The sequence below is a fragment of the Lutimaribacter marinistellae genome, assembly GCF_042648365.1.
GTDB classification, from domain to species: Bacteria; Pseudomonadota; Alphaproteobacteria; order Rhodobacterales; family Rhodobacteraceae; genus Lutimaribacter_A; species Lutimaribacter_A marinistellae.
Genome location: NZ_JBHRXI010000003.1, coordinates 1 through 95,542 on the forward strand (window position 1 = coordinate 1; position 95,542 = coordinate 95,542).

Here is a 95,542-nt window from a genome sequence, read left to right on the forward strand (position 1 = left end):
GCGCGATCTTGCGCGCGGCAAAGGCAATGACAAGCGAAGCCATATCGGAAAAGTTGTGCAGCGCATCGGCGATCAGTGCCAGGCTGCCCGACAATATGCCCCCGACGATTTGCGCAACGGTAAGAAGCCCGTTCGCCCAGATCGCGATGGCAACCCGCCGATCGCCAGAATCCGGATCGATATGCGCGTGCCCGTGGTCATGTGGCATTTGCAGGCTCCTCATGCGCGTGTGTCGCGCGTCGGTCAGTCTTGAGGCGGTCGCTGCGGAAACCACGAACGCGCGCATTCATCCAGTGGCGTATGATATGACGGTAAAGGGCACCACGCAGCCATCCAAAGGATTGCTCATGGGAAAAATAGAAGGCGTCCGGCGTATCAAACACGCCGAAATCCTGCACGATGCCGGTTTTCTGAATGTAGGTATCTTCTCCGTTCCAGGCGACGGGAGGCGCGCCAAGGCAATCCTTGCCCGCGCCATAACCGCAGAGACTGTCCGTGTCCGAGAAAGACGTTTGCAGGACTTTGAGGAAAGCGTCATCCAGGATGAAGCCTTCAAGGTTGATCCAGGCACCTTGAAATTCGATCTCGACCCATGAGTGGAGAATTTCCTGCGGAGCAAGCGGATACACCAGCTCAGGGACAACACCGCGCTGCAAGCCTTTATGGATCGTAAACCCATGCAACCGGCAACGAATGCCGACACCACGCAGCAGCGCCATCAAGAGCGTGCCTTTGGTATTGCACTGCCCGTAGCCGTCGGAAAGCACTTCGGATGCGGGGATGTCGTCAGCTCGATTGTATCCGAACGCGATTTCATTCCGAACGAAATCATAGGCAGCTCCGATCCGATCGTATTCGGATAAGCCGCGCCAGCAGCGGGTCTCAATTAGATGCGCAAGAGGCGCGGCATCAAAATCCAGTAGTTTGGTGGGTGCAAGTAGGGGGTCGGTCATCTGCAACGGAGTCGCTCCTCGAATCGTCTTGGAACAAACCTAATTGCTATAGTCACTATAGCTTCAACCCTTTCTTCAGAAAGAATCTCCCGCAACTATTTGCCCGTGTGAACCGCTTTGTGGTGTTCGCCGTGTGCGTCGCGTAGAATATCGATACCGCCCCAGGCCGCGATTCCGGCGACAATCACGCCGACGACGAGGTCCGGCCAGTTGGTTCCTAGCCAGGCGACGAGGCCACCGGCCACGACGATCCCGAGGTTCGCGGCGAAATCGTTGTAACTGAAGGTGTTGGCCGCGCGGATGTTGACGTCCGGATCTTTGAGCTTAGCGAGCAGCCAGACGCAGACTGCATTGATGGCCGCCGCAATCAGGGCCATGGCGATCATGATCGTTCCGAGCGGATCTGACCCACCGATGTAGCGGCGCCACGCATCGTAGAGGATGCCTGCAGCGAACAGGATCAGCAGCCCACCGGAAACGTTCGCCGCCCCGCGTTTCCATTTGTCGGATCGGGACAAAGCGAAAAGGCTGATCGCGTAGACGAAGCTGTCGGAAAGGTTATCGAGCCCGTTGGCGATCAGGGCACTTGAGTCGCCGAAGGCGCCTGTTGCGAAAAAGGCCACGGCCAAACCGATGTTGAGCGCCAGAACGATCCAAAGCGTCCGTCTCTCCATTGAATCTTGTCTAGCGGCCATTTTGTGGTTCCAGCTTGTGTTGTACGACACATTAACTTCTGCGGCTGATCTGCGTTCCAGCCGGAATGTTGGCTGAATTCCTTCAGGCCCCGATTTCCTCGTGCTCGGTCAAGCATTCCGAATGGTCCCGCAACACCTCAAGCACCTTGCAATCTCCCGTCCGCCCGCCGCTGCATTCGTGAACCATGCGTTTCAGTTCCGTGCGCAGCGCCTTCAGGCGGGCCATGCGCTGCTCCACCTGTTTGAGCTGGCGACGCGCGATGGCATCTGCCTCGTCGCAGGGCCGGTTGGGATGGTCGCTGAGGTCGAGCAGCTCGCGGATCGCATCGAGCGAGAAACCGAGTTGTCGCGAGTGGCGGATGAAGGACAGTCGATCAAGCTGTGCATTGTCGTAGCGCCTCTGTCCGCCTTCGGTCCTGCCAGGTTCGGGCATGAGTCCGATCTGTTCGTAGTACCGGATGGTCTGCACTTTTGTGCCAGTCTTCTTTGACAGAGTACCGATCGTGAGCATTTTCGCCTCCATGAAAAAGATACAGTTTGTGTAGGTTTTGCCGTCGGAATAAACAAGTGTCGGATTCACAGACGCGTGAGTTCAAGCTATACCATGATTTCGTGCTTGAACCTCTAGCAGCTAGAGGATGTATCCGCACAGGCAATAGGAATCAAAATCAAGCGAACAGGATTGTCCCTTACATCGGCACAGAAGTTTCTTTGGGTTTTGGCAGGCGTGGCAGCGCTTGCCTTCGTATGGCTTTTGCTATGGTCCGATTATCGTGCCGATAGCGCCCGAACCGACGCCGAACCGCCTTTTTTCGCTGAGTTCGAACTGACGGACCACCAGGGTATGGTTCGAACCGAGGAGGACTTTGCGGGGCGCTGGATGCTGGTTTTTTTCGGCTTTACCAACTGCCCCGACGTCTGCCCGACGACCCTATCCGAGGTCGCGGCGGTGATGGACGGTCTGGGCGACGATGCCGCCAAGGTCCAGCCGATTTTCATAACAATCGACCCTGAACGAGACACGCCCGCAGCACTCGCCGAATACGTTCCGCTGTTCGATGCGGGCATCATCGGGCTGACCGGCACGCCGGAACAGATCGCCGCCACATCCGAGACCTTTCCGATCTTCTTCGAACGCGTCGAAGAGGCTGCGGCGCCGGATGGTTACACGATGGGCCACACGTCGCATCTGTTCCTCTTCGATCCCGACGCGGGCTTCGCCGACTCGTGGCCCTACGGCACCTCCGCCGAAGAGATCCTCGCCGATCTGGAAGAGAGGATCTGACCGACATGAACCGTATGTCCGGAGAAACAGCCCTCGGGCTGGCGTGGATCATCGCGCTCGTCGCCTCGCTTGCCGTGCTTTTCATCGGCGAGGTGCTGGGGCAGACGCCCTGTGTGCTGTGCTGGTTCCAGCGCGCCTTCATGTTCCCCTTGGCCATTGTCCTCGGGCTCGGCCTTTGGTGGCGGGACGACCGTGTGGGGCGCTACGGCATCGCATTGGCGCTTGGCGGCGGCGCAATCGCCCTCTGGCACATGGGGCTGTACGTCGGTCTTGTTCCCGAACGCATCCAGCCCTGCACGGCCACCGGCCCCTCTTGCACCGATGACAACCAACTGGTCTTCGGCATCCCGATCCCGCTGATGGCGCTCGCCGCCTTCGCGCTGATCGGGGCGCTGTCGGCCCTTTCATTGAAGGACACACGAACATGAACCGACGCGGCCTGATCCTGTCCGTTCTCGCCGTCGGCGTCGCCGGTTTCGGCGGAGCCACCTGGTTTGCAACCCGCCCCGGCCCGGTGGCCGAAGCGGAGCCTGTTGCGCCGGAACTCGCGGACGCGATGATCCGCCCCTACTCGCCCATCCTCGGGCCTGCGGAAGCGCCCGTTACGATCGTCGAATTCTTCGATCCGGCCTGCGAGGCCTGTCGCGCCTTTCATCCCATCGTGAAGGAAATCATGGCCGAGCATGGGGATGCTGTCCGCGTCGTGATCCGCTACACGCCCTTCCACGGCGCGGCATCCGAGGAAGCGATCCGCGTCCTCGAAGCGGCGCGCATGCAGGACGTTTACGTGCCGGTGCTTGAGGCCGTTCTGCGGGAACAGCCGAGATGGGCGTCGCACGGTGCCCCGGCGCCTGGCCTGATCCTTCAGATCGCAGCCACGGCCGGACTCGATGCCGAGGCCGCGCGCACGCAAATGCTGGCACCCGATGTCGTGGCAATCCTGAATCAGGATCGTGCCGACGTCGAGACCGTGGGAATTCGCCAGACGCCCACATTCTTCGTGAACGGCAAGACGCTCGATCCATTCGGAGAGGCAGAATTGCGTCGTCTGGTGGCTGCCGAAGTCGCTGCCGCGCAAAGCTGAATGGAAAGGGCAGGATCAGAACGATGAAAAAGTATATTTTGACCAGCACACTGGCGGCGCTTTTGACCCTCGGAGGGCTCTCGGTGCCCGCGCTGGCCGGACCCGAGGATGTGGTCGTCGAGAACGCGTGGTCCCGCGCCTCCATCGGGATGAACCGTCCCGGGGCCGCTTACATGACGATCCGCAACACTGGCGACGAGCCAGTGACACTGATCGGCCTTACAACTCCGCTCGCGATGATGCCCGAAATTCACGAGACGAAGACAAATGCCGAGGGTGTGAGTTCCATGAGCCCGGCGGGGGAGATCGCGATCGCCCCGGGCGAGAGCGTCGCGCTCGAACCGGGGGGCCTGCACGCAATGCTGATGCGGCTACAAGAACCGATGACGGAAGGGGACACCTTTCCGCTGACCCTGCTTTTCGACGACGGAGGCGAAGTGACGGTCGAGGTGCCGATCCTCGGCATCGCCGCGCGGGGGCCAGAGGACTGATGCGGCGACGGGCGATCCTGGGGTACGGCGCGGCTGGTGTCGGGGCGGTCGCCCTGATGCTCTTCGTCGGTTGGTGGCAGGTCGATGGACCCGGTGGACCCGAACCTGTCGGGCAGCGGCCTGTGGCCCTGACCGAAATGGATTTCCGTCTGACAGATCATGAGGGCAACGCGGTCGGGCCGGAAACCCTGATCGGGCGACCGACGATGGCGTTCTTCGGCTTCACCTACTGTCCCGATGTCTGCCCGACCACGCTCTCGGACATTTCGGGATGGCTCGACGATCTGGGAGACGAGGCCGACGAGATGAACGTGGTTTTCATCACGGTCGATCCCGAGCGCGACACTGTCGAAACGATGGCCGAATATGTCGGCTACTTCCATCCGGCGATTCGCGGCTGGACGGGGCCGGAGGAGCAGATAGCGCGCGTCGCGGACGGCTTCCACGCCACCTACGAAAGGTTGCCGACGGAGAGCGGCGATTACACGATGAACCACAGCGCGAGCGTCTTCCTGTTCGCAGCCTCTGGGCGGTTCGTCACCATGATCGACTATCACGAACCCAGAGAATTCGCGGTGCCGAAAATTCGCCGCGCGCTGGAAGAAGAAACGGAGGGGGCGACATGAGGCTCAGAACTATGGCGGCTTGTGTCGCAATTGCGGGGATGGTTTCGGGAGCGGCTATCGCCCTCTCTGATTTCGTGTCGAAAGAACCCGTGCCGCCGGAACTTGCCTCGGCAGGTAAATGGATGCCCCAAGGTCCTGAAGCTCCCCAAAACGTTGACATCCTCGTGACGCTGCCCGCGACGGCATGGGCAGAAGATGCACCCGACCTCGGCCCCCTGCCCCTTCTGCAGGTCGCATTTGCCGACAGGCCCGTGCAGGCGATCGAGCCACCCCTGTCGACATGGTCGCGCAACATAGCACCTGGCGAGACGCTCGATTTCTTGCTGTCTGAAGCTGGTCTTGCGGCACCTGACAGAGCCGAAGTTGCCCTCGCGCTTGGCGCGGAATACGATCTGCGACGGCTGCGGCCGGGGCACTCGGTCACTGTTGCTTCGACCATGGACGGCAGCCCCCGCACCGTCTCACTCGCCGTCGAGGACGGGGTTCGGATCGAGGTGGTTTTCGGCGAGCAGTTGTCCACACAGGTCGTGGCTCCGGATCCGGAGATCGTAACCCTTGCCGGCGAAGCCGTGATCGACAGCTCGATCTTCGCGGCACTCGACGAAGCCGGCATACCCGCCCGTTTTTCCGTGGACCTTGCGCAGATGCTGGGTGGGACCGTGGATTTCCGCCGCGAGATGGCCGGCGGCGAAACACTAAGGCTTCTCTGGCGTGAGGCGCGGGTCGGCGAGGACAGGATCGGACAGCCCGAACTCGCCTTCGCCGCACTGGACATCGGCGGTTCGCTCTACGAGATCGTATGGCCTGACGACGGCAGCGGTCAGGCGACGATCTACGTCGATGGCGAGGTGCTGCGCGTCTTCGCACAGCCGGTCGAGGGTGCGCGCCTCAGCTCGGTGTTCGGGCGCCGCACGCATCCGGTCTTTGGCAACGTCCGGATGCACACCGGCGTCGATTTTGCAGCGGCACGTGGGACACCGGTTCAAGCGACGGCACCGGGGCGGGTCAATTTCATCGGCCGGCGCGGCGGATATGGTCGCGTGGTCGAAATCTTGCACGGCTCCGACACCATGACGCGCTACGCGCATCTGAGCGCCGTGCCGGAAGACTTGGCACAAGGCCAACGCGTTGCGGCGGGAGACGTGATCGGCCGCGTCGGCGCGACTGGCACGGCGACAGGTCCGAACCTGCACTATGAGGTGCTCGTGGATGGGCGCCCGACTGACCCCCTCTCTGACGACCGGCTCGCCGAAGCGGCCGAGAGCGATGCGGATGATACCGCCGCGCTCTCGCGTCTGGCCGAGGCGCGGGCGCTTCTGAATGAAAACCTCGGCAGCGAGATTGCCAAAACGACAACCGAAAGGCTCTGACCCATGAAACGCATGACCCAAGCTCTTGCCATCACGCTCGCCCTGTTCCCAGCGGCCCAGGCCCTCGCAGAGGCAACGGCGATCGACGTCCGCAAGACCAACGGATGCGGCTGCTGCCTCTCGTGGATGAAACATCTCGAAGAGAACGGGTTTGTGCCGACCGGCCGGGACATGTTCGGCGGGCTTCTCGTGCGCTTCAAGCTAGACAACGGCGTGCCGCAGCGCATGGTCTCCTGCCACACCGCGCTCATTGACGGCTACGTGATCGAGGGCCATGTACCGGCCGCTGACATCCGCCGCCTTCTCGAGGAGCGCCCGGACGCCGTCGGCCTCGCTGTTCCGGGGATGCCCTATGGCTCGCCCGGCATGGGGCCAGAAGACGACCGCGAGGCCTATGATGTCTTCCTCATCCGCAAGGACGGGTCGACGGAAGTCTTTTCGAGCTACGCCGAAGGATAATCTGGCCCGCCCATGGAAAATCTGTCTCCGATAATGCTCGGCTTTCTCGGAAGTCTTGCCGCCGGATCGCTCACAGCAGTCGGAGCAGTTCCCGTGCTGTTCGGGCGCATCCCGTCTCGGGCCACACGCGATCTGTCGCTCGGCTTCGCTGCCGGTGTGATGCTCGCCGCTTCTTTCTTTTCGCTGATCATCCCGGCATTGGATGCGGCGGAGCCGATGTTCGAAAACGGCGCGATGCCTGCGGCCATCGTATGCGTTTCGATTCTTCTGGGCATGGGGGCTGTCGCCCTGATGAACGAAAAGCTGCCGCACGAGCACTTCAAGACGGGACGCGAAGGGCCCGAAGCGGCGTCTTTGCGGCGGGTCTGGTTGTTCATCATTGCGATCACGATCCACAACTTCCCCGAAGGCCTTGCCGTGGGGGTCGGCTTCGGATCCGGAGGTATGGAGGGCGGTCTGCCGCTCGCCATCGGCATCGGGCTTCAGAATGCGCCCGAAGGATTGGCCGTCGCAGTATCTCTGCTGGGCGAGGGATATCCGAAGCTGCGCGCCTGGGGCATCGCGGCGCTGACGGGCATGGTCGAGCCGATTGGCGGTTTGCTCGGGGCCGGCATCATCACACTGTCGGAACCGCTGCTTCCATGGGGTCTGGCCTTTGCCGCGGGCGCAATGCTCTACGTCATCAGCCACGAAATCATCCCCGAAACCCATCGCAGCGGCCATCAGAACAGGGCGACGCTCGGTCTCGCAGTCGGGCTCGTTCTAATGCTGTTCCTTGATGTCTGGTTGGGATGAGGCAATGTCACTAAACAAGGTATCTCCGATGATCGGCGTCTTCGCAGCACTTGCTGCGTTCGCGATCGATCAGATCACCAAAGCCATTGTCGTTGCGAATGCCGTCACATTAAGCGCCGGAATTCCCGTGTTTCCGGGATTCAACCTCGTCTTTTATCGTAATGACGGCGTGACTTTCGGGATGTTGGGCGGCGCGCCGTGGTGGAGCCTCATCGCTCTCGCTCTTGCCATCTGTGTTTGGCTGGGGGTTATGCTGTTTCGCGCCGACAATGCGGTGGAAACGCTTGCCTACGGTGCGATCATTGGCGGAGCCCTGGGCAATGTCATCGATCGTGTGCGGTATCGGGCCGTAACAGACTTTCTCGATTTCTATATTGGCACAACACATTGGCCTGCCTTCAACATGGCGGATGTATTTGTCGTCAGTGGCGTGGGGCTCTTGCTCGCTGCGCCATGGATCAGCGTGCGGCGTCCGATCAAATCGTGAAGCCGGAAATTCTGAACCGCATAGCACTGCTCCACCGTTTGCTTTCGCGGATGACGCTTGGTTTCGTCGCCGGGGCGCTGACCGTTCTGACTTTCCCGCCTTTCTCGCTTCTCCTGCTTGTTCCCGTTGCCTATTCCGCGTTGTTTGTCGGTCTTCGCGATCTCTCCTTCGGGCGCGCTTTCCTCGTCGGCTGGGCGTTTGGTCTTGGCCAGTTCGGTTTCGGGATTTCGTGGATTGCTGAGAGTTTCTACGTCGAGGGCGAGCGGTTCGGGGCGATGGCGATCCCGGCCGTCGCGGGATTGTCCGCAGGTCTCGCAATTTTCCCGGCCATTGCCGCAGCGCTCTTCGCCGAAATCGCGCGGCGCGGAGCCCTGGGCAATCTCCTGGCCTGCCTCCTGTTCGCGACCTTCTGGACCGTGGCCGAGTGGTTGCGTGGTCACGTTCTGACAGGTTTTCCGTGGATCCTCGCCAGCTACGCTCTGGTCGATTACGCCGCTTTGCGCCAGCCCGCCGCCTGGGTCGGAAGCTATGGGCTAAGCTTTCTCACCGTGTTCGTCGCGGCACTTCCCGTCGCGGCTGTCATGGCGTCCGGGCGGCAACGACTGACCATCTCGCTCATGGCGCTGGCCGGCATCGCGACGATGTGGGCCGTCGGCACACTTCGCCTCCAGTCGGATACAGAACAGCCACCCGGTGTGGAGCTGCGCATCGTCCAGGGCAACGTTCCCCAAGAGGAGAAATGGGCGCCCGAGAACCGCGAGGCAACCTTCGCGCGTTATCTTGAGCTTTCAACCCAGCCCGGCGATTTCGACGTTCTTCTCTGGCCGGAAACCGCCTTTCCGGGTTTCCTCGATGAGGATACGGAGGCACGGGCCCGCATTGCCGCAGCGCTACCAGACGGCAGGGTGCTGCTTACCGGTGTGCCGGACCGTGTACCGAGTGAGGATGGCACCCGATATTTCAACACGGTCCAGGCATTTGACGAGACCGGCGAGATCCTGACCGGATACGCGAAACACCATCTCGTGCCCTTCGGCGAATATGTGCCATTCCGCGGCTGGTTGCCCATCGAGCGGCTCACGGCGGGTCTGGGCGATTTTACGCCCGGACCGGGCCCGAGAACGCTTGCGCTTCCGGGTGTGCCGCTGGTCGCCGTGGCGATCTGCTATGAGATCATCTTCCCAGGGCATGTGGTCGACGACCTGTTCCGGCCGGACTGGATTTTCAACGCGACAAACGATGCCTGGTTTGGCACCAGCATCGGACCCGAGCAGCATCTGGCTTCCGCACGTATGCGCGCCGTAGAGGAAGGCCTTCCAGTCATCCGAGCCGCGAATACGGGCATCTCTGCGGTCATCGACGCGAGCGGAGAGATCGTTGCGCGGCTCGATACCGGCGAAACGGGCATCATCGACGCTAGCCTGCCCTCCGCGCGACCGCCGACACTCTACGCGAGCTTCGGGGACTGGATGCTGTTGGCGCTCATCTTGGCTTCGTGGAGCTGGGCAATGGCGCCAATGCGACAGCTCACTACCGCCGCATGAGATAGACCGTCATGCAAAGATGTGGATAGGTGTCCCGTCCTTCACCATTGCATAGATGTCCTCGATCTCCCGATCCGTGACCGCGATGCAGCCAGCTGTCCAGTCGCGGACATTTGTCGGGTCGATGCCGGGGCGTGGGCCACCATGGATGAAGATGTCGCCGCCGGGGGAAAGGCCCTGCGCTTCGGCAAAGGCGATGTCGGCCTCGTTCGGATAAGAGATGCCAATCGAAAGATGGTAGGTGCTGTTGGGGTTTCGCCTGTCGATTGTGTAAACTCCTTCCGGAGTCCGGCCATCCCCCTCGAATTGTTTGTGACCCTCAGGAGCGAAACCCAGCCCGACCGGATAGGTTTGCAAGACGCGATCGGCTCCGTCGAGAACAAGCAAGCGCTGTCCCTTGTAAAGCCGAACACGGGTGACTTCGGGTCCGTCATAGCTGCGGAACTTGCTGGCACACCCGGACAGAAACGCTACCAGCCCGCCCAACAGGACGGCGCGGCGGGGAAATCGGATGGTTTTCACTGCTCGATGCCTCTTTCGTGAGGTCTGTTATGGACATTACGTTACCTTGCAAATGTTGCGTGATCAATGTCCGTGGGCAAGCGCGGCCTTTGCCATCTGTGGGCCAACCTGCTCACCGCCGGACGGCGGCGCCTTGGCCTCTTGGCTGTTCAGCAGGCGCAGGGCATTGGCCACCACCAGCAATGACACTCCTACGTCGGCTGCAATCGCGCCCCACATCGATGCCAGTCCGAACGCGGTAGCGACAACGAAAACGCCCTTGGTCGCCAAGGAAATACCGATGTTCTGATGAATGATCGACATTGTCCGGCGCGAATGACCGATCAGCCAAGGCACCTTGCCGAGATCGTCGGTCATCAGGGCTATATCCGCCGTCTCGATTGCCGCGTCCGAACCAACGGCACCCATTGCGATGGCGTAATGCGCGCGCGCCATGGCCGGGGCGTCGTTGACCCCGTCGCCGATCATGGCCACCATGTCATGCGTTTCGACCAGTTCTTCGATGGCAGTAACCTTGTCTTCGGGCAGAAGCTCGGCACGGACCTCGTCGATGCCGACCTCGGCTGCAACAGCGCGCGCTGTCCGCTCGTTATCACCGGTCAGCATGACGATGGTCTTCACGCCTTGCGCGTGGAGCTGTGCCACGATGCCCTTGGCGTCGGGGCGGATACGGTCGCGCAATTCCAGGATGCCGGTCACGCCGGTGTCGTCGCCCACGGCAACAAGGGTGCTGCCAGCCCCTTCGATGCGGTCGCGCAAGTCCTTCGGAATAGCGTCGCCGAAACCCTTCTCCTCGGCAAACCGGTCCGACCCCAGCCAGATCGACCGGCCGTCAGTGCGTCCTTCAAGTCCCCTACCGGGAACGGTTCGGGTATCTTCCGCGGCGGACACCTTGATGCCGTCGGCTTCTGCCCGCGCGAGAATGGCGCGCGCCAAGGGATGCGAGGAACGTGCCTCCAGTCCAGCGGCGAGGGTCATCAGATCTTGCGCCGATGCTTTGCCCAGCGGATGCACCGCCGCCACCTCGGGCTCGCCCATGGTGATCGTGCCGGTCTTGTCCATGGCCAGTGCAGTGGTCTTGCCCGGTGCCTCAACATATGCACCGCCCTTGATCAGCACCCCGGCCCGCGCTGAGGCGGTGAGTGCAGCGACGATGGAGACCGGTGTCGAGATGACCAGAGCGCATGGGCAAGCGATCACCAGCAGCACGAGTGCATTGTAGAACCAATAATCCCAGGCCCCCCCGAAAATGAGCGGCGGCAGCAGGGCAATTGCAATGGCGAGAGCCATGACGATAGGCGTATAGATGCGGGCGAATTTCGCCACCCACTGCTCCACCGGCGCGCGGCGGGCATGGGCGTCGCCGACCATGCGGATAATCTTGGCCAACACGGTGTCCGAGGCGGCCTTCGTGGCGCGCACCGTCAGTGTGCCTTCGCCGTTGATCGTACCGGCATAGACTTCGTCGCCCCGTTCCTTTGGGACCAGCGCACTCTCTCCGGTGATCGGCGCCTGATCGACGGCCCCTGCCCCATCGACAACCTCACCATCCAATGGGATGCGGTCTCCGCCGCGCACGATGAAACGTGCGTTGATAGCAACCGCAGAAGCCGGAACGTCCGCTTCCGAGCCGTCATCATGAAGAACTCTTGCCGTCGGCGGCGCGAGGTCGAGCAGAGCTGAAACCGCATTCCTCGCACGCCCGACGCTCCAGCTTTCGAGGTAGAGCGAGAGCGAAAAGAAGAACGCGACTGTCGCCGCCTCGAAAAATTCGCCAAGCCCGATGGCACCGGCCACGGCGACCACCATGAGCAGGTTCATGTCGGGCGACAGCCGCCGAGCGGACGACCATGCCTTGGGTGCCACGAGCCAGACACCGAACAGGATCGCAACCGCGAATAGCCCTGCCTCGACCAGTGGCATCGGCGCTTCGCCGTGACCCGCGAAGAGGCCGAGCGCCCCGCCCATGCCGGTCTCGATGATGTGCCACAGAAATCCCGCGGCCCAGAAGCCTCCACTGAGCGCCGTAAACAGCCGCTGTCTTGCAAGATGGGCCGCCTGGTCGACCGACGCGTTCTCGGCATCCCAAGGCTTGGCGGTCATGCCGGTGCTTGCGACCAGTTCTGCAATTTCGCCGTCCGATAAACTCTTGGCGCTGTCGAGAATAGTCATCCGCCCATTGATCACGTCGAACGCGAGATGCTCGGCCCCGCCGATCTTCGGGCCGACCACCTTGTTCAGGATTGCTACCTCCTCGGCGCAATCGAGGCCGGACACCTGAAAACTGCGCCCACCAGCTGGCGCGGGTTTCGTCGGCGCGATGTCGCCGCACGATCCGGCGCTGCCGCAGCAGCTGCCGCTGCTTGTCTGGGTATCTTCGGCGTGATCGTGACGGTGGGTGTCGGACGGCATGAACGGACCTCTGGATTCGGGTGCTTCGCCATGGCATAGCCCCTACAGTAGCTAGAGCTTCAAGAGCAAAATACGGTGGTATTTCAGTCTGTTTTATTGCTAGAGGATGCGGTGACCGGCTCTATCACGCCTTTAAGCATGAACAGCCGCTGCAAAGAAAAACGGTCACGAAAGGAAGCTTGATGCGGGTTTTGATGCTGAAGCAAAAAATTATGGTCGCAGTGGCGTTGTCGCTTACGGCCGGGTGCGCAGTCCAGCCGACTGGGCCGGGCGACGCGGCAGACCAGCGGGGCAACGTTCCCGAAGCTGTGATTGCATTGGCTGCCCCGGATCAGGATGTTGCAACCGCGCGCTTGGTACCGGAAGACGGGTGCTACTGGTACGAACACAGCGGCCCCGTTGAAACGACCCTGCTGCCGCTGCGCACGGCGAACGGCAATCCGATCTGCGTCGCGCGGGAAGTGTGACGACGACCCGCAGGTCACATCATTTCGTTCAAAGCAAATTGCCTCATTCAACTTCTCGCAGTAACACTGTCCTCAGCCGAATAAAGATGTGCTGTCGATCCAATCTCGACGTTCGGATATAGTTCGTTTATGTGTGCCATAACCATCCGCACGCAACCCGAACTCGCACGACCGCCGATGCTTCTCGGATATGGTGTGCCGTGTATCCGAAGATAGGTGTCGCGATCTCCGACATAGAGATAGAGCGCCCGCGATCCCAAGGCGTTTTGAGGGCCGGGCTCCATCCCGTCGGCCCATCTTGCGTTTTCGGGATCCCGCTCGATCATGCTCTGCGTCGGTGTCCAATGTGGCCACCTGACCTTGCGCTTGATGCTATAAACACCCGGCTCGTAGAGGTTGCCCCGCGCGATCGCCACGCCGTAGCGCATCGCGGTCCCACCCTCCTCAATGTGGTAGAGATATCGCGCAACCGCATCGACATGGATGTCTCCTGTCACGAGACCTTCCTTAGCGACCACACGCTGAGGCAAGAAGCGCGGGTGTAGTCCCCAAGGGTTTGACGTGGCCGGATCGAAGCCGGGCGGGCTGACTTGCGCGTCCCATTCAGCCTTCTGTGCCTCGGTGGGCCAGCTATCGGCAAACACAGGGGTAGCAACAGTCGCAGAAAATAGCGCTGTTGTCGTTTGAATGAAGTGTCGTCTTGTCAGCATGTCGTACCCTTTCGGTTCCCACCGGCGATCAACGGCAAGAACGATATACATTCTCGTTGATTAGATAGAACTTCTAGTGGCTAGAGGTTCAAGGGCAAATCTTCGTGAACGCACGCACGATCCTTCCGATCCATCAATGGCTATATGCCTGACTAAGTCCGAAACACTCTGAGTGCGTAGCGCACAAACACTGTGCAAGGCGCACTGACCTGCTCCCCTGAAATGTCCCCGGTTTGAGGTTAGCCTGTTCTCCGAACGAGGAGACAGACGATGAAGAGAAGCCGTTTCAGCGAAGCGCAGATCATTGGCATCCTTAAGGAGCACCAGGCGGGCATTGGCGCGCCCGATCTCTGCCGCAAGCACGGGATCAGCGATACGACCTTCTACAACTGGCGACGGAAGTACGGCGGCATGGAGGTCGCCGATGCCAAGCGGCTGAAGGCGCTCGAGGCCGAGAACGCGAAGCTCAAGAAGATGCTGGCCGAGCAGATGATGGACGTGGCCACGCTGAAAGAGATGCTCGGAAAAAACTTCTGAGGCCCGGCTCACGGAGGAAAGCGGTGGACTGGGCCATGACAGAGAAGAGCTATTCGCAGCGGCGGGCCTGCGCACTGGTGGGAATCGACCCGCGGGCATACCGGCGCAGGCCGAAGCGGCCCGAAGACGCAGAGCTGCGCGCCAGGTTGAAGCAACTGGCGTCCGAGCGGCGGCGGTTCGGGTATCGCCGCCTGCACATGTTGCTGAAGCGCAAGGGCTGGGAGGTGAACTGAAAGAAGCTCTACCGTCTCTACCGCGAAGAAGGGTTAACCATCCGCAAACGGTCGTTTATTAGTAGTACTTCAAATTGCAAACGGCCCGATTTCATGCCCTTGATAGGCTACGCCCGAGTTTCCACTGAGGATCAGACCCCCCTGCCCCAGTCTGAGGCCCTCCAATCTGCGGGTTGCGCCGAAATCTTCGAAGAGCATGCCTCCGGCGGCAATCGCGCGCGACCGGTGCTGGCGCGCGTGCTCGAACGCGTCCAGAGCGGCGATACGCTAGTCGTTGTGCGGATCGACCGTCTTGCGCGGTCTCTGTCGCACTTGCTGGAGGTGATCGAACGTCTGGAGGCCAAGGGAGCTTTCTTCCGCTCCCTGCAGGACCCTATCGACACCGCTTCCCCGCAGGGCAAGTTCACATTGCAGGTTCTTGGCGCCGCGGCCGAGTTCGAGCGTGCCCTGATCCGTGAGCGCACCAAGGCCGGGCTTGCGTCGGCACGCTCAAAGGGCCGCGTCGGAGGCAACCCAGGACTTCGCGCCAAGGACCCCGCCGCGCTGCGCAAGGTGCGGCTGGCGCGACAGGACGGCTACATGGAGCGCCTCAACGAGACCGCGCAGGATTGGGTGCCCCATGTGCGCCGTTTGCGGCCGGATATGGCCTGGGAAGACCTGCTCCGGATTATCAATGGCCCCCTGCCCCATGATCGTCATTGGACACAAAGCCGCCTGCTCCGCGCTGTGAGGGCATGTGTGCGCGACGGGTTTCTGCCCGATGAAGTGCTTGGCCGCGCCGGACGGCGTGAAACCGATGACCGCCTGCCGGCCATCGTCGCGGCGATCAAAGGCGCGAACCCCGAAATCACGCTGCAGGCGATCTGCGACCGGCTGGAATCGATGCGCGAACGGACCCCTCGAGGTCGTGCCAACTGGCAGCCGTCTTCGGTCAAAATGCTGCTGGAGCGCGCTGAAAGGCTGGGGTTGCTAAAGTCCGCGCATCAACAACAATCTTGAGAATCTTCCACGCCATGTAACGATTGCAGCGTTGCAGCGCACTTTGCGGGCGTGTGAATGAGTTCACGACGCGCAACCGAAGTTTCACGCTCAATCCGTCGTGCAATTCTCGGCTCCTCAAGGCTGACACGCGGCGATCAGTGAGCCAGACACAAAGCCTCAGTCGCGCATGAACGTGAGGAGGCGTCGAGTTGAGCTACAGTGCGCTACCGGCGGTTTCCAATTGTCTCCATTAGCTGAAAGTCGACTTAGCGAGGACCGACACGATGATAGAGGTCCCTGCCCTAGTATTTGCGACGAGGGTTCCTGGATTTGGACCTTCGGAAGGCATCTGCCATCGAACATTCCAGGCGCATCTTCTAAACAGGATGGGTGTCGCGGGTCGGTGAGGTGTAGTTGAATTCGTCGCGGAAACGCTGTGCCTCGTCTCGGATACTGTTCCCACGACGCAGGCAACAAGGATGCCCCCTACCCGGCTGGCGATCTTGGATCCGACAGCCGACAGGGCGTTGACCATCTTTACTCATGCAGCGCGTTTGGTCTGATCGTTTGGGCTCGGCACCCAGGTATCAATGTAGTTTTGAGTATCGATCCAGTTCGGTCGGTTATTTGCCGTATGTCTGTCGGTTCGTTGGCTGTTCCGGCATGAGCCGCCGCTGTGGTGAAGCGAGGCGCTTGCGACAACTAGTCTGCGCCAGATTGGCTCGTGAACCGCAAGTTTGTGCGTGCTGTTAACAGCTGTTAACTCGGGAGGGTACGTGGCTTCCCTAGTAGCGCTTTGGTCCGACAGCACAATTTGTGGATAAAATCCTTGACTTAACAGGGTGAATCACGGCCACTAGAGTCAAGTTGCGCAAATAAGCGCGTTCGAGCAGAGAAATTGCAACTATGTTTCAGACGGCACCCATCGAAGCGGCGTCCCAATCCGAGCTTACAAGCCAGATGGCCGCGCGTCTACACACGGCGCTCACGACGCATCTTCAACAGGCCTACGCGCCCGATCAGCGGAAGAATCTGAGACTATTCAGCGCAACAGAGACTGCTGACCTACTTGGCGTGACCGGTCAATTCTTGCGCAAGTGCCATAGCGATGGGTCGTTGCCTGAGCCGGCAGTCATCAAGAATGGACGACGCTTTTATTCCGGGAACGAGATCCTGCAAGCGCGCCATTTTCTCGAGGCAAGCTCTCGAAAGCCGGGAAAATACCTTCCTGGGCGTCGCAAAGGTGACAAGCTGCAGGTCATTCAGCTGATGAACTTCAAAGGTGGATCTGCGAAGTCCACCTCTGCGATCCATCTGTGTCACTACCTTGCTTTGAGTGGCTACCGCGTGCTGGCGATTGACTTGGACCCACAAGGGAGCCTCACGGGCTTTTGCGGGATTCAAACTGAATTGGAGTTTGAAGGAGCGTCAATCTACGACGCGCTGCGTTATGACGATCCTGTGCCGATGTCAGAAGCTGTCGTGGAAACCTATTTCCCTGGCTTGCATTTGGCCCCTGCCCGCCTTGTGCTGAGCGAATTTGAGACTGAAACAGCGGTCAATGCGGGGCGAGGTGTCGCGTTCTTTGAGAAGCTCAGTCTAGCGATCCAGTCCGTTGAGAGTGACTACGATGTAGTTGTGATCGACAGCCCGCCTGCTCTGGGTTTTTTGACTCTGACCGGTCTTTATGCCGCGACCTCCGTTATCGTGCCGATGACGCCGAGCATGCTCGACCTTGCCTCTACACAGCAGTTTGTCGAGATGACATCTGCCTATCTTGGGGTGATCGAGGACACAGGCGTCAAGCTCGATCATGATTTTTTCTCTTTTCTCATCACTCGGGACGATCCGAGCGATATTCCGAGTCAGCAGATCGTGAGCCTGATGCGGGCCCTCTTCCAGGATCGTGTCGTAGGAGCGACCGGACTGCGCAGTACGGCCATTGGCGACGCGTCGATGCTCAAGATGTCGATCTACGAGGTTGCACGATCCGAGATGACGCGGTCGACCTACGATCGGGCGAAGAACAGCATGGATGCTGTAGGTGCGGAGATCGCAGGGATGCTTCAACAGGCATGGGGGCGGTAGTCATGGCAATGGGGAAGAATAAAACTGGTATCATGGCTGCGATCACAGCAGCAAGTGAGGCGTCAAAGGAGGGTGCGTCCGACAGAGCCCATCGGACCTTGCCCAAGGGGACAATTGGTTCTGTCCGCGCCGGCCTCGGGGGCATTCAGGAAATCGACACTAACTTGATCCTTGCCTGGGGTCCAAAGGATCGGCTGGATATCGAGTTAACAGCTGTTAACAGTGACGCGGCAAATGCATCTATTCAAGATCTTGCGGCCAGCATTGCTGAGTCTGGACAGCAAGTTCCAGTGCTATTGCGACCATCAAAGGATCGTGACGGCCATTTTGAAGTCATCTATGGCCAGCGACGCATACTTGCCTGTCGCCATTTAGGGATGCCGGTGCGGGCTCTGATCCGCACACTCGACGATACCGATGCTCTAATGGCGAAGGGGCTCGAGAATGCAGGGCGTGCGGAGCTGAGCTACTATGAACGTGTTCGGTTCGCACATGCGATCTTGGAGCAGGGATACTCCCGTGCGGAAGCATGCCAAGCTTTGGCGATCAGCAAGAACACTCTCTCGCAGCTTGAACGTATCAACCGGCTTGTGCCGGTAGCGGTCGGAGAGGCAATCGGCGCGGCCCCAGGGGCAGGGCGCCCCAAATGGACGACCCTCGCAACAGCGTTCGAGAAGGAGCAACTCTCGGAGGAGCGTGTATTGGATGTGCTTGGTCAATCTGGCGATCTTGATTCCGACGGGCGGCTGGAACTCGTCATCAAGGAAATTGGCAAGCGAGGAAAGCAAGAGCGATCAGTTGAACAGCGCTCGCCCGTTCCTGGTGTGCAGATCAAGAGTGGGAAATCGGGACTCTCAGTAACCGTTAAGCGGGTAGGGGAGAACACAAGATTCGCGAATTGGCTGGATCAGAATCTAGACCAGCTCATACAAGATTCCTTCGATCGCTTCCGATCAGAGAACAACGAAGGATAGCGGCGGTTAACAACTGTTAACCGCCAAGACGGAGGCACTGAGCAGAAAGGAGGACGGCACAAAAGAAAAACCCTCGAAACCGAAGTCCCGAGGGCTGCTGCGCACAAGGCGCGATTTGTTTTGACACTACAATCTTAGCAGCCCGCGAATCGCTAAACAACGAAAAACGTCTTCGGGCGAACAGGTTTTCTGTGCCTAGCTAAGAGATGACAGAATTCAATGAGGCTCCGCATGGAGCGACTGGGACAGACATGCCTCAGAAGGGTGGAGGTTTGTCTAATACCAACCAACCCTCGGGGTGGCGCAAAGCGACGGCCGGACTGGCGGTTGCTGAACAGCACGCAAAAGCTGGTGAAGGATCAACCGTGCCCAAGTCACAGGCCTTTGTCGCCGTGAAACGCGTTGGTGCGCATATAGGCCTCAAGGCTGGCGACATGCTGCTTCTCGACACGCTTGGGGCCTTCACACAAGCCCAGGATTGGGAAGAGGGACAGCGTCCGATTGTCTGGGCGTCCAACTCTTATCTGATGGAGCAAACAGGCTTCTCGCTCTCGGCGCTCAAGCGCCATGCCAGGCGTCTGGCCGAGATCGGCGTGATTGCCTTCAAGGATAGTCCAAATGGCAAGCGATGGGGCCACAGGGACGCTGACGGTCGTATCCTCGAGGCTTACGGCTTTGATTTGTCGCCGCTGTCGGCTCGCGCCGAAGAGTTTGAGCATCTCCATGCCGAACTACAGGCTGAACGTGAACTCTGCCAGCGCCTGAAGCGCCAGATCACAGTTGCGCGCCGAATGATCCGCGCGAGGATCGAAGCGGCCCTCAGCCGTGCTCTGAGAGGTCCTTGGACGCAGCTCACAGGTCTATTTGAGGATCTCTTGGGCCGCCTGCCACGCCGGAACACGGCCTCTGGGACGCTTGTGCGGCTTCTGGAATGGTTCAGGGAACTCCAGGAGCGCGTCGAGGCAGCCTATCTCAAGGCGGTTCGTGCGGATGAGGTTGTGGAAAACATGCCTGAAGCCACCGAACAAGCGCTTCAGAAGACTCAAGAAATGGACCCCAGGGAGGTCATTTCTGAACCTCATATACTAATTACAACCCAACTTAATCCTGTAACCTGTAATCGCTCAGAAACTGAGCAAGCGGCGGCCGTGGTGCCAAATGCGCCACCGGAAGAGAAGGTGGATAGGGAGCTCGAAGACTGGGTGGCTGAAACACGTAAAAAACGTGGTGCGGCGCTTGATTTGCCGACTGTGATGCAGGCTTGTCCTGAATTCGCGTCCTGGGCACGCAATATGGGCGGGTATTTGAAGGATTGGGGCGATCTACATCGGGTTGTCGGGCAGCTCAGGCCGATGATCGGCGTCTCAGAGCACGCTTGGAACCTCGCTCAGGACCGTCTCGGGCCCCAAATCGCAACAGCAGCGCTGGTTCTCACGTTTGACAAGCATTGCGCCGGCGAAGTGGCGTCTCCGGGGGGATATCTGCGGGGTATGGTCGAGAAAGCCGGGGCAGGGGAGTTGCATCTCGAGCGCAGTTTCTATGGTCGGTTGAGCGGACAGGCGGCGTAATGAGAAGGGAAGCAGGTGTGCCGCGTTTGAAGTTCCAGGTCGAGCATGCGGAGATTGCCGCTCTTAATCTCCGCACCCTCTGCGGTGTTTACAGTTGTCTTGCGGAGATTATGCCGTATAATCTCCGCAAGGAATGCGTAAAATATGACCTACATTCACGAAATCCCTGATTGGCCCCAGTTTACCTGGGATAAGGCTAAGCTGTCGTCACAACTTGCTGCGGTCCGTCACCGCCAAGGCAAGCTCTTGGGGCGCATGGAGGGTCTTGGCTTCGATCTTCGCAACGAGGCGATGCTCAGGACACTGACCAGTGATGTCGTGAAAAGCAGCGAGATCGAGGGGGAGTCGCTCGATAAGGATCAGGTGCGCTCGTCCATCGCGAAGCGGCTCGGTCTCGATATTGGCGGACTGATCCCGTCCGATCGCCATGTTGATGGTGTCGTCGAGATGATGCTGGACGCGACCCAAGCATATGACCAGCCACTGGATGCGGAGCGTCTTTTTGGCTGGCATGCAGCTCTCTTTCCGACTGGGAGAAGCGGAATGACCCGGATCAGAGTGGGAAATTGGCGTGATGGTCCCATGGAGGTTGTGTCAGGACCCTATGGCCGCGAACGCGTGCATTTTGAGGGGCCTGCGGCCAACCGGCTGGAAGCCGAGATGGCGCGGTTTTTAAAATGGTTTGACCAGCACCCGGAAACAGATCCCGTCATACATGCCGCCATCGCCCATCTGTGGATTGTCACCATCCACCCCTTCGATGATGGCAACGGCCGCATCGCGCGCGCGATCGCAGACATGGCCTTGGCGAGATCGGAAGGCAGCGCGCAGCGGTTCTACAGCATGTCAACGCAAATTCGGCAGGAGCGGAGCGATTATTATAACATGCTCGAGTCGACGCAGAAAGGGGGGCTTGATGTCACGGCGTGGCTCGTTTGGTTCTTGGCCTGCCTAGACCGCGCATTTGATGGTGCCGAGATCATCCTTGAGGCCGTGTTCAGGAAGGCGCGGTTCTGGGAGAAATATGGAACGGCCAACATGAACGACCGCCAGCGGGACATGCTGAACCGCCTGCTGGATGGGTTCGACGGAAAGCTTACGACGTCGAAATACGCGAAGATCGAGAAGTGTTCGCAGGATACGGCCTATCGCGACATTCTCGATCTCATCGACTTGGGCACCCTGGCGAAAGATGATGCTGGTGGACGTAGCACCAGTTATTCTCTGACGGCGACGTAGAGAGGCTTTTCACAGGTTCGGTACGCGACAAGTGCACCCAGTGAACATGTCAGCCAATCACGTCACATACGTGACAGCCTCTCTTCGTCATCCACCACTTCCAAAGAACCGGTATTGTCAGTCCAGGCCCACAAAACAATGTTGAAGTCCGATGGCGACGCGCCCTTCGCAAAACTCTTGATCAGGAGCCCCGCAAACCGATCTGCTACGAGGGCGCGTGCTAAATCCTGTGTCGGCACAGGTTGGCCATCGAGCATCTTCATGCGCCATGCTGGGTCGGCAAGCATCGCCTCGGTCGCGTTATACCGGTCAAGTCCGTCCTGATCGCGGGTATCGAAAATAGGCCCAAGGTCAGCCTTGTAGGACACCAGGATAGTGGGTTGCAGGCTGCCGACCTGGTTGGCTTCTCTAAGAGCGGTCGCGGGATCCAGCGAGGTGTAGAGGGCAGGGGTGCCCTTTGCGTTAAAGCGCCCTCCATAGAGTTCAGCGCCTCGTCCGGACAGAGGTTCACGCGCATAGACCGGGTTTAGGGCGCGGTAGAGCGGCCCTGAGTAGCGTCCATCTTTCAGCGGCATCAGGCAAAGACGCCCGCATCGACCGCATCGATGTATTCCAGAACTTGCTGAGCTTTGCCTTCCTGAACCAGCTGCATGGCTGTTCGGCCATCAAAGCCGGGCAGGGGCTCTGACCGGTACCATGCATAGGCCATCAGTTCCGAGCCGAAGCGGGGTTCGACTTTGTTCAGCACCTCTACCAATTCGCGCAGGCGGCGCTGCGTCTTGTCCGAACCGATGCGGGCTCGCCTCTGCAGCGCGTCCTTGCCCAAGCCAACGGTCAATGCGATCTCTTCTGCTGATGTGCGTAGTACCGCGGCGATCTTGCGCGGTTCGAATTGCCCGGCTTCAGCAAAGTTCGTGATGTGCATGATCTATGCTCCTACAGTGATACTGACGGTATATAGCGGCAACATCGCTGAATTTCAAGCTGCCAGGAGGTGAGGTAATGTGACTTCTTTTCCCATGCTAATCCGTAACGCTGCATTGCTCTGAACGAGGCAAATCCTGATTTTTGGGCTTGAGAAGTCGCCGTTGGAGCGCTTTTGCCGATCGAGAACGTCAGATAAGTTATTGATAATACGTCAAAGACTGCGGCAGTCGGGCCGGGCTTGCCGATGTGGCTTGCCGATCTTGGACCGGAACCGGCACTTACTGCATGCAGTCATTGGGATCCGCGGTGGTGTCGGACCCTCGGCAGTTACCAGTTATCCCGGACCAGTTGGCTGGTGAAAAGGGAAAGTGTTCTTCGGGTTTTGTGACTGACGGATGAGGGCCTTTGGGGTCCCTCAGATGGGTCCGGGCCGGGTTCCGGTCTGCCGTTCCTGACGAAGGGCATTCCCATGCAAATAGGTGTCTTGCGCGTGTTACGCACGACCGCTGCCTCGTGGTGGCGGCATGGAGAGCTGCGCCGAACTGGCCAGACGGTGCTGGCACAGCGGCTCGAACGCCAGACCGTCCTGCGTGATCTCGGCCATCTCAGACAGGCGGCGTCATTGCCAAACGCGCATGTGATCTGCGGAGAGGGCGGCACATTCCTCCATCTCGGTTGGACCACCGTGTCGAGTTTCGCGCCGATCGAGCGCTTTCCCTTGGCCGCTCTTGCGGTCGCACGAGGGACACCCTTCATCGATATTCGACCCGTCACCGATGTCATCGCCTTCGCGAACCTGCCGCGGGTGACGCGGAACGGATCGGTCAACCCTGAACATTCGGGTGCCGACAGGTGCGTCTCGCTGACCACCTACATCGACATGGTCGAAAAGCTCGGTGCCAAGATCGCCAACGATCCGCGGTCCCGTCAGTCAATCTGATCACCAATTCCTCTCACCAATACTCGAAAGGAGGCCAGCCATGGCCCGATCCCGCATGCCCAAGTTCGATGCTTCCGAGGTCATCACAAACGAAATCATCCGCATCATCGAGCGCGGCGTTTTGCCGTGGCGCAAACCCTGGACGGCAGGTGGCAGCTCGCGTCCTCTGCGCGTTGGAGGAGAGCCGTACCAGGGCGTTAACAACTTCCTGCTCACCATGCGAACGGTAATGGCGGGCCATAGCTCGCCCTTCTGGATGACGCTTCCGCAGGCCAATGCTTTGAATGCAAAGGTGCGTAAAGGCGAGAAGTCCTCCGTCGTCGTCTATTACGGTCAAAGCCGGAAAGACGCAGGCGGCCAGGAAGACCAAGAGGAGAGCGATGACCGCTCCGAGGCATCCTGCATCTTCCGCTTCCAGAAATCCTACCGCGTGTTCAATGCCTGCCAGATCGAGGGTCTGCCCGACAGCTTCTTCCCGGATCCGGAGCTGACACCCGAACATCCGCCGTCCGAGCCCATCCCGCATATGCAGGCGTTTTTCGACGCCATCGACATCACGACCGTCTTCACGGGGACGGAAGCCTACTATCTGCCACCTGTAGACAAGGTGTTCATGCCATCCATTTCCAGGTTCGAGAACCCGCGGAATTTCTACGGGGTCTGGGCCCATGAGCTGGCCCATGCCACCAAGGCACGGCACCGGCTGAACCGCGATTACGGCCTCTCGCGCTTCGGCAACACGGCCTATGCCCGCGAAGAGATCGTCGCCGAGCTGACCTCGGTGTTCCTTGGCCAGACGCTCGGCTTTACGGCCCATACGCTCGAGATGAACGCGGCGTATCTCTACAATTGGCTGCGCGTTCTGCGCTCGGACAAGGGCGCCATCTTCAAGCACGCCGCTGATGCGCAGCGCGCCTGCGACTACCTGATCGCACGGTCGGAGGCGGGCAGGGCAGGGGAGGTCGACCAGGCCGCTTGAGGGGATGTGTGTCGGCAAAGGGAAAGCAGGCTTTGAGAAGGGTGTTTCAAACTTCTCAAAGGACAGACCCATGACCAACGCAGCACAGCCTCTGACAGACCGCCCAGACCCCGCCGTAATCGCCGCTCAGAATGACGCTTTCCGCAAGCTCGCCTGCCTCGGGGTGCCGCCTGAGCAGCCCATCCAGGGCCGCATGCATGTCACCCGCTCGATTATGGAGGCTGGTGACGGCTTCATGGCCGAGGCGGTGAAGGCCACGGGCATGTTCGAGACCTTCGAGCCCGAGAACGATCCCGAAGGATGGCATGATTTCGGGGCGGTCGAGATCCGCGGCGAGACCGTGTTCTGGAAAATCGATCTGTATGAAGCGGATTCCGATTTCCGCTTCGGGGCCGAGACCCCTGACAATCCTGCCACCACAATGCGCGTGCTGACCATCATGCTGGCGCGCGACTGGTAGAAGGGCAGGGGGCTCCTCCCCCTGACACCCCAAGAAATGAAGGCCCGCTGACCCATCAAAGGGAGAGTGGGCCTTTTGTCGTTGTGATCCCCGAAGCCGGGGATTGGTCACGTGCTCGTGCGCGGACCGCATCTAACCCACCAAGAAGGATATCCCATGACCGCAAGTTTCAAACACGTCTCTGTCGACATCGGCGATCTGACTGCACACCCCGCCAACGTCCGCAGCAACTCCCCGGAAACCTACGACCCCGAGAACATCGCGCATCTGAAGGCCAGCATCGCTGTGCTGGGTCTGCTCCAGCCGCTCCTGGTCCAGAAGATCGACGGCAAATACGCCGTGCTGGCGGGCGGGCGTCGTCACGCCGCGCTAAAGGAGCTGATCTCGAACAAGTCCGCGAAGGGCTTCACCGCCAAGACCAAGATCGACTGCCGCATCGTACCCGAGGATTGCGATGTGACCACAGCGTTGTCGCTCGCTGAGAACATCACGCAAGCGCCGATGAACGCGATTGACGAGTTCGAGGCTTTCGCGCGGATGATGGAAGTCGACGGCCAGACGCCCGAGACCATCGCAAAGACCTTCGGCACGACGGTTGCCGCCGTGAAAGGCCGGTTGCGCTACGGCCTGATCCACCCCGATGTCCGCGCGGCGGCCCGGGCCAAGACGATCACGCTCGATACGATGAAGGCCTTTGCCGAGCATCCCAGCCAGGAGGTGCAGAAAGAGGTCTATGAGGCACTCACCCAGGAAGACAGCTACCTCCAGGCCTACACCGTCCGTCAGGCTCTCAAATCCCGCGGGGTGCAGGTCAGCGACGATATCGGGGCTTTCGTGCGCGAGGACTATGAGGCCCGCGGCGGGGCCATCGCGGCTGATCTTCTGGAAGAGCATTCCGTGCTCGAGGATGCCGCGCTGGTCGAGACCATCCTGCTCGAGAAGCTCGGGGCCGCTGCCGAGGAGACACGCGTGAAACTGGGATTTGCCTGGGCTGATGCGATGGTCCGCTATGATTACGCGACCATGGCTGAGTACGGCCGGGTATATCCCGGCCCGATCGAACCGGATGAGGCATCCCAGAAGCGCATCGACGAGATCACCGCCGAGCTCGAGCAACTCCATCTCGAGATGGAGGATGAGGGGCTCGAAGACGGCGCTTACAATGCGCTCTACGACCGGGTGGACGCTCTGGAAGAGGAAGCCCGCGATCTGCAGGAGGACTACAGCGCCGAGGATCTCGCCCGTGCAGGCGTGATTGCGTCTTGGTCGAACGGGCAGTTCACGCTCCATGTGGGCCTCGTCCGCCCGGAGGACACCGTGAAAGTGGAAGGCGCGCGCGGCTCGTCGGCAAGCCCGACCGCGGAGGAGGCCCCGGACGCCGGCGAAATCACCTACCCAGCCTCACTGGCTGAGGACCTCAAGACCGAGCGAGCCATGGCGCTTGGGGCCGCGATGGCGCTGCATCCGGAGGCCACGCTCGATCTGACGCTCTTCAAGCTGGTCAGCGACGTCCTGGGCACCGGGATGAGCGTGACGCAGGCAATCAAGATCGATGCCCGCAAGGAATACCGCAGCCATGCCAAGATGGACGAGATCGACGAGACCTCGCTCGAGCAGGTGGCGGCGGCGCATGATGCCCTTGACCTCTCGTGGCTCGATGACGCCCGCGCGCCCGCCGATCAGTTCGCGGCGTTTCGCGCGCTCGAGGCGGGCGAGAAGGCCAAGCTCGTCGCCTATGCGACCGCCAGCACCACGCAGTCCTGTTTCGCGCGGGACCGGCAGCGTGACAGCCTGATGCATGACTTCGAGATCGAGATCATGCCCGACATCCGCGCCCATTGGACGCCGAACGCGGCGCTCTTCAACCGCTTCAAAAAGGCATGGCTCCTCAAAATCCTCGGTGAGGAACTGGGTCTGGCCCAAGAGGCAGTGACGCTTGCCTCGTCGAGCAAGAAGGAGATCGTCGCCTTCTGCGACAAGCTCTTCGCCGAGCCTTTCGCCACGCTCACGGATGCACAACGCGCTGCCGTGGCGGCCTGGTGCCCGCCGATGATGCAGACCGCCGGTGTCGCCTGTGATGAGGCGGAGCCCGCTGCAGAAACCCCGGAGCCTGACAGCGAGGTCGCTAAAGCAGCCTGAGTCCTCACGCGATCCGCGCGAGCCATGCCGCCCGCGCGGGTCGACCCCCCCCACACCCAACGGAAAGACATCCCCATGGCTATTCTCAAGTTCTCTGCCTCCGCAGTTGCGGCGCAGATCGCTCATGCGCGCGCCTGCAAAACCTTCCTGCCCAACTGGAAAGGCCCGGTAGACAGGCCCGCCCTGATCCTGATCGTCGGCAATGGCGTGCATCTGCGCTCGAACGGCATCGACGGCACAACCACCCGCATCGTCGCGACCGAACAGGCCGATCCGTCCTTAGCCTTCGCCCAAGGCATGAACCCGTTCCGCGACACCGACTGGATGGCGCAGCGCCGCATGGCGTTTCGCGATCTGACCGGCCAGTTCTACACCGACATTCTCGACGATGTGCAGGTGTTCATCGACCGGGGGCAGGGGGCCATCCGGCTCGCCACCGATGGCCACAGCATCCGCGTCTTCGTGCGCCGGGCCTCGGACTATCTCATCGGCGGAACCTACGAAGTGCCCTCGGGTCTTGGCGGCACGTTCCGGGTCATCCTCAAGGATGCCTGCGACACCTTCGCGATCGTGCAGAACTGCGGCAATTGCGAGGATTTCGACGCCATGCAACCCTATCGCGTGCCGCTCGATGCGCTGATGGAAATCGATGACCGGAGGGCGGCGTAATGGGATGGCTTTTCTACACCGACGGCCGCGTTAAAACCTACGTGGATGAGAAAGCGGAAATTGCCCGGCTCTGCACCTTTGAGGGCGACACGCGCAAAACTGAACTGGTCAAGGCCTGCAAGGTTGGCTCCACCTGGTATGCAGCGGCTAGGGTTACCAATCGCGACGGCACCCCCGTCGAGGACGCGACCTATGTCACCGATCCTGACGGCTCGATCACTTTCGCCGCCGTCTTCCTCACCGCCTACGACGATGGGTGTTGGGGTTACAAGGATATGGAGGAAAGCGCTGGCCCGAACGCGTCGCGCGCGCCCCTTGCGCTGATCGAACTTCTCTCCGACCTGAAAGACCCGGACAGCTACGCCCGGGACTGGCGCCAGCGCTGCCGGGAATGGGCTTTGATCCCGAACTACGATGAAGGCGACAAGATCAAGCTCGCAAAACCGGTGACGCTCACCGATGGCAGCACCTGCCAGATCGTCACCGCGACGCACTACAGACGCGGGCGGCAAAAACGCCGCTGCTACCGCATCGAGGAAACCGGCGGGCTCGTACGCCTGTCGAAAGCGACGCTTTCCGGCTCGGAGCTGCTCAGCTCCGCAAAGGGCGAGGCCAGTCCTGTACTGGCGGAGTTCCTGGCGGGGCAGGGTGGCTGAGTTTCCCGCTGAGACAACACCACGGGACCACGCGCACACATACTGCCGACTTGAAATCGTATCTCAAATGAGATACATCACCCCAATCAATTGGAGGACCATCCATGCCTGCCCAAACATCCATGCTTCATGTCCGTGTTGACGATCAGCTGAAAGCACAGGCTTCGGACGCACTTGCGGGCGTCGGTCTGACGCTCTCCGACGCGGTGCGTATTCTTCTGACCCGCGTGGCCGCAGAAGGCGGATTGCCTGCCGGATTGACCGCTGATCCGGGTGCCTATGACGCCTGGTTCAGGGCGAAGGTACAGGAAGCGCTGGACGATCCAAGGCCCACAACGCCCCATGCCAAGGCGATGCAAGACGCCCAGGCATTGATTGACGGGAAGCGCCTTGCCAAATCTTGAATGGAAAGCCACGGCCATAGCCGACTTGCTGGCAATCATTGACTACATTTCTGACGACAACCCGGATGCCGCTCAAGTTCTCAAAGATGAGATTGAACACAAGACGTCCCTCCTTCCAGAACACCCTCAGATGTACCGCGCGGGCCGTGTGGACGGGACTAGGGAGATGGTTGTTCGGCCAAACTACATCGTGGTTTATGCTGAAAGCCCTGAGATGGTGACCATTTTGCGCGTTCTTCATGCTGCGCAGCAGTGGCCATGATCGGGGTGCAGGCCCCCCGCTAAGAAATTGCCCGCTCTACGCCTTCAAAGTGTAGAGCGGGCTTTTTGTCCTTTGGAACTCAGACCCTGATCCAAAGGAAAATCCGCATGACCAAGCCCAAACCGGCAAACCCGGCTCGCTCAATCTCCGCCGGTGACCTCGTCTCCGCCCTCGCACAGATTGGCGCCGAGGTCGACCGCCAGCCCCTGCGCAGCTCAGCGCTCGCGCGCATCATGCGAGAGACGCTTCATGGTAGCGATGCCGGGGGCGCCTGGGACTGGCGCATGGCATATGACCTGATGCAGGCCGCGGCCATCCAGGTGCTGCTGCGTGGGGACAACGCAGCGGGTGATATCGCTACCGCAAAGCTCCTAGCCTCTCGGCTGCTGACGGAAACCCGTCGCTCCGAGCAGCAGATCCGGCTGCAGCAGTTTTCCACGCCGTTGCCATTTGCCGCCTTGGCCGTGCGGGCGGCTGCGGTCCGCAAAGGCGAGGCCGTGCTCGAACCATCCGCGGGCACCGGAGCCCTGGCCGCTTTCGCCGCCCGGGCCGGTGCCACGCTTTTGCTCAACGAGATCGACCCCTTTCGCCAGCGCCTTTTGCGCGCGGTGTTCGACGGCGAGGTGACGGGCCATGACGGTGAGCATATCGACGATCTGCTGCAGACACCGGTTTTACCCGAAGTCGTGGTGATGAATCCGCCCTTTGCCTCCTCTGTCGATCGCTCCCGGGACAAGTACATCGCTGCCAAACATCTCATCGCGGCTGCCAAGCGCCTGGCACCCGGCGGGCGGCTGGTGGCGATCATGTCGCCGGGATTCACGCCCGAACGCGATGCCGCGCATTGGTCCCGCGCCTGCGGTCACCTGACACCGCGATTGGCCATCACGATGCCGGGTCGGGTCTATCGCAAGCTCGGGACCTCTGTCGAAACCCAGCTCATGGTCTTCGACAAGGTGCAGGAGGATGGCGAGATGATCCGCGCCACGGTTCATGATCTGGAGGAAGCCTTGCCTTTTGTCGACGCCGTGGCAGCGACCCGGCCCGAAGCGCGCCCCGCCCAACGGGCGGCGACAAACCCTCATGCGCGATCGGTCGGTCCAGTACCTGTCACGCGCAAGCGCTCAGTTGCCACAGTCGCCGCCTCCAAACCACGCGCCAATGCTGCCATCCCGCTCAGCTTCACAAGCTTCGATGTCCCGCGCGACAACACGCCCGTCTCGGACATCTATGCGCGCTACCGTCCGCAGCGGATCGAGATCGCGGGCGCGCAGGAACATCCCACGCCGCTGGTCGAAAGCATCGCCATGGCCTCGGTCGCGCCGCCGGTGCCCACAAACACGGTCAATGCGGAATTGCGCCTGCCCGCCAGGCTGATCGAGGAGGGACATCTCTCCGAGGCGCAGCTTGAGACGATCATCATGGCGCATGATGCCCATGGGCGTGATCTGCCCGGTCGGTTTACCATCGATGACGACCAGACCAAGCTGACGCGCGCCGATGATGACCCGGATGCTCGTGCCTATCGCCTTGGCTATTTCCTCGGCGACGGCACCGGTTGCGGCAAAGGGCGGGAGTGCGCAGGTCTCATCCTTGTGAACTGGCTGGCCGGGCGCAGGAAGGCGATCTGGGTCTCCAAATCCGCCACGCTTATCGAGGACGCGATCCGCGACTGGACCGATCTTGGCGGCTCGCCAGCCGACATCCAGCCGCTCTCCAAATGGAAACCGGATCAGCCCGTCCCTATGGGTGACGGTATCCTCTTCGTCACCTACGCCACGCTGCGGTCCGCGGGCAAATGCGGCACCACGCGACTTAGCCAGATCCTCGACTGGATGGGTGAAGACTTTGAAGGCGTGCTGGCCTTTGATGAAGCCCATGCCATGCAGAATGCGGCGGGGTCCGAGCAGGGCAGGGGGGTCAAACCCTCGCAGCAGGGCCTTGCGGGCCTGCGGTTGCAACTGGCAGCGCCACGTGCACGCGTTTTCTACATCTCGGCCACGGGTGCCACGAGCGTCCACAACCTTGCCTATGCGGCGCGTCTCGGTCTCTGGGGGCAAGGCCCCGAATACCCCTTCCCAAGTCGGGAGAGTTTCGTCTCGGCGATGGAAGCCGGCGGTGTCGCCGCCATGGAGGTGGTCGCGCGCGATCTCAAGACGCTCGGCCTCTACACGGCACGCGCCCTCAGCTTCGATGGTGTGGAGTATGACGTGCTCGAACACGCGCTCACCCCGGCCCAGATCGAGATCTACGACGCATATGCGGGCGCGTTTCGGACGATCCACCACAATCTCGAGGCGGCACTGACGGCGACTGGCGTCAACGACGCCTCGGGCGAGACCAATGCCTCGGCCGCACGGGCGTCGGCCAAGTCCCGTTTCGAAAGCACGAAACAGCGCTTCTTCAACCATCTCCTGATGGGCATGAAGGCGCCGACCATCATCGGCGCCATCGAGGACGATCTGGCGGCGGGCAAGGCTTGCGTCATCCAGGTCGTCTCGACAGGCGAGAGCCTGCTGAAACGTCGGCTTGAGACGATGGACGCGGGAGACGAGCTCGTCGAGGGTGCCTTGACGCCGCGCGACTATGTTCTGGGCTATCTCGAACAGGCCTTCCCGATCCATGCGCAAAAGCTCGTTGAGATCGACGGCAATGTGGTGGCGGAACCCTTGCGCGATGAGACCGGTGCGCTGGTTGTCTCGCGTGAGGCCCTTGCTTTGCGCGACGCGGCCATGATGGAGTTGATGACGCTGGCGCCGATCCCCTCGGCGCTGGACCAGATCCTCTGGACTTTTGGCGACGAGGCTGTCGCCGAGGTCACTGGGCGATCTATCCGGCCCCTCAAGGCCGAGGACTGTCATCTCTTCATCGAGAAGCGTAGCGCAAGCAGCAATTCCCCCGAGACCCAAGCCTTCATGGACGGCGAGAAGGATATCCTGATCTTTTCTGACGCGGGCGGCACGGGCAGATCCTATCACGCGGCGCAGACGGCGAAGAACCAGAAACGGCGGCGGCACTACCTGCTGGAGCCCGGCTGGCGCGCCGATGCGGCCATCCAGGGGCTTGGTCGCACGCATCGCTCGGCTCAGGTCAGCGCGCCGTTCTTCCGGGTCTGCACCTCGGATGTGCATGGCGAGAAGCGCTTCACCTCGACGATCGCCAAACGCCTCGACCAGCTGGGGGCGCTCACCAAGGGCCAGCGCGAGACCGGCTCGCAGGGCATGTTCCGCGAGGAGGATAATTTGGAAAGCCCGATCGCGCGGTCAGCTTTGCGTGGATATTTCGCCGATATTGCCGCCGGGCGCGCCGAGGCGATGAGCTATGAGAGCTTCACCGACTGGACGGCCCTGCGGCTGATCGACAAGGACGGCGTGCTGCTCGAGGAGCTTCCCCCGATCCAGCGGTTTCTCAACCGGGTGCTTGCCCTTCCCATCCACATGCAGAACGCGCTCTTTGCGGAGTTCATGCGCCGGATCGCTGATCAGACCGAACGGGCGCGCGCGGCGGGCACGCTCGATCTCGGCGTGGAAACCCTGCGTGGCGAAAGAATCAAACAGGTCTCTACGGAGGATCTCTGGACCTGCCCAAAATCCGGCGCCGTGACGCGGATCATCGGGCTCGAGGTGACGGATCCGGTTCACGTGCTTGGGGCCGAAGAGGCCCTCTCGCGCAATTCCGACAAGCTGCCGATGGTCAATCGCGCCTCTGGACGCGCGGCGCTCATTTCGGCGCGGCCGATGCAGATGTATGACGAGGACGTCGTCACGCTGATGCGCAAGGCGGTGCGGCCAAACGGGTCGAGCTATCTCGAGGAGACGCGATTTGAGGCGTCTGCCTGGGAAGAGATCGGCAGGTCTGAGTTCGCGCGGCTTTGGGATGCCGAGGCGGCCTCCTTGCCCAAGACCACCACGACCAAGCTCTATCTGCTGACCGGTCTCTTGCTGCCGATCTGGAAGGACATCCCGACCACGAATGAGCGCATTTACCGGGTTACGCCGGCCGGGGCGGCGGCGATGATCGGGCGCACGTTGAGCGAGGAAGGGGCGGCTGCGCTGCGCGCCCGCTTCCTCGTCTCCGACCCGCACACGCCGCAGGAGATGCTGACTGCCGCCCTCGGCACCACCGCGCCGGTCGATCTGGGCCGGGGCCTGAGCCTGACCCGTCGCCGGGTCGCAGGCGAGATGCGCCTCGAGCTTAGCGGCGCCGACAGGGGCATGATCGACGGCCTCAAGGCCCTCGGCTGCTTCACGGAGATCATCGCCTTCCAGTTGCGGGTGTTCCTGCCGCATGGGGACGGGATCGACACGGGGACCATTCTGGCCCGGATCGTTGGGCAGGGCACCACCAAGACGGCAGAACAAGCCGCTTGAAAAGCCAAAGCGGGCTTTGGGTCGGGCGTCGCGGATCGGAGTTTGGCAGGTCCGTGCTTTCCGGGCACGCGCCGACCAATGCCACGCCCGGCCCCCCAACATCAGACAAAAGGACAGACCCATGACCAACCCCCAGATCGACTATGCCGCGCTGGCGGCTCAGTGGCGCGCCGAGCGCGAAACCACCCTGAAAGCAACCCGAGCGGAACTGATCGCGCAATTGCGCGCGCTTGGCATCAACGAGGTCACCGCCGAATACGAAGGCTATGGCGACTCTGGCAATGTCGAGGACGTGAATGTGCAGCCTGCGGAGGTCAAACTGCCGGAAGCGCTTGTCACCGCCGTGGGCGATTTCGCTTGGTCACTCGCCTATCACCATCATCCGGGGTTCGAGAACAACGAAAGCGGTTACGGCACGCTGACCTGGGACATTGCAGCAGACAGCATCACCCTCGATCACGCCGACCGCTATATTGAATGCTCGCACAGCTATGACGAGGGGCTTTGAGATGGCCCATCCGCTTCACCATGCCGAAAGCTCGGCCCGCAAATTCGGCGGTGCGCCGTCTGACTATCAGGCGATCCACGATTGGTTCGATGCCTCGAAAGAGCACCTCACGCTTTTCACGCACCGGGCCTTGCGTCACCATGCCCAAGGCCTGTTCGAGGCCGAACGCGTATTCGGCCTGACCCTGACCAATAGCGCTGGTCGGGACATTCCCGTGCGCTGGATCGGCGAACAGCATATCCGCGAAGACTGCCAGGGCCGCATCCCGAGTATGGCGGACTGGCTGCGACGGATACAGCCTGAGCCATGGATGGCCAATGGTCATATCGAGCAGCATGTCAGCGGGTCGCCCTGCGGCGACCCTAGGTCTGCCTGGGCCTCCGAGGTCACGACCGGAAAGACGGTTCTTGGCCTGAAGGATTGGATGGCGGCGCGCGCGACGCAAGTCACGCAGAGCGCCTGACAGCTCTCTGCGGTTTGCCAAACGAATGCTGCGCGGAAGCCCGGTTGGACGGCCGGGCTTCTTGCGTGGTTTCCCCAACCATTTTTCTTGAGGAGGTTCGCATGACACTCGAAGACATTAAGGCCGCCGTTGATGCCGGTCAGACCGTGCACTGGGCCAATACCGGCTACGCTGTCCACAAGGACCGTCTCGGTCAGTACCTGATCACCTATGTGCCGAACGGAAGCTGCATCGGCCTGACTGACTGGAGCGGGCACCGGTTGAACGGCAAAGAGGCGGAGTTCTTCATCGCGTGATCGGAGGACGCCGCAGAAAATTCAGGCAGCCAATCAAGACCAGACGGGCAGGGGAGGGGCGCAGCACCCGGAGGCGCGAGGGCATTCCCACTCGGACGGCAGCTCTGACCCGTGGGCGGGGCTGAAAGGAAAGCAAGCTTTCTGGTTTGTGATCCCAGGAGGGGTCGAGAAAGCAATCCCGGATGCGCTGGCAAGAACGTCAGGCACCGGCCAACCGAAAAGGAACCATCCCATGTTCGCAGGAACCCTCACCCGCAATGTCGAGACCGCAGCCGCTCAGTACACCGGCATGATCCACGGGACGCGCTTTGACATCGCCATCCAGCTCGAGGCACGGGCCAAGATGTCCGAACGCAGCCCGGATTATGACGTAACGGCGATTAACAAGTCGGGCCGCAAGGTGCGCATCGGCACGGCCTGGAACGAAACAGGCAATACCAGCGGCAACCCCTACATCTCGATTCAGATCGATGTCGGCCTTGGCCCGTTCCGGGTCAACGCGGTGCAGACGAAAGAGGCGCGCACGGCCCAGAGCGGCGAATTCGAGATCATCCCGCTGGTCTCCAACGGCCTTATGAAATCCGGCTCGATCTCGGGCGAGCTCACCGCCATGGACGCCGACAACGCCTTCACCGGCTACATCGCCAACATGATGTTCGATCTGGAGTTCATGCTGATCGAGAACAGCTATAAGACCGAGGAGACCCACCCCGACTACCGCATCGAAGTCAGCTCGCCCCGTGGCACACCGATCCGCGTCGGCTCGGCCTGGATGGCGAAAAGCAGCCGCACGGGCAATGACTACCTGTCGCTGCTGATCAACACGCCCGATGGTGACCTGCGCGTCAACGCCGTGCAGAACGAAGAGCAGCGCGGCGGGCAGACCTTCTCGATCATCCCGTTCATCGACAGCGGTGAGCAGCTACAGGACGCAGGCGCGGGGCTGTCGCTGGTCGCGTGATCAGCGTCTGAGACGGAACAAGCTGAATTGGCAGGGGAACCGTGGTAACGCGGTTCCCCTTCATTTGTCTAGTTGTGCTCAAAGGCTGCACCGACGAACCAAGCAGTGCTCCAGGAAGCTGTGGGTGCTCGAAATGAGGTTCCAGATGATTGCCTGCCGCCGATTTCCGGCAGTCTCGTAGACTTCGCCAAGGTCGTCAGTTTGAGCGAGGCCGATGCCATCAGAACCAGAACAAACAGTGAAGACATTCTAGATTCTTTCATGATATCCAAGGAAGTGTTAGAGCTTCGAAAAAAACGAGGAGCGGTCTTTTGGGCGAGCAGTACACATCAATCGATTTGTTTTCGGGCGCCGGTGGGCTGTCTGAGGGACTTCGGGTTTCTGGCTTTAAGTCATTGTATGCCAATGAAATCGTTGCGCGCCACGCTGAAACTTATGCCTTGAATCATCCGGAAGCCATCGTTGAGTCGCGAGACATCCGACTAGTTGACGCTTCCGATGTTCGTCGTCGCTTGGGCCTCGAGAAGGGTGAATTGGATCTTGTAGCAGGTGGTCCGCCTTGTCAGGGTTTCTCTATCAATGCGCCGAAGCGTTCAGCGGACGATGATCGGAACAGCCTCTTTCTAGAGTTTTTGCGCTTTGTTGATGAGTTTGAGCCGAAAGCGGTTTTGATCGAGAATGTCCCTGGGCTTGTTTCCTTCGAGGGAGGAGGCACCTTGCAGGCAATCCTTTTGGCTTTGGGTCAACATGGATACAGCGCCGATGTAAAGATCCTCTATGCGCCTCATTTTGGTGTGCCGCAAACGCGTTGGCGGACGGTCATCATCGGGATTCGAGGTGATCAAGCCGATCCCTTGCGAGCCTTCCCAGAACCTGTTCGTAACGCACCTCTCCGGGTAAACTTCACCTCTAATTTCGAGGGTAAGAACATCGTCGCTCTTCCTACGAACTTGGAGCTCCCTTCTTTTGTTAGCGTTCGTGATGCGATTGATGACCTGCCTGCGCTCGCAAATGGAGAAACCGGCAAAGAGCGCAAGAACTATCGCAGCGGACCTCAAAACGATTTTCAGGTGGCGATGCGTAATGGCAGCGACGGTGTACTTAATCATGAGGCGCCCCGGCTGGGCGAGATAAATATCAAGCGAATGTCCTTCATCCCTCCGGGCGGCAATTGGACGGACATCCCGGAAGATCTATTGCCGAGAGGCATGCGTCGCGCGCGTCGTTCTGATCACACCAAGCGTTACGGTCGAGTTGCACCAGATGGCCTTGCATCTACAATTCTGACGAAGTGCGATCCACATTGGGGAGCGTACTTTCACTACGAACAGGATCGGTGCTTTACCGTCAGAGAAGCGGCTCGAATTCAGACTTTTCCAGATAGCTACCGTTTCGTCGGTTCTCGAGTAGAACAGTACGAACAGGTCGGTAATGCTGTCCCATCGCTATTGGCCGCAGCAATAGGGCGATCGATTAGAGGCGTCTTGGAGGACCTGCGCAAGCACGCCAAGAAGGTCTCTTAGAAGCATGGCGGCGACAATATTTGAGTTCTTTGGGTATCGTGCGGATGATAGGTCCGACATAGCGAAGCTTGCCGCTGATACTGAAGTTTGCCCGATCAGTGGAGAAACCTGTCAGAAGAGTTTCAATGACGGAGTTGTGTCGGGCGTTTGCGCCATTAAGCCCATTACCAGCGAACCCGTTATCTGTTGCCCGATCCGGCTTTACGCGGATGACTACCGAATACTATCGGACATAGCCGATCGAGTCTTTGGACCAAATTTGAAATTGGTCGCGGGGCGGGATGCCGTAGATTACTCAATCGATAACCGAGAAGCTTGCGTCGCCGTTTTTGGTAAAGGATGGGGGGGCGAACTTCGCCTGCCACAAAAATCGAAAAAGGGCGGCTACTTTGTCGACTGGGTTCTTGCGAAAATCAGCGACGAGGGAGATTTGGTCGAGTTCGTGGCAGTTGAGGTGCAAACGATTGATACGACGGGGACCTATCGCCCAGGCTACGATGCGCTGAAGCAAGACGGCTTGGTTGAAAAAACAACTGCCGGGTTAAATTGGGAGAATGTCGCCAAGCGCATCCTTCCACAACTCATATACAAAGGCCAGATTCTACAACGCGAAGAGTTGTGCAAGAGCGGATTGTTCTTTGTTTGCCCTGAACCCGTCTTTAGGCGCATCATGGAGCGCTTGGGCGGACAGGAAGGGTTGGTTCGATATGCCTTGCAACCCGCGTCAATCACCTTTGCTGTTTATGACTACGATTTTTCGTCTGAGCCTTCTGACGAGACGTTGGTTCCTCTGAAGAACACGCTCAACCACTCGACTACCGTCTATAAAGTGCAGGAAGCATTCAACAATGTGACCTTGCCAATTGAGAACGTTTATCGGGATGCAATCCGACGTGCGCTAGGTATCGAATCTGAATAGCGGACCTCCGCTTGGACGTTTGCGGATCATGAACGGCCCTTCGGTCCGTCGCGCATTCGGCCATGCGGCCTCACCGCGGCGTTGCACCCGGCATCCCGGTTTGCCCGCCTCGCGAGCACGTCCCTCCCCGGCCGCTCCGCCGGATTGCGCTCTGGTCTGTTTTGCGGGGCAAAACGATCCCGCCGCTTCATCCGTCTCCCGCGTCCGGTCGGGCCGTTTGCCTGCTCGGGTCGGGCAAACCTACCGTCAAAACACACACACATGAGCGTGGAAGCATATCCTCCGGATGGCCCCCAAATCAGCCCGCGTCAAGGATCGCAAAACTTTTCGGCGAGGGCGGGGTCTATGGCGTTGGGCGGTCCCGTGCGTGAGCGCGCGCATGTGTCGGGTGCTGCGCGCGGAAAACTTTTGCGCCCGGCAAGCCGGCGGCTGCGCCGTCCCTGACCCGGGCGGATTCGGAAACCAGACATTCGGCCATGCCCCCACACTCACGTGGCGGTCGAACCCAATATCTGGAGAATGAATATGGCTTACGACAATGCGAACACCTACGAGACCATTGAGCTTTTCGGGCTGACCGAGAAGGATGCACAGCTGCCGATCCCGGAAGATCACATCCTGACCGACCGCGTCATCCGCGAGAGCTTCGAGGCTCTGCTTGGTCAGTTGCGCGGGACCGGGCTCGAAGCAGAGATCGAACCGCTGGCCCACGGGTTGGCGACGATCCTGCAGCGCCGTAAGGTGGCGCTTGGTAAGGAGGTCGACCGCACCGCCGACAAGATCGGCGCTTTGGCAAAATCCCACGACGGATCGGAGATCGCCGAGACCGCGCTCGAAGAGGCGCAGGCGCGCTTTCTGCAGCTGCGCGAGATCGTCGGGGCCATCGAGGTGATGAGCGAGGCAGCGGCGGAATGCTACGAGATCGAGACGGGTCACGCCTTCATCCCGGCAGCCGGCTCACGCGCAAGCATCCGGGCGCAGAAGACCGGGGCGGTCTTCGAGGCGCGGCAGTTGCTGGAGCAGCACGACCGCGAGACTGCCGAGAAGTCGAAAGTCGAGGGGGTGCCCCTGATCGTCTCAGGCGCCACCGACTGGACCGATGTCGATGTGATCTTCAACACGCTCGACAAGGTTCGCGAACGGATCAAGCAGAACCGCAATCAGGAGATTTTCCTCTGCCACAAGGGTGGCAAGCACGGGGCGGAGATGATTGCGGCCCGATGGGCCCGGGCACGCGGGGTCGCACAAGCGCGCTTCGATCCGCGCTGGTCTGCGCACGGGCGGGCGGCACCGTTCAAGTGCAACGACGAAATGCTGGACGACAAGTTCGCGGCGACGGGGGTTGTGCTCTTCGGTGGCAACGGGGTCGCGCTGAACCTCGGGCAGAAGGCGGAAGCGAAAGGTCTGACGGTCATGCGGGTTGCGGACCCGGCGAAGAAGACTGCGGAGATGTGAGCTGAGAGGGCCGCCTTCGGGCGGTCCTTTCGTCGTTGTCCCAAATGTGCGCGAACACCGCCGGTGTCGCAGCGAACTCCAGCAAAGGGAGTCGAATGCAAAGGTGTTTGTAGTCCGTCCAATCTGGTTTTGGGAATGGCTGGATGGTATCTCTATGCAATTACAGCTTAATGTGGCCCTGCGGCAGAAGACATTTGTTGCACAGATCGACACCCGCCCAGGTTTTTCCTAGATGCCTTTTTCTCCGGAACGCACCAAAGAGATTCAATCGCGCATTGACGCGCGTTTACGGTCCGGTCAGGCAAACGATTGGGAAGTGTCCTTCCTCACAAATATGGCTGAACGGTTTCAGCGGTATGGAACGAAGACGCGCCTGAGCAAAGCTCAGTATGCGAGCCTGCACAAAGTCCTGAAACTGGAACGGGAGAATCCGGCCGAGAAAAGGGCAGCGGCCGACGACAGGACTTCTCAACCAGCACCGAAGCGCAGTACTAGAACCGGTCAGGCAAGACCCCGTCCGGCCTCCGTGACCCGCGCGATCAATGCACCTCGGCGTGCCGTGCGCAAGGCTCAACGCCAAATCATGGTGCCGTTGGTGATCGCTGTCGGATTCTTCGCATTGGTTGGATCATTCTTTGAATCATCGAACTCCCGATCCACACCCTACAGTCCGTCAGCGGTTCCCTCATCGCAAACCGCCAACGCCGCTTACGTCTATGTGACAGGGACGCGTGTCAATCAACGTGCTGGACCGTCTACTTCGAATGCCGTGATGGGTGTCTTGAGCGAGGGAGCCCGCGTCGAAAAGCTGCGCGAAGAAGGGCAGTGGACACAAATTCGATCCAACTTTGGTACGGGCTGGATGGCGACCAGTTTCCTGTCACCGGTCGCGCCGCCAACAGAGCGACCCGCCTCACAGGATCGGTCGCTTCGCGCCAGCGATGTGCGGATCATTGACGGTGATACGATCGATGTTCGAGGCCTGACAGCGAACGTGCGTCTCGTTGGATTTAATGCGCCTGAGACATGGAGACCCGCCTGCACTGCAGAGCGCGAGGTCGGGGAGAGCGCGACTGCGCGTCTAGGTCAATTAGTGCGGGGTGCGACATCAATTGAATTTGAGCGCGTGGCCTGTTCCTGCCGGCTCGGGACAGAGGGTACGGATCAGTGCAACTTTGGGCGGTTCTGCGGCTCGTTGTTCGTTGACGGTCGGGACGTGGGCAGTACGCTCATTGCTGAAGGTCTGGCCGTGCCGTACCGATGTGGACGCACCAGCTGTCCCCCACGCCCTCAACCCTGGTGCCGATAGCAGACGCGCCCAACCGATCCAGACAACGGACCTTGGCGCGCGGCGGAAAGCTGACCCGCCGCATCGCGAGCGTGACGGATCGCTATCCAGATGCATTGGATCAGAACGAACCAGGCCATCTGCGGTCACGATCGACGGGTTCGATGGCGGCTTCAAGGTGGTGGCACAAATCCGGATCACTCCTTTTTGCTCATTGATGTGGCTCGCACGGTGTCGGCCCGTTCGTGCCCTGCGCTGACGCTCCGGCAAGCACAAATACGGCTTCCACGGCGGAGCCGCGGACCCTCCGCATTTGCGCTTGCGACCGGGCCTCTTGCCCCCGTGCCGGGTGATCCCCATCGCAACAAGGAGTAACCCAAATGACCAACCACTACGTCGCCACCGTCCCCGTCAAGTTCACCGACACCGATGGCCAGGAGCGCACCCGATTTCAGCGCGTGGGTGCGATGTTCCGCAACACCCGCAACGGAGACGGCTCGGAGTTCTTCAGCCTCAAGCTCGACTTCCCGGTCGCGGTCTCGGAGCTGGTGATGTTTCCGCCGAGCGCGAAGGATCCCCAGGACTAAATCCTCTGGCGAGGATGGGCCGCCATCAGGCGGCCCGGTCCCTGTTCCAGCGATGCCGGGTCCGGCGGTCGGATCGCCGGAGGCGACCTCACGAAGCCGCCAGTCGCTGCGCGATCAAAGGATGATCGCCGACCGGAAGGGTCAGGCCGCGACAGACCGGCCAGTCAGCCTCAAGGGGGCCATCCGCAAAAACCTATCGGCCAGGGCCTCCCGGTTTTTGCGGCAGAGATTTGGCGGAGCCAAATCTGGCCCTCCTTGACCCTGCCTGTCCGCCCTGTCGGTGGGGTTTGCGCCCGCCCGCGGTTCCGTCCGAACACAAGCGTGTTCGGCCAGACCCTCGGGCGGTGCTGGGGAAGGGGACCCATTGGACAGGTTGGTCGCCCGGTGGTGAGGGCTGCAGAGCCGCGTCCCTGCGGGCCGCGGGGGGTAGCGGACACCAAGGCTGCCAGAGCCAGAAGGCAACGGAAGTATATAATTGACAATTCGATATATTATCGTAAGGTGGAGGCAGCCTTGGTGGAAGGTGGCAGGAAATAGGGGGTCTTTCTTCCGCATGTCCCGAACAAAACGCCTGACAGAGATCGAGAAGATGCAGATCGTTCGCGAGGCCGCGGAGGGTGTGTCGACGTCTGAGCTTGCGGAGCGTTTTGGGGTCACGTCGCGGGCCGTGCGCTACGTCTTGAAAGCCAACGCCGAGCGCCAGACGGATGCCGCGATCCCGGTCTCCGCAGTCAGTGTGAAGGTGACGGCAGAAGAGCTTGCGGCGCTCGACGAGGTGCTGGCGAAGGCCGGGATCGAGAGCCGGGCTGAGGGGCTGCGGCGGCTCATTCAGGCGGCAGGCGGGGTGTTCGTTCCGGATGTGCAGATGGCGGCCGAGATGGCGCGATACAGGGCCTCTTTGCACGAGGTCGGCAATGGGGTCGCGCAGATCGCCAAACAGATGACGCAGGCCAACCGGATGGGGCAGAGGGCCGTGGGGGGCACGAGTGCCGAGTTCTCCGAATTGCGCGTCGCGCAGATGCGTGGGTTGGCGCGGTTCATCCTCGATTCCGCTGACGAGATCGACCTGCTCCTGCGGCGCCGTCGGGACACGATGCAGCTCGAGGCTACGGCCGCTTTGAGGGAGTTTGCCCATGCGGCTGAATGATGCTGTCGATGCCGTCACGGGCGAGGTGTTCCGGGACGGGTGGAGCCGGATCCGGGGCTCGATGCAGGGGCTGCATGTGGCCAAGCAGAGCCAGCTTGTGCGCGCGGCGGCAGGGCATCGGCCAGCCGTCTTCAAGGCGATCCGGGGCGGGGGCACGCATACCAAATCGCAGCTGATGAATCAGCTCGATTATCTCACCACCAAGTCCACCCATATCGTGGACTCGAGCGGGTTCCTCGATGGCAAGACGAAGCTCGAAGCGAAAAACATCAAGGACCTCACAGAGCGCTTCGCCAAGCGGTGGGATGCAGGCTTCAAACCCAAGCTTGGCCAGACGACGCACATACTCATGTCCTTCCCCATCGGCACGCGGGGCGAGGATGTGCGCGACATCGCGACGGATGTAGCCGAGCGGTTCTTCCAGACCGATGAGGGGCATTTCGACTACATCATCGCGGTGCATGAGGACCGCGATCACCCCCATGCGCATCTGGTGTTGAACCGCCGGTCGCAAGAAGGCGAGTTCTTCTTCCTCGGGCGCACCCATCGCTTCAACTATGACGACTTCCGCCTCGCCATGGTCGAGGAGGCGGAAAAGTACGGCGTGCGCCTGGAAGCCACGCGCCGGGTCGATCGCGGGGTTGTGCATTACCCCGCCCGGACCCGCGAGGTCTATGCGGCAAAAGAAGAGGGGCGCGCGCCTGTAGAGAGGGAGCGGGTGGGGCAGGACCTGACGCGGACGCTGGCGGAGATCGCCAATACCAGAACCGTCTACCACTCGCTTGCTGCGGAGGCTTCGCGCGAGGCCCGCGAGGATATTGCCGCGGCACTCTTCCGCGCGGGCGAGGTGCTGGCGCGGGGCGGACAGTTGGACCGAACAGGAGATGTCTATATGGCCGAGGATCAAAGCTTCGAGGATCTGAGAAGCCTCTATGCGGAGAAGCTCGCGCGGGTGCAGGGCATGATCGCCGAGAAGTCCGACGCGGAACGTCCCGTGCTGGAAAAACGCCTCATCGAGATCCAGACGCAGGTCCAGCACATGCAGCCGCTCGGATTGCGTTCGAGCACGCTGTCAGAGACCCCCTCAGAGGGCGGGATCTATTCCGAGGCCAATATTGACGCAAGCCAGCGCGAGCGACTGGCCGAGCCCGACCTAAGATCGCGCATAGACACCGCCCTGCGCGGCACCGGGATCAGCACAGCGGAAGTGGTCGCCCGGATCGAGACGGGCGCCTCAAATGCGGCGCTCGAGCATCAGTGGATCGCCGATGATCTCTCCAAGGTGGCCGAGGCGCGGGACCTGAACCTCGAACGCCGCGCCGACCTGGAACAGGCGCGCGACATTCTCAACGATGTGCATGTCAACCTTGGCACTCTTTTGGAACGGGAGAACGTGCTGCGCCGGGACGGCGTCGTGGAAGCCGAACCGGTCAGCGAGCGGTTCCATTATCACGAGGACGCGGTACGGGCGATGGAAGGGACAATCCGTCAGGAGATGCGCGCCGAGGGTCTGACAGCGCAGCAAATCGAAGACCGGGAGTGGGAGGTGGTCTCGTGGGCGGAGCGCCGGATCGAGGCGGAGCAGCGCGCGTATCTCGAGGCACATCCGGAGCTGCTCGCACGGCCAGGCGATGTGATAGACCGGTCTGAACCCTACAGGGAGACCATCACCGATGTAGCCCGCGCCAGTGCGATCACCCGCGAAGTCGACCGCATCATGGAGGGACGCGATGCCCGCACCCCTGTTGCAGACGCAGTCGCGGATGACTTCCGCGCGCGTTATCCGGACATGCCCTCCCACCTCGCACGTGGGCTCGGCGCGACCTATGCCGCCGTTGTGGAGATCCGGGACACTGAGGCCATCAATCAGGTCCGTCGCGAAACTGAGATGCGCGACGGGCTCGGGTCTGGCACGCGCGACGAACGTCTAGCGACCCGAGATGAAACTGCACCGCAGGTTGACCGGTCCGACCGCCTCTCAGACGAGATCGCGCGTGTCCTGGACCATGAGCGGGCAGGGGAGCTGTCCGCGCCCTTCGAGACCGAGGCGGAACGGGACGCTTTCCGAACCGAGATCGGGCGGGTGCTGGATGACCGCCAATTGGGCCGGCTCACATCCGGCGATGCCGATGCGCTGGACAAGGTTCTCGAGGACCGTCTCGACCGGCTCTATGTCGCCAAGGTCTATCTGCAATCGGATGCAGCGACAGCCAACACCGACGCCTTGCGCCAGGTGGTCGATGATCTGGCCGATGCCGAATACGAAAAACACCGCGCGACAGACGTGGATGGCGAGACCGAGCGGGGTCAGGTCCATTGAGCGCCTCCATGGGCAAAGCGCGGATCGCCACGGGCGTCCTGCTCGTGACGCTGGTGACAGGGGCCATGGGCTATACCATTGCCTCGGCGGTGCTGACCTATCAGGATCTCGGCTTTGGGGCCGAGATCGATTTTGCCTATATCGCGCAGAACTATCTGGCGATCCTCGATCGTCGCCCGGAGGACGCGCAACTCATCCACCTGATCATCGGCAGCTTCGCCGCTGCCGGCCTGATGCTGAGCCTTGCCCTCTCGGGGTCTGCTCTCACACGGTTTGGCCAGACCCATTGGCAGACCGCGCGCGAGATGAAGGCAAACGGGTTCTTTGGAGCGCCCGGCACGGGATTCATCCTCGGCAAGCTCGGTACTCCAAAATCCCGCGCGAAGTATATCTGCTCGAAGGTCTTCCCGCATGCGCTGATCGTGGCCCCCACGGGCCGCGGCAAGACCACGGGCTTTGTCATTCCAAACCTGCTGACTTGGCAAGGCTCCGCCGTGACGCTCGATGTGAAGGGAGAGTGTTTCGAGGCCACGGCCCGGCACCGCGCAGCGCAGGGCGACAAGGTCTATCGCTTTGCCCCCACCGATTGGGAGGGCAAACGCACGCATCGCTACAACCCGCTCCTGCGCATCTTTGAGCTGAAAGATCCTGCGCGCCAGCAGATGGAATTGCAGCTTCTCGCGACGCTTTTCCTGCAAAGCGACAACGACCGGGTGCAGGGGCTCCTCAAAGGCGGGATCGATCTCTTCGTGGCGGCAGGCCTGCTGGCCTTCCAGCGCAAGCGCCCGACCTTGGGCGAGATTTACCGCATTGCCGCCTCGGGCGGGAACAAGCAGAAGGAGTATTTCGCGCGGGGCCACGAGGTGGACAACAGGGCGGCCAAACTGATCTTCACGCGGCTCGCTTCGACCAACAACGACACGCTGACCTCTTATGTCTCGCTCCTGATGACTTCGGGACTTGACCAATGGCAGAATCCGGCCATCGATGAGGCGACGGCGGTGTCGGACTTTGATTTCCGGACGATCCGCAGGAAGCCCTTTTCGGTTTATCTCGTGGTCCAGCCGCTGATGGTGAAGCCCCTCGCGCCACTGATCCGGCTCTTCTTCTCGGACCTTCTCTCAGCCATGCAGGAAAAGGACCCCGGGCCGGATGAACCCTGGCCCGTGATGATCATGCTCGACGAGTTCAACCGTTTGGGCAAAATGCCCATCGTGGTCGAGAGCATCGAGACTTTGCGGACCTATCGCGGCCATTTGGCCGTGGTCACCCAAACCATCCCCGCCTTAGATGAAATCTATGGCGAAAACACCCGCCGCGCCCTGCAGGGCAATGCTGGCGTGAAGCTTTACTTGACGCCCTCCGATGAGAAGACCGTCGAGGAACTGAGCAAGGCGGTCGGAAAGACCACGAAGACCGTCGTCACCCGCTCGCAGTCTATCGGCAAGAATCCCTTCGAGGGCCGAAGCCAATCCACGCGAACCGAAGAGAGCTCTCTGCTCCCTGAGGATGAGGCCCGCCGCCTGCCACTCGACGAGATCGTCATGGTCATCGATGCGCAAATGCCGGTCCGTGCGAAGCGGATTCAGTATTTCGACGACCGCCTGTTCAAGGCGATCCATGCGTCGCAGACGGGCGAATTGCCGTTTCCGGAACCGGGGGGAGGGGGCTCGCAGAGGACCCTGCCGCTGAGTTTGCGCGCCATGCCAATGACACCGCCTTCGAATGGGTCAGGTGGACATGAGGCCGTTGTAGAGGTCGCACGCCAGGCTGCTGATGGCCAATCGTCAGAGCAAACCCATGTCGCCCCAAAGAAGACTGCGCCTGTCGTTCAAGCCGTTGTCGCAGAGGAACAACGACAGATGGAGATGGATTTTGGGGGCCAAGTCACGGATGCCGAGGCAGCGAGCGTTGTGGGGGAGGCGCAGATGCGCTCTGCAGTCGATGGCTTAGAAGAGATGGAAGCGATGCTGCAGGAGGAAGGTGGTCAAAAGCTGGTAACCCGATAGGGTAGCGAGGGTCGTATGCCGGTCGACCGGGCGGAAAGCGGCCATTTGCTGCACATGCAAATGCTCAGGTGCGATCTTTACAAAGCAGACACTCTGACACCCAGAGGCGGCGATGTGCGTGCCCCCAACGACTTGCTGGTGTACGATGACCTTGAGACTTTGAATCGTGACAGCGTGTGTGTCCGACGTATGAAAATTCCTATCTGTGGATGACCGATATTGAGCCTTTCAAACTTTTTCGAGACCAAGCGCAAGAATTACGCCGCAAAATGCCCACATTGCGGTGACCCACATCACTATACAGAGCTGAAGTTTCCTGTGGTCAACGACCGAGGAACTTGGGTCATCAAGTGTAATGCTTGTGGGGAGCCATTCGCTGTAGATCTGAAGAACCCCATTGAGTCTCCAACAGGCAATTGCATGGTTCTTGAGCGATATGACGACGAGGAAAAACCCTATGTTGGAAATTTCGAATACGCGACTGACACGGCCGTTTACAAACTCGCTATCAATGATGAAGACCCCGTATTCGACTATAGTGGTCACCCAATCTATTGCTGTCCCGATACTGGCGAAGGTTTGGAACAGTCCGCCTTAGCTGAGCTTAGCGCAGCCATGAACGATATTCGTGAGCAATGGGCGATCATCCTAAACAACTATCTCGCAAGGCGAGTGCCAGAGGTTGACCACCTGGCCGTCTCGATCAAGGTTCCGTGCTCGTGCCCTCGAAAACACATGGCCACATTCTATCGGCCTTTCCAGCTGAACCCGAATGTCAGTTTCGAAATGGATGGTTTTTTACTGGCAAACATCTCCGGGACTGAGCTGGATGACGTACTGAGCGGGATACATACCAAGTCATACTTGATGAATGCGTTGGACAAACTCATTGTGAGGTGGCGCTTGTACAAGGATCAAATTCTTATCGCGGCACCTTTCGTAGGACATCAGTGGAAGTCCAAGACAGAAAAACTTGAGATTTGGGAACGCCTCCTGAAGCAGTTGGATGCTAAACGCACTGTCTTTTTGACGCGTTCTGCGACATGGTCTGGCTACAAATCGGCATTACAGGAGACTGGTTTGGATCACGACGTTCTTGTCAGCTATGGTCTCGAAAATCAGATCGTGGCGACCGGCAACAAGAAGCAGGATTTTCATGCAAAGGTATACATTGGCATCGGTGGCCAAAGTGAGGTCTTCAGCGGTTCTGCAAACCTAGTGGATGGTCCCTCGATGGAGAACTCATCCTTTGCGGTCTCTTCCTACACCAAGGTCATTGAAAAGTATGTCGATCCACTCAAGCTGTCCCTTCCCGAAGCGTCGGACAGAGCGGACCATCATCTCATGATCAGCCCGACCGAAGATGGATGGAAAACGACGATAGGTGTCGGACCTGCTCCTGAACTGTCCTAATTGGCTGTCATCCACCACTTTGGCTGCTTGCGATCTCTTCAATGATCGAAATATGAGCTCTATCGATCTCTAGACCGGCGGCATCAACTAGATCAGACAAGTGCTCTGCGCAACGAGGGCCAGGAATGGGTACAACGTTCGCTCCGCGCGTTTTGACCCAGGCCAACACGAGAGCCGTGACTGAGACACCATACGTGGAGGCGACATCTTTGAGACATATGCGAAGGCTTTGGGAGACGGACTGATCCGGATTGTTGAACGCTTCAACCTGCGAACGGTAATCGTCGGCATCCCGTTTGTTTTTCGCGCAATTTATGCTCAAAAGATCTCGCGCAATTGGCGCATAGGCCATGAAGAAGGCACCCCTGTTGCCGATCCTTTGAGGCGCAGACCACGCCTCTGGGCCGCTCAAGATGGAGAGTTCATTTTGGACCACCGTGACACAACACTGTTCTGACATCGGTTTGATGCGATCCATTGATGTGCCAGAAAGGCCAAATGCGGCAACTTTTCCCGCGTCTATGAGGTCCTGTACGGCACCCGCGACCTCTTGATCATTTACGGCTGGGTCGGGGCGGTGTTGGATCAATAGATCAATGCGTTCACGGCGCAATCGGACAAGCGAAGCCTCGACAGACGCGTGGATTGCATCGGGACGACTATCACGAAGCAGTTTGCCATCCTTGGTCTCAGCGAGACCGAACTTTGTCGCCACCGTCGCGCCGTCGGTCGATCCAATAACGTCGCCAATCAGTGCTTCGTTTTGGCCGTTGGCGTATAGCGGGGCCGTATCAAAAAGCCTGAACCCAAGGTCTATTGCTTTCGCCAAGACGTCACGTGCATCAGATGCAGAGATTCTTCCGTACAACCCGGTAAGTGCCATACAGCCGATACCGAAGCGGTAGTGCCCCGCAACAGACGCTCTTTGCACCGCGTCATCTTGAGGGGTCATCTTCGATCTTCCGTGGCAACACGCATGGCGAGCTCCGTGGATTGTCCCAGGTTTTGTGGCGTGAGAACGTGATGGTCAGGGGCAAGCCTCGCCAATACCTCTCCAATCGCCTGGTCTGCCGCCGCCCTAAACGCGGCGTCACCGTCGCGATCTGGGCCGATCGGAATGCTTTCGTCCAGTCGGGTCGTAAAAACCAGGTCGTACTCCTCAGTCCAGGCTTTGCAGATGGTTTCGAGGCGTCCCAAGCGGGCTTCGCCGTTGGAACGATGTGTCGTACGCAGCGCAGCGATCAAATACCCAAAAGCGTCGGGTACGGGGCGGTCAATGAGGACTACATCGGCCTTCAGCGTCGCTGCCATCTCAAGACGGATTGTTTGCCCGACCAACCAGGCCGTACTTTCAAACGTGTGGTTTTTCAGGATTGGAAAGCCGAGGTCCTGCGCCTCAGCAGCACTTCCATGTACATAGACGACGTCGTGACCGGCAGTGATCAGGCGTTCCTCCAAACCCTTCAAAAAAGTCGTTTTCCCTGTCGAATGGGTCCCAGCAACAGCGATTTTTGTGACACCGGTCACAGCAGCGTTCCTTGTATTGAGTTGAGAATATCCGCATCCATCAAAATCTTGTCTCGTTCCGTTTGCGGCAAAGGCGAAAGCAAGCGCTCTAGCAAGATTGCCGACATCGCAGCGTCATATGGGCCGGAATGTGCCGCGCCACCGCCGACCGCCAGAGAGGCCGCATCATTAAGTCCGAGCACATCTCCGAGCCGCTCCAATCCGAATTTTTCCTCGTTTGGCAATAGAGCCCGTGCAACCTTGAGACTGTCATAGGCCGCTGCAGGTTTCCAATCCGGCAGCACTCTGGAGAGGGCCTCCAGTTCGACCCGAACGTTGTGGCCAACAATGGGTGACTCTTCCAGCCAGAGGAGTATGTCGTCGATAACGTCCTCGATTGGCGGGGCGTCGGCGACATCGTCGTTTGTAATTCCATGAATTCTACTGACGGCGGGCGTGATTTCGTGCTCGGGCCGAAACTGCCAATGCTTCACATTTCCGGTGAGCTGGAGATCATCCATCTCAACGATCCCCAACTCGACAATCTCCGGTGGGTTGGCACCGTTGCCCTCAACATCCACGGCCCACATGCGCTTCATTGCGTCCATCCTTCTTCAGAGCGACCATGACGACGAGGCAGGTGCGGATGCGCACGGTCATGCACTTGAAACCCAGTCGCGTGTTGAATGAAGTATCGCTGCTGCTCTGTGCTGTTTTCAACAACGATATGACCCTGACAAATCTCGATTTTTTCCAAATCAAGACCAACCTTCCGCGCTAGTCCTTGTACTTGCCGATGTGTTGGCGTTTTGTGGGCGGCGGCACAGGTTTTGATCTGCTTGGCAGGGCAAATGTCACAAATATGGTCTATGCCGAAGTGGCCGTTAAAGTCTTGGACACCATGAGCATAGGCAACTCCGCAGGATGTCTTGCGAAAAATTGGAGTGTTTCCGAAAGCCCTGAGAATGCGATCTTCTACTTCTCGGGGGAGAATCTTCCTGCGAGGTACCAGCTTGTATAGGTCCGGTACGTTCACAGAACGAAGATAATCGCGGATCTTCTCCCGATGGAAGAGGCCGGTGAAGACTGTTGCATCTGCGAACTGGCTCATGGAATGAGCCTCAGCAATCAACTCGTCTGTGTCATTCAAACCAAGGACAATGGGGCGCCAATATAAGATCTTGCGGGTTCGTGAGGCGCTGGATGCGAGGGTCAACAGAGAGGCTTGAGCAATTGAACTGTCGATGGGTTCAATCCTCGGGTCAGAAATGCCTGACCAAGTGATCAGTATTGTCACTTTAAGCTTCTTAAGCCGCTCTAAGCGGACCACATCTTCCTCCAAAACATGCCATCTGGTGATCACCAACATATGGTTTGTCAAACCAAGGTCATCGAGCAGTTCGAGACATCGGTGTAGATGCTCTTTGACCCTTGGAAGGAACGGGTCTGTCGCTCTGTTGAATATCTGTAAGGGTGTCTGATGGGCTCGAAAGGCCGGATGGTCAACGAGTTGCGCGACTGCCTGATCATCAGGAATGATTAAATGCGGTCGTTTCATTCCATAGTTGTCGAAAAGATGGCGAACGCAATACGCACATTCGAGCGGGCACCCCACGATGTGATTTAGGCTGAGACCCGATTTTCGGTACTCGATGATGCTTGCGAGATCTTGTGGTAAGTCCTTGGGAGCGGGTCTAAGCGTGGATTTTGCATAGCGCGTGTCTGGCTCAAATGGCATTTTGAAGTCTCAATCGGGCTGTTTCACGAATAATTCTGTGAGTCGAGATGTGTCATAGATCTCTCCTTTGAGTTGAGAAACTACAACTTGCGCGCCCATAGCTGAATACCTGAGTGCGGCGTCCCGCCGATTTTTGACAGGAAACCCTAAGACTGATGTCAGTCCAGTTCGCAACGCCTGCTTGACAAACTTAGCATGCTTGATGTACTTAGCGCTCAGGAGGCTTAAAATGAAAGAACTTGGCCTGGAGCTGACACGTTTGCGCAAAGCATCTGGCCTGACCCTTCGCAGGGTGGAGGCCGCGATTGGTGTGTCCAACGCCTACCTGAGTCAGCTTGAGACCGGAAAAATCAAGACACCTTCCCCGAATACGCTGTTCAAACTGTCCCAGCTATTTGGAGGGTCTTACGAAGACCTAATGGAGAAAGCCGGATACCCGGTACCTCAATCGCAAAGCCGCCAAGTGCCTGAGACCGTTTCACGTCTGGCCGCCCGGGTCGGGGACGTCAGCTCCAGTGAAGCTGATGCACTGGCTGATTATCTGAAGTTCCTTCGTCAGCAAAGGGCGGAGTAACGCATGCCCTGGTCCTATTCGGCATCGCGAACCTTCCAGAAATGCCAGGTCAAATGGTTCTTGCATACTCTGGCAGCACACCATAGCGCCAATGACCCGATCCGCCGTAGAGCGCATTTTTTCGGAGCATTGACCACAGTGAGTGCCTGGCGCGGTCAGCTGGTCGATACCGTGATTTCTAAGCACATCATCCCATCCTTCGAAGACCCAACCTGCGAAGAGCCGATGGGGCTTCAGGGATCCCTCAATATTGCTCGCAAACTCTTCACGGAACAGCTGGCCTATGCGGCGCAGAACAGAGCCGCGACAATTGACGTAAAGTTCGGCGACATCGGCGATCGGTTCGCGCTCTTGATGGAGCATGAATTTGGGGATGGGCTGACACAAGAGGAACTTGATGGGGCTTGGCTTGAAATCGAAACTGCACTTTCGAATTTCTGGGGTAATGAGGGCATTCAGAAGATCATCTACGATGCAGAGCAATTGATCACACAGCCGCGCACGCTCCATTTCGAACTCGTCAACGGAACAAAGGCTGTCGCCATCCCGGATCTAATCGCATTCAACCGCTCCAAAGCCCACACCATTGTCGACTGGAAGGTACATGCAGAGGCGGGCAATGATGCCCGCCGCCAGTTGGCTATCTATGCAGTGGCGCTTAGCCGAGGCAAACAGCACAAGGATTTTCCCGATAACTGGAAGGCACCGCCGACGGAAATCGATCTTGTCGAAGCTCAGCTGCTGCTGAACCAGACAAAGCATTACCGCTTGTCGGAAGATGATGTGGCTGCAACCACAGCATACATGGACGGCAGTGCCTACGAGATGGACTGCCTGACAGACGGGAAGTCCTACAAAGACATCGATGTCGGAGATCTAAGATTGGCCCATAGCGGGCTCACCTGCGCGGCATGTCAGTTTCAATCATTATGTCCGGAGGTCGTGCAATGACATCGGAAGCGTCCGTATTTCGAATTGAAGGTCTAGAAGGGCTCACCGCGCGCTACACGCTTTATACGATACGCGGGTTGGGCGCCGTGGGCTCGTCGTCCTACCACCAGAAGGTCAACGAGTTGGTGCGTCGGCTGTCGTTTACGCTGAAGGCACCTTTCACGAGCATCCAGCGAGAAGGGACCTTCTATTTGGCGGCTCCAGAAGGTGTTGAAGAACTCGAGCAGACCTATCCGGTTGTGGGCGGCTTTGTGAACCTCAAGACGTCCGACGAGACTTTGGAGCTGTCTTTCGACGGACCTCCGGATTCACTGGAAAACGTGCGCATTCGCTTCCTCGACTTTATGCTGCAACACCCGCTCTTCAAGAACGGGGAGCTTTGGCAACCGAGCGCGGGCAAGCCGTTCTTTTTCAAGCGTCCCCATTCAAAAGGCTCCGAAGCCAACATCTTTGAGGGTGTTTCGGTGCGCGCGTGCCGGCATCCGGACGGGGGTTTTGGCATTGTGTGTGACGCGCGCAGCAAAATTGTGCGTGCAAAACCAATCGGGGCGAAGACAGACCAAGCCCAGTTGCAAGCGCTGGTTGGCAGAAGTTGCCTCTACAAGATGAACGATAACTGGTACCAATTCCGTATCGACGGAGTGGCCGATGTCCTTGTCGGTGATCAGTTCGATTTTGGCGATGCCGGCCAGTGCACGTTACTTCAGCATCTGGTGCGATCCGCAGGCAACGCAGCGCCACAAAGCGTTGTCAATCTCGATCCGGAAGGGGCTGTGCTGACCTACTACACATCTTCCGGGCAACAGCGCTTCGCGCCTGCAGCATTTTGCTATCTGATAGAAGAAACGTCCGGAAAGAGCGGCAGACATCTGCAGAGCCAGACCATTTTGGCACCAGGGACCCGCAAAGCGCGGCTGCAGAAGTTCGTCAGAAGATATCTCAGCAAGCTCCAGCTCAACGGCATCGACATTCATGTTGCGCCGGAATTGCATTCATTTGAGAGCACCCCGTTCGGGATCCCAACGCTGCTCTTTGGTCAGGACAACGTCGTCGCTCAAACAAGTTCGGGCTCACGCTTCTCGACCGTAAGGCAGTACTCAAAAGAGCGGCAAATGGCGATGTTTGACCCTAAGCGTGGCTTTTACAAGCATAGCGCTCTTCGGCCACAAGGGTTCATGGTTCCTCAAAGTGTTTGGAGCAGCTTCGGTCCTGCGCTCCTCACGGACCTCAAAAAAATCATGCTCAAGCTTTACCCAGCAGGAAACTATGACCCTCAGGTCGTGGTCTATGATGACACGAGCTTCGGCAAAGCCCTTGACGGCCAATGGAAGGGACTTCTCGCGGCCATGGAGACCGATCCATTCGCCGAAAACAATGTCGACAATATCCTTGTCATGCTCAACCGCGTTCCTGGATCAGCACGACGACAAGATCAACTTGCAGCCATGGTCTGCAATGAATTTTTCCGCCGTTTCGACAAACGGGTTCAAGTCATGCATTCCGACACCCCGAGACGAGGTTATGTGCGGAAGTCGCGGAATGGCGAGGCCCACTACGAGCAAAAGAACGACCGCCGCATTACCATGGACGGTTATTTGAAGGGGGTTGCGCTCAACAAAATCTGCCTCGGAAACGGCCGGTGGCCGTTTGTCCTGAAGGATCCGCTTGCGGCAGATATGATCATCGGGATGGACGTGAAAAACAATATGGCAGTGTTCTCCCTCGTGGGCGAGGGAGGCCGATTGGTGCGCGTGCATCGTGACAAATCTCAACAGAAGGAAAAGCTCAAACCCGCACAAGTAACACAGGCAATCCTTCATCTGCTGCGGGAAGAGATGAAGTATCTAGAGAAGCCAGTGCGCACGGTCGCGATACATCGCGATGGTCGCGCCTGGCCCGATGAAATCGAGGGGATCGAAGCGGCCTTCGCCACGTTGGCTGGTGAAGGACCGGTATTGAGCAATGTCGAGGTCAGCGTGTTCGAACTTCTCAAATCGTCGCCGGCTCCGATGCGCTTGTTCAGCCAGGGGCACCCCAACGACAAGCACCCGGATGGGGTTTTCAATCCAATTGTGGGCACCTGGTTCCAGCTGGGAGAAAACGATGCCTATATCTGCACAACGGGTGCACCCTTGTTGCGGCAAGGGACTGCAGATCCGCTTCACGTACGCCGTGTCTCCGGCTCGATGCCGATGTCGGATGGTGCTGCAGATATCTACGCATTGAGCTGCCTAACCTGGCCGAAACCGGACGGCTGCATGCGTGATCCGATCTCAATAAAGCTGTGCGATATCACCCTTTTTGACGAGGCGGCGACCTACGATATGGACGCTGTGCGGTTTGCGCCAGCGCAAGCTGACGAGGCTGCACTTTGAGCGCCGTGAGTGGTCTCTTGGCCGCCTATACGCGGCTGAACAGTTTCAGTGCGTTGACGGACAAAGCCCGTCGCGATGATGACGCCAACATGTCATCACGACAGGATGCCTGTCTGGAGCTTTGCCGCCTTCTTGCGCCTCAAGAACGAGAAACGGCTTCTCTCGACGCGTTGGAGTTCCAAACAATTCTGAGATCGCGCTGCGGCGTCTCACAGCCCGAGTTGGAAGCCTTGAGATCGGCGATCGAAAACGGGGACAGCCTTGGATCGTCGGTCGATGTTCTGGAAAAGATTTCGCGCTCACTGATCCGCGAGCGTTCGGCGATGGCCGGAAGGATTTCCGGAGGGTAGGTCGATCGCAATCGAGCATGTGAAAGGGTCGATTTTTCTGGCGAAGAAAAGGGTGCTCGCCCTTCAAGAGGCAGCGCTAAAGTGCCGTCGCGCAGACCTCCGCGGCCTCCAGGGTTCTTGCGTTGACAGCCTCAAGTCCATCAACGCCAGGCTGGACCTGTTACTTGATGCGCTTCCGCATCTTTGGACGTTGAACCCATCTAGCATCGTCGATGACTATCGCGACCTCGTGGAGCAGATCTCGCTCATCGAACGGGCAGGGGTGTTTGCACTTGTTCATTCCTCTGAGAATGACCCTTTCCTGAGCAGGTTGGTACAACAGATTTGCGATGACATAGGTTACCTGGTTCAGGTGCCAGTCGTTTCGGAGACGTCGCCGTCACACTTTGAAATCGACCAGTGGTTCAACGTTCTCTATGTCCCTCCGCTCGAGGGCCAATTCCTGCTTCATTTGCCGGATCTCTATCATGAGCTGGGTCATCCTCTCTTGCTTGAGGAGAACCTCGCTTTGCCAAGCCTGAGGCCGGTGAAGACCGAATATACGTTGGCTATCTTTGATCGGGTGGCGGCCCTCAACGATGCAATCGTCGAAAATGAACGCATGCAAGGGTCGGAAGCAGAGCGGCGACGATTTATCGCCTACTCGGATTTCTGGACTAATCATTGGATGCGCGAGTTTTTCTGTGATCTTTTCGCGACTTTCTGTCTTGGTCCTGCCTATGGCTGGTCTCATTGTCATCTTTGTTTGAAACTCGAAAGCGACCCGTTCGAGACCCCCAGGTTGGAGCAGAGTAAGCATCCATCAGATGCCGCGCGTATGAGCGTTATTTTGTATGGATTGAGGTCTCTTGGGTTTGTGTCTGAGCCAAAGGCAATTGAGGCGATGTGGGCAGACCAGCTAGGGCTTTGGGGTCTGTCTGCCGACATGAGCCACAAACAGTGTTATCCAGACCATGCTCTCAAATCGATAGCGGAGCATGCAATGTCTGCCTTCGATCGTGCAGGTTTCAAAGCGGCGCGTCCCAATCAGATCTCCGGAGTGGCCTTGTGTCTTAACCAAGCCTGGGAGCAATTTTGGCAGAATCCGAAGGGCTTTGGCGAATGGGAGATCCGCGCGATCGAGCACCTTCAAAAGGAGTTGGCAAGTCCTGCAACTTGACATCTGAGCGCGGAGCGCCTATAGTTCCTATAGGTTCTCGCGGAGTTATAGGACCTTCAGGTCCAAGATATCAGGCAGGAGATAAGGATGAAACTCGATTTTTCAGACCTCCCAGTAGGAGAAAAGGGGCTGTCATCTGAGTTGGTGGATGAAATCTGGTCGCGCTTGAGTGGCTCTCTCGAGCGAAAGGGTGTCGAAGAGTTTCGCCGGGAGCAAAGAGAGATCGTTGGCCGTGTAAGCCACAACGCGTCCGGTGCGATTTTGACGTCTTACGGCAAAGAAGTAGCGACTGTTCTTCCCATTGAGTATTCGAAAGTAGCCGTCGCACTTGTGCATTTGATGGAGAATGCCCGAGTGAACGCCGCCATGGATGAAGCTGATCGCAACCCAGATCAGACCTTCTATGACTTAGAAGACGTCATTGCCGAGCAAGGCAGCTAAGAGGAATTCTACGGTCCGTTGAATAGTTCAAGACGAGTAATTCTTCGCGCAACGGCTCGCAGCGTGTTCAACGGACTAGATCAACGTTCAAAGGACGCGTTGATCCCGGAACTCCGTGCGCTTGTCGCAAACCCAGTACCACCGGACGCGATTTCGATATCAAACGAGTTACCTCGATATCGACTTCAAGTAGCTGATTTGACTGTCGGTTATGAGTTTGACCCCCAGCTCGACGTGGTGGAGATTAAAGTCATTCTCCCAGACTCAAGCCGAGAAACAGATGACGCGCTGATGCTCCGGCTTATGCGCGGTTTTTCTGGAGACTAATTGGCATCCTGAAAAGTCACGGTTCCGGCCAACCAATGACGATTAAACTCGTCCACAACGACGACTTTTCGTTTGGCGCGACCACGGGACAGTTTCGCCACTGGGAAGTCACCGAGAATGCTCAACTCCCCCGCGCGTGTGCCCTCAATAGTTTGGGAGACTTGCACCCCATCTCCGGCTCCAATCGCAAATTCAGTTACATTGGCGTCTTTGATTGCGATATTTGCCAGCCGCACGTCGTCGCCTATTTCTTTTGAGACCAGCAATCGGACATGGAAGCGTTTTTGCCCATCGTTTGAAACTGCCTGTCCAAGCGAGATTTCTGCGGCGTTGAGAACGAAGGAGAGTTCTGGGCGTGTTGCATCCCTTTTGCGCAGAGACGGAAACATCCAACCACGGCCGAGGGCATCTATGGTGATCGCTACAAGCCCGACAATGAGAAGTAGAAGAAAGAACACTGGTGGAATGTCAGTTCCACCCTCTACGCCGCCCTGTAAGACGCCTCCTCCCGGAAAGGTAGCAGATAGGTTCAGCGAGATATCGGAAACGAAACCAGCAAGGGCCGCCAGAGAAGTGGCTGTTCCTAAAGCAAGTATCCGATTGCGCGGATTGGCGAGCAGAACAACGAGTGACGCTGCGAGCAGGATGATGAGGACAACCTTCCACATCCCGTTAGGGGCGTAGAGAAAAAGAACAAAAAGGGCTGCTGCGCCAATACCTGATCCAAGTGAAATCCAGGGCCAGTTGTCTGTTTCGATCTGCCGCGACACTGTTTTTGCGCTTCCTCAGCTGCTGTCCGCCCACGCTAAAGCAGCACGTCCTAGCTCGCAATCACCGACAACGGATAAGTCTGACCTCGATGTTTGAACAACCAACGTTGATCCAACCTTTTTCGAACATACACACGCCTAGTGCCTGACGTAACGAAGAGATCGCGCTTATGAGGTAACGAATATGGGACCCACTACCATTTCTTGGAACCGATGTGACTTGACTGAAATGTTTGACGTCCGCTTTGGGGAAGCTGCATCGCAGCATCTGGCTTCAACTTGAGCGACAGCTATGGGCCGTCACCGCCTGCCGAGGCGACCCAACCTTGAAAGCTGTGCAAGCATTCGGGCTCCTGTGCCGGTCCCGTCGCGGGGAGGAGCTGCAGTTGGCCCTCCCGCAGTGTTGGGTCGGCTTGGCAACGCTTGCACACCAAAGAATTGGCGCGCGCGCAGAGCTGCGTATTCGGCCCCGGTGGCGCCTCCGATGGCGTAGCGGTTGTAGACCTGTTGGCTGCCTGCAAGCCCTCGGGCAAAGGCATAGCTTCCTCCGAAGCCGGCTGAGAGTGCTGGCATCATGATGTTTCCCGAAATCGCCCGAACCAGGAATGGCGTTGCTATGATGAACCCCTTTGCCATCAGCACCATCATGAAGAAGGGGATGAGCGCGCCGATGTTGGAGGCTCCTTCCGGATCGCCCAACTCAGCAAGAAGCGCACGCGAGATCCCCGTGATCGTCGCGAACACGCCGGCAACGACAATCGGGTACATCGCGAAGGAAATCAGCGCTGAAAGCCAGCGCGCAAAATAATCCTTGGTCACTTCAAAGAGGGTCAGGAAAATCATGATAGGTGCAATGCCGATCAGCAGAGCGATCATGAGCCTGGACGCAACGACGATGAACGCCGCCAAGCCACCGAGGATCGAGAGCAGCAAAACGCCAAGTGTGTCCAACAGGGCACCTGCCATCCAGTTCAGTTCAGACCCCGCAGCATTTAAATACTCCCCGAGCGCCGCGATCAGGTCATCAAACTCCTCTGCAAAGGTGCCGGATGCGCCGGGTGACCCGCCGCCGACAGAGGCCACGAGCGATCCGGCAATGCTGTCGATCCCGTTCAGGATCGCCGCAGCAAGGATGTTGAACTGAACCCAGTTGGTTGCAAATGCGCCTATCAGTCCGATCTTCACGGCGAGCCAAAAGGCCGTGCGCCCGTCCATGACGCGATACTGGTAGATCGTGTTGATGAAAACCAGAATGACGACGAGTGTGGTGCCGAGGACGAGCATCGTTCCGACTGTTGCGGCGACCGCGCCAAATTGCGTCTCGGCAGCGGTATTGAGATAGCCTTCAGCCGTTTCCACGAAGTAGGTGACGACGCTCATGGAACCCTACCAGTTTCCAGCAGCTTCGCAGACTGGGATGGCGTCGCGCCGAAGCTCATTGGCCTGCCGTCGGTATTCTGATGTTGCTTCCACGATATCCCAGTATTCAGATGCGGCGAATTGCTCGAAGAAGACGCCTGTCGCTGCCTCCCAAGACGGATACCGCGTGGGACATTCGCAGCTTTGGGCTTCAACGATGCGTTGCATGCTCTGTGCCCGATAAACCTGTTGGATCAGGAGCCGTTTGTGGGCCTCGCGCACATCTATGTTTTGCATCCACTCTGGCTCTGGAGGCTGCTCGGGACAGACATCTGGCTGGTTTTCGAGCGTTGGGATCAGGTTCCGTTCAGCGACGCCAGCAGTTGCGCCGAGAACGACGAGCAGGCTTCCGATTGCAACGGCTCGCATCATTCTGCTGCTGCCTTCGTATCAGTGGTCTCGCGCTTCAAGAACGCGGTATAGCCGTAGTCACCGGCTTCAGCTGTAATGACTTCCCACCCCTCAGCACCGCGCTCATTCAAGGCACTTCGCATCGCGTCGTAGTCCTTTTGCTTCTTCACCTGGAAAAACAGGATGTCATATTCAAAGGTCTTCATTGGGAAGCTCCGATCTCGGTTGCGCCGGGGAGGTAGAATTCGGTGATGCCGCGTCTGCCGTCGTGGCGACCGGCCTGGATGATCACGTCGATGGAATTCTCGATGTACTGGATCATGTCGGCATAGGTCATGGGGATCTCTGTTTTGAGGGCCGCGATCGCGAGCCGCTGCACGGCGAGTTGCGGGGTCTCGGCATGGAGCGTGGTCATGGACCCGCCATGGCCGGTATTGATCGCCTCGAGGAAAGTCATCGCTTCCTTGCCGCGCACCTCGCCAAGAATGATGCGGTCCGGGCGCATGCGAAGCGTCGCGGTCAGAAGCACATCGGCGGTCTGGAATTCCGCGTCGCGATTGGCGATGAGGGTGACGGCATTCGGCTGGGTCGGCAGAAGCTCGGCGGCCTCCTCGATGGTGACGATGCGTTCCTCAGACGGTACATGAGCGAGGATCTTCCGCGCAGCGACGGTCTTGCCGGTAGAGGTACCACCCGAGACGATCATGTTGAGCTTGTTGTCGACGCAGAAGGCTAGGGCATCGTCGATCACGCCAGACGTAACGACCTCGCGCAATTCCCGGGTTTTCTTGAGGCGGAGTTCCTCGAGCTTGCGTTCTTTCCCATAGAGGAAATCGAGCGCGATGCCTTCAAGTGGCAGGCTTGAGAAAAACCGCAGGCTGATGGACATGGCAGAGAGCACGGCGGGCGGGGTTATGACCTGGGCGCGGATCGGACGGCTCTTGTAGGTGATCGAGACCGAGACGATCGGGCGGTTCTTGCTCATCGTTGTGTTGGCGGAAGAGGCGATCTGGTTGCCGAGGTCTTTGACTTCTGTTGCGTTCAGCTTCTCGTCCAGCTTTCGCATGAAGTGATCGCCCTGGAATTCTCCCCAGCAGCTGCCATCGGGATTGATGCAGATCTCGATGACATCGTCGCGGGATGCGGCATCGATCCGGTCTAGAGAGGTCTGGAGATAGCTCAGCGACATGGGCTCAGAATATCTCCAGATCGCGGTCGACCATCACCGTGACGCGCGCGCCCTGGTCGACATAAATGACCGGACCGATCGAGAGGTAGTCGCCAATCACGCTGTCCGTGGCATCGGCAAGATCATCGCCCACGTCTTCGAGCACGTCCGACGCGGTCTCATCCTGCAAGTTTGCCGCAGCGGCACTTGGAGCAGCGGAAATCAACGAAATCAGCGCCGCCGAGCCAAAGCGCTCATCAAAGCGGGTATCGACAAAGCCGGTCACGCCAGAGCGGCCAAGTTCATCGCCCCCGAAAGAGCTGATCTGGATGGTTTGATTGTCAGGCAGGATGATCCGGTCCCAGGCGATGGTGACCCGGCGCTGCGCGATATCGACCCCCGAACGATAGCGCCCGATCAGGCGGGACCCGCGCGGGATCAGGAGACGCGCGCCATCGACGCTGTAGACATCTTCGGAAACGACGGCACGGGTCTGGCCGGGCAGGGAGCTGTCGAGGGCGGTTTCCATGACAGCCTGGATCATCGTGCCCTGGATGATGGTGTTGGACGGGTTGGCGATGACCTCGGCTTGCGTCACCGAAGTGGGCAGCGCGCCGTTCAATACAAAATCCGTCACTTCGCCGAAGGTGCGTTCGGTTAAGGCCGTCTCATTCGCGCCCGAGGTGCCGCCAAAGGCGATGGTGGGCGAGGTGATGCGGCGCTCTTGAAACGCGCGCTCCTCGGCTGCGCGGCGTTCGAGTTCCGCAAGCCGCCGTGCTTCTTCCTCGCGGCGCAGCCGCTCTTCTTCCCGCGCCCGCAACTCGTCCTCGGTTGGGCCGATGGGTGCGGGAAGGGGGCGATTGGCTTCGAGTTGCGCGAGTTCGAGGTCTATGCGGAGTTGCTCCAGCTCGCGATCACGGGCAGTGAGTTCGTCTCGGAACTGCTGCTGCGCGGATTCCGATGCTGCTTGCAGCGCCGCGATCTGGGCGGTCAGCGCATCGATGGCTTCCGCGGCAGCCGTATCTTCTTCAACCACCGGTTCGGGCGCGTTGCGCAACTCCTCGATCTGGGCCTGAAGGGCGGCGAGCTGCGCTAAAAGCTCGGCATTCGGTTCCACCGGCTCTGGTGCGACCAGAACGACTTCGGGCTCCGGTGGGGGGAGGGTTTCGATGGCGCCGAAACCGTCGCCTTCGTTCTGAAACACGTCCGGTGTCGCCGTGGGCAGGGCTGCCTCTTCCTCGGGTTGGGACAGGAGATAGAGCAATGCACCGCCGGCACCGATCACGAGGACGACGACCAAAGCAAGCAGCGGCGAACGTCGCGGGGCAGGGGGCGAACCTGTTCCTTTGCCCTGCTCGAGGGCGGCGAGACGTTTCTCGAGGTCTGCGTTTCCGGTGTCGCTCATGATCCTACCCCCGCAGGCGGTGTGCTCTGAATACAGACCACTTCTTCCCCGATCCGCAGCACCCATTGCCTGTTCACCCCGGAAACCCGGATCACGCCATCTTCGGTGGCTTGCGTGTTGACCGTCCGCTCGCGGCCATTCGCGTAACGGAAGATCGCGGGCACCGGCGCGTTCCTTGGGAACTCGAAATGCGTAAACGTCCCGTCATCCCAGACACGGGTGGGGGTGAACTCGGTCCGCGCGCTGGCACCGTAATTATAGTTCGGCCCTTGGGCCGCGATGGCACGCGTGGGCCGTGCATTGTCTTCGGGGTAGCGGAACTGCACCACGTAGAAGGTCGGGCTGCGGGTTTCCTGGACGTTGAAATAGTAGCTCCGCCGGTTCGTGTACACGGTCACGTTGGTATGGACGCCGCGTGCAACGGGCTTGATCGCGAAGGCCTGGCCACCTGGAACGCCGTCGATCTCGAAGCCCTCCGTGTCGCCTGCGATGATCGAGCGGATGCTTTCTCCCTCGCCGAACTCGACCGTGGTCACATGGGTGAGCGAGACATTCAGTCGATAGACCTGGCCTTCCTGGTAGGTGGCCAAGCGCACGCGGCTGTCATTGGGGCCACCGCGCGGAATGGCTTCCGCGAAGGCAAGGACTGGCAGCAGGGAAAATAGGCCAGCAACAAAGAACTTACTGATCAAACTAGTTCTCCAATCTGTCGGAGCGGATGGAATATTCGAGCACGGTGAAGCCGAAGGGGTTGGTCCAGACCTCATCGATGGAGCGGCGGGTCTCGGGGCGGAACTCGAAGAGAAGCGTGGCGGTGAAGAGCCCGGTCTGGACGCCATTCAACGAGGTCAGGCGCTTGCGCAGGCGAACCGTGGCGCGGTTGGTGCCGATGCGATTGACACTGAGGATTTCGACATCGAGCCGAGCATTGGGGCCATAAACTGTCGGCGGGTAGTTCTCGTTGGCGCTGTTCCAGATCTGGCGCAAGCCGCCCTCGGCAGCGCCGTCCGAGCGGCGCAGCACGCTGCGGATGCGCAGATCGTTGTCGAGCTGGTTATAGACCTCTCGGTCGGTCACATAGCGGAAGACCTCCGCTTCAATGATGGCCTGGTTGGCTGTGACTGACGTCGCGCCTACCGAGGCCTCGGGCAGGGCAAAACCGGTGGCGGGATCATAGGGCACGACCACAGGCGGCGGATCGACATCGAGAATTGCGACAGCCGCCGCACTCAGGCATCCGAGAATGCCGAAGACCAGCCCGATGAGCCCAAGGCGCTGCCAGAGCCGTTCGCGGCGCAGGGCACCATAGACTAGCTCTTCTTCGATGATGTCCTGTTCACTCGCCACGCGTCACACCTCGGATCAATCTGCGCGCAGGTCTGGCAGCGTGAAGTCCATGAAACGCTGTTCCTCGGCGATGGTGGCGGCATCGATCACGCCGCCTGTTCCGTCACCCACGGTCTGCACCGCTTCGAGCTGCCACATGGCCACGAGCGCGATCGCCAGTTCCGCCGTGACGCGCGTGTTGAGATCGATGCTTTCCTTGAGTTCATCCATGTCGTCGATCAGCCCGACGAGCCGGTCGACGCGCTCCAGCGATTGGCCTGCGTCTTCATAGCTGTTCTGGGCAGCGGCCGAGACGAGTGCGCCGGTCGTGGCTTGCGTCGCCACACGGTTGGCCCCGGGATTGCCGCTTGTGGCCATTTCCGAAAGCGTATCGTCGTCAAATCCGAGATCGGCCAGGACCCGGTCCATCTGGGTTTCGATCTCGCCCGCTCCGGAGCCAGCGAGGCCAGAGAAGTCACCTGTCTTGATGGCTTCGATTGTGGCGAGGATGTCCCCAAACTCTTGATCGAGCAGGCCGTTCAGCTCGTCTTCCATCTCGGTACGGATGATTTCCGGCAGTTCGGCGAGACGGGTCAGCGCTTCATATGTCCGTTGCAGCTCCGCGAGTTGATCCGTGAGTGTCGCAAGCTGTTCGCGGAGCTGCGTGAGCTGCTCGGTTTGCAGAATCTCGTCTTCGATCATCTGCCGGAGCTGCTGGATGTTTTGTGCGATGTTCTGGGTGTCGACGACGGGTACGCCTTGCGCAAGGGCAGGGGACAGGGTGCCAAGATGCAGGCCAATCCCAAAAGTCGTGGCCAAGGCCGTTCTCATGAGTAAATGTCCCATCAGTCTATCTCCCTGATCGTGAATTCCATGAACGCGCCCTCGGCCATACGGGCGCTGGCCTGGGCCAGTTCCTCGGCAGAAAGGACGCGGGTCCGCGCCGCCTGAAGTCGAATACGCGCGGCAACGAGGCGCACGAGTTCGGCGCGGGCATAGGTGTTGAGCGCGATGCTTTCCTGCACGTCTTCGGTCTCGGAAATCCGCTCGACGATATCCGCAATACGCAAGGCGGCCTGCCGGATCGCGGTGGGCGAGTTGTTGCCATAGAACTCCGCACCGTGCCCGGTGATCGAGAGGTTCGCATTGGCGAGAAGCGCGGGGTCGATTGTGCCAAGCGCTTCGATCCCGCCGATGCGGCTCAGGTAGAGATTGTAGCGTTCGGGGATGACCTGGACGTAGTGCTGGGTCTCGGCAAAGGGCGGCACGCCCCCATATTCGAACACGCGGCCGGGTCCGGCGTTATAGGCGGCAAGCGCGTTGATGATATTGCCGTCGAAGGTGTTTAGTTGTGTCGCAAGATAGCGAGCACCGCCATGCACCTGCAGATAGGGGCTGTCATAGTATTCCGGGTTGATGCCGAGATCGCTGGCGGTGCCGGGCATGATCTGGGTGAGGCCGAAGGCTCCGACAGGCGAGCGTGCGCCGATGGTGAAGCGGCTTTCCTGCCAGATGAGCGCTTGCAGCAGGGCCCGCCATTGAACCGGGGAGAGGCCGGCGCGGCCCACGCCGGCAAAGCCGCTGGTTTCTTGTGCGACGCGGATGATGAGCTCTTCGATGTTTTCCGCCGCATCCCCGAACATTTGCGCGCCGCCGGGATTGGGATCGATTTCGGCATTGCCATAGACGGCCTCGACGGAACGGTCCGGGTCGCCGCTGCCACTTTCCAGCCCCGAGACCATGGCCGGCAGGCCCTGACCGCCGAAGCTGGTCTGGGCATCGAGGATGCGTTGCAGAGTTTCCAGCTGCTCCCGTTCGATCTCGGTAATGAGTTCGCGCACGGAAAGCTTGTCCGCTTGAACGGCGAGGTCTGCCTCGCGATCGCCTGTTTCGACGATATCACGCGCGGTCAACCCGCTGTCATTGGTCGGTACACCTTGGGACAGGGCGAGACCGGGCAGCAGGCAAAGCGCCAGGATATGTGGCAGCCTAGACTTCAATGTCGCGCTCCGGCGCGCCAAGGGGCATGAAGGTACAATCCGGCGCGATGTGGGCTGTCGAGACCAAGAACGTGAAGCAATTGGCCTGCGGTTCCTGATACTGGGCGCAGGAGGCCAAAGCGCCGAGCGCGGCGAGAAACAACAATTTGGCGTTTCGAGATTTTCTTGAATCGTTTGTTCGCTGCCTCTCGCTTCGCTCGAACGCGAAAAACGATGCAGGTTTCTTTGTTGTATTCTCAAAACGCCATATGCGTGTCATGAAAGTCTCCAGAAGTCCGGGCGGTCGCGGTAGTCAGCGCCGACGAGCGCCTCGCCTTTTTCCATGCCGCCGAGGATGGTGAGATTGGGTCCGAGGGCGCTCAGATCGGCATCGACGAAGATGGAGCCCTGGTCATCGCGGATGAGCGCGAGGCGGCTATCGCTGCCGGTGCTGAGAAGCACGTCGAGTTCCTTCTCATAGAGGTTCAGCATCGCGTAGTCGGACGCATGGGCGCGGATGTTCGGCAGCAGGATTTGTGTGGGCACCGCTTCGACGATGGTCTTACCGGTTCGGGTGCGCTCGAGCTGGCTGGCGTATTGCGTCATCATGACCGCAACGGTGTTCTGCTTGCGCGCGGTCACGAGCCAGTTCGACAGCCGCTCGGCGAAATATGCGTTGTCGAGCGCTTTCCAGGCCTCGTCGATCACGATGATCGTTGGGCGGCGGTCCTCGATCTCGCGCTCGACCCGGCGGAAGAGGTAGGAGAGGACGGCCATGCGCTCTTTCTCGGCCTCGCTGTCGAGAATGCCGGTCAGATCGAAGCCCACCACATCGCCCTCGAGCGAAAACGTGTCTTCCAGCGTCTGGCCGAATATCCAGCCATAGCGGCCCTCTTCGGTCCATTCGAGAAGGCGCTCGTGCAGATCGCCGCCATCATCGGTGGAGACAAAAAGTGATGCAAAATCCCGCCAGTTGCGCAGGGCCGGGTTTGTGGCTTGCGCGTTCTGGCGGACGACTTCCTGGATGCGGTTGGTTTGGGCGGGCGTCAGCGGCTTGTCGGCACGGTAGAGCAGGGTGGCGAGCCAATCCGAGAGCCATGCTGTGCCGCGACTATCAGTTTCCGTCCAAAGCGGGTTGAGCCCAGTAGGTTGTCCGGCTTTCAAAGACGCGTAGCGCCCGCCATTGGCGCGGACCGCCATCTCCATACCGAAACGGTAATCGAAGACGAAGATCCGCGCCCCTGCTCGACGGGACTGCGTCATGAGGAATGCCGAGAGGACCGACTTGCCGGACCCGGGCCGGCCAATAATCAGGGTATGCCCGCTGGTGGGCTCTTTGTCGGGGCTGCCTTGCTCGTGATAGGAAAAGCGGTAGGCGCTCTGCTCGGGCGTGGGCAGGTAGGTGATGACCTTGCCCCAGGGCGTTTTCTCCGCCGGTTTGCCAAGCTGGGTCCGATGGAAGGCCGCGAAATCCGCGAAGTTGCGATTGGTGATGGCACTGGCGCGAACGCGCTTGGGCTGGTTGCCGGGATGCTGGCTGAGGTAATGGGCCTTGGCCGCGACCCGCTCACCGATCATCTTCACACCTTCGGCGGCGGCGGCGTTGACGATCTCGGCGCTCAGTGTCTGCAATTCGTCCAGCGTATCGCAAAAGAGCGTCACGACCATATGGTGTTCGCCGAAGCTCTGGCGCTTGGCCTCGAGATCATCGGCGGCGATGTCGAGCGCCTCCATAAGCGACAGGGCCGCATCCTGGCTGGCCTGCATCTGGCGCTTCTGCCGTTTGATGCGTCCCGCCATAAGGTTCGAGTTGATCGGTGTGAAGGAATGCGTGACGATCATGTCGACCGGCAGGTTCAGCATGTCGAACATTGTGCAGGAGGTGGCTTCGGAGTATTCCCCGATGGTGAAGCTCTTGCCAAAGCGTTGGCCCACCACGCCTTCGGTGAGCTCGAAGTGATCTCCGTGAAACGTCACGCGGGTGTTGGCCACGTTGAAGGACAGGAAGCCATAGGTGTTCGCGGGATAGAGTGGCAGTTCCTGGCCAGTGTTGAGGGCTCCCAGAAAGCCGATCAACTCGCCGGACTTGGCCGAAAGCACACGCGGGTGCAACTCCGTCAGGCCTGACACGAACACGCTTACGGCCTCGCCCAAACGACGCAGGCGCTTTTCGGTCGCTTCCTTGAGGCGATCCGGCGCGCTGCGATTAAGGAAAGGCAAAACGCTTTTTGGGGGTGGGCGGTGAATGACCGTGAGCGTCAGGGTCTTGTCGCGCAGCCCGCTGGTCTTGAGTTTCGAGCGCCAAAGCCGATCCACCTCGCCCGCGAAGCTATCCTCTCGCACGGGCTCGAGGTCCGCCGTGATCGCCTTGGAGACCTTGTGGACGTAGTAACTGAACTCCGGCCCCAGCTGCGCGATGATCCGAGCGAAGAGCGCCGTCACCTTGTCGAGATAGGCATCATCCGTCGTATAGCTGTTGATCCCTTCGAGCCGGATACACTGGAAAAGCTCGTTCACGCGCGTGCGCACGGTGCGGTCATCGACCAGGCTGACGTAAGGCAGCATATGGGCGAGGCGGGTCTCGCGTGCATACCATTCGGGCGTCATCGTGCGGGGATCGAGCGCAGCATCACAGGCTTCATCACGGAGCATAGCTGTCCCCGCCATGGATGGAGCGGTTCCGCGTGGGCGGTGTCTCCTGCAGCGCGGTCATCATCACGTCGATGAAGCGCGGGTCCCAATCCGCAGCCTTCCAGAGCACGGGATAGAGCAGGGCCGCCACACCCAGCACCGCGATGTGCTGCACCCAGACGAACAAGAGCACCGAGCCGAAAAGCCAGACCATCGCGTACATGATGGGCAGGCCCAGAAGCTTGGGCGGGCGCACGAGGCCGAGAAAGAGAGGCGAGCGCTCAGCCACCGGCAAAGACCGCGGCAACGATGGTGGGAGCGGCGGCGACACCGGCGATACCAACAAGCACCCAGAGTGCCTGGCGCAGATCGATGATGTTGAAAAACCAGCTCAAGAAAACGCCAAGGACTGCGAGTGTGGCGATCACGACTCCGAGCGGGCCAGTCAGAGCATCGACAATGCCCTGCAATAAGCTTTGGATCGGGGAGAGATCGATGCTTTGGGCAAGGGCTGGCTCGGCAATGAGCAGGAATAGCGCCAGTGAGGCGACAAAGAGGTTTGAAATCTGTCTCATGACTTTGATCCTTCCAATCGAGCCACGACAGCCATGACGCGGGCCACGTGGGTCTGGGTTTCTCGGTAGGGGGGAATGCCGCCGTACTGGCGCACTGCATCTGGGCCGGCGTTGTAGGCTGCGAGCGCGAGCCGCGGATCGCCAAACGTGTCCAGCATCATCGCAAGATAGCGGGCGGAGCCGTCGAGGTTTTGAAGTGGATCGCGCGGGTCAACGCCGAGATCACGCGCCGTCGCGGGCATCAATTGACCAAGGCCGATGGCGCCCGCACTCGAGACCGCGTCCTGTCGGTAGGCGCTCTCGACCTCGATATTTGCGCGGTAGAGCGTCAGCCAATCGCGAACCGAGAGATCCGTGCGCCGAAGCCCGGGATGCCCGGCGTAGCGAAGCGCGGTGGCCTCAATGGCTGTAAGAACATCGGCGCGGGGCAGGGGCGCAGGTCGCGAGAGGGCTGCAAAACGCAAAGCGTCAGGTTGAATAGCTGATTCATCTTCACCGAGGATCGCCAGCTCATCAGCCGCGGACCCCTGGCCGATGCCGTCATTGTAATTGCGGGCAAAGCTGTCCTGAGAACGCGACGGCGTCAGAGCGCCATCGCTCTCCATGACCAGTACCATCTGCGCAGTGGCGGGACCCGCGAGATACCAGGCAAGGAGAAGGCTATTTGCTGCTGCCTTTGTCGGTCGCAGCCAGCTTGTGTGTCGTCCGCTGGCCTTCTTCGAGCGGGACATCCGCATGGGAGAAGCCGATGCCGATGAGGAAGGACACCACGCCCGTGATGGTTTTGAATTCGCGGATCTTGATGTCGTTATAGGTCGTCCGGGTGCGGGCCGTGACCAGCAGCTTCTCCACGCCCTCGTCAGAGACGACGCGCATGATCCAGACCCCATAATAGCTGGGGCCCTTCTTGTGTGCCGACTCCTGGCACAGGATTTCAGCGCTATAGCCACTTTCCACGAGTTCGCGGAAACGTGCTTCCGTAACCACATTTGGTGCTTCGATGTCCCAGTTCATGGCCCGGCTCACGCTTTCTTCAAACGCGCAACACCCGGGCATTCCCACTTGAAGCCCAGAGTTACGATAGTATATTATCAACCGCAAGATGTATTGGTCAGATACGGCTGTATCTCGGTTACTCAAACTCTAGGCACGGCCATTGATGTCTATCAAGGAAAATAGGGGTTTCAGAAACCTGCGGTTGAGCCGTTGGGTGGGCATGCAGTCTGTAGCACTGCTTTTGCTCGTTCCGGCTGCAAGCCAAGCAGAATCCTGTCTCGCCCCGGTCCGGCCTTTCGTGCCAAGCGATTCGCAGGCCGCTCGGGATTATGCCGACATCATCCGGCGGGACTTCGAGGTCTATATCGCCGACATTCAGGACTACTTCCACTGCCTCGAGCAGGAGCGTGCGCGTGCTTTTGAGGAAGCCCGCGAAGTCAGTCAGGACTACGGTCGGTTTCTGGAACTTGCGGGGGATTGATGGGCGATCGGGTATGCATCAGGATTGCACCCAACAGAAACAAAACGCCGATAACACCCTCAAATATCTGCTTTTTAGATAACAGATTTCATCCGCTAGCGACGTCACAAAGGGTATGTGACGCGTGGCGAAAACAATCAGAACAAATGGCCAGTTGGCACTCGTCCGTGCGTTGGTTGATGCACGTCAGAATGCGGGTCTCAGCCAGCAGCAGTTGGCGGCGAAGCTCAAACGCCACCAGTCGTTTGTGGCACGCCTCGAAAGCGGCGAGCGTCGTATCGACGTCGTGGAGTTTACAGTTCTGGCCAGGGTCATTGGCTTTGACAAAAATGAAGTCCTGTCGATTGTCGAAGCCGCCACGGAGCCCGACCACAAGATTTGAAAGCAATGTAATTTTGGGACGCGCACGCTTCGTGCGTCCTCAAGTGAAGCGAGCTCCTAAACAAAGAGCAGTTAGCAAATATCCACTACGTGCGGCCTGCGGCGCGAGTAGGCGCCTTAATACACCATGCCGCAATTTCAGCGCCAGAGTGCAGGAAGTTCGTAAACAGTGAACGATGATAAAGGTGAGGGCGTCGCGATCGCCAATCTGATTGGGACCGATGGGTGCAGCATTGTTGGTTGGGTGTATCGCTGGAGTGCAGGCGCCCATGCGGTGATGTGGGACGTCCAAGGGCCCCAGCCGGTGTCGGAAATCCAGCCGGATCTCACTGCGGAACAGAAGCAGGAAATCGGCTTGGATGATTTGAAGCGGATTGGAAGCGGCAAAGGTGGATAGGCTCCTCAGCTAGCCGCCAGTTCATATTTGATAGTTGGGGTCGGCCAGCATACCGGACATTGGGGTCGCACGCAGCGGATGCGGACTCTGAGCCCATTTTACCGAATGCTGCGTTTTGCACCGATGGCCGCAAGCCGAGCAAAGCTGCCATTCGAAAGAGCCTGGGGAGTTTGCCCAGTGATGGATGGTAGCAATTTTGTCTTGATTTCAGGCCGTTGCAAGTGGTCGTGTGCAGTACATGTTCATGTTCTGATCGCGTGATTTCGTGGGATTTTCGCGTCTTCGGCGACGGTCCAAATAAACAGCCATGCATGGCCCTGCATCATGCCGATCCTCGATCGCCTCAGGATTGGTGGAGGCGCCTGCGATCTCCCGCAGGCGCCATTGCTCACTCGCTGCGAACGATCTCGCTGTAGGCGCCGCGGAGCTGCAGCGTGACGGTCACGTCGGAATCGTCGCGGTTGCGCCAGAACCAGCCGTGTTCGCCGGGAAACGGCGCCTCGATGCTGCCCGCGCCATCGGTCGTGCCCCGGCCACGGTCGTAGTCGATTGACTGGCCATCGCCATGGGCGTGCAGGTCGAAGTTGATCCGGCCGCCTTCCGCGACCCACGAATATTCCACGATATCGCCTGCGGCCATCACCATCTTGACCTCGGTGAACGCGTCCGGCGCCAGCGTGAAGGTCACCGTGTCGGTCCACGCTTCCTGAGCGTGCGCCGCGCCCACGAAGAGTCCGAACATGTCCTCCATGAGGCTCGACGACTGCTCGCCGCCGCCGTGGACCGCCTCATCCTCCGCTGCCTCGCGGGCGAGTTGCTGCTTGATCTCGCCCATCTCGGTGAGGCCGAGGACATTGCCCACACCGGTCGGGTCGATCCCATATTCCGCCGGTAGGTAGACACCGACCCCGATAAAGGCCGCGCCGATCACGGCGGCGATGGTCGAGCGCCGCAGTTGTTTCGGTGTCGGCAGGAGCGCCGGATCGGGCTTCTCCGCGGTCAATTGCATCGTGTCGCGCATTCTGTCGATGAGTTGCATATCGAATTCTCCTTATGCGGCCGCAAGAAAGCCGTTGATCTGGTAGACGGTGAGCCAGATGCCAAGGCCCACCATGATGACGTTGGCGACGACGGCTTGGCTCATGAACCGCTCGGACCGGCGCCAGTAGCCCATCACGACGAGGATCGCGAAGAGCGCGAGGATCTGGCCGACCTCGACGCCGACGTTGAACGCGAGCAGGTTCCACAGGAGGCCGTCCTCGGAGATGTCGTATTCGATGATCTTCGAGGCGAGGCCGGTGCCGTGGAACAGGCCGAAGATCAGCGTCGCGGCCTTTGTGTTGGGCTGGAACCCGAACCACTTCTGGTAGGCGCCGAGGTTGTCGAGCGCCTTGTAGACGACGCTGAGGCCGATAATGGCGTCGATGATGTAGGAATTGATGCCCCATCCCCACCAGACGCCGGCGAGCATCGTCACCGAGTGCCCGACGGCGAAGATGCTGACATAGATGGCGACATCCTTCATCCGGTAGAGGAAGAAGACGACGCCCAGAAGGAAGAGGATGTGGTCGTATCCCGTCACCATGTGCTTGGCGCCGAGATAGATGAAGGAGATGACGTGCACCCCCCAGATTTCCTGGATGTAGCCCGCGTCACCGGGGGTGACGTCATGGGCCAGCACCTGCGCCACGCTGGAGGCGTAGAGCGCAAGGGCTGTCAGAAGGATCGCCGTGAAGCGTCTCGACGCGAGCGCGTGCAGGGCCGGTGAGTTTAAACTCATGAATAGGTCTCCGTTCGTGCGATTGAATGATCGGTGAGGCCGCGCGCGGGCGCAGCGCCGATCAGGCACGCGGAGGGCGTTCGATCCGGAACGTGTGGTGCCCGCCGCCCGGCGAGGCCTTCAGGCGCCGCGCATCCCTGTAGGCGGAGGTCGGATGGCTTCGGTCCCCGAGCGCCAGGAGCGCCTGACTGTGGTCATGGTCCGCCACGTCATGGCTGTGGCCGTGCATTGCCCAGTAGAGGTCTTCCTCGAACCCGTGCGAATGCCCGTGATCAGCGATCATCTCCAGATGATCCTGGATCGTCTCGAACACGGCCGGCGTGTGGGTCGCGGCGGGTATGACCGACCAGAACACAAGCGACAGGCAGAGAAGCGCCGTAAACGCCTGTTTTCCGTATGTCGCCAGAGGCCTCATCGGTCTTGCCTGTCTGCCCATATGCGCAGCCTCTTCTGAGGCCATCTTGTTCTATCCCCCCTGGGGGGATATCGTTGTTCTATGACAAAGTCGCACATCCACGCAACCCATCCTGCCCTGATCGCGCGGCTGAAACGCGCCGACGGTCATCTGCGGGCCGTGATCGGCATGATCGAGGAGGGCAAACCTTGTCTCGATATCGCTCAGCAGTTGCAGGCGGTTGAGAAGGCCGTCGTCAATGCCAAACGTGCCCTGATCCACGACCACATGGACCATTGCTTGGACGAAGACCATTCGCCCGCGGACCGCGATGAGCTGAAAGCCATCGCCCGCTACCTTTGAGATCATCGATGCTGGAGATCCTCGCCGACCGCACCTACCGCCACCTGTTCCTTGCGCAGGTCGTGGCCCTGCTGGGCACCGGCCTTGCGACAGTGGCACTCGGGCTGCTGGCCTATGACCTCGCGGGCGACGGGGCGGCGATGGTGCTGGGCACGGTCTTCACGATCAAGATGGTGGCCTATGTCGGCATCGCGCCCGTCGCCGGCGCCTTGGCCGACCGTGCCAACCGCCGCGCGCTGCTGGTCGGGCTCGACGTGGTGCGGGCGGGTGCCGCGCTCTGTCTGCCGTTCGTCACCGAGGTCTGGCAGGTCTACGTGCTGATTTTCCTGCTGCAATCGGCCTCGGCCGCCTTCACGCCGACTTTCCAGGCGACGATCCCGGACGTGCTGCCGGAGGAGGCGCGCTATACCCGCGCGCTGTCGCTCTCGCGGCTCGCCTACGATCTGGAAAACATCCTCAGCCCGACCCTCGCCGCGTTGCTGCTCGCCCTCATGACGTACAACTCCCTGTTCCTCGGTACGGTGGCGGGCTTCGCGGCCTCGGCGCTGCTGGTCGTTTCGGTGCTGCTGCCGAGCCCGAAGCCGTCCGAGCGGCGCGGCATCTATGACCGCACGACACGCGGCATCCGCATCTACCTCGCGACGCCGCGGCTGCGCGGACTGCTGGCCCTGAACCTCGCCGCGGCTGCGGCGGGCGCCATGGTGCTGGTCAACTCGGTGGTGCTGGTACGCGGCACCCTCGGCCTGTCGGAAAGCGCACTGTCCTGGACGATGTTCGCCTTCGGCGCCGGCTCGATGCTTGCGGCGCTTCTGTTGCCGCGCCTCCTCGACCGCTTGCCCGACAGGCCGGTGATGGTTGCGGGCGCCGCGCTGATGGTCCTGTGCCTGCTGGTCTTGGCGGCAGAGGTCGCCGCCCTCGGTCTCGACTGGCCCTTCCTGTTCGGCGCCTGGCTGCTGGTGGGGCTGGGATATTCCGCCGTGCTCACCCCCTCCGGCCGCCTCCTGCGCCGCTCGGCTCATGCGGAGGATCGACCCGCGCTCTTCGCCGCCCAGTTCGCGCTTAGCCACGCCTGCTGGCTCGTGACCTATCCGCTTTCGGGTTGGCTGATGACGCAGTTCGGTCCGGTCGTGGCGCTCGGCTGTCTTGCGGCGCTGGCGGGTGCCGGGGCGTTGGTCGCGTCGCGTCTGTGGCCGAAGGAGGATCCGGAGATCTTCGAGCATACCCACGAAAACCTGCCGCTCGACCATCCCCACCTCAAGGGCGAGCGCCGACACGCACATCCCTTCGTCGTGGACGACCAGCATCCCCGCTGGGCGTCGCAGCTCTAGCTTTCTTGCCCTTTCAAGACATGCTTCGAGCATTCGCGCATGCTCAGAAACATGAACGTCACGAGTGGCTCTCGAAGACCACGGTCGACCCGTCGCGCAAGACGAGCAGCGTGTCATAGGCGTCGCGCTGGTCACCCATTTCCATGCCAGGCGAGCCGATCGGCATGCCCGGCACCGTGAGGCCAAGTGCGTCCGAGCGTTCTGCCAGCAACCGTTGCACATCGCCAGCCGGCACGTGGCCTTCGATGAAGTAGCCGTCGATAAAGGCGGTATGGCAGGAACTCAGTTCCGGTGTGACGCCAGCGCGCGCTTTCATCGACCAGAGTGTTTCTTGATCGACGTCGCGGGCCAGGGCATCGAACCCTGCGCCGGTCATGTGGTCGACCCAAGCAGAACAGCAGCCGCAGGTCGGCAATTTGAAAACTTCCATTTGACTGGGCGTTGCATTTGCCGGTCGGCCAAGCGTTGTCGCGGTGAAGCCAGAAGCGATGCTGGTAAGGATGAAGTGTCTGCGGTTCATATGTCTTATCTCCCAATTCGTGGTTGTCTTGAGCGCGGTCACGTCACGCCACCCTGAGCCACGTCATCATGCCGCCGGCTGAATGTTCCAACATGTGGCAATGGAGGAGCCAGTCGCCGGGATTGTCTGCGACGAAAGCGATCTCGACTGTCTCTGAGCGGTTCATCAGAAGCGTGTCGCGCAGGGGGCCCACCGAGCCATCTGCGGAAATCTGGCGGAAATGGTGGCCGTGCAGGTGCATTGCATGTGGCCAGGCCGTGTCGTTTGTCATCGCGATGCGGATTGTCTCACCGCGCGCGGCGTCGATGAGTGGGGTCTCTCCCATCTCCGCCATTCCGTTGAATGCCCAGACCTTCCCTGCGGCCGCCATCTCGCGCATGCCCATCCTGCGACCGCCCATCATTGCGCTCTGCATCCCCCCCATGGCGCCGCCTTCCATGTGAAGCTCCGCGCGTCGGGCATCATTGATCGACCTAAGGGCTGGGACGGGGTTGGGCGGCAGTGGGATAGGATCGGAGAGCCGCGCGGTCCGGGCGCGCCCTTGGACGGGGAAGGAGGCAAGGGCGTAGCCGCCGTCGCGTTCGAAGCTGACGAGCATGGCCTCTCCGCCCTCGTCAGCCGTGACATCGACGATCAGGTCAGCGCGCTGAGCAGGCGCGAGGGACAGTCGCTCAAGCGGCTCCGGCGTTTCGAGCGGCATACCGTCGAGGGCCACAATCCAGCCTTCGAGGCCACGGGCCTCGAGCGAAAAGATCCGCGCGTTGGCCGTGTTCACGAGACGCAGCCGCATGCGGGTGTGCTGCTGCACCTCGCGGGTCCAAGCGCCGTTCCCGTTCACGGTGATCCAGTTGCCGATCCGTCCCGCATGCGCCCAGTCGTGCATGGCGCCGAAATCATCGGCGATCTGGGCCGCGTCGTTCAGTCGCCAATCGTCGATGAGCAGAACGTCGTCCAGGTCGACCTCCGGAGCGCCTTCGGCCTCCTCGACGATCAGCGCGCCGTAGAGTCCGCGGGCCATCTGCTCCCAGCTGCGATTATGCGGGTGGTACCAATAGGTGCCGGCGTCCGGCGCGGTGAAGTCGTAGGTAAACTGAGCGCCCGGCTCCACGGCCGGTTGGGTCATGCCAGCGACGCCGTCCATGGCGTTTTCGATACGGATCCCGTGCCAATGGACGCTGGAGGGCTGCGGCAGATCGTTAACGAAGCGCCGAGACACCTTGGCGCCTTGGGGCACACGGATCGTCGGCCCCGGAACCGATCCGCCGAAGGCCCAGACTTCCGTCTCCGGATATTCGGCCGGCGCGAGACGCGTGCGCGCTTCGCTGGCGACCAGGTCCTGAACTCCGTCTGCTACGGCGATCCGCGGCATCGCGAGGCTCGCCACGGATCCGAGAAGCTTTTTGTTGAACTGGCGACGGGTCAGCATGGCCGGACCTCCTCTCAGGATAGGAATACGGCGGTTTGGACCGCCTTCATCTGTGGTAACGCGCCCATCGCCTGCTCCGAGGGCGGTGATGTGAGGGTCGTCAGAGCGGCGGTTGTCGCGAGGATGGCTGCCACGAGCACGCTTTCCACCGCAATGGACCGGCGCATGCGCTGCGCGGCTCCGGGCATGGCTTTGAAAAGATCGGGGGTCAGTCGCAGCTTGTTCAGCGCCGCGAGAGCCAGCACGCCAGCGAAAAGCGCCAGTTTGAGAAGGAACGCCTGGCCGTAGGGCGAGAAGAGCGCATCGGGCGTCGCCGCTCCCAGAAGAACAAGCGTGAGAATGCCGGCGGCGACGAGCAAAGCAACAACCCAGAGGGCTTTTGTTCCGAACTCATGCGCAAGCGCACCGGCTTTCTCGGGCGTCTCGCGGCGCGCGGCGCGCGACAGGGGCGCGAAGCTGCCGATCCAGAAGGCGAGGCCCGCGATATGCACCGTGACCAAAGCGCCCAAAAGCAGGCGCGGGTCGCCGAGCGCATGACCGCGCATGGCAAAGGAGGCGCAGGCGAGGATGGCCCCGGCCGCCGCGAGCCAGCGTGCCGTGCGCCATGGCAGAAGAACGCTGAGGATGAGCGCCAGACCAACCAGCCGAACGATCAGGCTCGCGCCGAGGGGGCTTTCGGCGACAATCCCCAGCATCATGGGATCGACCGCGCCATCGAGGGCGCCGCCCATGAGAAAACTCGCGCGAACGGGCAGGCGCAGGGCGCTGAGCAGGGCCGCCGCGATCGCGCCGAGCACCGCCGCCCGCCTTAGCGCCGCGCGGGCGTCTGCGGTCAGTTCGCGAAGCCACAGCAAGACCAGAACGCTGCCCGCCGCGATCAAGGTCGCGGCATAGGCCAGCGTCTTCACGAGGATCGCGATCCAGATAACGGCGTCGGCAGAGGCGAGCGCAGCGATCAAGCGGGGTCAGTCCGCGATCTCGAAGGAGAAACTGCCCTGCATCGGATGGCCGTCACCCGACAGGCCGCGCCACTCGACGGTGTAGGCCCCTTTGCCCAGCGTGGCAGGCACAGCCTTGAACTGCGTCACGGGGGCCATGTCATCCGAGCGCTGCAAGTCCATACCGGTGCCCGTGCTGTCGGTCAGGCGAACCATTGTCACGCGCATCGGGCTGTCTAAGGTCATTTCGATGCTCTCAGGCGGCGTCTCCAGGATGGCGCCGTCGGTCGGCACGGTGGCTTCCTTGGACGAATGCGCAAACGCGGCGGATGTGACCAGAGCCACCGCGAACATGGCTGAAATCAGACCACGTGCTTTTGTCATCTTCTTACCTCGTTCCTTGTGGTCGCGCGACCGGCCCGAATGCGCCGGTCGCGGATCGTTGCGATCAGTTTGGCATCATTGCCCCGATGGCGTACATCCCGTCGGCGTCTTTCATCAACATGAGCGTCACTTCCGAGCCTGCCTCGATGTCGTCCATCATCTCGGCATTTTCGAGAAGCGGCAGGTCCATCGTCATCGCGGGCCAGCCGATTTCCGGGATCGGATCGTGGCTGACATTGGCCGTGCCGTCGCCGATCGAATTGACGATGGCTTTCGTATGGACAGCGCCTTCCATCTGTTCGTCCGACATCGGCATGTTCGAATGATCCATGCTGCCATGGTCCATTTGAGCCAGGGCTGGCATGGTTGCGAAGGCGATGAGGCCGAAAGTTGCTGTAAATGTTTTCATTGGTAGCTCCATGGTTTCACTTGCGTTTATTCGGCAGGCACTGAGCCTTCAGGCCGCAGAATGAGGGGAGTGATCTCGCGGTTGACGCGACGCAGCGCCAGCCTCTTCCAGATCACGAAAATCGACGGAATGACGAGGAGGGTCAGCAGGGTCGCCGTGACCATGCCGCCGATCATCGGTGCGGCGATCCGCTGCATGATTTCCGACCCCGTACCGGTGCCGTACATGATCGGGATGAGAGCCGCAAAGATCGTGGCCACCGTCATGACCTTGGGACGGACGCGCAGCACGGCACCTTCGAACACCGCGTCTTCAATGTCATCACGTGTGAGCTTGCGGTATTCGGATTCTGCGAGCTTGCGCCGCTTCTCCCAGGACAGATTGAGATAGAGTAGCATCACGATTGCGGTTTCCACCGCAACGCCTGCAAGCGCGATGAAACCCACGAGCACAGCCACCGAGATGTCAAAGGTGAGATACCACAGAAACCAGACCCCACCCGCCAATGCCACAGGGAGAGCTGCAAGGATGATGCCCACCTCGATCACGCGGTTGAAGGCCATGAACAGCATCAAAGTGATGATCAGGAGCGTTGCAGGGGCTACGATGGTCAGCCGTTCCTGCATCCGTTCGATGTATTCGTACTGGCCGGACCAGCTCAGCGAATAGCCGGGCGGCAGGTCGACATCTCGCAAGACCACGTCACGCGCCTCAGCCACATAGGTGCCGAGATCGCGCCCGGCGATATCGATGAAGACAAAGCCCGTGCGTCTCGCGTTCTCAGATCGGATCATGCCCGGCCCATCCACGATGCGAATCTCTGCAAGTGCCGCAAGCGGGATATGCGCGCCGGACGGTGTGACAACGGGTAGGGTTTCAAGACGCTCGGGACTGTCTCGCCACGACTGCGGGTAGCGCAGATTGATCGGGAACCGTTCGAGACCTTCGACGGACTCCGACACCTGCATACCGCCGATGGCTGTCTGCACCACGTCCTGCACGTCGCGCACGCTCATCATATAACGGGCGGCGGCGTCGCGCTTCACGTCGATCTCGATGAAGCGCCCGCCGACGGGGCGTTCGGCGTAGGCGGATGCGGTGCCTTCGATGCCGCGGACCGCGTCCTCTACTGCGATGCCAATCTGTTCGATCACCTTCAGATCGGCGCCCGAGATCTTCACGCCGACCGGCGTCTTGATCCCCGTCGCCAGCATGTCGATCCGGTTCTTGATCGGCTGGATCCAGACGTTGGTCACACCGGGCACCTGAACGATGCGGTCGAGCTCGTCGCGAATCCCATCCATCGTCATGCCAGGACGCCATTCGGATTCCGGTTTGAGCTGGATCGTGGTCTCGATCATCGTCAGCGGCGCCGGATCGGTGGCCGTCTCGGCACGTCCAAGCTTGCCGTGGACTGTCTCGACCTCCGGTATCGTGGCGATGAGCCGGTCAGTCTGTTGCAACACCTCGCGCGCTTTTCCGATGGAGACACCCGGGTAGAGCGTGGGCATATAGAGGAAATCGCCCTCGTTCAGTTCCGGCATGAACTCGGAGCCGAGGCGCTGGAGCGGATACCACATCGAGGCGACGACGGCCGCGGCCATCAGTGTTGTTGCCCAGGGCCAGGCGATGGCCGCGTCCAGAAACGGGCGATACATCCAGACGACGATGCGATTGAGCGGGTTCTTGCGCTCAGGAAGAATCCGTCCGCGAATAAAATATCCCATGAGCACCGGCACGAGGGTGATCGACAGGATTGCCGCGGCAGCCATGGCGTAAGTCTTGGTATAGGCGAGCGGCTTGAACAGTCGTCCTTCCTGGTTTTCGAGCACAAACACCGGGAGGAAGCTCACCGTGATGATCGCAAGGGAATAAAAGAGAGCAGGCCCGACCTCTGACGCGCATTCCTGCACGATCCGCCAACGGTTCTCTGCGGTAAGCTTCTCTTTCTCCAGTCGTCGGTGCATCGCCTCGATCATCACGATGGCGGCGTCGACCATGGCCCCGATGGCGATGGCGATGCCGCCCAGCGACATGATGTTTGCATTCACCCCTTGTGCCTTCATCAGGATAACGGCCGCGAAAATGCCCAATGGCAGCGACAACAGGATCACCAGCGATGAGCGCAGATGAAGAAGGAAGGCGGCGCAGACCAGCACCACGACGATGAATTCTTCCGTGAGCTTCTTCTGCAGGTTCTCGATAGCCCTTTCGATCACCCCGGAGCGGTCGTAGGTGGTGACGATCTCAACGCCCTCGGGCAGGTTCGGGCGCAACTCCTCGATCCGCGCCTCCACCGCTTTGATGGTGGCCAGCGCATTGCCGCCCCAGCGCAGGATCACGACGCCGCCCACAGCATCGCCTTCGCCGTCAAACTCGCCAACCCCGCGCCGCATTTCCGGTCCGAGCCGGATTTCGGCGACGTCACCGAGGGTCAGGGCCGCACCGCGCTCGTTGACCATCAAGGGTGCGCTGGCGAGATCCGCGAGTTCATCGATATAGCCTGACGAGCGGACCATGAACTCAGCCTCGCCCATCTCGATCACGCTGCCGCCTGTTTCGCGGTTCGCGGCCTCGATTGATCGGCGCAGCTGCGGGAGCGTGATGTCGTAGGCGCGCAGCTTGTTTGGATCGACGACAACTTGATACTGCTTGACCATGCCGCCGATCGTGGCGACCTCCGAGACACCTTCGACAGCCTGAAGCTCATATTTGAGGAACCAGTCCTGCAGCGTGCGGAGCTGCGACAGGTCATGGTTCCCGGTCCGGTCGATTAGGGCGTATTGGTAGATCCAGCCGACGCCCGTCGCGTCCGGACCCAGCTGAGGGGAGACGCCCTCGGGCAGGCTTCCCGTGATCTGCCCGAGATATTCCAATACCCTGGAACGTGCCCAGTAAAGATCTGTGCCATCTTCGAAGACGACGTAGACGAAACTGTCCCCGAAGAAGGAGAAGCCGCGCACGTCCTGCGCGCCCGGCACGGCGAGCATCGCGGTCGCCAGTGGGTAGGTGATCTGGTTCTCCACCACCTGCGGCGCCTGGCCCGGATAGGGCGTGCGCACGATGACCTGTACGTCAGACAAGTCAGGGATCGCGTCCACCGGGGTCTCACGGATGGCCCAAATCCCGGCCGCCGCCATCATCAACGCGAGCGCCACGATGATGAACCTGTTTGCGATCGAGGCGCGGATGATGGCCGGGATCATTGCGACACGCTCCGCGCAGCGGCTGCGCCCACAAGCGTCATCGTGAAGTCCGGGTTACGATGGAGCAGAAGAGTAAGCTCTTCGCCGGTGGTCAGTTCTGCCGGATCTATGGTGTCCGCGATGGCGAAATCCATCGTCATGCCGGGCATGCCGATTTCGGCCATCGGCCCATGCGTGATGTTGGCCATCCGCGCGCCTGCATCGACCGCGTTGATCGTGCCTGAGACTTCCATCGGCGGCTGCACAGGCTCGGCTCCGGTCAGCACCATCGTCATGCCGTCTGGACGCGCGAAGGTGAGTGATATTTCCGCTCCGGTTTGCAGAGACGCCAGATCGAGGTTGGCATCGACGGCGAACGACATGGTCATCCCCGGCATCCCGATTTCGGTGATCGGCCCATGTGTGATGGTTGCTTGTCGGGCGGCCGGGTCGATGGCGTCGATGGTTCCCGAAACGATGATTGGCGGAGCCGCTTCGATCTGCGTCTCCATACCCTGCTCCATAACGGGTGCTTCCTCCCCGTCGGCGCGCACCGCGATAACGGAAAACATACCGTTCTGATCCTTAGCCAGATCGAATTCGATCGGCGTATCGAGCGGCACGCTATTGGGATCGAGACCGGCCACGTCGAGATCCATTTGCATCGGAGGCCAGCCAAGATCCGGAATGGGGCCGTGGTCCAGTGTCAGCTTGCCGTCGGGCGTCACGGCCAGCGCCATGCCCGTTCCCGTCGCTGCAACACCGTCATCTGGCGCCAGCTCGATCAGGCCAAGCAGACCGTCGGCGCCCCGGGCGGCGCGGAACGCCACCTCCTCTCCCTCGCGAAGCCGGTCGAGCGACACGTCCGCGCGCACCGGAAACTCGGACGTCATGGCGGGCCAGTCGAGACTGTCCAGCGTATTATGGCGCAGCGTCGCGATCCGCCGTTCCCGGTCGAGCGCAATAAGCGTGCCCGTTCCGCGGGCGGGCTCTTCATCGGTCGGCGCCATGCGCATGAAGCCCGCGCTCAGCGCGCTTTCGCTATCGATCAGAAATTGCGCAGAAGCGACGACCTCCTCGCCGGGCGCAAGCCCTTGCAGAATTTCCGTCCGACCGCCTTCTCCGAAACTGTCGCGCAGTCCGGTCGTGACGAGCCGCGGCCGGAATGTGCCTTCGTCTGTCCTCAGGATGACGCGCTCCGCCGTTCCGGTCCGGATCACCGCCTCGGACGGCACCGTCAGAACCTGACGGGTTTCGCCGGAAACAAGCCTCACATTGCCGAACATGCCGGGCCGAAGCAGCCCTTCGGAATTGTCGAAGCGCAGGCGTACGGGCAGGGTGCGCGTGCGCGGATCGAGCTCCGGGTAGATGTAATCAATTCTGCCCTCAAAAACCTCGCCCGGCAGATGCTCGAAGCTGGCAACCGCAGTCATGTCCTCCGATAGGCGCGACACCTCACGCTCGAACACGTCCACGATGAGCCAGACCTGGCTCAAATCCGTGATCGATACCGCTTGCGTTCCCGGTTCCAAGAACATGCCGTCCGCTGCCTCCAGGGCGACGACGATGCCGTCCCTCGGAGCTTCCACGGCAATGCGCCGCGCGACTTCGCCTGACGCCTCGATCTCGGCAATCTGCCTTTCGCTGGCGCCGTGAGCGCGCATCTTGTTCCGCGCCGCCTCAAGCGAAAGACCCGTGCCGTTCCTGACTGCGCGTAGGAAGTCGAAACTGGCAACGCCGAACTCCTGCGAAAAGAGCTCGAACAGCACGTCGCCCTTTTTTACCACATCGCCGACAGCCCTGACATTCAGAACCTCGATCCATCCATCGACACGCGTATGGACGTGGCTGGTCAGGTGCTCGTCGTAACCGACGAAACCGACCGTCTCAATTTCCGGAGCTACGTCAGTGACACGCGCCAATGCCGTCCGCACGCCGATGGCGTTGATTTCAGCGGCGCTCAGCGAGACCTCTGACGGATCGCCTGATGGTTCTTGCCCGGCATAAACCGGGATCAGATCCATGCCCATTGGCGACTTGCCCGGGCCTGGCTGCCGGAAATTCGGATCCATTGGAGCCACCCAATACAGGACCTCCGAGCCGCCCGCGCCATCGGTGTTTGACGGATTGAGATACCACCGCTCAAGAGCGATGCCGCCTGATATGCCGCCCGCTGCGGCAAGGATCGCGAGAGCCGAATAGCGTCCACGCATGTCAACCTCCTGACAGCCGATCCGCTTCAGATCGGCCCGAAATTCGATATGAGTCCGCACTTTTCGAGGGCGCGGCTCGACACAAAATTCAGGAGAGTCTGGGGGGGCGTTCGGGAAGTGAGCTGGCGATCGAGGGGCCGACCTCTTGCTCGGCTGTCTGATGGCATGCGCTCGGACCGACGTCGGCAGACAACAACGTCTCCGAGTTTTGCTGTTCGGAAAGACAGCACGCCGATGCGTGGCAACCAGATGCCGCGTCGGTTTCAGGCTCACAACAGTCAGAATCGGGTCCGTCCGGTGACATTTGATGCGCTGCGTGCATCGTATGTTCTGAGTCGGACATGACCCAAGCAACGCCTTCGTGGCCCGGATGCTCCATCGTGACAGCAGCAGCGACTCCAGCAATCATGAGCGCAAGGCACATGATGAGCGTCGTCAGACACTTCGTTGAAAAGCTATGCACGAACCTGGTCACAAAAAACGGAATAGTTTTCGTCCTGTGCCAAGACAACTAGATTTTGCGTGACCGCATGTGGGCCAGAGTGCGCGCAGCCCACGTCATCGTTCCGCGGCAGAAGTTCGGATGTGTGACAAGTGGTTCCGAGCGGCGCGCTATAGAAGGTCATCGCTACTCTATTCCGCTCGCGCGCTGAAGCGCGCGGACATAGTGTGTGATCTGCAGAACATCCTCATCGCTTACACCTTCGACGGCCGGCATGTTTCCGAACCGCCAGTGATGCGCCCGGACACCCTGCTTGGCCGCGAGAACGAACGCCATGTCGCCATGGTGGCTTGGCTCGTAGATGCGATGAACGAGCGGCGGTCCCTGGGCGGAGCCCGCCGCGTTTACGCCGTGACAGGCTGCGCAATTCGCGTCGAAAAGAGCGCGTCCTTCTTCTTGCTCCGGCGTCAGGGTGGGCAAGGTGAGCGAGGCGAGGTCTGGCGCACTAGCGTCATCACGTTGGGACGAAACTATCATCCACCCCGCTGTTGCGGCGACCGCAAGACCCGCGAAACCATATGCGAGGAGACGCGTGTTCATGTGGTCGCTGTCTTCTGGCCTGCAAGATCGTCGAGGATGGGGCAGTCCGGGCGGTCATCCCCGTAACAAGGCGCAACGAGCATTTGCAGCGTTCCACGCATGGCTTGGAGTTCTTCGATTTTCCTTGCGATCCGGTCGAGATGTTCAGTGGCCACCTGTTTAACGTCGGCGCTGGCCCGTTCCCGATCCTCGTAGAGGGACAGCAGCGCCCGGCATTCCTCGATGGAAAATCCAAGCGATCGCGCGCGGGCGAGGAAGGCAAGCTTGTGGGCGTCACGTTCCGAGAAGGCGCGATAACCTTTCACACCACGCGCGGGCCGCGCGAGGTCGATATCCTCGTAGTAACGCATCGTTTTTACAGGCAGGCCGCTCGCGGCTGCCACTTCGCCGATGTTCATCGCCACATTTCCTTCTGAGCTAACGTAAGGTCTCCAGTCACTGGAAGGTCAAGCTGTTTTGGAACCTTCCAGCGTGGGAAGGTCGTTCACAAGTACAGGAGGTTTATAAAGATGAACTATTCTCGCTTCTTCGCGATGATCGCGACGTCAACCGTGGTCATGTATGGCCTGATGTATCTCAACACCTACGCCATCGATCACGTTTTCTATTCGCAAACCCGGATGTGGATGGCGCTCTATATGGGAGCGGCCATGTCGGTTGTGATGCTGGCTTTCATGTTGGGTATGTATTCGAACAAGACTGCAAATATCGCGATCTTCGCCGGGGCTGCCATTGCATTTGCAACCTCACTTTATCTGGTTCGTAGTCAAGATACCGTTGGAGACCTTGCGTGGATGCGCGCGATGATCCCCCATCATTCGATTGCCATTCTCACAAGTGAGCGCGCCGACATTTCCGATCCGAGGGTTCGCGCGCTGGCCGATGCGATCATCGAGGCACAACGCAGAGAGATTGAAGAAATGAAGATCTATATCGACGACATCTCGCGAAATGGTGACGCTGCACCGGGGACAGAGCGCATTGACCCGTAATTCGACCGCCCTTGACCCTCCAGTAGCTGGAAGCACTACCTCTGGCGTAAGCAGAGGAGCAAATCATGTCCGACACAGCGCTCGACACCGATAAGATCACCCGCGACCCGGTTTGTGGCATGATTGTCGACCCGGGCGCGGGCAAACCGACCGCTTCGCACGATGGTCATCTCTATCATTTCTGCCACGAGGGCTGCCGTGCGAAATTCGAGGCGGACCCCGAGGCCTACGTTGAAGCTGAAGACCCGGTCTGCGGCATGAGTGTGAATCGCGCCAGCGCGCGGCACATGGCCAAGCACGCGGGTGAGCGGTTTTACTTCTGCTCGGGGCGGTGCAAGGAGAAGTTCGAGGCCGCGCCGGACAGCTATCTTGGCGACCGGCCCGACCCCGAGTCGATGCCCGAAGGCACGCTCTACACCTGCCCGATGGATCCGGAGATCGTACAGGAAGGGCCGGGCGACTGTCCGATCTGCGGGATGGCGCTGGAGCCGATGATGCCCTCTGCCGATGCCGGACCGAACCCGGAATTGATCGATTTTCGTCGGCGGCTCTGGATCGGTGCGCCGCTCGCTTTGGCCGTTCTGGTGCTGGAGATGGGCGGGATGCTGGGCCTGCCTTGGGCGGAGTGGTTCGGGGGCACCACGGTACGATGGATGCAATTCCTGCTCGCCACGCCCGTGGTCGTCTGGGTGGCGCAGCCGTTCTTCAAGCGCGGCTGGTCATCGATCGTGACGGGCAATCTCAATATGTGGACGCTGATCGCAATCGGGACCGGTGCGGCTTACAGTTTCAGCCTGGTCTCGCTCCTGCTGCCGGGCATTTTTCCCTCAACTCTCAGCGGGCCGCATGGGCCGCCGCTCTATTTTGAAGCCTCCGCGGTGATCCTGATCCTCGTCCTGGTGGGCCAGGTCATGGAACTGACCGCGCGCGACCGCACCGGCGACGCGATCCGGGCGCTGATGGACCTTGCGCCCAAGACCGCGCGGCGGGTGACGGATAACGGTGAAGAGGACGTGCCGCTGGATGCGGTGAGGTCGGGAGACAAATTGCGCGTGCGTCCGGGCGAGTCCGTGCCGGTCGATGGCACTGTCGCAGAAGGTCGTTCATCCATCGACGAAAGCATGATCACCGGCGAACCCGTTCCGGTCGAGAAGACCGAAGGGGATGCTGTGACAGGCGGGACCCTCAACAAGACCGGCTCTTTTTTCATGACGGCTGAAGCTGTCGGGAGCGACACCGTGCTCAGCCGGATCGTTGCCATGGTGGCGCAGGCGCAGCGGTCCCGCGCGCCGATCCAGGCCCTCGCGGACCGGGTTGCCGGCTACTTCGTTCCCACAGTGATCGGCATCGCGGCGCTGGCCTTCCTCCTGTGGCTGGTTTTCGGACCTTCTCCGGCGCTCGGCTACTCCGTCGTTGCGGCGGTCAGCGTGCTGATCATTGCGTGTCCCTGCGCGCTCGGCCTCGCCACGCCCATGTCGATCATGGTGGCGACGGGGCGCGGGGCGCAGGCCGGCGTATTGATCCGGGATGCCGAGGCGCTGGAGCGGTTCGCGCAGGTGGATGTTCTGATTGTCGACAAGACCGGGACATTGACCGAGGGCCGCCCGAGTCTCACCGATGTCGCGGCCCTCGGCGGCCATGACGAGGCGCGGGTCCTTGCCCTTGCAGCTGCGTTGGAGCGGGGGTCGGAACATCCGCTGGCAGAGGCGATCCTTTCGGGCGCGGAAGAGCGGGACGCGCTGCGGCTCGAGGCGACCGATTTCGATGCGGTTACGGGCAAGGGCGTGCGCGGCAGAGTCGACGGTCTCACGGTCGCGCTCGGCAATGCCCGTTTGATGGACGATCTCGGGATCGATCTGGCAGAGGTCGAGACCCGCATCGCCGGGCTGCAGGACGAGGGAAAGACGGCCATGCTGCTAGCTGTCGATGGTCAGCTTGCCGGCATCGTCGCGGTTGCCGACCGGATAAAGGAAACGACGGCGGGCGCCATCCGCGATCTGCACGCGGCCGGGTTGCGGATCGTCATGGCGACAGGCGACAGCCCCCGCACCGCAGAGGCCGTGGCCCGAGAGTTGGGCATCGACGATGTGCGCGCGGGCGTGTCGCCGGAGGACAAGGCGGCTTTTGTTGAGGAGTTGAAAGGCGACGGCCTGTCCGTTGCGATGGCGGGCGACGGTGTGAATGACGCACCGGCACTCGCCATTGCGGACGTGGGCATAGCCATGGGCACGGGCGCGGATGTCGCGGTCGAAAGCGCGGGCGTGACCTTGGTCAAGGGCGATCTGCGGGGCATTATCCGAGCGCGCGTGCTGGCGCAGGCCACGATGCGCAACATCCGCCAAAACCTGTTCTTCGCGTTCGTCTACAATTCGGCGGGCGTGCCGGTTGCCGCGGGGATCCTGTTTCCGTTCTTCGGCGTTCTGCTGTCGCCAATGATCGCGGCGGCCGCGATGAGCCTGTCCTCGGTTTCGGTCATCGGCAATTCGCTGCGCCTTAGGGGGATCAAGCTGTGAGGCGCCGGTATCTCCTTGCCGGGCTGATCTTTGCGGGAGGTGCTGCCGCCGCAGTCTGGTTAGGCAGCGGCATCACCGGCGGCCCCTTCGAGCCGGTCCGTGTTGCGAACCTGTCGCGCGGCGAAGCGATTTACCTTGAGGCCTGCGCCTCCTGCCACGGTGCCAACTTGGAGGGGCAATCCGACTGGCGCTCGCCGGGCCCCGATGGGCAACTGCCCGCGCCGCCCCATGACGAAACGGGCCACACCTGGCACCACCCCGACCGGATCCTTCTCGATATCACGATGCGCGGCACGGCGGCGGTGGTCGGCGGCGGCTACGAGAGCAACATGCCGGGCTTCGGAGATGCTTACACCGAAGAAGAACTGAGCGACGTCCTTGAGTGGATCAAGACCCGGTGGCCGGAACGCGAGCGCACCCATCAGGCCAGCGTCACCGCGCAAGACGAGGCCACTAGATGACTGAAAGCGAAGGAGCTGAAGAACCAAGCGTCTTGCATCGCCGCGCTGCACTTCTCGGTGTAGCTGCGGCGGCTGTAGGAGCTTGGTGGGCATGGCCGAGGGTAGCGCAGCTCTTCGTCGGAGACTTCGACTTCGAGCCATTGGACGATCCACAAGGATTCCGCCGCATCGCGGCTGGCGAGACCAGTGGCATGCCCAGTCCTTTCTTCGGGCTGGACGCGCCAGACGCGCAAGAGCAAGCGATACCCGAGGAGGCAGTGCGCGCAGACCTGTGCACAGGCCTGTTCGGCGGCTCGCCTCCCGCGGGCGTCGTGCCGATCGCCTCGTTCTCGGACTACAACTGCCCGTTCTGCCGCGTCCTGACGGAAAGACTTTCCAATCATGGAGAGCGCTCTGGCGGAGACAACCGCATAACCTGGCACGAATGGCCGAGGCTCGGGCCGAACTCTATCTCGGCGGCGAGGGCCGCCCTTGCCGCTGACATGCAAGGCGCCTACGCGGCCTTTCACAAGCGACTGATGCGCGGGCGTTTCGTCGCGACGCCGGAATATCTGGAGATCCTTGCCCGGGACATCGGCGTGGACGCGGACCGCTTGCTTTCGGACATGGAGAGCGACGCGGTTTCCAAGCGATTGCGCACCACCGAAGCGATCGCCCGCATCTTCGGTTTCATTGGGACGCCTGCTCTGGTGGTTGGGCGCACTGTAATCGTCGGAACTGTGTCCGAGAGCGTGATCGCGGCCCTCGTCGAACGGGAACGTCGAGACGGGCCGCTCCCCGTTTGCAGCGCGTGAGAGCCGTGCTGAATTCGCCCTCCCGACTTACTTCAGCGTCAGACGCACCCATCCGCGTTCGGGCCTGGTCAGAACACCACGCTTCTCGAGGGCCGCAATGGCGCGGTAGAGCGCAGGTGGCGTGACGTCCAGATCCGCCGCAATCGATATGAGCGACGTGTCCCGCGGCAAGGCCCCGGTCGCGTCTCCGAGATCGCTGAGCCGGGCGAGAAACCGTTCGGTCAGCGGGGTGATTGCGCGAAGCTCGAGAAGACGCCGCGCTGTCATCAACGACTGCGCGAGGTGCAAGCTGAAGATGTGCCCGAGGCCTGGCTGGGTCTCAAACGCCTCAAGCACCAGTCGCTTCGGCAAGAGGCGCAGTTGCGAAGCCTCCGCTGCGATGGCGTCGCAATGACAGGTCTCGGCGAAGATCGACGCCTCTGCGAAGGTCTCGCCCGCGCGCGCCACATGGATCCGTACACTGCGTCCGGTCTCCGTATGGCGCAAAAGATCGATCCGGCCGTCTGTCAGGAACGGGAGCCCGGGAGGATTGTCGCCCTGACGAAACAGTGATTGCCCAGGCTCTAGAACTACACTGCGCGCGCCCGCTGATTGGCATGCCTGTTCAAGCCGATCTAAGAATTCCTGCGCTGACATGATCACGATCATATCTGAACATTCAGCGGCTTGGATAGGGTGCCGCTAACGGGAGAAGGAGGTTCGCATGTTCTTCAGAGTGCTCGCGATGACGCTTTCAACGATGGCTGCCGTGGGGGCGACGCCATTGACAGCCCAAAACGCGGACCATTCGGGCCACGCAGGTCATGTGATGCCGGGACCCGAAGCATCGGTCATACCGTCCGAGCCAGGAGATGGCTCCTTCGCCGCGATCAGTGAGATCGTGGCCATGCTCTCCGCTGACCCGGACACCGATTGGACCCGCGTCGACATCAACGGGCTGCGCGAACATCTCGTCGACATGAATCAACTCGTGATCGGTGCCAGCGTTCACTCCGAGCCTCTGCCAAACGGCCTCAGTGTGCGGATCGAAACGTCGGGGCGAGCCGGTGGGGCTGCGTACCGGATGGTTCCCGCGCATGCCCCGTTTCTCGCGGCCGAGACCGGGTGGCAGTCGGAGCTTGCCAGCGTAGGCGATGAAATCGTCTGGACGGTCACCGCGACAGATGGCGGAGCTGTCGCGCGTATCCAGGCACTCGGATTCTTCGGGCTGATGGCGACCGGCGATCACCATCGGATGCACCATCTGGCAATGGCCAGAGGCGAGGCAGCACGCTGAGCCGAACGGTCTGCCGAACGTCTCGGTGATCCAATTGTGTGACCTTGGCTCGCAAGAGCCCAGAGACTACCTTGAGGCGCTCGTTGAACGTTCCGGCGTCTGCCCTCTTTTGCATTTGTCCGAGTGCTGACCGGATCGTGCAGTGTTGGGTGATGACAACTCTGTGCCAACACGTACGACATGGCGATTGCAAGTATCGACAAACCTACGGCTAGCGACAGAGATATCAGGAGTGCAATGGCAATCGGCCCGCCGAACTTCGGAAGACGCCTAAGGGTTGGCTTTAGCCGCTTGGAACGCCTGATTGCGGACGCGTACAAGGGAATTGCGCTGATGAAAGTCGCATAGAAATACACCCCGGATATGTTCTCGAACAGAGCGGAGCGTGACAGAGTGGGTGCGACGACCTGAAGAGCCGTGGTGCGACTGCCTCCGAACGATCCGTACCAGTCGGCTGAAACGACGTAGATCAAGGCATGAAGGCAAAGGAACAGGCCGAGCCTGAGGAAGACATTGACAACGATGTAGCTTGCAGGATCGCCACCCTGCTTGGCTCTTTCATGAGAAAGTGCGAACAGGAAGAAACCGACATAATTGATGACAAAGATCACAGGCAGGCCATTCGTCACGACCCGCCTCAGAAAACGCCTCAGCGATGGTCCTCCTTGAGCCAACGCAGATGAAAGCCCGGGCGAGAGTCCAACGTAAAGCAGCAGGACTGGCAGCAATCCCGCCATACTGAAAAGCAAGAAGTTTCAAAGGAATTGCATTCCTGGCATCTGCGTTGAGAAATACCGGTCCAAACCACCAGCCTCAGGTCCCGATTAATTCTAGATTAGGCTGGAAGGTGGCAAGTTGGCCATGGAGGATCGGAGCAATCCAATCGCGCAAACATGACTTTAGGAACTGCCAGCGTGAGATCCGTGTGCATTCTGCGTCGGAAGCCCGCAATGCGCAGTCGAGCGGACGCACTAGTCCGCAAGTCGAACGGCAGCTCTGTCCCGCACAGCTGACCTTGGCATCGACAGCAGCGAACGACCGGTGATTAGGTACCTCCGAGCACTTAGGTCGACACGGATGAATGCCGACGCTGTCTTTGTCGGCACTAGTAGTTCACCTGCTCAAAACCGTAGTTTCCTTCATAGTCACGCCAGTCGACGAACACGGAACGGTGATAGATGCCGGGGCAATTCTGGCCCCATCGTTCGAGACCGACATGGTCGGCTGGCAGGGCCGCTATGGAAGACCTCTGCCAGGTGAAGTCACCTTGGATGCCATAAGTGCCGACGACCACGGTGGTGCTACGGTTGCAGTCACCATCACGGCCGGATTTATGCTGTCGCGCATACTGGACATCATAGACGCGGATGGACCGCACGAAGTTGAACTCAGGTCCGCTGATATCGATGTCCGCGCGATCTTGAACGAGCCGGAGGGCCTGGCCGGCGGGAACAAGGTATTTTGGGGCTTCCGGGGTGCGCCAAGCAGCCATAATTGGTCCAGCGGCATCGCGCGCTGGAAAGGATTGTCGCGGTCCAGTGCTGTTGTTCTGGAAAAACGCTTCAAAGATGCGGTCTGCACTGTTTGCTGCTGGAGCGGTCTCAAAGGACGCGCCCATGGGACAGCGCCAGATTTGAAGCGGCGGTTCCACCGGCCAAGGCGTAATGCGTCGGATTAATTCGGCACGGGCTCTGGCGCATGGCACGGAGGCAGGCCAGCCGCCAGACAGGCACAGGAGGATCGCGCAGTCAATCGGGTATGTCTGCGCGCGGGCGGGAAGCGGCAGCGAAGTGCTTGTCACAGTCAGAGCGAATGCGAGCGAGGGGAGGAGCTTCTTGAGTAGATGACACATGCTGAGGACCCTCTGTTACAAGGTTCAGCATACGTACAATAATATACTATCGCAACATTAAGTATAAATACGCATAAGGAAGTTTATGTTAAGAATGAAAGTATTAGCCAGCCTTCCTTGGCTTTCAGAAAATCCTGACCTGAGTTCCCACTTCTGCCAGAGCAAAAAGTTCAGCAATGTGCTCGTTGTACAGTCCAATACAGCCGTTTGATGATTGCCGACCGATCTTGCGCGTGTCACCGGTTCCGTGCACCCGGTAATACTGCCACGACAGATAAAGTGCGTGTGTTCCAAGCGGGTTGTCAGGACCCGGCGGCCAATAGTCAGGCCATTCGGGGTTACGCTCTTTCATTGATGGAGTGGGCCGCCAACTCGGCCCCTCCACCTTCCTTATAACCTCTGTGTATCCTCGGCGGGTCAACTCTTCCGAGGCAGGGACACTCGACGGATAGAGTTTGTAGACACTTTCGTCTTCCGACCAATACTGGACTGCACGCGAGTCGATGTCGCACAAAATTGCACCGTGCTGAAGGTTATCGAAGTGGTCTTGCCAGAGATCCGCACTAAAGGACGAAATATTTCTGCGTACCGCCGAGGGCTCCTGCTCCTGAGCACGGAGAAGGGAAGGTGCTGCCAGAAGTCCGATCATAGTTGTCGAAACGAACTGGCGTCGTGTTTTCAGTGTTTTTGTCATATGCCTCGCCTCACTCTTTTGTTGGCTGACGGATACGACCTCTAGAAGCTAGAGGTGCAACTGAAAAACGATGACGTTCTCGTGAGGTCGCGAGTTTACAGGTATCGACGCGTTTCAGCGCAATAATCGCGATACTTGGAGCCGTATTGTTCATGCAGCCATGGCTCTTCCGCGAGCGGGGCAAAGGTCAGCGCGGCAACTCCAACGATGACGATAGGCCAAACCCAAGATGATGCGAAGAGAAGACCAAAACCTATCAGGATGGCCATGTCGGCAAGGTACTGCGGATGCCGAGAGAAACGGTAGAGACCCGAAGTGATCAGCTCGTCTTTCGCACCGCTGGTGGCTTTCAGTCCAATGCTGAATGCCCCCCACCAGACAATCAGATTTCCGGTTGCGATCAAGAACGGCCCGACCGCCCAACGGAGTGGGTTGGCCATGGAAGCGGATTTCCAATCCAAGATGCCCAAACCGATCACCGCCCCAAACACGGCCAATGTGAGACCCCATGCAATGTTTGGTATGACTGAATGCTCTCTGTTTGGAGGCCAGATGCGCTTGGACGGGCGGGCGATCGACCAAAGGAGCGCACCAATCAAAACCAGACCGGATAGCAGGCCAACGACCACTAGTATGCCTTGGGCAATCGTCATGAGCGGTGTCCGAACACCTGCGCCTCCTGATGCGCATTGTCGCTCGCTTCGAATTCAAGCGTGGAATGCTCGATTGAGAAACGTTCATGCAGCACCGATTTGACGTTTTCTTTAATCTTGTCGGCCTCACCCATCCATTCGCGTTCGACGACAATATGGCAGTCCAATGCCGCAGCGTGCTCCTGCATTTGCCACAGGTGGACATGATGCACGTCCACAACGCCATCGACACTCTGGATCGCTCTGACCACGTCATTTCCATCAATATCTGGTGGGCTCCCAAGCATCAGGGTTCGAATTGGGCCCCCTATTTCGGTGAAGGACAAATACAGGATGTAGAGCGCGATGCCGATGGTGATGGCCGGATCAACCCAACGCATTTCATAGAGTATAATGAGCGTCCCGCCGACTATGACGGCCACTGAAGCCAACGCATCCGAAAGGTTGTGGAGAAAAAGCGCACGGATGTTCACGCTCCCCTTCTGCATCGAATAGGTCAGCATTGCGGTCAGCGTGTCGACCACAAGCGCAATTCCACCGAGAATGACGACGGTCCAACCCATGACTTCGGGTGGATCAATCATGCGCATGCCACCTTCGTAGATCAGGTAGAAGCCGATCAAGATCAGGGTGGTGTAGTTGATCAGGGCTGCGACGATTTCGACCCGGCCATATCCGAAAGTCATGCGCTCATCGGCCGGGCGGCGCGCGATCTTGCGCGCGGCAAAGGCAATGACAAGCGAAGCCATATCGGAAAAGTTGTGCAGCGCATCGGCGATCAGTGCCAGGCTGCCCGACAATATGCCCCCG

The 95,542-nt window shown here is 60.1% G+C and carries 98 protein-coding genes and 2 pseudogenes; 54 read left to right on the plus strand and 46 right to left on the minus strand.

The window, feature by feature from the left end:
• From ACFORG_RS04055 to ACFORG_RS04070, 4 genes are all read right to left on the minus strand, one after another.
• On the minus strand, positions 1–208 hold a 208-nt coding region (locus tag ACFORG_RS04055; RefSeq protein ID WP_386734116.1), incomplete at its 3' end, for a cation transporter.
• On the minus strand, positions 198–953 hold the full coding sequence (locus tag ACFORG_RS04060; protein WP_386734194.1) for a transglutaminase-like domain-containing protein: 756 nt from the start codon (positions 951–953) through the stop codon (positions 198–200). The genes ACFORG_RS04055 and ACFORG_RS04060, both read right to left, overlap by 11 nt.
• Positions 954–1,048: 95 nt before the next feature.
• Positions 1,049–1,627, minus strand: a complete 579-nt coding sequence (locus ACFORG_RS04065; protein WP_037941752.1) for a cation transporter — start codon at positions 1,625–1,627, stop codon at positions 1,049–1,051.
• A gap of 103 nt (positions 1,628–1,730) precedes the next feature.
• Positions 1,731–2,159, minus strand: coding sequence for a MerR family transcriptional regulator (locus ACFORG_RS04070; RefSeq protein ID WP_013959865.1), 429 nt, complete (start codon positions 2,157–2,159; stop codon positions 1,731–1,733).
• 171 nt (positions 2,160–2,330) lie between these two features.
• Between ACFORG_RS04070 and ACFORG_RS04075 the strand changes: the two genes are divergently transcribed.
• Genes ACFORG_RS04075 through lnt form a run of 10 tightly spaced genes read left to right on the plus strand, consistent with a single transcriptional unit; the run spans position 2,331 to position 9,789 of the window.
• Positions 2,331–2,933, plus strand: coding sequence for an SCO family protein (locus ACFORG_RS04075; RefSeq protein ID WP_386734117.1), 603 nt, complete (start codon positions 2,331–2,333; stop codon positions 2,931–2,933).
• A 5-nt stretch (positions 2,934–2,938) separates the two neighbouring features.
• A complete protein-coding gene (locus ACFORG_RS04080; RefSeq protein WP_386734118.1) occupies positions 2,939–3,361 on the plus strand; it encodes a disulfide bond formation protein B in 423 nt (140 codons plus the stop codon).
• Positions 3,358–4,017: a DsbA family protein gene (locus ACFORG_RS04085; protein ID WP_386734119.1), complete on the plus strand. Its 660-nt coding sequence runs from the start codon at positions 3,358–3,360 to the stop codon at positions 4,015–4,017. Before ACFORG_RS04080 ends, ACFORG_RS04085 begins: the two co-directional genes overlap by 4 nt.
• A gap of 23 nt (positions 4,018–4,040) precedes the next feature.
• Positions 4,041–4,508, plus strand: coding sequence for a copper chaperone PCu(A)C (locus ACFORG_RS04090; RefSeq protein WP_088716102.1), 468 nt, complete (start codon positions 4,041–4,043; stop codon positions 4,506–4,508).
• Entirely contained in the window at positions 4,508–5,134 is a 627-nt protein-coding gene (locus tag ACFORG_RS04095) for an SCO family protein (protein WP_386734120.1), read from the plus strand. The genes ACFORG_RS04090 and ACFORG_RS04095 overlap by 1 nt, the downstream gene beginning before the upstream one ends.
• Positions 5,131–6,504 (plus strand): M23 family metallopeptidase, encoded by a 1,374-nt coding sequence (locus ACFORG_RS04100; protein WP_386734121.1) that lies wholly within the window; start codon positions 5,131–5,133, stop codon positions 6,502–6,504. Before ACFORG_RS04095 ends, ACFORG_RS04100 begins: the two co-directional genes overlap by 4 nt.
• A 3-nt stretch (positions 6,505–6,507) precedes the next feature.
• Positions 6,508–6,963 (plus strand): DUF411 domain-containing protein, encoded by a 456-nt coding sequence (locus tag ACFORG_RS04105; RefSeq protein WP_386734122.1) that lies wholly within the window; start codon positions 6,508–6,510, stop codon positions 6,961–6,963.
• Between the two features lie 12 nt (positions 6,964–6,975).
• Positions 6,976–7,758 carry a ZIP family metal transporter gene (locus tag ACFORG_RS04110; protein ID WP_038008344.1) on the plus strand — a complete coding sequence of 261 codons (783 nt, stop codon included), beginning with the start codon at positions 6,976–6,978 and terminating at the stop codon, positions 7,756–7,758.
• 28 nt (positions 7,759–7,786) lie between these two features.
• Entirely contained in the window at positions 7,787–8,245 is a 459-nt protein-coding gene (gene lspA, locus ACFORG_RS04115) for a signal peptidase II (RefSeq protein ID WP_386734195.1), read from the plus strand.
• Positions 8,212–9,789 carry an apolipoprotein N-acyltransferase gene (gene lnt / locus ACFORG_RS04120; RefSeq protein ID WP_386734123.1) on the plus strand — a complete coding sequence of 526 codons (1,578 nt, stop codon included), beginning with the start codon at positions 8,212–8,214 and terminating at the stop codon, positions 9,787–9,789. The genes lspA and lnt overlap by 34 nt, the downstream gene beginning before the upstream one ends.
• A 9-nt stretch (positions 9,790–9,798) precedes the next feature.
• Here the strand turns inward: lnt and ACFORG_RS04125 are convergent, their stop codons facing one another.
• Together ACFORG_RS04125 and ACFORG_RS04130 are read right to left on the minus strand one after the other, a co-directional pair.
• Entirely contained in the window at positions 9,799–10,311 is a 513-nt protein-coding gene (locus ACFORG_RS04125) for a L,D-transpeptidase family protein (RefSeq protein WP_018001713.1), read from the minus strand.
• A gap of 63 nt (positions 10,312–10,374) precedes the next feature.
• A complete protein-coding gene (locus tag ACFORG_RS04130; RefSeq protein ID WP_386734124.1) occupies positions 10,375–12,723 on the minus strand; it encodes a heavy metal translocating P-type ATPase in 2,349 nt (782 codons plus the stop codon).
• A 182-nt stretch (positions 12,724–12,905) separates the two neighbouring features.
• Between ACFORG_RS04130 and ACFORG_RS04135 the strand changes: the two genes are divergently transcribed.
• Positions 12,906–13,190, plus strand: a complete 285-nt coding sequence (locus tag ACFORG_RS04135) for a hypothetical protein (protein ID WP_386734125.1) — start codon at positions 12,906–12,908, stop codon at positions 13,188–13,190.
• Between the two features lie 47 nt (positions 13,191–13,237).
• On the opposite strand, the gene ACFORG_RS04140 is transcribed toward ACFORG_RS04135, so the two are convergent.
• Positions 13,238–13,900, minus strand: coding sequence for a L,D-transpeptidase (locus ACFORG_RS04140; protein WP_386734126.1), 663 nt, complete (start codon positions 13,898–13,900; stop codon positions 13,238–13,240).
• A 270-nt stretch (positions 13,901–14,170) separates the two neighbouring features.
• On the opposite strand from ACFORG_RS04140, the pseudogene ACFORG_RS04145 reads away from it, so the two are divergent.
• The 6 genes and pseudogenes from ACFORG_RS04145 to ACFORG_RS04170 all read left to right on the plus strand — a co-directional run.
• Positions 14,171–14,769: pseudogene (locus ACFORG_RS04145) on the plus strand (transposase); the annotation flags it as partial.
• Complete coding sequence (locus tag ACFORG_RS04150; RefSeq protein ID WP_386734196.1) at positions 14,764–15,669, plus strand: recombinase family protein; 906 nt, start codon at positions 14,764–14,766, stop codon at positions 15,667–15,669. The pseudogene ACFORG_RS04145 and the gene ACFORG_RS04150, both read left to right, overlap by 6 nt.
• Positions 15,670–16,557: 888 nt before the next feature.
• Positions 16,558–17,739, plus strand: a complete 1,182-nt coding sequence (gene repA, locus ACFORG_RS04155; RefSeq protein WP_386734127.1) for a plasmid partitioning protein RepA — start codon at positions 16,558–16,560, stop codon at positions 17,737–17,739.
• A 2-nt stretch (positions 17,740–17,741) separates the two neighbouring features.
• Complete coding sequence (gene repB, locus ACFORG_RS04160) at positions 17,742–18,713, plus strand: plasmid partitioning protein RepB (RefSeq protein ID WP_386734128.1); 972 nt, start codon at positions 17,742–17,744, stop codon at positions 18,711–18,713.
• A 251-nt stretch (positions 18,714–18,964) separates the two neighbouring features.
• Positions 18,965–20,281, plus strand: coding sequence for a plasmid replication protein RepC (repC, locus tag ACFORG_RS04165; RefSeq protein WP_386734197.1), 1,317 nt, complete (start codon positions 18,965–18,967; stop codon positions 20,279–20,281).
• A gap of 144 nt (positions 20,282–20,425) precedes the next feature.
• On the plus strand, positions 20,426–21,520 hold the full coding sequence (locus tag ACFORG_RS04170; RefSeq protein WP_386734129.1) for a Fic family protein: 1,095 nt from the start codon (positions 20,426–20,428) through the stop codon (positions 21,518–21,520).
• A gap of 62 nt (positions 21,521–21,582) precedes the next feature.
• On the opposite strand, the gene ACFORG_RS04175 is transcribed toward ACFORG_RS04170, so the two are convergent.
• Together ACFORG_RS04175 and ACFORG_RS04180 are read right to left on the minus strand one after the other, a co-directional pair.
• Positions 21,583–22,095, minus strand: a complete 513-nt coding sequence (locus tag ACFORG_RS04175; protein WP_386734130.1) for an RES family NAD+ phosphorylase — start codon at positions 22,093–22,095, stop codon at positions 21,583–21,585.
• A complete protein-coding gene (locus ACFORG_RS04180) occupies positions 22,095–22,445 on the minus strand; it encodes an MbcA/ParS/Xre antitoxin family protein (protein WP_027264271.1) in 351 nt (116 codons plus the stop codon). Before ACFORG_RS04180 ends, ACFORG_RS04175 begins: the two co-directional genes overlap by 1 nt.
• Positions 22,446–22,916: 471 nt before the next feature.
• Here ACFORG_RS04180 and ACFORG_RS04185 point away from each other — a divergent pair, with 471 nt between their 5' ends.
• The 22 genes and pseudogenes from ACFORG_RS04185 to ACFORG_RS04290 all read left to right on the plus strand — a co-directional run bounded on the left by ACFORG_RS04185 (position 22,917) and on the right by ACFORG_RS04290 (position 48,215).
• Positions 22,917–23,387, plus strand: a complete 471-nt coding sequence (locus tag ACFORG_RS04185; RefSeq protein WP_386734131.1) for a hypothetical protein — start codon at positions 22,917–22,919, stop codon at positions 23,385–23,387.
• Between the two features lie 40 nt (positions 23,388–23,427).
• Positions 23,428–24,366 (plus strand): ArdC family protein, encoded by a 939-nt coding sequence (locus tag ACFORG_RS04190; protein WP_386734132.1) that lies wholly within the window; start codon positions 23,428–23,430, stop codon positions 24,364–24,366.
• A gap of 70 nt (positions 24,367–24,436) precedes the next feature.
• Complete coding sequence (locus ACFORG_RS04195) at positions 24,437–24,826, plus strand: DUF3768 domain-containing protein (protein WP_386734133.1); 390 nt, start codon at positions 24,437–24,439, stop codon at positions 24,824–24,826.
• Positions 24,827–24,982: 156 nt separating this feature from the next.
• The gene (locus ACFORG_RS04200) at positions 24,983–26,965 is read left to right on the plus strand and encodes a ParB/RepB/Spo0J family partition protein (protein WP_386734134.1); all 1,983 of its coding nucleotides are present in this window, start codon (positions 24,983–24,985) and stop codon (positions 26,963–26,965) included.
• A 75-nt stretch (positions 26,966–27,040) separates the two neighbouring features.
• Positions 27,041–27,634 (plus strand): regulator, encoded by a 594-nt coding sequence (locus tag ACFORG_RS04205; protein WP_386734135.1) that lies wholly within the window; start codon positions 27,041–27,043, stop codon positions 27,632–27,634.
• Positions 27,634–28,290, plus strand: a complete 657-nt coding sequence (locus tag ACFORG_RS04210; protein ID WP_386734136.1) for a DUF6927 domain-containing protein — start codon at positions 27,634–27,636, stop codon at positions 28,288–28,290. The genes ACFORG_RS04205 and ACFORG_RS04210 overlap by 1 nt, the downstream gene beginning before the upstream one ends.
• Positions 28,291–28,394: 104 nt before the next feature.
• On the plus strand, positions 28,395–28,694 hold the full coding sequence (locus tag ACFORG_RS04215; protein ID WP_386734137.1) for a type II toxin-antitoxin system RelB/DinJ family antitoxin: 300 nt from the start codon (positions 28,395–28,397) through the stop codon (positions 28,692–28,694).
• Positions 28,681–28,956 carry a type II toxin-antitoxin system RelE/ParE family toxin gene (locus ACFORG_RS04220; RefSeq protein WP_081824934.1) on the plus strand — a complete coding sequence of 92 codons (276 nt, stop codon included), beginning with the start codon at positions 28,681–28,683 and terminating at the stop codon, positions 28,954–28,956. The genes ACFORG_RS04215 and ACFORG_RS04220 overlap by 14 nt, the downstream gene beginning before the upstream one ends.
• Positions 28,957–29,063: 107 nt before the next feature.
• On the plus strand, positions 29,064–33,326 hold the full coding sequence (locus ACFORG_RS04225) for a strawberry notch-like NTP hydrolase domain-containing protein (RefSeq protein WP_386734138.1): 4,263 nt from the start codon (positions 29,064–29,066) through the stop codon (positions 33,324–33,326).
• Positions 33,327–33,447: 121 nt separating this feature from the next.
• Positions 33,448–33,834, plus strand: a complete 387-nt coding sequence (locus ACFORG_RS04230; RefSeq protein WP_386734139.1) for a DUF6878 family protein — start codon at positions 33,448–33,450, stop codon at positions 33,832–33,834.
• A gap of 1 nt (position 33,835) precedes the next feature.
• Positions 33,836–34,297 carry a DUF6915 family protein gene (locus ACFORG_RS04235; protein ID WP_386734140.1) on the plus strand — a complete coding sequence of 154 codons (462 nt, stop codon included), beginning with the start codon at positions 33,836–33,838 and terminating at the stop codon, positions 34,295–34,297.
• Positions 34,298–34,398: 101 nt separating this feature from the next.
• Positions 34,399–34,701, plus strand: a pseudogene (locus ACFORG_RS04240) (hypothetical protein).
• Between the two features lie 124 nt (positions 34,702–34,825).
• Positions 34,826–35,554 (plus strand): DUF736 family protein, encoded by a 729-nt coding sequence (locus ACFORG_RS04245; protein ID WP_386734141.1) that lies wholly within the window; start codon positions 34,826–34,828, stop codon positions 35,552–35,554.
• A gap of 311 nt (positions 35,555–35,865) precedes the next feature.
• Entirely contained in the window at positions 35,866–37,077 is a 1,212-nt protein-coding gene (locus ACFORG_RS04250) for a DNA cytosine methyltransferase (RefSeq protein WP_386734142.1), read from the plus strand.
• Between the two features lie 4 nt (positions 37,078–37,081).
• Complete coding sequence (locus tag ACFORG_RS04255) at positions 37,082–37,996, plus strand: NotI family restriction endonuclease (protein WP_386734143.1); 915 nt, start codon at positions 37,082–37,084, stop codon at positions 37,994–37,996.
• A 525-nt stretch (positions 37,997–38,521) separates the two neighbouring features.
• Positions 38,522–39,451, plus strand: a complete 930-nt coding sequence (locus tag ACFORG_RS04260) for a DUF2493 domain-containing protein (RefSeq protein WP_386734144.1) — start codon at positions 38,522–38,524, stop codon at positions 39,449–39,451.
• Between the two features lie 583 nt (positions 39,452–40,034).
• Positions 40,035–40,760 (plus strand): SH3 domain-containing protein, encoded by a 726-nt coding sequence (locus ACFORG_RS04265; RefSeq protein WP_386734198.1) that lies wholly within the window; start codon positions 40,035–40,037, stop codon positions 40,758–40,760.
• A 359-nt stretch (positions 40,761–41,119) separates the two neighbouring features.
• Positions 41,120–41,326, plus strand: a complete 207-nt coding sequence (locus ACFORG_RS04270) for a hypothetical protein (RefSeq protein WP_007120662.1) — start codon at positions 41,120–41,122, stop codon at positions 41,324–41,326.
• Positions 41,327–41,879: 553 nt separating this feature from the next.
• Positions 41,880–42,473, plus strand: coding sequence for a helix-turn-helix domain-containing protein (locus tag ACFORG_RS04275; protein ID WP_386734145.1), 594 nt, complete (start codon positions 41,880–41,882; stop codon positions 42,471–42,473).
• The gene (locus tag ACFORG_RS04280; RefSeq protein WP_386734146.1) at positions 42,460–44,793 is read left to right on the plus strand and encodes a relaxase/mobilization nuclease domain-containing protein; all 2,334 of its coding nucleotides are present in this window, start codon (positions 42,460–42,462) and stop codon (positions 44,791–44,793) included. The genes ACFORG_RS04275 and ACFORG_RS04280 overlap by 14 nt, the downstream gene beginning before the upstream one ends.
• Before the next feature lie 8 nt (positions 44,794–44,801).
• Positions 44,802–46,802 carry a type IV secretory system conjugative DNA transfer family protein gene (locus ACFORG_RS04285; RefSeq protein ID WP_386734147.1) on the plus strand — a complete coding sequence of 667 codons (2,001 nt, stop codon included), beginning with the start codon at positions 44,802–44,804 and terminating at the stop codon, positions 46,800–46,802.
• Positions 46,803–47,021: 219 nt separating this feature from the next.
• The gene (locus tag ACFORG_RS04290) at positions 47,022–48,215 is read left to right on the plus strand and encodes a hypothetical protein (RefSeq protein ID WP_386734148.1); all 1,194 of its coding nucleotides are present in this window, start codon (positions 47,022–47,024) and stop codon (positions 48,213–48,215) included.
• Between the two features lie 7 nt (positions 48,216–48,222).
• Here the strand turns inward: ACFORG_RS04290 and ACFORG_RS04295 are convergent, their stop codons facing one another.
• From ACFORG_RS04295 to ACFORG_RS04310, 4 genes are read right to left on the minus strand one after another with little or no spacing between them, the layout of a single operon-like run.
• On the minus strand, positions 48,223–49,167 hold the full coding sequence (locus tag ACFORG_RS04295; RefSeq protein ID WP_386734149.1) for an aldo/keto reductase: 945 nt from the start codon (positions 49,165–49,167) through the stop codon (positions 48,223–48,225).
• Entirely contained in the window at positions 49,164–49,742 is a 579-nt protein-coding gene (locus ACFORG_RS04300; RefSeq protein ID WP_386734150.1) for an AAA family ATPase, read from the minus strand. Before ACFORG_RS04300 ends, ACFORG_RS04295 begins: the two co-directional genes overlap by 4 nt.
• Positions 49,739–50,320, minus strand: a complete 582-nt coding sequence (locus tag ACFORG_RS04305; protein ID WP_386734151.1) for a 3'-5' exonuclease — start codon at positions 50,318–50,320, stop codon at positions 49,739–49,741. The genes ACFORG_RS04300 and ACFORG_RS04305 overlap by 4 nt, the downstream gene beginning before the upstream one ends.
• The gene (locus ACFORG_RS04310; protein ID WP_386734152.1) at positions 50,317–51,459 is read right to left on the minus strand and encodes a radical SAM protein; all 1,143 of its coding nucleotides are present in this window, start codon (positions 51,457–51,459) and stop codon (positions 50,317–50,319) included. Before ACFORG_RS04310 ends, ACFORG_RS04305 begins: the two co-directional genes overlap by 4 nt.
• Positions 51,460–51,688: 229 nt before the next feature.
• On the opposite strand from ACFORG_RS04310, the gene ACFORG_RS04315 reads away from it, so the two are divergent.
• The 5 genes from ACFORG_RS04315 (at position 51,689) to ACFORG_RS04335 (ending at position 57,309) form a co-directional block, all read left to right on the plus strand.
• Positions 51,689–52,033, plus strand: coding sequence for a helix-turn-helix domain-containing protein (locus ACFORG_RS04315; protein ID WP_386734153.1), 345 nt, complete (start codon positions 51,689–51,691; stop codon positions 52,031–52,033).
• Positions 52,034–52,036: 3 nt separating this feature from the next.
• Entirely contained in the window at positions 52,037–52,984 is a 948-nt protein-coding gene (locus ACFORG_RS04320) for a PD-(D/E)XK nuclease family protein (protein ID WP_386734154.1), read from the plus strand.
• Complete coding sequence (locus ACFORG_RS04325; RefSeq protein ID WP_386734155.1) at positions 52,981–55,359, plus strand: hypothetical protein; 2,379 nt, start codon at positions 52,981–52,983, stop codon at positions 55,357–55,359. The genes ACFORG_RS04320 and ACFORG_RS04325 overlap by 4 nt, the downstream gene beginning before the upstream one ends.
• Before the next feature lie 369 nt (positions 55,360–55,728).
• Positions 55,729–56,868: a hypothetical protein gene (locus ACFORG_RS04330; protein ID WP_386734156.1), complete on the plus strand. Its 1,140-nt coding sequence runs from the start codon at positions 55,729–55,731 to the stop codon at positions 56,866–56,868.
• 87 nt (positions 56,869–56,955) lie between these two features.
• Positions 56,956–57,309, plus strand: a complete 354-nt coding sequence (locus tag ACFORG_RS04335; protein WP_386734157.1) for a hypothetical protein — start codon at positions 56,956–56,958, stop codon at positions 57,307–57,309.
• A gap of 323 nt (positions 57,310–57,632) precedes the next feature.
• On the opposite strand, the gene ACFORG_RS04340 is transcribed toward ACFORG_RS04335, so the two are convergent.
• The 16 genes from ACFORG_RS04340 to ACFORG_RS04415 form a co-directional block, all read right to left on the minus strand.
• Complete coding sequence (locus ACFORG_RS04340) at positions 57,633–58,406, minus strand: hypothetical protein (RefSeq protein ID WP_386734158.1); 774 nt, start codon at positions 58,404–58,406, stop codon at positions 57,633–57,635.
• A gap of 300 nt (positions 58,407–58,706) precedes the next feature.
• The gene (locus tag ACFORG_RS04345) at positions 58,707–59,786 is read right to left on the minus strand and encodes a type IV secretion system protein (RefSeq protein ID WP_386734159.1); all 1,080 of its coding nucleotides are present in this window, start codon (positions 59,784–59,786) and stop codon (positions 58,707–58,709) included.
• Between the two features lie 6 nt (positions 59,787–59,792).
• Positions 59,793–60,197: a hypothetical protein gene (locus ACFORG_RS04350; RefSeq protein ID WP_386734160.1), complete on the minus strand. Its 405-nt coding sequence runs from the start codon at positions 60,195–60,197 to the stop codon at positions 59,793–59,795.
• Positions 60,194–60,382 (minus strand): hypothetical protein, encoded by a 189-nt coding sequence (locus ACFORG_RS04355; RefSeq protein WP_386734161.1) that lies wholly within the window; start codon positions 60,380–60,382, stop codon positions 60,194–60,196. The genes ACFORG_RS04350 and ACFORG_RS04355 overlap by 4 nt, the downstream gene beginning before the upstream one ends.
• The gene (locus ACFORG_RS04360) at positions 60,379–61,365 is read right to left on the minus strand and encodes an ATPase, T2SS/T4P/T4SS family (protein ID WP_386734162.1); all 987 of its coding nucleotides are present in this window, start codon (positions 61,363–61,365) and stop codon (positions 60,379–60,381) included. The genes ACFORG_RS04355 and ACFORG_RS04360 overlap by 4 nt, the downstream gene beginning before the upstream one ends.
• Positions 61,366–61,369: 4 nt before the next feature.
• Positions 61,370–62,749 (minus strand): TrbI/VirB10 family protein, encoded by a 1,380-nt coding sequence (locus tag ACFORG_RS04365; RefSeq protein WP_386734163.1) that lies wholly within the window; start codon positions 62,747–62,749, stop codon positions 61,370–61,372.
• Positions 62,746–63,441 (minus strand): TrbG/VirB9 family P-type conjugative transfer protein, encoded by a 696-nt coding sequence (locus ACFORG_RS04370; protein WP_386734164.1) that lies wholly within the window; start codon positions 63,439–63,441, stop codon positions 62,746–62,748. Before ACFORG_RS04370 ends, ACFORG_RS04365 begins: the two co-directional genes overlap by 4 nt.
• Position 63,442: 1 nt before the next feature.
• Positions 63,443–64,096 carry a virB8 family protein gene (locus tag ACFORG_RS04375; RefSeq protein ID WP_386734165.1) on the minus strand — a complete coding sequence of 218 codons (654 nt, stop codon included), beginning with the start codon at positions 64,094–64,096 and terminating at the stop codon, positions 63,443–63,445.
• A 15-nt stretch (positions 64,097–64,111) separates the two neighbouring features.
• Positions 64,112–64,921 (minus strand): type IV secretion system protein, encoded by an 810-nt coding sequence (locus ACFORG_RS04380; protein ID WP_386734166.1) that lies wholly within the window; start codon positions 64,919–64,921, stop codon positions 64,112–64,114.
• Positions 64,921–66,075 carry a lytic transglycosylase domain-containing protein gene (locus ACFORG_RS04385; protein ID WP_386734167.1) on the minus strand — a complete coding sequence of 385 codons (1,155 nt, stop codon included), beginning with the start codon at positions 66,073–66,075 and terminating at the stop codon, positions 64,921–64,923. Before ACFORG_RS04385 ends, ACFORG_RS04380 begins: the two co-directional genes overlap by 1 nt.
• Complete coding sequence (locus tag ACFORG_RS04390) at positions 66,065–66,334, minus strand: hypothetical protein (RefSeq protein ID WP_386734200.1); 270 nt, start codon at positions 66,332–66,334, stop codon at positions 66,065–66,067. Before ACFORG_RS04390 ends, ACFORG_RS04385 begins: the two co-directional genes overlap by 11 nt.
• Positions 66,331–68,706, minus strand: coding sequence for a VirB4 family type IV secretion/conjugal transfer ATPase (locus ACFORG_RS04395; RefSeq protein WP_386734168.1), 2,376 nt, complete (start codon positions 68,704–68,706; stop codon positions 66,331–66,333). Before ACFORG_RS04395 ends, ACFORG_RS04390 begins: the two co-directional genes overlap by 4 nt.
• Positions 68,696–68,974 (minus strand): type IV secretion system protein VirB3, encoded by a 279-nt coding sequence (locus tag ACFORG_RS04400; RefSeq protein ID WP_008327373.1) that lies wholly within the window; start codon positions 68,972–68,974, stop codon positions 68,696–68,698. The genes ACFORG_RS04395 and ACFORG_RS04400 overlap by 11 nt, the downstream gene beginning before the upstream one ends.
• Positions 68,967–69,260 (minus strand): TrbC/VirB2 family protein, encoded by a 294-nt coding sequence (locus tag ACFORG_RS04405; protein ID WP_012187323.1) that lies wholly within the window; start codon positions 69,258–69,260, stop codon positions 68,967–68,969. Before ACFORG_RS04405 ends, ACFORG_RS04400 begins: the two co-directional genes overlap by 8 nt.
• Positions 69,257–69,877 (minus strand): lytic transglycosylase domain-containing protein, encoded by a 621-nt coding sequence (locus tag ACFORG_RS04410; RefSeq protein WP_386734169.1) that lies wholly within the window; start codon positions 69,875–69,877, stop codon positions 69,257–69,259. Before ACFORG_RS04410 ends, ACFORG_RS04405 begins: the two co-directional genes overlap by 4 nt.
• Before the next feature lie 43 nt (positions 69,878–69,920).
• Positions 69,921–70,274 (minus strand): hypothetical protein, encoded by a 354-nt coding sequence (locus ACFORG_RS04415; protein ID WP_012187321.1) that lies wholly within the window; start codon positions 70,272–70,274, stop codon positions 69,921–69,923.
• 202 nt (positions 70,275–70,476) lie between these two features.
• Here ACFORG_RS04415 and ACFORG_RS04420 point away from each other — a divergent pair, with 202 nt between their 5' ends.
• From ACFORG_RS04420 to ACFORG_RS04430, 3 genes are all read left to right on the plus strand, one after another.
• Complete coding sequence (locus tag ACFORG_RS04420) at positions 70,477–70,737, plus strand: hypothetical protein (protein WP_386734199.1); 261 nt, start codon at positions 70,477–70,479, stop codon at positions 70,735–70,737.
• 124 nt (positions 70,738–70,861) lie between these two features.
• Positions 70,862–71,119: a helix-turn-helix domain-containing protein gene (locus ACFORG_RS04425; protein WP_068241761.1), complete on the plus strand. Its 258-nt coding sequence runs from the start codon at positions 70,862–70,864 to the stop codon at positions 71,117–71,119.
• Positions 71,120–71,287: 168 nt separating this feature from the next.
• The gene (locus ACFORG_RS04430; RefSeq protein ID WP_386734170.1) at positions 71,288–71,515 is read left to right on the plus strand and encodes a hypothetical protein; all 228 of its coding nucleotides are present in this window, start codon (positions 71,288–71,290) and stop codon (positions 71,513–71,515) included.
• 388 nt (positions 71,516–71,903) lie between these two features.
• On the opposite strand, the gene ACFORG_RS04435 is transcribed toward ACFORG_RS04430, so the two are convergent.
• From ACFORG_RS04435 to ACFORG_RS04445, 3 genes are all read right to left on the minus strand, one after another.
• The gene (locus ACFORG_RS04435) at positions 71,904–72,554 is read right to left on the minus strand and encodes a transmembrane anchor protein (protein ID WP_386734171.1); all 651 of its coding nucleotides are present in this window, start codon (positions 72,552–72,554) and stop codon (positions 71,904–71,906) included.
• A gap of 12 nt (positions 72,555–72,566) precedes the next feature.
• Positions 72,567–73,295 carry a HupE/UreJ family protein gene (locus tag ACFORG_RS04440; protein WP_386734172.1) on the minus strand — a complete coding sequence of 243 codons (729 nt, stop codon included), beginning with the start codon at positions 73,293–73,295 and terminating at the stop codon, positions 72,567–72,569.
• Positions 73,296–73,356: 61 nt separating this feature from the next.
• Entirely contained in the window at positions 73,357–73,710 is a 354-nt protein-coding gene (locus tag ACFORG_RS04445; RefSeq protein WP_386734173.1) for a hypothetical protein, read from the minus strand.
• Positions 73,711–73,791: 81 nt separating this feature from the next.
• On the opposite strand from ACFORG_RS04445, the gene ACFORG_RS04450 reads away from it, so the two are divergent.
• Positions 73,792–74,052, plus strand: coding sequence for a metal-sensing transcriptional repressor (locus ACFORG_RS04450; RefSeq protein ID WP_386734174.1), 261 nt, complete (start codon positions 73,792–73,794; stop codon positions 74,050–74,052).
• Between the two features lie 8 nt (positions 74,053–74,060).
• Complete coding sequence (locus tag ACFORG_RS04455) at positions 74,061–75,380, plus strand: MFS transporter (RefSeq protein WP_386734175.1); 1,320 nt, start codon at positions 74,061–74,063, stop codon at positions 75,378–75,380.
• 58 nt (positions 75,381–75,438) lie between these two features.
• On the opposite strand, the gene ACFORG_RS04460 is transcribed toward ACFORG_RS04455, so the two are convergent.
• The 9 genes from ACFORG_RS04460 to cueR all read right to left on the minus strand — a co-directional run bounded on the left by ACFORG_RS04460 (position 75,439) and on the right by cueR (position 85,895).
• Entirely contained in the window at positions 75,439–75,900 is a 462-nt protein-coding gene (locus tag ACFORG_RS04460; RefSeq protein ID WP_386734176.1) for a DUF411 domain-containing protein, read from the minus strand.
• Between the two features lie 43 nt (positions 75,901–75,943).
• Positions 75,944–77,326 (minus strand): multicopper oxidase family protein, encoded by a 1,383-nt coding sequence (locus tag ACFORG_RS04465; protein WP_386734177.1) that lies wholly within the window; start codon positions 77,324–77,326, stop codon positions 75,944–75,946.
• A gap of 14 nt (positions 77,327–77,340) precedes the next feature.
• The gene (locus ACFORG_RS04470) at positions 77,341–78,285 is read right to left on the minus strand and encodes a CopD family protein (RefSeq protein ID WP_386734178.1); all 945 of its coding nucleotides are present in this window, start codon (positions 78,283–78,285) and stop codon (positions 77,341–77,343) included.
• Positions 78,286–78,291: 6 nt separating this feature from the next.
• Positions 78,292–78,648, minus strand: a complete 357-nt coding sequence (locus ACFORG_RS04475; protein WP_386734179.1) for a copper resistance CopC family protein — start codon at positions 78,646–78,648, stop codon at positions 78,292–78,294.
• Between the two features lie 64 nt (positions 78,649–78,712).
• Entirely contained in the window at positions 78,713–79,057 is a 345-nt protein-coding gene (locus tag ACFORG_RS04480; RefSeq protein ID WP_386734180.1) for a copper-binding protein, read from the minus strand.
• 26 nt (positions 79,058–79,083) lie between these two features.
• Positions 79,084–82,263 (minus strand): efflux RND transporter permease subunit, encoded by a 3,180-nt coding sequence (locus ACFORG_RS04485; protein WP_386734181.1) that lies wholly within the window; start codon positions 82,261–82,263, stop codon positions 79,084–79,086.
• Positions 82,260–84,455: an efflux RND transporter periplasmic adaptor subunit gene (locus tag ACFORG_RS04490; RefSeq protein ID WP_386734182.1), complete on the minus strand. Its 2,196-nt coding sequence runs from the start codon at positions 84,453–84,455 to the stop codon at positions 82,260–82,262. Before ACFORG_RS04490 ends, ACFORG_RS04485 begins: the two co-directional genes overlap by 4 nt.
• A 628-nt stretch (positions 84,456–85,083) precedes the next feature.
• A complete protein-coding gene (locus ACFORG_RS04495; RefSeq protein WP_386734183.1) occupies positions 85,084–85,497 on the minus strand; it encodes a cytochrome c in 414 nt (137 codons plus the stop codon).
• Positions 85,494–85,895: a Cu(I)-responsive transcriptional regulator gene (gene cueR, locus ACFORG_RS04500; RefSeq protein ID WP_386734184.1), complete on the minus strand. Its 402-nt coding sequence runs from the start codon at positions 85,893–85,895 to the stop codon at positions 85,494–85,496. Before cueR ends, ACFORG_RS04495 begins: the two co-directional genes overlap by 4 nt.
• Positions 85,896–86,006: 111 nt before the next feature.
• Between cueR and ACFORG_RS04505 the strand changes: the two genes are divergently transcribed.
• From ACFORG_RS04505 to ACFORG_RS04520, 4 genes are all read left to right on the plus strand, one after another.
• Positions 86,007–86,489 (plus strand): DUF305 domain-containing protein, encoded by a 483-nt coding sequence (locus tag ACFORG_RS04505; protein ID WP_386734185.1) that lies wholly within the window; start codon positions 86,007–86,009, stop codon positions 86,487–86,489.
• Positions 86,490–86,554: 65 nt separating this feature from the next.
• Positions 86,555–89,002 (plus strand): heavy metal translocating P-type ATPase, encoded by a 2,448-nt coding sequence (locus ACFORG_RS04510; protein WP_386734186.1) that lies wholly within the window; start codon positions 86,555–86,557, stop codon positions 89,000–89,002.
• On the plus strand, positions 88,999–89,463 hold the full coding sequence (locus ACFORG_RS04515) for a c-type cytochrome (protein ID WP_386734187.1): 465 nt from the start codon (positions 88,999–89,001) through the stop codon (positions 89,461–89,463). The genes ACFORG_RS04510 and ACFORG_RS04515 overlap by 4 nt, the downstream gene beginning before the upstream one ends.
• Entirely contained in the window at positions 89,460–90,257 is a 798-nt protein-coding gene (locus ACFORG_RS04520) for a DsbA family protein (protein WP_386734188.1), read from the plus strand. The genes ACFORG_RS04515 and ACFORG_RS04520 overlap by 4 nt, the downstream gene beginning before the upstream one ends.
• A 27-nt stretch (positions 90,258–90,284) precedes the next feature.
• Here the strand turns inward: ACFORG_RS04520 and ACFORG_RS04525 are convergent, their stop codons facing one another.
• Positions 90,285–90,905 (minus strand): Crp/Fnr family transcriptional regulator, encoded by a 621-nt coding sequence (locus tag ACFORG_RS04525; RefSeq protein ID WP_386734189.1) that lies wholly within the window; start codon positions 90,903–90,905, stop codon positions 90,285–90,287.
• A gap of 55 nt (positions 90,906–90,960) precedes the next feature.
• Between ACFORG_RS04525 and ACFORG_RS04530 the strand changes: the two genes are divergently transcribed.
• Positions 90,961–91,533, plus strand: a complete 573-nt coding sequence (locus ACFORG_RS04530) for a hypothetical protein (protein ID WP_386734190.1) — start codon at positions 90,961–90,963, stop codon at positions 91,531–91,533.
• 1,105 nt (positions 91,534–92,638) lie between these two features.
• On the opposite strand, the gene ACFORG_RS04535 is transcribed toward ACFORG_RS04530, so the two are convergent.
• The 4 genes from ACFORG_RS04535 to ACFORG_RS04550 form a co-directional block, all read right to left on the minus strand.
• Entirely contained in the window at positions 92,639–93,385 is a 747-nt protein-coding gene (locus tag ACFORG_RS04535) for a hypothetical protein (protein ID WP_386734191.1), read from the minus strand.
• A gap of 124 nt (positions 93,386–93,509) precedes the next feature.
• A complete protein-coding gene (locus ACFORG_RS04540) occupies positions 93,510–94,034 on the minus strand; it encodes a L,D-transpeptidase (RefSeq protein WP_372439885.1) in 525 nt (174 codons plus the stop codon).
• A gap of 140 nt (positions 94,035–94,174) precedes the next feature.
• Positions 94,175–94,732 carry a methyltransferase family protein gene (locus ACFORG_RS04545; RefSeq protein ID WP_386734192.1) on the minus strand — a complete coding sequence of 186 codons (558 nt, stop codon included), beginning with the start codon at positions 94,730–94,732 and terminating at the stop codon, positions 94,175–94,177.
• The coding region (locus ACFORG_RS04550; RefSeq protein WP_386734193.1) for a cation diffusion facilitator family transporter at positions 94,729–95,542 on the minus strand (814 nt) is incomplete at its 5' end. The genes ACFORG_RS04545 and ACFORG_RS04550, both read right to left, overlap by 4 nt.

Excerpts from the sequence above, each read along its gene's own strand:
- ACFORG_RS04060 (WP_386734194.1), bottom strand. The coding sequence starts at position 953 with ATGACCGACCCCCTACTTGCACCCACCAAACTACTGGATTTTGATGCC.
- ACFORG_RS04065 (WP_037941752.1), bottom strand. The coding sequence starts at position 1,627 with ATGGAGAGACGGACGCTTTGGATCGTTCTGGCGCTCAACATCGGTTTG.
- ACFORG_RS04070 (WP_013959865.1), bottom strand. The coding sequence starts at position 2,159 with ATGCTCACGATCGGTACTCTGTCAAAGAAGACTGGCACAAAAGTGCAG.
- ACFORG_RS04080 (WP_386734118.1), top strand. The coding sequence starts at position 2,939 with ATGAACCGTATGTCCGGAGAAACAGCCCTCGGGCTGGCGTGGATCATC.
- ACFORG_RS04085 (WP_386734119.1), top strand. The coding sequence starts at position 3,358 with ATGAACCGACGCGGCCTGATCCTGTCCGTTCTCGCCGTCGGCGTCGCC.
- ACFORG_RS04090 (WP_088716102.1), top strand. The coding sequence starts at position 4,041 with ATGAAAAAGTATATTTTGACCAGCACACTGGCGGCGCTTTTGACCCTC.
- ACFORG_RS04095 (WP_386734120.1), top strand. The coding sequence starts at position 4,508 with ATGCGGCGACGGGCGATCCTGGGGTACGGCGCGGCTGGTGTCGGGGCG.
- ACFORG_RS04100 (WP_386734121.1), top strand. The coding sequence starts at position 5,131 with ATGAGGCTCAGAACTATGGCGGCTTGTGTCGCAATTGCGGGGATGGTT.
- ACFORG_RS04105 (WP_386734122.1), top strand. The coding sequence starts at position 6,508 with ATGAAACGCATGACCCAAGCTCTTGCCATCACGCTCGCCCTGTTCCCA.
- ACFORG_RS04110 (WP_038008344.1), top strand. The coding sequence starts at position 6,976 with ATGGAAAATCTGTCTCCGATAATGCTCGGCTTTCTCGGAAGTCTTGCC.
- lspA (WP_386734195.1), top strand. The coding sequence starts at position 7,787 with ATGATCGGCGTCTTCGCAGCACTTGCTGCGTTCGCGATCGATCAGATC.
- lnt (WP_386734123.1), top strand. The coding sequence starts at position 8,212 with ATGGATCAGCGTGCGGCGTCCGATCAAATCGTGAAGCCGGAAATTCTG.
- ACFORG_RS04130 (WP_386734124.1), bottom strand. The coding sequence starts at position 12,723 with ATGCCGTCCGACACCCACCGTCACGATCACGCCGAAGATACCCAGACA.
- ACFORG_RS04135 (WP_386734125.1), top strand. The coding sequence starts at position 12,906 with ATGCGGGTTTTGATGCTGAAGCAAAAAATTATGGTCGCAGTGGCGTTG.
- ACFORG_RS04140 (WP_386734126.1), bottom strand. The coding sequence starts at position 13,900 with ATGCTGACAAGACGACACTTCATTCAAACGACAACAGCGCTATTTTCT.
- ACFORG_RS04150 (WP_386734196.1), top strand. The coding sequence starts at position 14,764 with ATGCCCTTGATAGGCTACGCCCGAGTTTCCACTGAGGATCAGACCCCC.
- repA (WP_386734127.1), top strand. The coding sequence starts at position 16,558 with ATGTTTCAGACGGCACCCATCGAAGCGGCGTCCCAATCCGAGCTTACA.
- repB (WP_386734128.1), top strand. The coding sequence starts at position 17,742 with ATGGCAATGGGGAAGAATAAAACTGGTATCATGGCTGCGATCACAGCA.
- repC (WP_386734197.1), top strand. The coding sequence starts at position 18,965 with ATGCCTCAGAAGGGTGGAGGTTTGTCTAATACCAACCAACCCTCGGGG.
- ACFORG_RS04170 (WP_386734129.1), top strand. The coding sequence starts at position 20,426 with ATGACCTACATTCACGAAATCCCTGATTGGCCCCAGTTTACCTGGGAT.
- ACFORG_RS04175 (WP_386734130.1), bottom strand. The coding sequence starts at position 22,095 with ATGCCGCTGAAAGATGGACGCTACTCAGGGCCGCTCTACCGCGCCCTA.
- ACFORG_RS04180 (WP_027264271.1), bottom strand. The coding sequence starts at position 22,445 with ATGCACATCACGAACTTTGCTGAAGCCGGGCAATTCGAACCGCGCAAG.
- ACFORG_RS04185 (WP_386734131.1), top strand. The coding sequence starts at position 22,917 with ATGCAAATAGGTGTCTTGCGCGTGTTACGCACGACCGCTGCCTCGTGG.
- ACFORG_RS04190 (WP_386734132.1), top strand. The coding sequence starts at position 23,428 with ATGGCCCGATCCCGCATGCCCAAGTTCGATGCTTCCGAGGTCATCACA.
- ACFORG_RS04195 (WP_386734133.1), top strand. The coding sequence starts at position 24,437 with ATGACCAACGCAGCACAGCCTCTGACAGACCGCCCAGACCCCGCCGTA.
- ACFORG_RS04200 (WP_386734134.1), top strand. The coding sequence starts at position 24,983 with ATGACCGCAAGTTTCAAACACGTCTCTGTCGACATCGGCGATCTGACT.
- ACFORG_RS04205 (WP_386734135.1), top strand. The coding sequence starts at position 27,041 with ATGGCTATTCTCAAGTTCTCTGCCTCCGCAGTTGCGGCGCAGATCGCT.
- ACFORG_RS04210 (WP_386734136.1), top strand. The coding sequence starts at position 27,634 with ATGGGATGGCTTTTCTACACCGACGGCCGCGTTAAAACCTACGTGGAT.
- ACFORG_RS04215 (WP_386734137.1), top strand. The coding sequence starts at position 28,395 with ATGCCTGCCCAAACATCCATGCTTCATGTCCGTGTTGACGATCAGCTG.
- ACFORG_RS04225 (WP_386734138.1), top strand. The coding sequence starts at position 29,064 with ATGACCAAGCCCAAACCGGCAAACCCGGCTCGCTCAATCTCCGCCGGT.
- ACFORG_RS04230 (WP_386734139.1), top strand. The coding sequence starts at position 33,448 with ATGACCAACCCCCAGATCGACTATGCCGCGCTGGCGGCTCAGTGGCGC.
- ACFORG_RS04235 (WP_386734140.1), top strand. The coding sequence starts at position 33,836 with ATGGCCCATCCGCTTCACCATGCCGAAAGCTCGGCCCGCAAATTCGGC.
- ACFORG_RS04245 (WP_386734141.1), top strand. The coding sequence starts at position 34,826 with ATGTTCGCAGGAACCCTCACCCGCAATGTCGAGACCGCAGCCGCTCAG.
- ACFORG_RS04255 (WP_386734143.1), top strand. The coding sequence starts at position 37,082 with ATGGCGGCGACAATATTTGAGTTCTTTGGGTATCGTGCGGATGATAGG.
- ACFORG_RS04260 (WP_386734144.1), top strand. The coding sequence starts at position 38,522 with ATGGCTTACGACAATGCGAACACCTACGAGACCATTGAGCTTTTCGGG.
- ACFORG_RS04265 (WP_386734198.1), top strand. The coding sequence starts at position 40,035 with ATGGTGCCGTTGGTGATCGCTGTCGGATTCTTCGCATTGGTTGGATCA.
- ACFORG_RS04270 (WP_007120662.1), top strand. The coding sequence starts at position 41,120 with ATGACCAACCACTACGTCGCCACCGTCCCCGTCAAGTTCACCGACACC.
- ACFORG_RS04275 (WP_386734145.1), top strand. The coding sequence starts at position 41,880 with ATGTCCCGAACAAAACGCCTGACAGAGATCGAGAAGATGCAGATCGTT.
- ACFORG_RS04280 (WP_386734146.1), top strand. The coding sequence starts at position 42,460 with ATGCGGCTGAATGATGCTGTCGATGCCGTCACGGGCGAGGTGTTCCGG.
- ACFORG_RS04285 (WP_386734147.1), top strand. The coding sequence starts at position 44,802 with ATGGGCAAAGCGCGGATCGCCACGGGCGTCCTGCTCGTGACGCTGGTG.
- ACFORG_RS04295 (WP_386734149.1), bottom strand. The coding sequence starts at position 49,167 with ATGACCCCTCAAGATGACGCGGTGCAAAGAGCGTCTGTTGCGGGGCAC.
- ACFORG_RS04305 (WP_386734151.1), bottom strand. The coding sequence starts at position 50,320 with ATGAAGCGCATGTGGGCCGTGGATGTTGAGGGCAACGGTGCCAACCCA.
- ACFORG_RS04310 (WP_386734152.1), bottom strand. The coding sequence starts at position 51,459 with ATGCCATTTGAGCCAGACACGCGCTATGCAAAATCCACGCTTAGACCC.
- ACFORG_RS04315 (WP_386734153.1), top strand. The coding sequence starts at position 51,689 with ATGAAAGAACTTGGCCTGGAGCTGACACGTTTGCGCAAAGCATCTGGC.
- ACFORG_RS04320 (WP_386734154.1), top strand. The coding sequence starts at position 52,037 with ATGCCCTGGTCCTATTCGGCATCGCGAACCTTCCAGAAATGCCAGGTC.
- ACFORG_RS04325 (WP_386734155.1), top strand. The coding sequence starts at position 52,981 with ATGACATCGGAAGCGTCCGTATTTCGAATTGAAGGTCTAGAAGGGCTC.
- ACFORG_RS04335 (WP_386734157.1), top strand. The coding sequence starts at position 56,956 with ATGAAACTCGATTTTTCAGACCTCCCAGTAGGAGAAAAGGGGCTGTCA.
- ACFORG_RS04345 (WP_386734159.1), bottom strand. The coding sequence starts at position 59,786 with ATGAGCGTCGTCACCTACTTCGTGGAAACGGCTGAAGGCTATCTCAAT.
- ACFORG_RS04350 (WP_386734160.1), bottom strand. The coding sequence starts at position 60,197 with ATGATGCGAGCCGTTGCAATCGGAAGCCTGCTCGTCGTTCTCGGCGCA.
- ACFORG_RS04355 (WP_386734161.1), bottom strand. The coding sequence starts at position 60,382 with ATGAAGACCTTTGAATATGACATCCTGTTTTTCCAGGTGAAGAAGCAA.
- ACFORG_RS04360 (WP_386734162.1), bottom strand. The coding sequence starts at position 61,365 with ATGTCGCTGAGCTATCTCCAGACCTCTCTAGACCGGATCGATGCCGCA.
- ACFORG_RS04365 (WP_386734163.1), bottom strand. The coding sequence starts at position 62,749 with ATGAGCGACACCGGAAACGCAGACCTCGAGAAACGTCTCGCCGCCCTC.
- ACFORG_RS04380 (WP_386734166.1), bottom strand. The coding sequence starts at position 64,921 with ATGGGACATTTACTCATGAGAACGGCCTTGGCCACGACTTTTGGGATT.
- ACFORG_RS04390 (WP_386734200.1), bottom strand. The coding sequence starts at position 66,334 with ATGACACGCATATGGCGTTTTGAGAATACAACAAAGAAACCTGCATCG.
- ACFORG_RS04395 (WP_386734168.1), bottom strand. The coding sequence starts at position 68,706 with ATGCTCCGTGATGAAGCCTGTGATGCTGCGCTCGATCCCCGCACGATG.
- ACFORG_RS04405 (WP_012187323.1), bottom strand. The coding sequence starts at position 69,260 with ATGAGACAGATTTCAAACCTCTTTGTCGCCTCACTGGCGCTATTCCTG.
- ACFORG_RS04410 (WP_386734169.1), bottom strand. The coding sequence starts at position 69,877 with ATGGTACTGGTCATGGAGAGCGATGGCGCTCTGACGCCGTCGCGTTCT.
- ACFORG_RS04415 (WP_012187321.1), bottom strand. The coding sequence starts at position 70,274 with ATGAACTGGGACATCGAAGCACCAAATGTGGTTACGGAAGCACGTTTC.
- ACFORG_RS04420 (WP_386734199.1), top strand. The coding sequence starts at position 70,477 with ATGCAGTCTGTAGCACTGCTTTTGCTCGTTCCGGCTGCAAGCCAAGCA.
- ACFORG_RS04435 (WP_386734171.1), bottom strand. The coding sequence starts at position 72,554 with ATGCAACTCATCGACAGAATGCGCGACACGATGCAATTGACCGCGGAG.
- ACFORG_RS04440 (WP_386734172.1), bottom strand. The coding sequence starts at position 73,295 with ATGAGTTTAAACTCACCGGCCCTGCACGCGCTCGCGTCGAGACGCTTC.
- ACFORG_RS04445 (WP_386734173.1), bottom strand. The coding sequence starts at position 73,710 with ATGAGGCCTCTGGCGACATACGGAAAACAGGCGTTTACGGCGCTTCTC.
- ACFORG_RS04450 (WP_386734174.1), top strand. The coding sequence starts at position 73,792 with ATGACAAAGTCGCACATCCACGCAACCCATCCTGCCCTGATCGCGCGG.
- ACFORG_RS04455 (WP_386734175.1), top strand. The coding sequence starts at position 74,061 with ATGCTGGAGATCCTCGCCGACCGCACCTACCGCCACCTGTTCCTTGCG.
- ACFORG_RS04460 (WP_386734176.1), bottom strand. The coding sequence starts at position 75,900 with ATGAACCGCAGACACTTCATCCTTACCAGCATCGCTTCTGGCTTCACC.
- ACFORG_RS04465 (WP_386734177.1), bottom strand. The coding sequence starts at position 77,326 with ATGCTGACCCGTCGCCAGTTCAACAAAAAGCTTCTCGGATCCGTGGCG.
- ACFORG_RS04475 (WP_386734179.1), bottom strand. The coding sequence starts at position 78,648 with ATGACAAAAGCACGTGGTCTGATTTCAGCCATGTTCGCGGTGGCTCTG.
- ACFORG_RS04480 (WP_386734180.1), bottom strand. The coding sequence starts at position 79,057 with ATGAAAACATTTACAGCAACTTTCGGCCTCATCGCCTTCGCAACCATG.
- ACFORG_RS04485 (WP_386734181.1), bottom strand. The coding sequence starts at position 82,263 with ATGATCCCGGCCATCATCCGCGCCTCGATCGCAAACAGGTTCATCATC.
- ACFORG_RS04490 (WP_386734182.1), bottom strand. The coding sequence starts at position 84,455 with ATGCGTGGACGCTATTCGGCTCTCGCGATCCTTGCCGCAGCGGGCGGC.
- ACFORG_RS04495 (WP_386734183.1), bottom strand. The coding sequence starts at position 85,497 with ATGAACACGCGTCTCCTCGCATATGGTTTCGCGGGTCTTGCGGTCGCC.
- cueR (WP_386734184.1), bottom strand. The coding sequence starts at position 85,895 with ATGAACATCGGCGAAGTGGCAGCCGCGAGCGGCCTGCCTGTAAAAACG.
- ACFORG_RS04505 (WP_386734185.1), top strand. The coding sequence starts at position 86,007 with ATGAACTATTCTCGCTTCTTCGCGATGATCGCGACGTCAACCGTGGTC.
- ACFORG_RS04510 (WP_386734186.1), top strand. The coding sequence starts at position 86,555 with ATGTCCGACACAGCGCTCGACACCGATAAGATCACCCGCGACCCGGTT.
- ACFORG_RS04520 (WP_386734188.1), top strand. The coding sequence starts at position 89,460 with ATGACTGAAAGCGAAGGAGCTGAAGAACCAAGCGTCTTGCATCGCCGC.
- ACFORG_RS04525 (WP_386734189.1), bottom strand. The coding sequence starts at position 90,905 with ATGATCGTGATCATGTCAGCGCAGGAATTCTTAGATCGGCTTGAACAG.
- ACFORG_RS04530 (WP_386734190.1), top strand. The coding sequence starts at position 90,961 with ATGTTCTTCAGAGTGCTCGCGATGACGCTTTCAACGATGGCTGCCGTG.
- ACFORG_RS04535 (WP_386734191.1), bottom strand. The coding sequence starts at position 93,385 with ATGTGTCATCTACTCAAGAAGCTCCTCCCCTCGCTCGCATTCGCTCTG.
- ACFORG_RS04540 (WP_372439885.1), bottom strand. The coding sequence starts at position 94,034 with ATGATCGGACTTCTGGCAGCACCTTCCCTTCTCCGTGCTCAGGAGCAG.
- ACFORG_RS04545 (WP_386734192.1), bottom strand. The coding sequence starts at position 94,732 with ATGACGATTGCCCAAGGCATACTAGTGGTCGTTGGCCTGCTATCCGGT.